Genomic DNA, 115,343 nt, shown 5'->3' on the forward strand with positions numbered 1-115,343 from the left:
ACCTACGCGGGCACCCTGCTCCTGGTCACCCACGACCGCCGCATGCTGGACGCGGTCCGGGTGACCCGCCGCCTGGAGGTGGCGGACGGGAAACTGACGGAGAGTTAAGCCCAGCGGGCTGCGGCCTCCTTGGCCGCTCGCTCGACCCGGCCGAGGTGCTCCGGGTCGTGCGGTGCGACGTTCGGGCCGTCCGGGCGCTGACCCACCGCCCCGTCGATCAGCTCGCGCACGATGTCGGCGTGGCCCGCGTGCCGCTGGGTCTCGGCGATCATGTGGGTCAGGATCCGGTGCAGCGTCGTCTCCTTCGGCGCGCCCGGCACCCGGTCGAGCGCGTCCAGGGGCAGCGCCGCGATCGTCTCGTCGGAGTGGGCGCAGGCCCGCCGGTACCGGCCGACGATGTCCTCACGGGACTCGTCGGGCCGCGCCCACAGGTCCGCGTCCGGCTCGGCGTCGCCGGTGAACCACAACGGCGTTCCCGCGAAGGGCCGGCCGAAGGCCGCGCCGAAGTACAGGGCCTCGGCGCCGGCCAGGTGCTTGACCAGGCCGAGCAGGTTCGTGCCGGTGGGCGTCAGGGGACGCCGGATGTCGTACTCGAGCAGGCCGTCGAGTTTCCACAGCAGTACGTCGCGGGCGTCCTGGAGGTACACCAGGAGGTCGTCCTTGGGATCGGTCATGTAGGGAGTCTGCCGACCGGATGATCTCCGTCCACCGGTTTCCCGCCGATGGACGGCACGGGGCCGGAGCCGAGTGGCCCCGGCCCCGGCCGGTCAGCGCTTCTTGGGGTCCAGCAGCCCGGCCCGGCGCAGCGCGTCGGCCATCGCGCTGTTGGCCGGTGCCGGCGCCTGCCGGCCGCCCCGGTCACCGCCCCGGCTCTGCCGCTGGCCCTGTCCGGCGCCCTGCCGCTGGCCCTGTCCGCCGCTCTGCCGCTGGCCCTGTCCGCCGCCCTGCCGCTGCTGCGGCGGACGGTCACCGCCACCGCGCTGCTGGCGGCCGCCGCCCTGCCCCTGCGGCGCGGCCTCGTCGTCCAGGCGCAGGGACAGCGCGATCCGCTTGCGCGGGATGTCCACGTCGAGGACCTTCACCTTGACGATGTCACCGGGCTTGACGACATCGCGCGGGTCCTTGACGAACGTCTTCGACATCGCCGAGACGTGCACCAGGCCGTCCTGGTGGACGCCGACGTCCACGAAGGCGCCGAAGGCCGCCACGTTCGTCACCACGCCCTCCAGGACCATCCCGGCGGACAGGTCGGAGATCTTCTCCACGCCCTCCTTGAAGGTGGCCGTCTTGAACGCGGGTCGCGGGTCGCGCCCCGGCTTCTCCAGCTCCTTCAGGATGTCCGTCACCGTCGGCAGACCGAAGGTGTCGTCCACGAAGTCGGCGGGCTTGAGCGAGCGCAGCACGCCCGTGTTGCCGATGAGGGAGGCCACCTCCCGGCCCGTGGTCTTCACCATGCGGCGGACCACCGGGTACGCCTCCGGGTGCACGCTGGAGGCGTCCAGCGGGTCGGCGCCGCGGATGCGCAGGAAGCCCGCGCACTGCTCGTACGCCTTCGGGCCGAGCCGCGCCACCTTCTTCAGCTCGGAGCGGGACGTGAACGGGCCGTTCGCGTCCCGGTGCGCCACGATGTTCTCGGCGAGACCGGACGAGATGCCGGACACGCGCGAAAGCAGCGGCACGGACGCCGTGTTGACGTCCACGCCGACGCCGTTCACACAGTCCTCGACGACCGCGTCCAGCGAGCGGGACAGCTTCACCTCGGACAGGTCGTGCTGGTACTGGCCGACGCCGATGGACTTCGGGTCGATCTTCACCAGCTCGGCCAGCGGGTCCTGCAGGCGCCGGGCGATGGAGACCGCGCCGCGCAGCGACACGTCCATGTCCGGCAGCTCCCGCGAGGCGTACTGGGACGCCGAGTACACCGACGCGCCCGCCTCGGACACCATCACCTTGGTGAGCTTCAACTCAGGGTTCCTGACGATCAGTTCACCGGCGAGCTTGTCGGTCTCGCGGGACGCGGTGCCGTTGCCGATCGCGACCAGCTCGACCGCGTGCTCCTCGGCGAGCCGGGCCAGCTTGGCGAGGGCCTCGTCCCACTTGTTGGCCGGGACGTGCGGATAGATCACGTCCGTGGCGACGACCTTGCCGGTCGCGTCGACCACGGCGACCTTCACGCCCGTACGGAAACCGGGGTCCAGGCCCAGCGTCGCGCGCGTGCCGGCCGGGGCGGCCAGCAGCAGGTCGCGCAGGTTCGCGGCGAAGACGTTCACCGCCTCGTCCTCGGCGGCCGTCCGCAGCCTGAGGCGCAGGTCGATGCCGAGGTGGACGAGGAGGCGGGTGCGCCAGGCCCAGCGGACCGTGTCCGTCAGCCACTTGTCGGCGGCCCGGCCCCGGTCGGCGATGCCGAACCGGTGCGCGACGATGCCCTCGTACGACGAAGGCCCGTCCGTGGGCTCCTCCGGCTCCAGGACGAGGTCGAGGACCTCCTCCTTCTCGCCGCGCAGCATCGCCAGGATCCGGTGCGAGGGCAGCTCGGTGAACGGCTCGGCGAAGTCGAAGTAGTCGGCGAACTTGGCGCCCGCCTCCTCCTTGCCCTCGCGCACCTTCGCGGCCAGCCGCCCGCGCACCCACATGCGCTCGCGCAGCTCGCCGATCAGGTCGGCGTCCTCCGAGAACCGCTCCGTGAGGATCGCCCGCGCGCCCTCCAGGGCGGCCTGCGGGTCGGCGACGCCCTTGTCGGCGTCCACGAACGCGGCGGCGGCCGCCAGCGGCTCCACCGCCGGATCGCCCAGCAGACCCTCCGCCAGCGGCTCCAGGCCCGCCTCGCGCGCGATCTGCGCCTTGGTGCGCCGCTTGGGCTTGTACGGCAGGTAGACGTCCTCCAGCCGCGCCTTGGTCTCGGCGCCGCGGATGCGGGCCTCCAGCTCGTCGGTGAGCTTGCCCTGCTCGCGCACCGACTCCAGGATCGCGGTCCGCCGCTCCTCCAGCTCCCGCAGGTAGCGCAGCCGCTCCTCGATCGTGCGCAGCTGCGCGTCGTCGAGCATCTCGGTCGCTTCCTTGCGGTAGCGGGCGATGAAGGGCACGGTCGAACCGCCGTCGAGCAGTTCCACCGCGGCCCTCACCTGCCGCTCCCGTACGCCGAGCTCCTCGGCGATCCTGCCTTCGATGGATCCTGCTCCGATGGATCCGGGTGTCGTCACGATCCCGTACCGCCTTCTCCACTGAGGTTGCGCGGCAATTGTGGCAGGTGACACCGACAACCGGGGATCAGGGCGGTGCGTGGCGGGCCGCCGGGGCCCGGCTCAGGCCCGGCCCCCGTGCGCGGACGACGAGGCTCCGCCGAACAGCCGGGCCACGGCCCGGAACGGCAGCGTGACCACCGTGGCGACGGCGCCGCCGATCTGCCGCAGTACGTCTGCGATGGCTCCCAGCACGGAAATCTCCTTCCTTCGGGCGAGTGGCGTCCGGGTACCTCACCGACCCGCCCGCATGCCCGGCCATGGCAGAAAAGGTGGGAAACACGTCATTGCGGCCGTACTCCCGGCGGCGAAGAATCGAGGGCATGGCGCAGCGAACCCTCCTCTTCGTCCTCTTCGACGGTGTGCAGAGCCTCGACGTCACCGGTCCGCTCGAGGTGTTCGCCGGCGCCGAGAAGCACACGCCGGGCACCTACCGGATCCGTACGGCCTCCCTGGACGGCGGCCCGGTGCGCACCTCCAGTGGCCTGACCCTCGTACCGGACGAGGCGTTGACCACCGCCTGCGACCCGCACACCCTGCTGGTCCCCGGCGGCCAGGGCACCCGCGCCCCCGACCCCCGGCTGATCGAGTGGCTGCGCGCCCACGGTCCGCGCGCCCCGCGTCTGGTCTCGGTGTGCACGGGCGCCGTCCTGCTCGCCGCCGCCGGGCTCCTCGACGGCCGCCGGGCGACGACCCACTGGGCGTACTGCGACAAGCTCGCCCGCGACCACCCCGCCGTCACCGTGGACCCGGAGCCCATCTACGTCCGGGACGGGGACGTCGCCACCTCGGCCGGCGTGACCTCCGGCATCGACCTGGCCCTCGCCCTGGTCGAGGAGGACCTGGACCGGGACGTCGCGCTGGCCGTCGCCCGCCACCTGGTGGTCTTTCTGCGCCGGCCCGGCAACCAGGCGCAGTTCAGCGCCCAGCTCGCCGCCCAGACCGCCCAGCGGGCACCGCTGCGCGAGGTCCAGCGGTGGATCACCGAGCACCCGGCCGGCGACCTCACGGTCGAGTCGCTCGCCGCCCGGGCCCGGCTGTCACCGCGCCACTTCGCGCGCGCCTTCCGCGAGGAGACCGGCGCGACTCCCGGCCGTTACGTCGACCGGGTCCGCCTGGAGCACGCCCGCCGCCTGCTGGAGGACACCGCCGACGGCATCGAGGTGGTCGCCCGCGCAAGCGGCTACGGCACACCCGAGGCCATGCGCCGCGCCTTCGTCAAGGCCCTCGGGACGGCCCCGGCCGAGTACCGCCGCCGGTTCCGGCCCGCCACCACCCACTGAAGGGACACCCCATGCAGATCGCCGTGGTCGTCTACGACCGCTTCACCGCGCTGGACGTCGTCGGGCCCTACGAGATCCTCAGCCGGCTCCCGGACGCGGACCTCACCTTCGTCGCCGAGCGGCCCGGCCCCGTCCGCACCGATACGGGCTTTCTCGCCGTCACCGCCGACAAGGCCCTCGACGAGGTGCCCCGTCCCGACCTCCTGGTGGTCTCGGGCGGGCCCGGCACCATGACCCAGCTGGAGAACCCGGCCCTGCTGGGCTGGCTGCGCGCGGCGGACGCGACGAGTACGTGGACGACCTCGGTCTGCTCGGGCTCGCTGCTGCTCGCCGCCGCGGGGCTGCTGCGCGACCGCCGGGCGACCAGCCACTGGACCGCACTGGACCTGCTGAAGGAGTTCGGCGCGGAACCGACGAGCGAACGGGTCGTGACCGACGGCAAGTACGTCACCGCCGCCGGGGTCTCCTCCGGCATCGACATGGCGCTCACCCTGACCGGACGGATCGCGGGAGACGAACACGCCCAGGCCGTCCAGCTGCTGACGGAGTACGACCCCCAGCCGCCCTACGACGCCGGTTCCCCGCGGAAGGCGCCCGCGCACCTGGTCGAGGAACTGCGCGCGGGCAGCCGGTTCAGCCTGACGCAGACACCCTCCACGTGAAGCGCGGGTGCCGGCGCTCCAGGAACGCGGTGACCCCCTCCGCGGTGTCGCCGCTGCCGCGTGCCTGCTCCGCCCAGTGGGCGTCCCGGTCCGTCCTGCCGTTCGCGAACTCCTTCGCGGCGGCCTGGGTGAGCTGCGAGCGGGAGACCAGGATCCCGGTCAACTCGGCGACGCGCTTGCCCAGTTCGCCCTCCGGCAGCACCTCGTCCACCAGCCCGGTGGCCAGTGCCCGCCCGGAGTCGATCAACTCGGCCGTGAACAAGAGGTACTTGGCCGTGGCGGGACCCACCAGCGACACCAGCCGGCGGGTCGAGGAGGCCGGATAGACGATGCCGAGCCGCGCCGGTGTCACCCCGAACAGGGCGCCCTCCTCGGCCAGCCGCAGATCGCAGGCCGCCGCCAGCTGGGCCCCGCCGCCCACGCAGTGCCCGCGCACGGCGGCCAGAGTCGGTTTGGGGAACGCGGCGAGCGCCTCCTCGGCCGCCACGGCGAGTCCCGGGGCCTCGTCCGGTGACCCCTGGAGCGTGGAGATGTCCGCCCCCGCACAGAAGGTCCCGCCTTCCCCGGTGAGCACCAGCGCCCGGACACCGGGGTCGTGCGCCAGGCCGTCCAGCAGCGGTGGCAGCGCCCGCCACATCGCGGCGGTCATGGCGTTGCGCTTGGCCGGGTTGCGGATGACGACGGTGGCGACAGCGCCTTCGACACGGTGCGACAGCTGGGGCTCCATGGGCCGGATGGTATCGGGGGCCGGCTTCCCGCAGGGTGCCTCACCCCGGCGTTACCGAATCCCTCCAGCGGGGATCCATAAGGGAGGGAGGGGCAGACGGAGGTGACCGAGGAGGCGGCGATGGCCAAGTTCGGCACACGCAAGCCCAAGGACAGGGTGGCGAAGCTGCGCCACGGCTTCGGCTGGCTCGCCGTGCTCGGCGTGATCCTGGTCCTCGCCGGGCTCGTGGGACTCGTCTACACCAGTGTCGCCACGCTCACCTCGATGCTGCTGTTCGGCTGGCTGCTGCTGATCGGCGGGATCGTCGGCCTGCTGCACGCGATCCAGGCCCGCGGCACGAACTTCTTCTGGCTCGGCGTCATCGTCGCCGCCCTGAACATCGCGGCCGGTGTCGTCGTCATCCGCCTGCCGCACGCGGCCGCCGCCGCCCTCACCATGTTCGCCGCGCTGCTGTTCCTCGCCGCGGGCCTCTTCCGGCTGGTCGGCAGCCTGATCGTGCGCGGTCCGCAGTTCGGCTGGACGCTGCTACTCGGCGTTTTCGACCTGCTGCTCGGGATCCTGGTCCTCGCCTCCTGGCCGAGCAGCAGCCAGTACGTCATCGGCGCCTTCTTCTCGCTCGCCCTGCTCTTCGACGGCCTCGGCCTCCTGGCCACCGGCTACGGCGGGCGCCGGGTCGTCGGGCTCGTCTCCGAGCACCGGTAGCCCCGACCCGACGACCCGATTAGTTCGGGAACCGGCGCCGGTGCGACAGGAACAGTCCCCACACGTGACCGTGTCATACGCACTCGGTCATGAACCGCTCGATACCCGGTGACTTGCGTTCAGGTGCAAAGGCCGCAGCCGGTCGTTACCAACACTCGACGTGTGGTGACAATCGAGCGCGAGGGTGGCGACCGGACGATGGACAACCACGGGCGCGGGGACGGCCCGCGCCCAGCGCGGGAGGCCGAGCGGCCGCCCGATCCACTGCCGTACGAGGGCGTCTGGCGGTTCACCGCCGCCGCGGTGGACGCCTCGGTCCCGCAGGCCCGGCACGCCGTCCGGGACCTGCTGCTGCGCCAGGGTGTGCCGGTCTCCGACGAGCTGGTGTACGGCCTGCTGCTGATCGTCTCCGAGCTGGTCACCAACGCGGTGCGGCACGCGGCGCTGCTGTCGCCGATGCTGGCCGTGGAGGTCGCCGTCGGAGCCGAGTGGGTGCGGGTGTCCGTGGAGGACAACCACCCCTACCGCCCGACGGCGCTGGAGGCCGACCACGGCCAGACCGGCGGCCGGGGCCTGCTGCTGGTCCGCGAGGTGGCACGGGAGGCGGGCGGCATGGTCGACGTGGAGCACACCGCGAGCGGCGGCAAGGTGATCTGGGCCGCCCTGCCACTCAAGCCGGCGGCGTTTCCGTAGGGCCGCCCACGCCTGCGGCGCTCCCCCAGAGCCGCTCACGTCTGGGAACGGTCGGGCGGTGCGGCTCATGTCCGGGGACGGTCGCGTAGGGCCGCTCATGTCCGGGGACGGCTCAGGGTCCTGGCGTGACCGTCGGCCCCGTCCTTTCAGCGCCGTCTCGCGCAGAGGCCGCCCACGCCTGCGGCGCTCCCGCAGAGCCGCTCATGTCCGGGGACGCTCCCGTAATGCCTCTCACATCCGGCGGCGGTCACGCGGTGCCGCTCATGTCCGGCGGCGGTCCCGGGAGTCGCTCACGTCCGGGGACGGTGCAGGGTCCCGGCGTGGCCGTCGGCCCCGTCCTTTCAGCGCCGTCTCGCGCAGAGGCCGCCCACGCCTGCGGCGCTCCCGCAGAGCCGCTCACGTCTGGGAACGGTCGGGCGGTGCGGCTCATGTCCGGGGACGGTCGCGCAGTCCCGCTCATGTCCGGCGGCGGTCCCGCGGGCCGCTCATGTCCGGGGCGGTTCCGTAACCGTCCCGGCGGGCGGCTGCGCCGGGGAACGCTCACCAGCCCGCGGACGGGCCCGTCAGCTCCCTGATCGCCGGACGGGCCGCGTCCAGGACGGTCATGAACCAGGCCGAGAAGGGGTCGCGGGCGTGCCGCTCCGCCAGCTCGGCCGCCGTCACGAAGGCCGTGCCCCCGACCTCCTCCGGATCCGCCGCGAGCGGCGCCTGCACCAGGCCGACGAACAGGTGGTTGTACTCCTGCTCGACCAGCCCCGAGGCCGGGTCCGGGTGGTTGTAGCGGACCGTGCCCGCCTCCGCCAGCAGCGACGGGGACACCCCCAGCTCCTCGAACGTGCGCCGGGCCGCGGCGGCGAACGGCGCCTCGCCCGGGTACGGGTGGCCGCAGCAGGTGTTGGACCACACACCGGGGGAGTGGTACTTGCCGAGCGCCCGCTGCTGGAGCAGCAGCCGGCCCTGCTCGTCGAAGAGGAACACCGAGAACGCGCGGTGCAGCTGTCCGGGCGGCTGGTGGGCGGCGAGCTTCTCCGCCGTACCGGTCGTCACACCCTTCTCGTCGACCAGTTCCAGCAAAATCGCCTCTGCGGTGCCGTTCGACGAGCTGTGCGTCGCGGTGGCAGGTGTGATCGGCATACCCATCCTTCGCCTCGGTCTTCGCACCCCAAGTCTGCCGTACGAATCCGGCACTCCCGGCGCTTCCCGGCACGTCCGCACGCGTGGCGGCGCCGGGAGTGGGGCCCGGTAGATCATCGTGCCCGGTCAGGGGATCACGGAACCGTCCGGGGCGGGTGTCGAACACCTGTGCGTGCCGTCAGTGGCACAGCCGTGCCTCGTGCTCCGCGTGCCCGCCCGGCTCCAGCTGGAAGGTGCAGTGCTCGACGTCGAAGTGGTCGCCGAGGCAGCCCTGCAGCTCGTGCAGCAGCTTCTCGTGGCCGATGGCGCTGAGCACCTCCGAGCTGACCACCACGTGGGCCGACAGCACCGGCATGCCGGAGGTGATCGTCCAGGCGTGCAGGTCGTGCACGTCCTCCACACCGTCCAGGGCCAGGATGTGCGCCCGTACCTCGGCCATGTCGACGTTCTTCGGGGCCGCCTCCAGCAGCACGTCCAGTGTCTCGCGCAGCAGCTTCACCGTCCGCGGCACGATCATGACGCCGATGACCAGCGAGGCGACCGGGTCGGCGGCCTGCCAGCCGGTGGTCAGGATCACCGCGGCCGAGATCAGCACCGCGACCGAGCCCAGTGCGTCCGCGGCGACCTCCAGGAAGGCGCCGCGCACGTTCAGGCTCTCCTTCTGCCCGCGCATCAGCAGGGTCAGCGAGATGCCGTTCCCGACCAGGCCGATCAGACCGAAGACGACCATCAGGCCGCCGCGGGTCTCCGCAGGCGTGACGAACCGCTGGACCGCCTCGTACAGGACGTATCCGCCGACGCCGAGCAGCAGCAGGCAGTTGGCCAGGGCGGCCAGGATCTCGGCGCGGGCGTAGCCGAAGGTGCGGTTGGTGCTCGGCGGACGGTTGGCGAAGTGGATTGCGAGCAGGGCCATGCCGAGCCCCACCGCGTCGGTCGCCATGTGGGCCGCGTCCGCGATCAGCGCGAGCGAGTCCGCGACCAGGCCGCCGACGATCTCGACGACCATGATCGTGAGCGTGATGCCCAGCGCGATCCGCAGCCGGCCCCGGTACGCGGCCGCGGCCGTACCCGTGGCCGGCGCATGCGTGTGCGCGTGCCCGTGGTCGTGCCCTGCCCCCATGAAGACCGCCCTTTCGTCTGCGTCCGGCAGGCCCCAGTGAACTACGGGTGGGGGGTATGGGGCAACGCGGCACTGAACACCGTTGTCATGTGGCCTGACCTGCGGAAACGTTCCGCAGGTCAGGACGGGTGCGGCTCTCGGCCCCGATCACCTGCCGGACTCGGCCCGCCCGGCTCACCCGCCCCGGTGCAGCTGCCAGCCCCGCCAGGCGGACTCCACCATCTCGCGCACCCCCCGCCCGGCCCGCCAGCCGAGGGTCTCGGCGGCCCGCTCCGCCGAGGCCACCGCACGCGGCGCGTCCCCCGCCCGGCGCCCCTCCACCACCGGCTCCCGGCGGTTCCCGGTGACCTCACCGACGACCGTGATCAGCTCGCGCACCGAGACACCCTCGCCCCGCCCGATGTTCAGCGTCAGATCGCCGGACAGGCCGCCGTCGGCGAGCCGCCGCGCCGCCGCGAGATGGGCCTCGGCGAGGTCGGCGACATGGATGTAGTCCCGGATGCAGGTGCCGTCCGGTGTCGGGTAGTCGGCACCGAAGATCCGCGGGGCCTCGTCGCGGGTGAGCCGGTCGAAGACCATCGGCACGATGTTGAACACGCCCGTGTCCGCCAGCTCCGGCGCCGCGGCGCCCGCCACGTTGAAATAGCGCAGGCACACCGTGGAGATTCCGTGTGCCTTCCCGGCGGCCCGTACCAGCCACTCCCCGGCCAGCTTGGTCTCGCCGTACGGGTTCACCGGCGCGCACGGGGTGTCCTCGGTGATCAGGTCCACGTCCGGGTTGCCGTACACCGCCGCCGACGAGGAGAACAGCAGGCGGTCGATCCCCGCCTCGGCGACCGCGTCCAGCAGCGTGGCGAGACCGCCCACGTTCTCCCGGTAGTAGCGGGTGGGCTGGGCCACCGACTCGGCGACCTGCTTGCGCGCCGCGAGGTGGACGACACCCGTGACGCCGTACTCCGCGAAGACCCGCTTGAGGCACGCCCCGTCCAGCGTGGACCCCTCCACCAGGGGGACGTCCGCCGGGAGCCGGCCGGGGACGGCGGCCGACAGGTCGTCCAGGGCCACGACGCGTTCCCCGGCCCCGGTCATGGCCCGCGCCACATGCGCCCCGATGTATCCGGCTCCGCCGGTGATCAGCCAAGTCATGGTCGTCCACCCTATGCCGAGCCGCCGCCGTGTCGCCGATGCCCGCAGATGCCCGGTTCTGCGCCCACGGGTTTGTGGGGCGGGCCCCGGATCACCGATGATGATCGCGGCAAAGGCCGGGGCAGCCTCCGTGGGCCGGGCCGTGAACGGCCGGTGAACAAGGCTTCCGCCCATCCGATACCCTCTGCCGACATGCCGCCCGGGTGCCGCAGGCAGGGCGCCCCACCACGTGAGAGACCGGCGCCCCCGCCGGCACCCAGGGAGTGAGTTCGGTTGCCGACCGCCATTGTCACCGGTCAGCCGGTCCCCGGATCGTCTCTCGAGAACGATCTGCGGTCGCTCGGCTTCGACGTCCGGGTGGCAGCGGACGCCGCCGAGGCCGAGACCCTGCTCGCCGCCGCTCCGGCCGGCGACCGTGTGGCCGTCCTCGACGCCCGCTTCGTCGGCCATGTGCACGCGCTGCGCCTCGGCCTGACCGACCCGCGCTTCCCGCTCTCCGCCGTCCCCGGCGCCGTCACCGCCCAGCCGGCCGCCCGGCAGGCGCTGACCCGGGCCGTGGCCCGCGAGACCTCGGCCGGCGGCGGTACCGCACTGGCCGTGGACAGCCTCGCCGACCGGATCGTCACCGCCCTCGACACCGACGGCTGCGAGGTGCACCGGCCCGAGCTGGGCAGCCTGGTCGCCGCCGTCCCCGCCGACCCGCAGGCCCGCAACGAGGCACGTCAGGCCGTCGCCGCCGTGGACGACGAGGCCGTACGCCTGAAGTCCGCCGTGAAGTCCCGCGACGGCTTCTTCACCACGTTCTTCATCAGCCCGTACTCGCGCCACATCGCCCGCTGGTGCGCCCGCCGCGGCCTGACCCCGAACCAGGTCACCACCGCCTCGCTGCTCACCGCCCTGATCGCGGCGGGGTGCGCGGCGACCGGCACCCGGAGCGGCTTCGTCGCGGCCGGTGTGCTGCTGATCGCGTCCTTCGTCCTGGACTGCACCGACGGCCAGCTCGCCCGTTACGCCCTGAAGTACTCCACGCTCGGCGCCTGGCTCGACGCCACGTTCGACCGGGCCAAGGAGTACGCCTACTACGCCGGCCTCGCCCTCGGAGCGGCCCGGGGCGGCGACGACGTGTGGGCCCTCGCCCTGGGCGCGATGATCCTGCAGACCTGCCGGCACGTGGTCGACTTCTCCTTCAACGAGGCCAACCACGACGCCACCGCCAACACCAGCCCCACCGCCGCCCTGTCCGACAAGCTGGACAGCGTCGGCTGGACGGTGTGGGTGCGCCGGATGATCGTCCTGCCCATCGGCGAGCGCTGGGCGCTGATCGCGATCCTCACCGCGGCCACCACCCCGCGGATCACCTTCTACGTCCTGCTCGTCGGCTGCGCCTTCGCGGCGACGTACACCACGGCCGGCCGGGTGCTGCGGTCCCTGACCCGCAAGGCCCGGCGCACGGACCGGGCCGCCCGGGCGCTGGCGGACCTCGCCGACTGCGGACCGCTGACGGAGGCACTCCATCGGGTCGCCCCGCGCGGCCTGCCGGGCCTCGCCGTCCCGGTCGTCGCCCTGCTCGGCGGCGCCGCGGTCGTCGCCTGCTCCGCCCTCACCGGCTACGGCTCGGTGCTGCCGGTGGTCGGAGCCCTGGTCTACGTCCTCACCTCGGCCCTGGCCGTCGCCCGCCCCCTCAAGGGCGCCCTCGACTGGCTGGTTCCGCCCTTCTTCCGGGCCGCCGAGTACGGCACCGTCCTCGCCCTCGCGGGCAAGGCGGGGGTGAACGGAGCGCTGCCGGCGGCTTTCGGGCTGGTGGCCGCCGTCGCCTACCATCACTACGACACGGTGTACCGCATCCGCGGCAACGCCGGAGCGCCCCCGGCCTGGCTGGTGCGCGTCATCGGGGGGCACGAGGGGCGGACGCTGCTCGTCACCGTTGTGGCGGTGGTGCTCACCGCCTCGCAGTTCACCGTCGCGCTCACGGTCCTCGCCGTGGCCGCCGCCCTCGTGGTGCTCGCCGAGAGCATCCGCTTCTGGGTCTCCGCCGGGGCCCCAGCCGTACACGACGAAGGAGAACCCGCATGATCGGCCTTGTGCTGGCGGCCGGCGCCGGACGGCGTCTGCGCCCCTACACCGACACCCTGCCCAAGGCGTTGGTGCCGGTGGGGCCTGCGGGCATAGAGGGCGAACCGACCGTGCTGGACCTCACCCTCGCCAACTTCGCCGAGGTCGGGCTGACCGAGGTCGCGATCATCGTCGGCTACCGCAAGGAGGCCGTCTACGAGCGCAAGGCGGCCCTGGAGCAGAAGTACGGCCTCAAGCTCACCCTCATCGACAACGACAAGGCCGAGGAGTGGAACAACGCCTACTCCCTGTGGTGCGGCCGTGACGCCCTCAAGGACGGCGTGATCCTCGCCAACGGCGACACCGTGCACCCGGTCTCCGTCGAGAAGACCCTGCTCGCCGCCCGCGGCGACGGCAAGAGGATCATCCTCGCCCTGGACACGGTGAAGAACCTCGCCGACGAGGAGATGAAGGTCGTCGTCGACCCCGAGAAGGGCATGACGAAGATCACCAAGCTGATGGACCCGGCCGAGGCGACGGGCGAGTACATCGGCGTCACCCTGATCGAGGGCGACGCCGCCGCCGAGCTGGCCGACGCGCTGCAGACGGTCTGGGAGACCGACCCGCAGCAGTTCTACGAGCACGGGTACCAGGAGCTGGTCAACCGCGGCTTCAAGATCGACGTGGCGCCGATCGGCGACGTCCAGTGGGTCGAGATCGACAACCACGACGACCTCGCCAAGGGACGGGAGATCGCGTGCCGCTACTGACCCGGCTGATCCCCTCGCCGGTCGTCGTGGACATCCGCCCCGGTGCCCTGGACGACCTGGCCTCGGTCCTCGCCGACGAGCGCATCGCGCAGTCCGGCCGGCTCGCCGTCGCCGTCAGCGGCGGCTCCGGCGCGAAGCTGCGCGAGCGCATCGCCCCCTCGCTGCCCGGCGCCAGCTGGTACGAGGTCGGCGGCGGCACCCTCGACGACGCGATCCGGCTGGCCGGCGAGATGAAGTCCGGCCACTACGACGCCGTCGTCGGGCTCGGCGGCGGCAAGATCATCGACTGTGCCAAGTTCGCCGCGGCCCGGGTCGGCCTGCCCCTGGTCGCCGTGCCGACGAACCTCGCGCACGACGGCCTGTGCTCGCCGGTCGCGACCCTCGACAACGACGCGGGACGCGGTTCCTACGGTGTGCCGAACCCGATCGCGGTCGTCATCGATCTGGACGTCATCCGCGAGGCACCGGCCCGTTTCGTCCGGGCCGGCATCGGCGACGCGATCTCCAACATCAACGCGGTCGCCGACTGGGAGCTGTCCAACCGGGTCAACGGCGAGAAGATCGACGGTCTCGCCGCCGCCATGGCCCGCCAGGCCGGCGAGGCGGTCCTGCGCCACCCCGGCGGCATCGGCGACAACGGCTTCCTCCAGGTGCTCGCCGAGGCGCTGGTCCTCACCGGTATCTCGATGTCGATCTCCGGAGACTCCCGGCCCGCCTCCGGCTCCTGCCACGAGATCAACCACGCCTTCGACCTGCTGTTCCCCCAGCGGGCTGCCGCCCACGGCGAGCAGTGCGGACTGGGCGCGGCCTTCGCGATGTACCTGCGCGGGGCCCACGAGGAGGCGGCCCGCACCGCCGAGGTGCTGCGCCGGCACGGGCTCCCGGTCCTGCCGGAGGAGATCGGCTTCACGGTGGACGAGTTCGTGCGCGCCGTGGAGTTCGCCCCGGAGACCCGCCCCGGCCGCTACACGATCCTCGAACACCTCGACCTCAAGACGAACCAGATCAAGGACACCTACGCCGACTATGTCAAGGCCATCGGTAGCTGAACTCCGTCCGGTCGTCCACCCCGCGGGGGTGAAGGACCGGCGCAGCGGTGAGCACTGGATGGGACGCCTCTACATGCGCGAGGTGTCCCTGCGGGTCGACCGCTACCTGGTGGGCACCGGGGTCACGCCCAACCAGCTCACGTACCTGATGACCGTCTTCGGCGTGCTCGCGGCCCCGGCACTCCTGGTGCCGGGGATCTGGGGCGCCGTGCTCGGCGTGGTGTGCGTCCAGATGTACCTGCTGCTGGACTGCGTCGACGGTGAGATCGCGCGCTGGAAGAAGCAGTACTCGCTGAACGGCGTCTACCTGGACCGGGTCGGCGCCTACCTGACCGACGCCGCGGTGCTCACCGGCTTCGGCCTGCGCGCCGCCGACCTGTGGGGCGGCGGCCGTATCGACTGGCTGTGGGCCTTCCTCGGCACCCTGGCCGCACTCGGCGCCATCCTCATCAAGGCCGAGACCGACCTCGTCGGAGTCGCCCGCCACCAGGCCGGCAAGCCGCCGGTGCAGGAGGCCGCCGCCGAGATGCGCTCCTCCGGGATGGCGCTGGCCCGCCGGGCCGCCGCCGCCCTGAAGTTCCACCGGCTGATCCTCGGCATCGAGGCATCCCTGCTGATCCTGGCCCTGGCCGTCGTCGACCAGGTGCGCGGCGACCTGTTCTTCTCCCGGCTCGGTGTCGCGGTGCTGGCCGGCGTCGCCCTGCTGCAGACCCTGCTGCACCTGGTGTCCATCCTCGCCTCCAGCAGGCTGAAGTGAGTACCGCCATGCGCGTCGGCGCCGTCATCATCACCATGGGCAACCGGCCCGAGGAGCTGCGGGCCCTGCTCGACTCGGTCGCCAAACAGGACGGCGACACCGTCGAGGTGGTCGTCGTCGGCAACGGCTCACCCGTCCCGGACGTCCCCGAGGGCGTACGCACGATAGAGCTGCCCGAGAACCTGGGCATCCCAGGCGGCCGCAACGTCGGCATAGAGGCTTTCGGGCCGAGCGGCCGCGATGTCGACATAGTGCTCTTCCTCGACGACGACGGCCTGCTCGCCCGCCATGACACCGCCGAGCTGTGCCGCGAGGCCTTCGAGGCCGACCCGAAGCTCGGCATCATCAGCTTCCGCATCGCCGACCCCGAGACCGGCCGGACCCAGCGCCGGCACGTGCCCCGGCTGCGCGCCTCCGATCCGATGCGCTCCTCCCGGGTCACCACGTTCCTCGGTGGTGCCAACGCCGTCCGCACCCGGGTCTTCGCCGAGGTCGGCGGCCTGCCGGACGAGTTCTTCTACGCCCACGAGGAGACCGACCTGGCCTGGCGGGCGCTCGACGCCGGCTGGATGATCGACTACCGGTCCGACATGGTGCTGTACCACCCGACGACCGCGCCGTCGCGGCACGCGGTCTACCACCGCATGGTCGCCCGCAACCGCGTGTGGCTGGCCCGCCGCAATCTCCCCGCGCTCCTGGTCCCGGTCTACCTCGGTGTCTGGCTGCTGCTCACGCTGCTGCGCCGCCCCTCTGGGCCGGCCCTGAAGGCGTGGTTCGGCGGATTCCGGGAAGGCTGGACCACGCCGTGCGGCCCCCGCCGCCCGATGCGCTGGCGCACGGTGTGGCGGCTGACCCGACTGGGCCGGCCCCCGGTGATCTGAGAAGCTTCTCTTACCTGAAGAGAGCAAGCTTCTTACCGAGAGAGTTCCGGATTTCCACTCGTGAGTCACACAACGCATGACGGCGGTGTCGCGGTGAGCGCGATACCGTCGCCCGACGAGGGGCTGGCGGCGGCGCAGCTCGCCGCCAGGTACGGGCTCGCCGTGAGCGGCGCCCGGCCCTCGCTGGCCGAGTACGTCCGCCAGCTGTGGGGGCGGCGCCACTTCATCCTCGCCTTCTCCCAGGCGAAGCTGACGGCCCAGTACAGCCAGGCCAAGCTCGGCCAGCTGTGGCAGGTGGCGACACCGCTGCTCAACGCGGGCGTGTACTACTTCATCTTCGGCGTGATCCTGCACGCGAGCCGCGGTCTGTCCCAGGACGTGTACATCCCGTTCCTGGTCACGGGTGTGTTCGTCTTCACCTTCACGCAGAGCTCGGTCATGTCGGGCGTCCGGGCGATCTCCGGCAATCTCGGCCTGGTGCGCGCCCTGCACTTCCCGCGCGCCTCGCTGCCCGTCTCCTTCTCGCTGCAGCAGCTCCAGCAGCTGCTGTTCTCGATGATCGTGATGTTCGTCGTGGCGATCGGTTTCGGCAGCTACCCGAGCCCCGCCTGGCTGCTGATCGTGCCGGTCCTGCTGCTGCAGTTCCTGTTCAACACCGGGCTCGCGCTGATCGTGGCCCGCATGGGTGCCAAGACGCCGGACCTCGCCCAGCTGATGCCGTTCGTCCTGCGCACCTGGATGTACACCTCGGGCGTCATGTTCTCCATCAACAAAATGATGGAAGGCCGCCCCGAGATCGCGGTCCGGCTGCTGCAGGTCAACCCGGCCGCGGTGTACATGGACCTGATGCGCTACGCGCTGATCGACGGCTACGGCGCCTCGAACCTGCCGCCGCACGTCTGGGCCATCGCACTGTTCTGGGCCGTGGTCGTCTTCGCCGGCGGCTTCGTGTACTTCTGGAAGGCGGAGGAGAGGTACGGCCGTGGCTGAGCAGAACGCCGGGCGGAACGACGGGCAGCCCACTGGGGAGCGCCGCCCCACCGTCATCGCGGACGACCTGCACATCGTCTACCGCGTCAACGGCGCCAAGACCGGCAAGGGCAGCGCGACGGCCGCCCTCAGCCGGATCCTGAAGCGAGGCTCCGACGACGCGGCACGGGGCGTGCGCAGGGTGCACGCCGTGCGCGGCGTGTCCTTCGTCGCCTACCGGGGCGAGGCCATCGGCCTGATCGGCTCCAACGGCTCCGGCAAGTCCACGCTGCTGCGCGCCATCGCCGGCCTGCTGCCCGCCGAGAAGGGGGAGGTCTACACCGACGGCCAGCCCTCCCTGCTCGGTGTCAACGCAGCCCTGATGAACGACCTGACCGGCGAGCGGAACGTCATCCTGGGCGGTCTCGCCATGGGCATGCCCCGGGAGCAGATCAAGGAGCGTTACCAGGACATCGTCGACTTCTCCGGGATCAACGAGAAGGGCGACTTCATCACCCTGCCGATGCGCACGTACTCCTCCGGCATGGCCGCCCGGCTGCGGTTCTCCATCGCCGCCGCCAAGGACCACGACGTCCTCATGATCGACGAGGCGCTCGCCACCGGTGACCGCAAGTTCCAGAAGCGCTCCGAGGAACGCATCCGGGAACTGCGCAAGGAGGCCGGAACGGTGTTTCTGGTCAGTCACAACAACAAGTCCATCCGGGACACCTGCAACCGCGTCCTGTGGCTGGAGCGCGGTGAGCTGCGTATGGACGGACCGACCGAAGAGGTATTGAGGGAGTACGAGAAGTTCACGGGCAAGTAGCCTGTTTCGGCCAGGGCCCCGCCGGATACCGTCCGGCGGGGCCCTGCGTCCGTAAAGGAACCGTCAACTCCGGCTGGCGTCAGGAATCTTGGAACCAATCGGTGTGTTGTTGTGATGCGCAGGACACCCCGGCGAACCCCGCTGCGTTGTACAACGTAAGCTGTACCGGTGCCGGAAAGCGGCAAGTGGGGCGATAATGCGCGACACCCCGCGCCAGGGAGACCCGGCGAATTGCCGGGCGGCGTGTCCGAAATAGTGTGTATTGGGTCGGCAGTGTAGAACGGGAGATGTGACGGCAATGGCTACGGAAACTCCCCAGCTCAACGCAGCATGTGCCGTCCCCGCCGCGGGCAGCGCCCGATGACGGCCACCGAGACGGCGCCGGACCTGGAACGCGCCACCCTGGACAAGGCCGCGCGCGAGAACTTTCCGGTGGCCCCCTTCTTCCTGCCCCGGGCGTGGCGCGACGACCTCATGGCCGTCTACGGCTTCGCCCGTCTGGTCGACGACATCGGCGACGGCGACCTCGCCCCGGGCGGAGCCGACGCCCGCACGCTCGGCGTGCCGCCCGCCGGGGCCGAGGACCGCCTGGTCCTCCTCGACGCGTTCGAGGCCGACCTGCGCCGCGTCTTCGACGGCACCCCGCGCCATCCGCTGCTGCGCCGGCTGCAGCCCACCGTCCGCCGCCGCTCCCTCACCCCCGAGCCCTTCCTCGCACTGATCGCCGCCAACCGCCAGGACCAGCTCGTCACCCGGTACGAGACCTACGACGACCTCCTCGCCTACTGCGAACTGTCCGCCAATCCCGTCGGCCGTCTCGTCCTCGCCGTCACCGGCACCGCCACCCCCGAGCGGATCCGGCTGTCCGACGCGATCTGTACCGCGCTGCAGATCGTGGAACACCTCCAGGACGTCGCCGAGGACCTCGGCCGCGACCGGATCTATCTCCCGGCCGCGGACATGAAGCGCTTTCACGTCCTGGAAACGGATCTTGGCGCAAAAACCGCGGGCGCATCGGTGCGCGCCCTGGTTGCATACGAAGCACAACGCGCCCGCGGTCTGCTGAATGAAGGCGCCCCCCTGGTGGGTAGCGTCCACGGCAGGCTGAAGCTGCTGCTCGCAGGGTTCGTGGCGGGGGGAAGGGCGGCGATCCGCGCGATCGCCGCCGCCGAATACGACGTACTTCCCGGCCCGCCCCGACCCGGCAAGGTCCAGTTGCTGCGTGAGGCGGGCGTGATCCTGCGAGGAGAGGGGTGATCCGGACCGTGGATTCTCCGTCGCACGTGTCCGCACCGGTACTCGCCGCCTACAGCTACTGCGAGACCGTCACCGGGCAGCAGGCCCGCAACTTCGCCTACGGCATCCGGTTGCTGCCCACGCCCAAGCGCCGCGCCATGTCGGCGCTGTACGCGTTTTCCCGGCGCGTGGACGACATCGGCGACGGCGACCTGGCCGGTGAGGTGAAGCTGAAGCGGCTGGAGGACACCAGGGCGCTGCTCGCCCGGGTCCGGGACGGCGAGGTGCACGAGGACGACACCGATCCAGTCGCCGTCGCCCTCGCCCATGCGGCACGCGCTTTCCCGGTCCCGCTCGGCGGGCTCGACGAACTGATCGACGGCGTCCAGATGGACGTGCGCGGCGAGACCTACGAGACCTGGGACGACCTGAAGGTCTACTGCCGGTGTGTCGCCGGTGCCATCGGCCGCCTCTCGCTCGGCGTGTTCGGCACCGAACCGGGAGCGCGCGGCGCCGAGCGCGCATCCGAGTACGCCGACACCCTCGGCCTCGCCCTGCAGCTCACCAACATCCTCAGAGACGTCCGCGAGGACGCGGCCGGCGGCCGGACCTATCTGCCCGCCGACGACCTCGCCAAGTTCGGCTGCTCGGCCGGGTTCGACGCGCCGACGCCACCGGAGGGCTCCGACTTCGCGGGCCTCGTGCACTTCGAGGTGCGGCGGGCCCGCGCCCTCTTCGCCGAGGGCTACCGGTTGCTGCCCATGCTCGACCGGCGCAGCGGCGCGTGCGTGGCCGCCATGGCCGGCATCTACCGCCGGCTGCTGGACCGTATCGAGCGCGACCCCGAGGCCGTGCTGCGCGGCCGGGTCTCGCTGCCCGGACGCGAGAAGGCCTACGTCGCCGTACGCGGCCTGTCCGGTCTGGACACCCGGCATGTGACGCGCCATGTCTCCCCGCGGTCCGCCAGGAGGCGCGCCTGATGGGCCCTCACCGAACCGGGAGACATGTGTCAGGCAACCCGCAGCAGCGGCGTGGCGTCCCTGACTGCGACGACCGGGCGTGCACCGTTCAACCAGCATGCTCAGCAGGACGGCGCCCCGAGGGGGCGCGGGGAACTGCGCGACCAGCCACGACGGGCCCGCAGGCGATTGACGGCCTGTCGCGGCACTCCTCGCGGAGCGCTCGCGCATGGAAGGACGCACGATGAGCGAAGGCCCACGCCCCGCACGGGCGCACGGCACCGCGGAACCGGAAGGCGCCGCAGGCCGCCGCGCCGTCGTGGTCGGCGGCGGGCTCGCCGGGATCACCGCGGCGCTCGCGCTCGCCGACGCGGGCGTCCGCGTCACCCTGCTCGAAGGCAGGCCCAGGCTGGGCGGCCTCGCCTTCTCCTTCCAGCGCGGCGAACTGACCGTCGACAACGGCCAGCACGTCTACCTGCGCTGCTGTACCGCCTACCGCTGGTTCCTCGACCGGATCCAGGGCGCGGCGCTGGCACCGCTGCAGGACCGCCTGAACGTGCCCGTCGTCGACGTCACCAAGCCCGAGGGCAGACGCCTCGGCCGGCTGCGGCGCGACCCGCTGCCCGTCCCCCTCCATCTGGGGCGCAGCCTGGCCGCCTATCCGCACCTCTCGCTCGCCGAGCGCGCCGCGGTCGGGCGGGCCGCGCTCGCGCTGAAGGGACTCGACCTCGCCGACCCGGCCCTGGACACCCAGGACTTCGGCAGCTGGCTGACCGCGCACGGCCAGTCGGCGCGTGCCGTCGAGGCCCTGTGGGACCTGGTCGGGGTCGCCACCCTCAACGCGGTAGCGGGCGACGCCTCGCTGGGGCTCGCCGCGATGGTGTTCAAGACCGGCCTGCTGTCCGACCCGGGCGCGGCCGACATCGGCTGGGCCCGCGTCCCGCTGGGCGAACTGCACGACCGGCTGGCCCGCAGGGCGCTCGACTCCGCGGGCGTGCGTACCGAGGTCCGTACACGCGTCACCTCCGTCTCTGTCAACGAAAACGGCGGCTGGAGCGTTCAAGTTCCCGGCGAGCGCCTCGAAACCGACGCCGTCGTCCTCGCCGTACCCCAGCGCGAGGCCCACGACCTGCTGCCGCCCGGCGCCCTCGACGCCCCCGGGCAGCTGCTGCGGATCGGCACCGCGCCGATCCTCAACGTCCATGTCGTCTACGACCGCAAGGTGCTCGCGCGCCCCTTCTTCGCCGCCCTCGGCACCCCCGTGCAGTGGGTCTTCGACCGCACCGACGCCTCCGGCCTGGACCGGGGCCAGTACCTGGCGCTGTCTCAGTCGGCCGCGCACACGGACATCGACCTGCCGGCCGCCGAACTCCGCGAGCGCTACCTGCCCGAGCTGGAGCGGCTGATCCCGGGTACCCGCGGCGCCGTGGTGAAGGATTTCTTCGTGACCCGGGAGCGCACAGCCACGTTCGCGCCCGCCCCCGGTGTCGGGCGCCTCAGGCCCGGCGCCCGTACCAAGGCCCCCGGCCTGTACCTGGCCGGAGCGTGGACCGCCACCGGGTGGCCCGCGACCATGGAGAGTGCGGTCCGCAGTGGCGTGAGCGCGGCCGACGCCGCGCTCAGTGCCCTGGGCCGGCCCCGCCCCCGCCATCTCTTCGAGTTCGAGGAGGCGGCCTGATGCCCGACCGGCACGCGGCAGGCCCCCGCACCCCCGGTACCGCAACAAGAGGAGAGACTGTGCCCACTGTGCCCCCGGCCTCGACGCCCGTCCCACGGGCCGCGGTGGACGTGACCGCGCTGCTGGAGCGCGGCCGGACCCTGGCCACTCCGGTCCTGCGTGCGGCCGTCGACCGGCTGGCGTCTCCCATGGACACCGTCGCCGCCTACCACTTCGGCTGGATCGACGCCGCCGGCAACCCGGCCGACGGCGACGGCGGCAAGGCCGTGCGGCCCGCTCTCGCGGTGCTCTCCGCCGAGGTCACAGGAGCCGCGCCCGAGGTGGGCATCCCGGGTGCCGTGGCCGTCGAACTCGTCCACAACTTCTCGTTGCTGCACGACGACCTGATGGACGGCGACGAGCAGCGCCGGCACCGCGACACGGTCTGGAAGGTGCACGGCCCCGCCCAGGCCATCCTGGTCGGCGACGCCCTGTTCGCCCTCGCCAACGAGGTGCTGCTGGAGCTCGGCACGGTCGAGGCCGGCCGGGCCACCCGCCGGCTGACCACCGCCACCCGCGCCCTGATCGACGGCCAGGCGCAGGACATCTCCTACGAGCACCGCGACCGGGTCAGCGTCGAGGAGTGCCTGGAGATGGAGGGCAACAAGACCGGCGCGCTGCTCGCCGCCTCCAGCTCCATCGGCGCGGTCCTCGGCGGCGCGGACGACGCCACCGCCGACGCGCTGGAGAAGTACGGCTACCACCTCGGCCTCGCCTTCCAGGCGATCGACGACCTGCTCGGCATCTGGGGCGACCCGGAGGCCACCGGCAAGCAGACCTGGAGCGACCTGCGCCAGCGCAAGAAGTCCCTGCCGGTCGTCGCCGCGCTCGCGGCCGGCGGATCCGCCTCCGAGCGGCTCGGCGAGATCCTCGCCGCGGACGCCAAGAGCAGCGACTTCGAGAACTTCTCCGAGGAGGAGTTCGCGGCCCGCGCGGCCCTCATCGAGGAGGCCGGCGGCCGCGCCTGGACGGCCGAGGAAGCGCGCCGTCAGCACACCGTCGCCATCGAAGCCCTCGACGCCGTCGACATGCCCGCCCGGGTGCGTGACTCCTTCACGGCGCTCGCCGACTTCGTCGTCGTACGAAAGAGATGATCCCTATCGGCCGAACACGCCTCGCGTAGTCGCCGGCCGGTGCCGCAGGATGGTGCGGACACCGGCCGACGGCGGACCCACAGCAGCACGACTCGCACGACTGCACGAAGGGGAAGCCATGACAGCGACGACCGACGGGAGCACCGGGGCGACTGTGCCGTCCCGTGCTGCCGCGGCCAGCGATACCACCCTCACCACCCCCGAGACGGCCGGGGTACACGAAGCCGCCGTACGCGCCGCCCGGCGCGCCACCGACTTCCTGCTCGCGCGGCAGGACGCCCAGGGCTGGTGGAAGGGCGACCTGGAGACCAACGTCACCATGGACGCCGAGGACCTGCTGCTCCGTCAGTTCCTGGGGATCCGCGACGAGCAGACCACGCAGGCCGCCGCGAAGTTCATCCGCGGCGAGCAGCGCGAGGACGGCACCTGGGCCACCTTCTACGGCGGGCCCGGCGAGCTGTCCACCACCATCGAGGCGTACGTCGCCCTGCGCCTGGCCGGCGACGCGCCCGGCGAGGCGCACATGGCGAAGGCCTCCGCCTGGATCCGTGAGCGCGGCGGTATCGCCGCCTCCCGTGTGTTCACCCGGATCTGGCTCGCCCTGTTCGGCTGGTGGAAGTGGGAGGACCTGCCCGAACTCCCGCCGGAGCTCATCTGGTTCCCCACCTGGATGCCGCTCAACATCTACGACTTCGGATGCTGGGCCCGGCAGACCATCGTGCCGCTGACCGTCGTCTCGGCCAAGCGCCCGGTGCGCCCCGCACCCTTCCCGCTGGACGAGCTGCACACCGACCCGGCGCACCCGAACCCGCCGAAGCCGCTTGCTCCGGTGGCCAGTTGGGACGGCGCCTTCCAGCGCCTGGACAAGGCGCTGCACCAGCTCCGCAAGGTCGCCCCGAAGAGACTCCGCAAGGCCGCGATGAACTCCGCCGCCCGCTGGATCATCGAGCGGCAGGAGAACGACGGCTGCTGGGGCGGCATCCAGCCCCCGGCCGTGTACTCGGTCATCGCCCTGCACCTGCTCGGCTACGACCTTCAGCACCCCGTGATGCGCGAGGGCCTCGCCTCGCTGGACCGTTTCGCCGTGTGGCGCGAGGACGGCGCCCGGATGATCGAGGCCTGCCAGTCCCCGGTGTGGGACACCTGCCTCGCCACCATCGCGCTCATCGACGCGGGCCTTCCGGTCGACCACCCGCAGCTGGTCAAGGCGGCCGACTGGATGCTCGGCGAGGAGATCGTCCGGCCCGGCGACTGGGCCGTGCGGCGGCCGGGGCTCCCGCCGGGCGGCTGGGCGTTCGAGTTCCACAACGACAACTACCCGGACATCGACGACACCGCCGAGGTCGCCCTCGCGCTGCGCCGGGTCCGGCACCACGACCCCGAGCGCGTGGACAACGCCATCGGACGCGCGGTGCGCTGGAACCTCGGGATGCAGTCGAAGAACGGCGCCTGGGGCGCCTTCGACGCCGACAACACCAGCCCGTTCCCCAACCGGCTGCCGTTCTGCGACTTCGGCGAGGTCATCGACCCGCCGTCCGCGGACGTCACCGCGCACGTCGTGGAGATGCTCGCCGCCGAGGGACTCGCGCACGACCCGCGGACCCGCCGGGGCATCGACTGGCTGCTCGCCGAACAGGAGCCGGACGGCTCGTGGTTCGGCCGCTGGGGCGTCAACTACGTCTACGGCACCGGTTCGGTGGTCCCCGCGCTGACCGCGGCCGGGCTGCCCGGCTCGCACCCGGCGATCCGGCGGGCCGTGGCCTGGCTGGAGAGCGTGCAGAACGACGACGGCGGCTGGGGCGAGGACCTGCGCTCCTACAAGTACGTCAAGGAGTGGAGCGGCCGGGGCGCCTCCACCGCCTCGCAGACCGCGTGGGCGCTGATGGCGCTGCTCGCGGCGGGGGAGAGGGACTCCAAGGCCGTCGAGCGGGGCGTCCAGTGGCTGGCCGGCACCCAGCGGTCGGACGGCACCTGGGACGAGCCGTACTTCACCGGCACCGGCTTCCCCTGGGACTTCTCCATCAACTACCACCTGTACCGGCAGGTCTTCCCGCTCACCGCGCTCGGCCGGTACCTGCACGGCGACCCCTTCGAGCGGGGCCTTCTCGCCGGGAAACCGCTGTCCGAGGCCAAGGTGAGCTTGAGTTGAGCCCCCAGCCCGCCCCGGTCCCGCTGCTGATCGCCTGCGCCCTCGGCATCGAGCACCTCGCCCTGCGCACCGGCGACCACGGCGGGGCCGGCGGGCCGGTCACCTTCGTCCGTACGGGCATGGGTCCTCGGGCGGCGGAACGGTCCGTCACCGGGTACCTGTCCGAGCCGCACCTCGCCGACGCCGCCGTGCTGGCCACCGGCTTCTGTGCCGGGCTCGCCCCCGGCATGCACCCCGGCGATCTGGTGGTCGCCGAGGAGACCCGGGACCCGCGCGGCACCGTCGCCTGCGTGGGCACCGAACTGCTGGTCAAGGAACTCGTGCGGGTGCTGCCCGGGCGCACGGTCCACACCGGCCCGCTGACCGGCTCCGACCGCGTCGTGCGCGGCCCCGAGCGGTCCCGGCTGCTCGCGACCGGTGCGATCGCGGTCGACATGGAGTCGGCGGCCACCCTGCTGAGCGCCGTCCGCATCGGTGAGCGCCCGGTTGCGGCCGTACGGGTGGTCGTGGACGCTCCCGAACATGAACTCGTCCGGATCGGCACGGTGCGCGGTGGAATATCGGCCTTCCGTGTTCTTCGATCCGTTCTTCCCGCATTTTTCGAATGGCACCGTTCTTTGCTGCTCCCCCGGAGGTGAGCCAGATGGCCATGCCGCTGCGTCAGTCCATCAAGGTCGCTACTTACCTGGCTGAACAGAAACTGCGCAGGCGGGACAAGTTTCCGCTCATCGTCGAGCTGGAACCGCTCTTCGCCTGCAACCTCAAGTGCGAGGGCTGCGGCAAGATCCAGCACCCGGCGGGTGTGCTCAAGCAGCGCATGCCGGTCGCCCAGGCCGTGGGCGCGGTGCTGGAGTCCGGTGCGCCGATGGTCTCCATCGCCGGCGGCGAGCCCTTGATGCACCCTCAGATCGACGAGATCGTGCGCCAGCTCGTGGCCAAGCGGAAGTACGTCTTCCTGTGCACCAACGCGATGCTGTTGCGCAAGAAGATCGACCAGTTCAAGCCCTCCCCCTATTTCGCCTTCGCCGTGCACATCGACGGCCTGCGTGAGCGGCACGACGAGTCCGTGGCGAAGGAGGGCGTGTTCGACGAGGCGGTGGAGGCCATCAAGGAGGCCAAGCGGCGCGGCTTCCGGGTCACCACCAACTCGACCTTCTTCAACACCGACACCCCGCAGACCATCATCGAGGTGCTCAACTTCCTCAACGACGACCTGAAGGTCGACGAGATGATGATCTCGCCCGCCTACGCCTACGAGAAGGCCCCCGACCAGGAGCACTTCCTCGGCGTGGAGCAGACCCGCGAACTGTTCAGGAAGGCGTTCGCGGGCGGCAACCGCAGGAAGTGGCGGCTCAACCACTCCCCGCTCTTCCTGGACTTCCTGGAGGGCAAGGTCGACTTCCCGTGCACCGCGTGGGCGATCCCGAACTACTCGCTCTTCGGCTGGCAGCGCCCCTGCTACCTGATGAGCGACGGGTACGTGCCCACCTACCGCGAACTCATCGAGAAGACCGACTGGGAGAAGTACGGCCGCGGCAAGGACCCGCGCTGCGCCAACTGCATGGCGCACTGCGGCTACGAGCCCACCGCCGTTCTCGCCACCATGGGCTCCCTGAAGGAGTCGCTGCGGGCCATGCGCGAGACCGTCTCCGGAAACCGGGAGTGACGCGATGACCGCCGTCCCCTTGGGTGTTCCCGGGGTACCGGCCCGGCCGGTCGCACCGCGGCGGCAGTCGCGGCAGATCCACGTCGGGCCGGTGGCGGTCGGGGGCGGAGCCCCGGTGTCGGTGCAGTCGATGACGACGACCCGTACGTCGGACATCGGCACCACCCTGCAGCAGATCGCGGAACTCACCGCGTCCGGCTGCCAGATCGTCCGCGTCGCCTGCCCCACGCAGGACGACGCGGACGCCCTCGCCACCATCGCCCGCAAGTCGCAGATCCCGGTGATCGCGGACATCCACTTCCAGCCGAAGTACGTCTTCGCGGCCATCGAGGCCGGGTGCGCGGCGGTCCGGGTGAATCCGGGCAACATCAAGAAGTTCGACGACCAGGTGAAGGAGATCGCGCGCGCCGCCAAGGACCACGGCACTGCGGTCCGCATCGGTGTCAACGCAGGCTCCCTGGACCGGCGGCTGCTGCAGAAGTACGGCAGGGCGACGCCGGAGGCGCTGGTCGAGAGCGCGCTGTGGGAGGCGTCGCTCTTCGAGGAGCACGGCTTCCGGGACATCAAGATCTCCGTCAAGCACAACGACCCGGTCGTGATGATCGAGGCGTACCGGCAGCTCGCCGAGCGGTGCGATTACCCGCTGCACCTGGGGGTGACCGAGGCGGGTCCCGCGTTCCAGGGGACGATCAAGTCGGCCGTGGCCTTCGGGGCGTTGCTGTCCCGGGGCATCGGCGACACGATCCGCGTCTCCCTGAGCGCGCCGCCGGCCGAGGAGGTCAAGGTCGGCATCCAGATCCTCGAGTCCCTGGGCCTCAGGCAGCGGCGTCTGGAGATCGTCTCCTGCCCGTCCTGCGGCCGGGCCCAGGTCGACGTCTACAAGCTCGCCGAGGAGGTCACGGCGGGCCTCGACGGCATGGAAGTGCCGCTCAGGGTCGCGGTGATGGGGTGTGTGGTCAACGGTCCCGGAGAGGCCCGTGAGGCCGACCTCGGAGTTGCCTCGGGCAACGGCAAGGGGCAGATCTTCGTCAAGGGAGAGGTCGTCAGGACCGTACCCGAGTCGAAGATCGTGCCGACCCTGATCGAGGAGGCCCTGAAGCTCGCCGAGCGGACGAGCCCAGCAGACGAAGTGAGTTGAGTACAGCACGGTACGGACCGAGAGGGGGCCCTGCGTGACCATTCTGGAGAGCATCCGGGGACCACGCGACCTGAAGGCGCTGTCCGAGGCGGAACTCGGTGAACTGTCCGAGGAGATACGTGAGTTCCTGGTGCACGCGGTGTCGAGAACCGGTGGCCACCTCGGGCCCAACCTGGGCGTGGTGGAACTGTCCGTCGCGCTCCACCGGGTCTTCGAGTCACCGGTCGACCGCATCCTGTGGGACACCGGCCACCAGTCCTACGTCCACAAGCTCCTGACGGGACGTCAGGACTTCTCCAAGTTGCGCGGCAAGGGCGGACTGTCCGGCTACCCCTCGCGCGAGGAGTCCGAGCACGACGTCATCGAGAACAGCCACGCCTCCACCGCACTGGGCTGGGCCGACGGCCTGGCCAAGGCCAACCAGGTGCAGGGGGCGAAGGGCCATGTGGTCGCGGTCATCGGCGACGGCGCGCTGACCGGCGGCATGGCCTGGGAGGCGCTGAACAACATCGCGGCCGCCAAGGACCGCCCGCTGATCATCGTCGTCAACGACAACGAACGCTCCTACGCCCCGACCATCGGCGGCCTCGCCAACCACCTGGCCACCCTGCGCACCACCGACGGCTACGAGAAGGTCCTCGCCTGGGGCAAGGACGTCCTGCTGAGGACACCCGTCGTCGGCACCACGCTCTACGAGTCCCTGCACGGCGCGAAGAAGGGCTTCAAGGACGCCTTCGCCCCGCAGGGCATGTTCGAGGACCTGGGCCTGAAGTACGTCGGCCCGATCGACGGCCACGACATCGGCGCCGTCGAGTCGGCGCTGCGCCGCGCCAAACGCTTCCACGGCCCCGTGCTGGTCCACTGCCTCACGGAGAAGGGCCGCGGCTACGAGCCCGCCCTCAACCACGAGGAGGACCACTTCCACACCGTCGGCGTGATGGACCCGCTGACCTGCGCGCCGCTCGCACCGTCCAACGGCCCCTCCTGGACCTCGGTGTTCGGTGACGAGATCGTGCGGATCGGCGAGGAACGGGACGACGTCGTCGCCATCACGGCGGCCATGCTGCACCCGGTCGGCCTCGGCGGGTTCGCCGAGCGGTTCCCGGACCGCGTGTGGGACGTGGGCATCGCCGAACAGCACGCGACCGTCTCCGCGGCCGGCCTCGCGACCGGCGGGCTGCACCCGGTCGTCGCGGTCTACGCCACCTTCCTCAACCGCGCCTTCGACCAGCTGCTGATGGACGTCGCCCTGCACCGCTGCGGGGTCACCTTCGTGCTGGACCGGGCCGGTGTCACCGGCGTCGACGGGGCCTCGCACAACGGCATGTGGGACATGTCCGTCCTGCAGGTCGTGCCCGGCCTCAGGATCGCCGCCCCGCGCGACGCCGGCCAGCTGCGCGCCCAGCTGCGCGAGGCCGTCGCCGTGGACGACGCGCCGACCCTGGTCCGTTTCCCGAAGGAGTCGGTCGGCCCGGACATCCCGGCACTCGACCGGGTCGGCGGCATGGACGTGCTGCACCGCTCCGAACACCCCGACGTGCTGCTGGTGGCCGTCGGCGTGATGGCGCCGGTGTGCCTGAAGGCCGCCGACCTGCTGGCCGCGCGCGGCATCCGCTGCACGGTGGTGGACCCGCGCTGGGCCAAGCCCGTCGACCCTGCGCTTCCGGGCCTCGCCGCCGGACACCGCCTGGTGGCCGTGGTGGAGGACAACAGCCGTTCCGCGGGTGTCGGTTCGGCGGTGGCGCTGGCACTCGGCGACGCCGATGTGGACGTGCCGGTACGGCGGTTCGGCATCCCGGAGCAGTTCCTCGCGCACGCCAAGCGCGGCGAGGTGCTGGCCGACATCGGTCTCACGCCCGTCGAGATCGCCGGGCGGATCAGCGCGAGCCTGGCCGTCAGGAACGCGGACGGCACAGCCAAGGAGAGTGAATGAGCACGGAGTTCGACCTCGGCGCCCTGCTCGCCGAGCGCGGAGCCGAACGCTACGAGCTGCACACCAGGTACCTCAACCCGCAGCTCCCGCGCATGCTGCACACCATCGGCTTCGACAAGGTCTACGAGCGGGCCGAGGGGGCCCACTTCTTCGACGCGGACGGCAACGACCACCTGGACATGCTCGCCGGGTTCGGGGTGATGGGCCTCGGCCGTCACCACCCGGTCGTCCGCAAGGCGCTGCACGACGTGCTCGACCTGGACCTCGCGGACCTCACCCGCTTCGACTGCCAGCCGCTGCCCGGCCTGCTCGCCGAACGGCTCCTCGCCCACAGCCCGCACCTGGACCGGGTGTTCTTCGGCAACAGTGGAACGGAAGCCGTCGAGACGGCCCTGAAGTTCGCCCGGTACGCCACCGGCAAGCCCCGTGTCCTCTACTGCGACCACGCCTTCCACGGCCTGACCACCGGCTCCCTGTCGGTCAACGGCGAGAGCGGGTTCCGCGACGGCTTCGCCCCGCTGCTGCCCGACACCGCCGTACCACTCGGTGATCTCGACGCCCTGGCGAGGGAGTTGAAGAAGGGCGACGTGGCCGCCCTGATCGTCGAGCCGATCCAGGGCAAGGGCGTGTACGAGGCACCGCCCGGCTATCTGCGCGCCGCCCAGGACCTGCTGCACAGGCACAAGGCGCTGCTCATCGCCGACGAGGTGCAGACCGGCCTCGGCCGCACCGGCGACTTCTACGCCTACCAGCACGAGGACGGCGTCGAACCCGACCTGGTGTGCGTGGCCAAGGCCCTGTCCGGTGGATACGTCCCGGTCGGCGCCACCCTCGGCAAGGACTGGATCTTCAGGAAGGTCTACTCGTCCATGGACCGCGTGCTGGTGCACTCGGCGAGCTTCGGGTCCAACGCCCAGGCGATGGCCTGCGGCCTGGCCGTGCTGGCGGTCATGGAGAACGAGCAGATCGTCGCCGGTGTGCGCAGGACCGGCGAGCTGCTGAGGTCCCGGCTGACCGCGCTGATCGACAGGTACGAGCTGCTGGCCGACGTGCGTGGCCGGGGCCTGATGATCGGCATCGAGTTCGGCAGGCCGTCCTCGCTGAAACTGCGCAGCCGCTGGACCATGCTGCAGGCGGCCCGCAAGGGACTGTTCGCGCAGATGGTCGTCGTACCGCTGCTGCAGCGGCACCGGATCCTCACCCAGGTCTCCGGCGACCACCTGGAGGTGATCAAGCTGATCCCGCCGCTGATCATCGACGAGGCGGACGTCGACCGGTTCGTGGAGGCCTTCACCGCCGTGATGGACGACGCCCACAGCGGCGGCGGCCTGATGTGGGACTTCGGCAAGACCCTGATCAAGCAGGCGGTGGCGGGCCGCTGAGCGCCGGCGGAGGAGCCGGCTCTCACCAGAAGAGCGGCAGGAAGAGCACGAAGGGACAGGCGAATCCGATGGCGCCCAGGACGGCTCCCGTGGCGGACGTCCACAGCCGGCCGATGCCGCGCAGCGCGTAGTGGATCCCCGTGAGGCCGAAGGTGACGGCGAGTGCGCCGCATATGAGCATCACGGGGACCAGGGCGAACGTGAGCCAGGGGCACAGGCCCGCCGCCGCAGCGCCGCCCAGCCCGAGTGCGGTGGGGCCGAGCAGGGTGGCGGGCGAATCGGTCCCTGCGGATGCGGTGCTCCCCGGCATGACGTCCCCCGTCTTTTGAACGTGTTCAAATCCTGGGGTTGATCGTAGCAGGGCGGTAGTCGACCCTTGGCCCTCAGGGTTCTTTGCCTCACAGGCAAGAAAATTGCCGCACAGGCAAAATGGGGGCTGAATGGAGGCATGAACGCCTCAGACGCCGGCCCGCCGGCGACCCCGGGCGACGAGCTGCCCGCCGTCGCACCGCAGTTGCGCGGACTGCGCCGGCGCGCCGGCCTCACCCTGGAGGCCGCGGCCCGCGCCGCCGGGCTCTCGCCGGCCCACCTGTCCCGGCTGGAGACCGGACGGCGGCAGCCGTCGCTGCCGATGCTGCTGGCTCTCGCCCGCATCTACGGTACGACCGTCTCCGAACTGCTGGGCGAGACGGTCGCCGACCGGAACGCGATCGTGCGGGCCGGCGACATGGAGCCGACCCGCGCCGGCGGCTGGACGTACTTCCAGGCCGGGGCGCCGGGCCGCGGCATGCAGGCCCTGCGTGTGCGCGTGCCGTACGGCTCGCAGGGCGACATCGTGCGCGTCCACCCCGGCGAGGAGTGGCTCTACGTCCTCAGCGGCCGGCTCCGGCTGCGCCTCGGTGACACCGCGGACCTGCTCGCGCCCGGCGACAGCGCGCACTTCGACTCGCTCACCCCGCACCGCCTCGCCGCCGAGGACCACGACGGCGTCGAGCTGCTGTTCGTCCACACCCTGCTGCAGAGTCCCACGGCCACGCTGTGCCTGGGGCCGCTGACCGGAGAGCTGCCATGAGCAACCTCGAGACGAAGTTCCCCCGTTCCCTGTGGATCCGCCTGATCATCTACATCGCCCTCGGCCACGTCCTGGCCGCGTTCCTGTTCCTGCTGTTCGCACTGGGCGCGAGGAACTGACGCGGCGGCCGGTCACCGCTGCCGGGAGGTTCTCCCCGACGAGCCGCTCCAGCGCCCGGACGGCGCCCGCACCCGAGTGCCCCACGATGCCGTCCGTCTCGCCGAGCAGGCCCACCGGCTCGGCCGGCAGCGGCAGTCCGAGCCGCCGTTCGGCGCCGGTCGGCCGCGCTGCGGCGGCGGGTTCGGTGAACCCCGCCCTCAGTCCAGCAGGCGTTCGCGCAGCCGGTCGCGAGCCGCCGGGGTGAGCGCGAGGCCCTGTTCCAGGTAGGTGTCCACGCCGCCCCACGTCTGCTCGATGGTCTCGAACGCCGCCTGGAGGTACTCGGCGCGGGCGTCGAAGAGGGGGCTCAGCAGCTCCATGACCTCGGGGGTGTACGCGCTCTCCGCGCTGCCGCTGCGGCGGACCTTGTAGCGCCGGTGCTTGGCGTTGGACTCCAGGTAGTCGGCCATGATCGCCTCGCGCTCCACGCCCAGCGCGAGGAGGGTCACGGCTATGGAGATGCCCGCGCGGTCCTTGCCCGCCGCGCAGTGCATCAGCGCGGGCACGCTGTCCTCGGTGAGCGCGCGCAGCACCTGGGAGTGCTCGGCGGTGCGCTTCTTGACGATCATCCGGTACGAGGCGACCATCCGGGCCGCCGCCTTGCCGTCGGCGAGGATGTCGCGCAGCTGGTCGAGGTCGCCGTCGCGGACCATCTTCCAGAACTCGGCACCGTCCGCCGGGTCGCTCAGCGGCAGGTTCACGTTCCGCACGCCGGGCAGGTCGACGTCCGGGCCCTCCAGCTGCTGGTCGGCCGCGTTGCGGAAGTCGAAGACCGTGTGCAGGCCCAGCGAGGCGAGGAAGGCGGCGTCGTCCTCCGTCGCGTGCGCCAGGTGGCCGCTGCGGAACAGCACCCCGTGCCGCACCCGCCGTCCGTCCACGGTCGGCAGTCCGCCCACGTCACGGAAATTGCGTACTCCGGCCAGCTCCGGCTCGGTCGACGGGACCTGCTGCGTCACGGGGGCTCCTCACGGTCGGACCCCGCCGTCGCGGCTCGTCGGCGGGCGCTCCGTCGACGATACGACATCGGTTTCCTCGGGCAAGGAGTTGTCCACAGGCATTGTCACCGCGCCCCCACGACCCGATGATGTTGGCACGTGAGCGGATCTGTTGGCACCTGTGAGGTCTTACGTGGTGGACATCGCCGAAGACGGTCGTACCTGGCTCCTCTCGGGGCTCACCAGCAGCTACGCCCTCCATCTCACCGGCGCGGACGAGCTGCTCCACCTGCACTGGGGGCCCCGCATCGCCCTCGCGGACGCGCAGGCCCTGGCCGAGGACCCGCTGCCCGGCTACCGGCCCTTCGAGTCCCCGCTCGACGGCCGCGAGGAGTACCCCGTCGAGGGCGGCCCCCGCTTCGTCCGCCCCGCCCTGTCGGTGCGCACCGCCGAGCGCCGCGGCACGCAGTGGACCTTCCAGGCGTACGAGGTGGACGGGGCGGAGGGCGACGAGCTGCGGCTGCGCTTCGACGACGACGGCCTCGCCGTCACCCTCCACTACCGGATGCGCGGCGATGTCGTGGAACGCCGGGTGACCGTGGAGAACGGCGGACACGCGCGCGTGGAGCTGCTGCGGGCCGACGCCGCCACCTGGACCCTGCCCGACCGCGAGGGCTGGCGGCTGTCCCAGCTGCACGGCCGCTGGGCCGCCGAGTCCCGCCTCGCCACCGCCGCGCTCACCTACGGCGAGAAGGTCATCGGCAGCCGCCGCGGCCACACCGGCCACCAGCACCTGCCCTGGGTGGCGCTGGACACCGACGCCACCGAGGAGCACGGCGAGGTCTACGGCTGCGCGCTCGGCTGGTCCGGCTCCTGGCGCATCGCGGTCGCCCAGCTCCCGGACGCGCGCGTGCAGATCACCGGCGGCGCCGGCTACGACGACTCGGGCCTGCTGCTCCTTGAGCCGGGGGAGTCGTACACCACCCCGGTCTTCGCGGGCCTGTGGAGCGACGGCGGCTTCGGCGGCGCCAGCCGCGCCTGGCACGCCTACCAGCGCGCGTACGTCATCCCGGACGCCGAGCGGGACCGGCCGGTGCTCTTCAACTCCTGGGAGGCGACGAACTTCGACATCTCCGAGGAGCAGCAGCTCGCGCTGGCCCGCCGGGCCGCCGGGATCGGCGTGGAGCTCTTCGTCGTGGACGACGGCTGGTTCGGCGCCCGCACCGGCGACCGCGCGGGCCTCGGTGACTGGACACCCAACCCCGACCGCTTCCCGCACGGCCTGAAGCCCCTCGCCGACCAGGTGCACGGCCTCGGCATGCAGTTCGGCGTCTGGGTCGAGCCCGAGATGGTCAACCCGGACAGCGACCTGTACCGCGCACACCCCGACTGGGTGCAGTACCAACCGGGGCGGAAGCGGACGGAACTGCGCAACCAGCTCGTCCTCAACCTCGCCCGCGAGGACGTCCGGGAACACCTCTGGGAGCAGCTGGACACCCTCCTCTCCAGCGCGCCGATCGACTATGTGAAGTGGGACTTCAACCGCTGCTTCACCGACGCCGGCTGGCCCGGTGAGCCGTACCCGCAGCGCCTGTGGGTGGACCACGTCCGCGCCCTGTACGCCCTGCTGGACCGGCTGCGCGCGGCCCATCCCTCCGTCGCCTTCGAGTCCTGCTCGGGCGGTGGCGGCCGGATCGACCTCGGCGTCATGAGCCGCACCGACCAGGTGTGGACCTCCGACAACACCGACCCGCTGGACCGGCTCGCCATCCAGCACGGCTTCAGCCAGATCCACCCCGCCCGGATCATGGCCGCATGGGTGACCGACAGCCCGAACACCCAGCTCAATGGCCGGGTCAGCTCCCTGCGCTTCCGCTTCGTCAGCGCCATGGCGGGCGTCCTCGGGGTCGGCGGCGACCTCACGGAATGGACCGATCAGGAGCTGGCCGAGGCCCGGCAGTGGGTCGATCTCTACAAGGAGATCCGCCCGGTCGTCCAGCAGGGCGACCTGTACCGGCTGCGACCGCCGGCCGGTGGCCTGAGCGCCGTCCAGTACGTTCTGGGCGAGGAGACGGTGGTCCTCGCCTGGCTCCAGGCGCAGAGCCACGGAGAGCCCGTGCCGGCGCTGCGCCTGCGCGGACTCGACCCGGCGGCATCGTACGAATGCCGCGAAACGGGTGATGTCCACCGGGGCGCCGTGCTGCTGCACCACGGGCTGCGCAGCGGACTCAAGGGTGACCTGGATGCAACGGTTCTCCGGCTGCGCCGCATCTAGGCCTTCTGTCCGAATTGACGCCTTAATTCCAACTCGCTGGGGAATGAGGGTTCGTGGCCGGGTGTGCGTGAGGAGCGTCATATACGTGACCGTGCGTCGCGCGTCATGTTCACGTAATTTCCACGGTGAAAAGGGAAATTAAGAGGGCGGAGCGGACGGAATTCACGGAGTGTGACCGTGTTGTCCCGTGACCGATCTTCGTGACGGCGAACAGCGGGAACCGGCTGCTTGTCTCCCTGCGTCCTACTCGCTTACGTTCGCCAGCGATCCGGACGGAACGCCGAATCCTGCCGCCGCCCGGACTCCCACACACTTGACCCGTGTTCGGCAGGAGCGGGGGACCCACCAGGTATGACGGCCTGTCCGGTCTCCGCGACAGGCTCGGGGTGAAGCCGTGCGCGCACGGCCGGGCAGCTCCAGCCCGAACCCGACAGCTCACCTCGCAGGCGCCGGAGAGGAATGCGCCATGCCCGGTAAGGGCAAGCACCGACGCCCCAAGCCCCCGCGTTTTTCCCGCTCGATCGCCGTTGCCGGCACCGGTGGCGCCGCCCTGGCCCTCCCGCTCGTCGGCACCACCGGGGCGCATGCCGCCACCACGCAGTCCGTTTCCGCACAGTCCGTGCAGTCCCTTCAGGCCCCGGTGAAGAAGGCCGCCGCGCAGCCGAACCCCGGATTGCGCACCTACAGGGTGAAGTCCGGCGACTGCCTCTCGACGATCGCCGAGGAGCAGCACGTCGCGGGCGGCTGGCACCGCCTCTACGCCGACAACCGGCAGGGGGTCGGCGACGACCCGTCGCTGATCCACCCCGGGCTGAGGCTCGCGCTCGGCCGGCCGGCGGCGCCGACCCGCACCGAGTCCGCGGCACCGAGCCGGCCGTCCGCCCACTCACACCCCTCCACGTCCCACGCGGCCCCGGCGCCCCGGACCTCCGGCGCCGCCACCACGGCGACCACCTCCACCGGCTTCACCCTCCCGGTCACCGGCGCCACCATCGGCACCGGCTACCACGTGGCCGGCAGCATGTGGTCCAGCGGCTACCACACGGGCGTCGACTTCGTCGTACCGACCGGCACCCCGGTCAAGGCCGTCGCCGCGGGCACGGTCGTCTCCGCCGGCTGGGGCGGAGCGTACGGCAACCAGGTCGTCCTCAGGCTGAAGGACGGACACTACGCGCAGTACGGCCACCTCTCCCAGCTCTCCGTCTCGGCCGGGCAGACCGTGACCGAGGGCCAGCAGGTCGGCCTGTCGGGCGCCACCGGCAACGTCACCGGCCCGCACCTGCACTTCGAGATCCGTACGACCCCCGACTACGGCTCCGACATCGACCCGGTCGGCTACCTCCGCGAGCACGGCGTCGCCGTCGTCTGACGCCCCATCAGAACCACCTGCCTGACACGCGGCCGAAGGCCGGACCCACGATCCCCGGGTCCGGCCTTCGGTGTTCTCGCCTTATTCCGGGTTGGCAAACGATTTAAGGGTGTCTTTTCTCACCGCTCGTCAACCCCTGCCTACGGTCGCGTAGGCCACATCCGAAGGTGAATCATGGTCCGACGTGGCAGACGATTCGAAGAATGACAACAGATCAGTGATCGGGTCGTACGTGGCGGTGGGGGACAGCTTCACCGAGGGCGTCGGCGACCCCGGGCCCGACGGGGCGTTCGTGGGCTGGGCCGACCGGTTCGCGGTACTGCTCGCCGACCGGCAGCCCGAGGGCGACTTCGAGTACACCAATCTCGCGGTGCGCGGGAAGCTGCTCGACCAGATCGTGCAGGACCAGCTCCCGCAGGCCGTCGAACTCGCCCCGGACCTGGTCTCCTTCTGCGCGGGCGGCAACGACATCATCCGCCCCGGCACCGACCCGGACGAGGTGGCCGAGCGCTTCGAGCGGGCCGTGGCCCGGCTGACCGAGGCGGCCGGCACGGTGCTGGTGACGACCGGCTTCGACACCCGTGGTGTCCCCCTGCTCAAGCATCTGCGCGGCAAGATCGCCACGTACAACGGGCACGTCCGCGCCATCGCCGACCGGTACGGCTGCCCGGTGCTCGACCTGTGGTCCCTCAAGTCCGTGCAGGACCGCAGGGCCTGGGACAGCGACCGGCTCCACCTCTCGCCCGAGGGGCACACGCGCGTGGCGCTGCGCGCCGGCCAGGCCCTCGGCCTCGACATCCCGGCCGACCCGGAGCAGCCGTGGCCGCCGCAGCCGCCCCGGGGCACGCTGGACATCCGCCGCGACGACGTCCACTGGGCCCGCGAGTACCTGGTCCCGTGGATCGGCCGCCGCCTGCGCGGTGAGTCCTCCGGCGACCACGTCACCGCGAAGGGCACCCTGTCCCCCGACGACATCAAGCTGCGCATCACCTCGGTGGCCTGACCGACACCCGCGTGCCCCGCACCGCGCATCCCCGCGGGTGCGGGGCGCGGTCGCGTCCGGCCGTGCGCAGCGGCGCCGGGCCCTGCGGGTGGGGCGTTCCCTGTCGGAAACCCGCGGTGCGGGGGCGGGGCCTGACTCTGCCGGGAGGGGGCGTGCCGGAAGTGGTGGCCCGTGTCCGGTAGGCAGGGGGTGCCCGGCGCGGAGGCTAGCGTTCGATCAGGGCTTCCCGGTCCAGGCCCAGTTCACGGGCCAGCGCGTCGTCGGCCCACTCCTGCGCGCGGGTCCGCGGCACCGACCCCGGGTACGAGGTCAGCTGCACGGCCAGCCCGTCCAGCAGCGCGGTCAGCCGCAGCGCGGCACCGGCGGGGTCGGCGCAGGCGAACTCGCCCGCCGCCACCCCCTCGGCGATGACACCGGCGATCGCCGCCTTCCACTGCCTGTCGAGGTCCCGGGTGACCTCCCGCAGGGCCGGCTCGCGCAGAGCCACCGCCCAGCCCTCGATCCACAGCCGCCAGCCCTTGGCCTGCCCGGTCGGCGCGTACCAGCGCACCGCGGCCCGCAACCGGCGCAGCGCGGACGTCCGCCGCCCCAGCAGCTTGCGCAGATGCACGAGATCGTCCTCGGCCGCGTACGCGAACGCGGCCGCGACCAGCCTCTCCTTCGTCGAGAAGTGGTACAGCACCAGCGCGTTGCTCACCCCGAGCGTCGCGGCCACGTCGGCGATCCTGACCGCCGCCACGCCCCGCGCCTCGATCTGCCCGATGGCGGCCCGCAGCAGTTCCTCCCGCCGCTCGGCCACGCTCAACCGCACTCTCGCCACCCGGTCACCCTAATCCGTTGGCAGGGGTGCCGCGGAAGGACCCGGTTCCTTCCGGCTGTTCGAGTGCGGGACTGTGACCTGCCCACGGGGTGGCGGGGGCTCGCCGGGGTCCGTCACCGGTACCACCCGAAGCGGTCCGCGATCACCGGCAGCCGGTCGGTCACCAGGGCGTGGGCGGCCGCGCGCGGGGTCGTACCGTCCGCGTCCGCACGGTCGAGCATCAGCTCGACCAGGGCGCGCATGGAGCGCCGGATGTGCGCGAAGGCCTCGTCGGCGTCGGGGCCGATGTCGCCGAACAGGGTCCACCACCACCAGGCGTTGGTGGCGGAGTTGACCACGACGTCCGGCAGCACGGCCACCCCGCGCGCCGCCAGCGGCTCCTCCGCCTCGGGCAGCACGGGCATGTTGGCGGCCTCCACGATCCAGCGGGCGCGGATCCGCTGCTGGTTCCCGGTGTCGATCGCGTACGACACGGCGGCCGGTACCAGCACCTCGGCGTCAGCGGACAGCCAGGCGTCCCCGGGCAGTTCGCGGTCGCCGGGGCGCAGCGCACGGCGGTCGACGGTGCCGTTACCGTCCCGGGCGGTCAGCAACGCCTCGACGTCGAGCCCCGCCGGATTGGCGATCGTGCCCTTGAGGTCGGCGACCGCCACCACCGTCAGCCCCGCGCGCGCCAGGAACCTCGCGGTGGCCCCGCCCATCGTGCCGAGCCCCTGCACGGCCACCCGGGTGCCCGCGTACGGCACCACCGCCCGGTCCAGCGCCGCGAGCACCGACTCGGCGACCCCGCAGCCGCCGGCCAGCTCGTCCAGGCCGATGCCGTCCACCTCGACCGCGAAGGCGTCCGCGAGTCGTCTGCGGGCCGTCGCCTCGTCGTCCAGCAGCGGGTACACCGCCTGGACGGAGGAGACCAGGCCCGCCTCGGCAGCCGCCCGGTCGACGAGGTCCTGGGTGAGACCGAGGTCCTCGCCGGTGGTCCAGAAACACTCGATGTACGGCCGCATGGCGCGCAGATAGCGGACGAGGAGCCCGTACGCCTGTGGATCCTGCGGATCGCAGTCGATGCCGCCCTTGGCGCCGCCGAGGGGGACGTAGCGCGCCTCGGGGTCGTAGTGCAGCGCCTCCTTCATCGTCATGCCGCGGGCGAGCCCCGCCACCTCCTCCAGGGTGCAGCCGGGGCGCATCCGCAGCCCGCCGCTGGCCACACCGCGCACCAGCCGGTCCACGACCAGGAAGCCCCGGCGGCCGGTGACGTGGTCCGTCCAGACGAGCGACATCAGCGGGGCGGGGACGGTCATGGGGTCTCCTCGGGGGCGGTGCTCAGGGGTGGGGCCGGGCCGCGCTCGAGGCCTCGGCGCGGGCGCGCGCCAGGGTGGCGGGTGGCACGCGCGCGTGTGTGTGCCGTGTCCGTCGTAGGCGCGGACCGGGGCGGACAGGCCGCCCGGCGGCGGGCCCACCGAGGCCGGTACGCTCCCGCGCGCCGCATCCCGTCGCGCGAAGGCGCAGGACAGAGCTTCCGGCGCGTCGCTTCCAACGCCCTCCCTCTACTGAATAACGAGTCAGTATCCGGAGGTCGTAGCACCCTGTCAACGCGCTGAACGAAGGGTCAATGGCGCGTGCCGGGGGCGTGCGGGCACCCCGGCCGTCCCGGGCTGTCGGAGGGGCCGACCATAATGGGGAGCCTCACCCACTCCACCGGGAGGTACCGTGACCGGATTGCGTTCCTGGAGCTCCGGGCTCCGCGCGCTGCGGCCGGCGGCCTTCGGCGCGGACCCGGGCGGTGAGCGCCTGGCACGCATCCGCCGCTCTCCCCACTTCAGGGACGGCGTCTTCCAGAACCCGGGCGGCACGGCACGCACCCGGCCCTCCGGTTCCGCGCTGGACCTCGCCAAGGTGTTCCTCGACAAGGACACCCGTCCCCTGCGCGCCCCGAAGGGCACCGTCCCGGTGCATCCCACGACCTTCGCCGACCTGGCCGAGCCGCCCGCCACAGGACTGCGGCTGACCTGGATGGGCCACTCCAGCGTCCTCGCGGAGATCGACGGCCACCGCGTGCTGTTCGACCCCGTCTGGGGCGAGCGCTGCTCCCCGTTCCCGTTCGCCGGACCCAAGCGGCTGCACCCCGTGCCGCTGCCGCTGGCCGCGCTCGGCGAGGTCGACGTGGTCGTCATCTCGCACGACCACTACGACCACCTGGACCTGCCCACCATCAAGGCGCTGGCCGGCACGGACACCCTGTTCGCCGTGCCGCTCGGCGTCGGCGCCCACCTCGAACACTGGGGCGTCTCCCCGGACCGGCTGCGCGAACTGGACTGGCACGAGTCGACCAGGGTCGGCGGGCTCACCCTCACCGCCACCCCGGCCCGCCACTTCTGCGGCCGCGGCCTGCGCAACACCCAGCACACCCTCTGGGCGTCCTGGGCCGTCGCAGGCGAGGAGCACCGCGTCTTCCACAGCGGTGACACGGGCTACTTCGACGGCTTCGAGGCCATCGGCGCGGCCCACGGCCCGTTCGACGCCACGATGATCCAGATCGGCGCGTACAGCGAGTTCTGGCGCGACATCCACATGACGCCCGAGGAAGGCCTGCGCGCCCACCTCGATCTGCAGGGCGGAGCGCCGCACGGCGCGCTGCTGCCGATCCACTGGGGCACCTTCAACCTCGCCCCGCACCCCTGGGCCGAGCCGGGGGAGTGGACGCTTGCAGCAGCCGACGCGGTCGGACAGCCGGTCGCCCTCCCTGTTCCGGGCCGGCCCTTCGAGCCTGCTGGAATCCTCCCCACGCATGCCTGGTGGCGGGATGTGTCCCTGCCACTGGACCGCAAGTGGCCTGTTCCGGAGATCACCGCGGTGACGTCTCGTGACGACCTCGACCTTGTGGGCGAAGACTGACCACGGAGGACGACACCCGAGCGCCTGACGGAAGCCCTGCCGTACGGGCGCGAGCGTGCGGGTGACCGTCACCGCCGAACAGGCGGCTGGCGGGCGGGCCAGCCGCTCGGGCGGTCCATGACGCGGACGCCTAAGTGCCCAGGGCCGGCCCCATCCCGCTACGTCTGGCCGCCCAGCACGGTCAACTGGTACACGCCGGGCCCGGCTTCAGGGACGAGGGTGTGACGGCCCGGCACTCCCGTGCGCTGTAGGAGTGGGCCCAGGGGACCCAGGGGCTTCGTGGCACCTGCTCGCCCCCTGTTCCGAGCGGGTGGTCGCGCAACGAGGGGCAGGCAGGTGAATCCCCGGCCCGGGCAACCGGGACCCGAACGCCCGCAAACCGAACCACCGGGCCTGGGGGAAGTACGAGCAACGCGATGATCGGGGTGGGTGTGCAGAGTCTGCTGGCGGACCGCTACGAGCTGCAGGAGCTGCTGGGACGCGGCGCGATGGGGGAGGTGTGGCGAGCCTGCGACCAACTCCTCGGGTGGCCCGTGGCGGTCAAACTGCTGCATACCGAGGAGGCGGAGGACGCCGAGCGATTCCGCCTGGAGGCGCGGATCGTGGCCCGGGTCAGCCACCCCAACGTCGTGGGCATGTACGACTTCGACGCGCACCATGACCAGCCTCACCTGGTCATGGAACTCGTCGACGGCTGGAACCTGGCCCAGGAACGCTCCCTGCGAAGTGTCCTGCCCCCGGCCGAGGCGGCGGCCATCACGGCACAGGCGGCCGCCGGCCTCTCTGCGGCACACCAGGAGGGAGTGGTCCACCGGGACGTCAAACCCGCCAACGTGATGCTGACCACCGACCGTACGGTGAAGATCACCGACTTCGGCATCGCGCGCTTCGCCGAGGAGGCCGCCAGCGGCCTGACCGCCACGGGCAAGATCATCGGCACTGCCGACTACCTGGCTCCGGAACGCGCGTTGGGCCGTCCCGCGCAGCCCGCGTCCGACGTGTACTCCCTCGGTTGTGTCCTGTACGAACTGCTCACCGGACGGCCTCCGTTCAGCGGAGCCACGTCACTCGCCGTGGTCCAGCAGCACGTCAGTGCCACACCGGTACCGCCCGGCCACCTGCGCCCCGGCATACCGCAGCCGCTCTCCGACTACGTGCTGCACATGCTGGCGAAGGACCCGGCCCACCGGCCCACCGCCGAGCAGGCAGCCGCCTGGCTCGCCGCGCAGAACGGGGCACCGCGCCCGGCCGAGCACGACGGCACCACCCTCATGCCCGCCCCGGCAATTCCATCGTCTTCGGCCCCGCACGCCGGTGAATTGCGCGCCGGCACGCACTCGCGCCCCAGCGGTCGCCGCAAACCGGCCTCCAAAGCCGTTCTCGCCGGCGCCGGCCTCGCCCTGTTCGCCGGGGCCACGGCCCTCGGAGCCGCGCTGGATTCCGGCGCCACGGCGCCTACGTCTCCGTCCTCTCCCTCACCCGCTCGCATCGCGTCGACACCCGCCGGCCGGACCCCGGCCACGACGCCATCGCCTGCCCCTCCGGCCGCCAGGACGCCACCCGAACGGGAGCGCGGTGGCGACAAGGGCGGCGAGTGGTCAGGCAAGCACGCGGACGGGAAAGGGGCAAAAGGACGGCAACGGCACTCCGGCGACTGAGCCGCATCGAGGGCTGCGTGGAGGCCGCAGTCGGGACGGTGAGCCGCGCCTGATCGAAGGGAGTCCATCCACGTGGACACGGCAGCGCCCTGCTCGTACGGGCTTCCGCTGACCGCACTCACCACATCGCGCAGCATGTCCGTCGTGGCCCGGGGCTACGGATACCCGCAACTCCGGTGGCCGGTAACGATCCGGGCGAACAGGTGACCGACCGCGCTCCCGTTCCCTGGCACCGTGACCGACACACTGCCGGTCGGCCGCCCAATCCGCGAGGAAAGGACGGTACGCCATGACCCGGGCAACCATTGGCGCCGCTCCCGTACGCGCCAGCGGTATCGAGTCCCGTGCGGCCATTGCGCCAACCGTGAGCGCACCCTCGCTCCCTACACCCACGTCTGCCGTTTCGACTGTTCCGGCAGTGTCGAGAACTTCACCGTCCCCCTGGCGTCACCACGATCAACGCTCGTTGCTGGGGTGGCGGGGGCTGTGGTGTCACCGTTGGCGGCGGGGGCGGGTTCGTTACGGGGGACATCGCCGTCGTGCCGGGGGAGGGCTGACGCGAGGCGGACCGGTCGGGTACCCGGTGACCGCGGAACGCGGCGGATCGCCCAGGTACCCGCCCACCCCACCCCTGGGCTGGCCGAGTCCCTGGGCGACGCCGGCATCTTCGCCCACCGCGCCGGCGTGCCAGTCGGCCCGGCCGTGGCCGGGAGGCCGGCTTCCCGGAACGCAGAAGTGCAGGGGTGGGAATCGCCCGGGTGGCGGGCGAGGGGGTGGGCGGCCGCCACCGGTGCTCCTCGCGCGGAACGGAACAGTCCCCGGACAACGGGCCTCCGGGACGGACGGGCCAGCGGGCGGACCGGCGCGGACCGTCGCCGTCAGCTGCCGGCTTCGCTCAGCTCCCGTCTCCCTCCGGTGTCGTCGGCGGCTCGGTGGGCGTCGGCGCGGGCGGGCGCAGGAGGACGGCCCGGACCACGGGCGGGGCGAACAGGGCGGTGACGGGTGCGCAGAGGGTCAGTACGGAGCGGAAGGCGGGCCCCACCACGGGGTCGCCGGGGTAGCGCTCCATGACACGCTGCAGGTACCAGTCGGCGACTCGGTCCGCCGGCCCGGTGGCTACGGCAGTGCCCACCGCGCCCGGCATCTTGCGGTCCGCCCCGGCGGAGATGTCCCACGCCTGCCGGGACGCCGCGAGGAGTGCCCGCTGCACGCGCCGCGTCGTGGCGATCCGGCGCGGTTCGGCCAGTGCGTCGCGCAGGGCGACCGCGGTCATCGCGGCGACGGCCATGCCCTGCCCGTAGATCGGGTTGAAGGTGCACAGTGCGTCGCCGGTGGCGATGAATCCGGCGGGGCGGCGGCCGGGCAGGTCGTAGCGGCGGCGGATGTTCGCGGTCCGCCGGTAGCCGAACGCCGACGACAGCGGTTCGGCCTCGTCCAGCCACTGGTGCAGGAGCGGATGCGGCAGCCTCTTCTTGGTGTACGTCACGAACTCGTCGTCGCCCGTGGGCGGTTCGTCACCGCGCAGTCCCGAGACGATGACCAGATGGGTACCGTCCTCCAGCGGTAGCGCACCACCGCCGTGGACCTGGGCGCGGCTGGGGTAGACGTAGTAGGCGCTGGTGTCGCCGTCGAGGACACCGCTCCTGCCGCGGTAGAGGCGGGAGGCGTACGCGAGACCCGTGTCGATGGTCTCCTCGTGCGGGGCCTCCGCCCCGATCGCCGTGAGCCACTGCGGGGCCTTCGTGCCGGCGCCGGAGGCGTCGACGACCAGGTCGGCCTCAAGGGCACGCTGCTCCCCTCGGGCGTCGCCGGAGCGGTCCCGCAGCAGCACGCCCCGCACGCGCGAGGCGTCACCGAGGAGCCCGACGGCATCGGTCGCCTCCACCGCGCTGACCACCGGGTTGGCGAGAACGCGCCGCCGCACCAGCTCCTCGAGTCGGGCGCGTGAGCCGGTGTAGATGTGCGTCGTCGCGGGCAGCCGCCGGAACCAGCGCCCGTTCTGAATCTGCACCATGTCCGACGGCAGGCCCACGCGCGGTGCCCCCGCCGCCCGCAGCTCCGCCAGGAAGCCCGGCAGCAGCGACTCCAGAGCCACCTGCCCGCCCTCCAGCAGGACATGCGGATGCCGGCCCTGCGACACGCCGGAGCGCGGCCCTGCACCGTCCGGGAACCGGTCGCGCTCGACGACGGTCACCCGGTCGGCATACCCGGCGAGGACGTGCGCCGCGAGCAGCCCCGCGAGGCTCCCGCCCACGACGACCGCATGCCGCGTGCCCCGCCTGCCGTCCGCACCCCAACCATCCCTCTTCCCCGCAGAATTCACCGATGCGCTCCCCTGGTCGCCTCGTCGTCACAAAGACACCAGTATCCCGCTCGGCAGGGCGGGTTGAGGGCGTTCCCAGCCCTTCCGCGCGTCCCGGACGCGCTCGCTTCGATCACTGCCCCGGCCCTGCCGTCTCCACGGAGGTCATGGGGCGACAGCCGGAGCCTTGCCGTCCACGTGCGTGGGCCTGCCGGGCAGTTCGCGCATGGTGCGCAGCGGCGAGACCAACACCGGGACCACGGCGAGAAGTTCGCCCAGAACACCGACCCACATGGCCTGCCGCACCCCGATGCTCTGCCCCAGCGCACTGCCCAGGAGTGCACCCACCGGCATGGCTCCCCAGACCACGAAACGCACCGACGCCGTCATCCGGCCCAGCAGCGGCCTGGGGCACAACTGCTGCCGGAACACGACCGAGTTGATCTTGAACGTCATGAACACCACCCAGCCGAGGCCCTGGAGCACGACCCCGACCGCGAACCGCCAGTCCGACTGGAACATCGGCAGCGCCAGCATCCACAGCAGGCCGCTCACGGTCACCGACAGGCACATCGCGGGACCCTGCCCGAGCCGGGCGGTGATCCTCGTGGTGAGCAGGCTGCCGAGCAGCCCGCCCACCGCCTCCGCGGTGAAGACCAGACCGCACAGGAACGGCGACAGCCCCAACTCGCCGTTGAGCAGCACCAGCAGCATCGACGCGCCGATCATCGCGGCCAGGTTGGTGATGGCGGCGGTCAGGGTGATCGCCCGTAGCAGCGGGTTGCCGAAGAGGAACCGCAGCCCCTCGGCGATCTCGGACCGCAGGCTCGCCCCGGGGCGGACCCCGGGTTCGGCCTCGCTGCCGCGGATCCGCGCCAGGAAGAGCGCCGAGGTCACGAAGCCGACCGCGTCGACGAGGATCGCGACCGGCGCCGTCAGCGCCCCGACCAGCACACCGCCCAGGCCCGGCCCGCCGACCTGGGCGATGTTGCGGGTGGCCTCCAGCTTGACGTTGGCCTCCAGCAGCTGGCCGTCCTCGACGAGATGCGGCAGATAGCTCTGGTAGGCCACGTCGAAGAAGACCGTGCACACGGAGACGCCGAACGCGGCGACGTACAGCTGGCCCATCGTCAGGACGTCCAGCCGGTACGCGACCGGGATCGAGCCGAGCAGGACGGCCCGGGCCAGAACGCAGGCGAGCATCACCGGACGGCGGCGGACGCGGTCCACCCAGGCACCGGCGGGCAGGCCGATGAACAGGAAGGCCAGGTACTCGAAGACGACCAGCAGCCCCGTCTCGAACGGCGTGGCGTCCAGCGGGCCGATGGCCACCAGCGGAAGGGCGACGAGCGTCACGGCGGCACCGGCCTGGCTGACCGAGTCCGCGGTCCAGAACCTGCGGAAGTCGGGGTGGAAGAAGAGGCTGGAGCGGGACGGCTCGAGGCCGGGCAACCGGGAAGGCGTCATGACCGGAAGGATCACCGGCGTGGTGCCGCGCCCGCCATTGTTTTAGTCTGGGCGAAAACATCGGTGACCGGCGGGGGAGACGCGGCATGGGCGCGGTGCGGTTCGGCGTGGACGACATCGCCGGCGTCAGGTTCGCGATGTCACCGCTGTGGGAGACGGTCGCCAGTTACCAGGCGGCCCTGGACCCGGGCCGGCACGCGGTCCATCTGCCGTGGATCCGCTCGGCGTTGACCTTGCTGCGAGACCAGGACCTGGCCGAGCGGACCGCGCCCCTGAAGTCGCCGGTCCGCACGCCACCGCCGCGCTGCCCGCTCGCCGAGATCGAGGAGGAACTGGCCTTCCTGCCTCCGGCTCCCGGGCTCGCGGACGCGGTACGGGCCTGGTGGGGGGCCGCGGTCCAGCCGTACTGGCCGAGGATCCGTGCCGTGCTGGAGGCGGACATCACCCACCGGACCCGGCAGTTGGCGGAGGACGGCATCCGGCAGGTCTTCGCCGGTCTGAACCCGGCGCTGACCTGGTCCGGGGACACCCTGCTCGCGCCGGACCTGCCCGAGTCCGCCCCCGGTCTGGGCGGCGCCGGGATCACCCTGGCACCCACGGCGTTCGCGGTCCGCTGCCACTTCCTCACCGAGGACGGCCCGGCCCAGCCCGCCCTGGTCTACCCCACCCGTGCCGTCGGCACCCTGTGGGAGTGCCGGGGCACGACCGGCGACAGCCTGGCCCGCCTCCTGGGCCGCAGCCGGGCCCAGCTGCTGACCTGCACCAGCTCGCCCGCCACCACGACCCAGCTGGCCGCCCGCACCGGCCTGAGCCTGGGCGCGGTCTCCCAGCACCTCACGGTCCTGCGGGAGGCCGGCCTGGTGATCAGCCACCGCTACCGGCGCGAGGTCAACTACGTGGCCAGCGACCTCGGGACCGCCCTTCTCGAACGCGGCTGAGGCAACCCGCCGGAACGTGGAGCAGCCCGAGGACGGGGTGGTCCTCCGGGTCGGATCACCCTCCTGGCGAGGACCGGCACCCCCCGCGTGGGCCGGGCGGACGGCCCCCGTGCCCCAGACGGATGGGCCTGGGGCACGGGAGGCGCGGGGCCGGGGAGGCGGCTCAGCCGACGCGGTGCGAGCGCCGCAGGCGGCGGACGCCGAACCAGGCGCCGAGCAAGGCGGTGGCGGCCGTGGCGGCGGCGCCCGCGGTGAGGGCTGCCCCGGCGGACGCGGACGCGGGCGGGGGCGGGGGCGCGGCCGTGCCGCCGTAACCGCCGCCCTCGCCCGCCCGGTCGTAGGCGGACCCCGGGAGCTTGTCGCCGTATTTCGCGTGGACGAGGCGCTGGTAGGCGGCCAGGGACACGCCGCTGTTCCCCACGGCGCGCCGCGCGTCGGGGTCGAGCGGCAGCACACGGCCGTCGCGCACCACGTACCACGCGTCGATCTGCGGTTCCCGGAAGACGGTTCCCAGGCCGTGTGCCTCGTTGACGTAGTCGGTCTCGTCACCGCCGGTCGCGATGTTGACGACCTTCCACCCCTGTGGCGTCCGTACGGTCCACACCGAGGCGACCTGGCCGTCCGCGGAGACCGCCTTGCTCGCGACGAACTGCGGGTCGGCGACAGGGGCGCCCGGGCGTCCGGCGACGAACCCCGGGGCGAGGTAGCGGACGGTTACCGACGGGCCGACCAGGTGCGGCCGGGCCGCGCTCTGCGCGATCGCCCCGTCGCGGGCGAAGAAGCGCGAAAGGGTGAGGAGGGTCGCCGGTGTTGACGCCGCCTCGCGTGCCTGAGCGGTGTCGGCGGCGGTGAAGGGCGCGGCAGGCTCGCCGGCGGCGGCCGCGTGGGCGACGCCGAGGATCGCGGTGGCGGCGAGCGCCGCGACCGCCACGCTCCTGCGGAGGGGTTTGCGCCGGGCGGGCGCCTGCCGGTTCGGTGTGCGGTGCTTCGGCGACGCCGGGCTCGGTGCCGTGCCGCTCGATGACGTCTGGATCTGGATCGGTGACGTGCGGATCGGGCTCATGGGGGTCACGCTCCGATCCCGTAGAGCGAGTGGGTCCACGTGAACGAGTCGTTGCTCACGTAGTAGTCGTAATCCCCCCAGTTGTAACGGTAGTTGGAGGGCCACGGGTCGCCCCAGTAGACGCGTGTCCCCGAGGTGTCGTAGCCGTACAGCACATGCATGTGCCCGCCCCCGGAGCTCCACTCGATGCGCGTCTCGATGGGACGGTCGGCGCTGATCTCGTTCTGCACGGTGCTGTAGCGCAGATAACCCCTGACGTACGTACCGGGGTTGATGCCCATCCAGTCGAGGGCGTTCTGCACGTCGCCCAATGCCGCCTGCCAGTTGCCGCAGGTGCTGCCCTGGGGCCGGTTGAAAGCGGCGTCGCAGAACTGGTTCTGGGTGTACGCGCGCCCGAACCACGACGCGATGGTGTTGCCGCTCGCCGCCCAGCACCAGTTGCTGTTCTGCTGCGCCTGCATGGTGATGTCGAGGCGCTTGGCGGCGGGAACGGCCAGGGGAGCGGCGGTGTGCGGGGCGGCGGGGTGCGGGGCGGCGTGAGCGGTGGCCGTCGGTACGAGGACGGCGACGGTCGCGAGGACCGCTGTCGCCAGCCGTCTACGGCCCGGGGTGGTGGGGGACATGGCGTTCCTCCCAGTCGGGGTGGGGGTGGAGGAGCGCGTCCGGACGCTGCGACAGCAGCATCGATCTCATGTCGGGTCCCGGTCAATGACGTTATCCACAGGGCTGGCGGCGAAGTGAATTCCACTCGTACGGTTGTGAACGCCCCGGCACGTGCCAGCTGCTGGCAGCACAGGTAACGCCCCGTTCCAGGACGGGGAAGTGAACGTTCACGGGTAAGCGAGCAGAGGGGTGAGGAGGGGCCCGATGGCAGCACACAGTACCGACCGCCGAGCCGCCCCGCGCCCCGGTGACCCGGCCCTCGGCCCCTCCCGCCGCCCCAACCCCGAGGCCGAACTCGCCGAAGCCCTGCGCACCGGCCCGTTCTCCGCCGCGCTCCGGGCCGCGCTTGCCGCACGCGGGCTGGCGCTGCACCGCGTGCAGCACCGGCTCGCCCAGCGCGGCATACGCGTCGGTGTCACCAGCCTCAGCTACTGGCAGCGCGGTGTGCGGCGGCCCGAGCGGCCCGAGTCGCTGCGTGCCGTCACCGCACTCGAGGAGGTCCTGGAGCTCCCCCCGCACGCCCTCACCCGCCTGATAGGTCCACGTGCCACCGGCGACCGTCCCCCGGCCCGCCCGTATCGCACCCTCCTCGAACCCGCCGCAGCGCTCGAATCACTGCTGGCGAGTCTGGCGGCACCGGCGGACGGCGGGCTGCACACCGTGATCCACTACGAGCACGTTCACATCGGTGCCCACCGGGAGCTCGCCGCCCGCGACTCGCAGCACGTCGTACGGGCCCACCGCGATGGCGTCGACCGCTATCTCGCCATCCATCACGGCGACCCGGGCTGCGACACGGACCGGGTACGGGTACGCGGTCTCGGCAACTGCCGGGTCGGGCGGATCCGGCGGCACGGCGCTTCGGGAGTGGTCGTCGTCGAGCTGCTCTTCGACGGGCGGTTAGGAGTCGGGGAGACCGCCGTCCTGGGGTACCGATTCGAGGACGGAACCGGCGCGCCCAGCCATGAGTACGTTCGCGGCTTCACCTACGGCGGCGGCCAGTATGTTCTCCAGGTCGGCTTCGACCGCGCCGCCCTGCCCGTCCACTGCCGCCGCTTCTCCCGTCCCTCGGCGACCGCCCCTCGCGAGGCGGTCGCCGATCTGACACTGAACGCCTCCGGCTCGGTCCACCTCCTGGAGCAGCAGATACGGCCGGGCGTCCTCGGCATCACCTGGGAGTGGGACTGAAGGCGCGGTCAACCGGCTCAAGAGCCCGGCTGCCGCGCCAGAGCATGTCGGCTGACGTCTCCGGCGGTGTGGCAGCGCCCCCTCGAACGCACCGTGGGGTGCGGCGCCGTCGCCGGTTCGGCTGGTCAGCGTTGCCAGCTGGTGGCTCCTCGGAAGCCGGTCTGGCGCTCCAGGCGGCGCCAGCGGGCGGCGGTGGGGCGCGGGCCGGGGACGGCCGAGGGGCGGTGGGCGGCGCGGGCCAGGAGGACGGCGGCGAGGGCGGCGAGCTCCTCCTCGCTGGCCTGGCCTCTTTCCACGCGGATGGGGTGGTTGCGGTGGGCGGGGTTCACGGTGTCTTCTCCCTCGTCGCGGTGGCGTGGGTCACTGGGGCGGGTTGCCGTGCTTGCGGGCCGGGAGATCGGCGTGCTTGGTGCGCAGCATCTCCAGGGCGCGGATGAGGGTGTGGCGGGTGTCGGCGGGGTCGATGACGTCGTCGACCAGGCCGCGCTCGGCCGCGTAGTAGGGGTGCATCAGCTCGGACCTGTATTCCTTGACCATGCGGGCGCGCATGGCCTCGGGGTCGTCGGCCTCGGTGATCTGCTTGCGGAAGATGACGTTGCTCGTCGACCAGCCCCCGGACCGAGGCGGTCGCCGTCGTTGCACGTGCCATGCGGGTGGCCTTCCCGTTGTCCAACCCCGGTGGGGAAGCGGCCCCGCCCGGTGAGGGAGTGCGAGCGGGGCCGCAGCGGTGCGCCGCATCGCCTCGTCGGCGGCGGCCGTCCGAGGTCAGGAGTTGCGGCTGATCTTGCCGGTGTGCATCTCTCCCCGGCGCTCGCCGCCCTCCAGCGGCGGCTTGCTGAGGAAGTTGCTCATGGTTCCTGCCACCAGGTCCTGCACATTGCAGATCACCACGCCGTTCGGCTCCACCCAGCCGACCTGGTACGTGCCAGGGGAAAGGCGGCGGATGAAGACGTCCACCGTGCCGCAGGGGCCCGCCGGGACACCGCTGTTCCCCGGCTCCAGGACGGTGAGCGTGACGCTCCTGCCGTCGGCGGAGTACTCCTGACGGGCCACCAGCCCGGTGTCGACGCGGACGGTGAAGGAATGGCCGACCAGTACCGGCTCATCAGTGGTCGAGGGGTTCACGGCGGCGGGCGCGCTGTCAAGGCTCATGCGGACTCCTTCATTTCTGTCCAGGGATGTTCGGGTGATCGACGCGGAGGTCGGGGCGGTCCGGGGCCGTTCAACCGGCGGACGGGCTCGCCCCGGCCGCATGGCGTTCGATGGCTGAGTGAATGGCGGCGTTCGAGGCGCCGAGGAACTGCGGGCGGTTCTCCGCCACCCAGTCCCGGCTGGCGTGCAGGCTGTCCAGGGAACCCTGGAAGTGCGGGGCCACATAGCGGGCGAACAGGTCGTAAGAGCGCCGGGTGCGCTCTCGGTCGGCCCAGTTGTGCCCCATCATCAGGTAGGTACCGAACCCGCCGGACTGCTTGGCGAGGCGTTCGATCTGAGCGATCGCGTCGTCGGGGGTTCCGATGACCGCGAAGCCGGACGCGTTGACCGCGTCGACCAGATCTGCGTGGTTGTCCGATTCCGGAGCCAGCGGCAGCGTCGCGACCTGTGTGAAGTACTCGACCCAGTCGCTCAGGCCGTGCGTCACATCGGCGATGGCCTGTTCCCGGGTCTCGGCGATGTGCATCGGCCCCGAGATGCGCCAGGCGTTCCGGTCGACCGAGCTGCCGTACTGGTCGGCCTGCTGCTCCATGAGGTCCCAGTGCTGCCCCAGAACATTGAATCCCGCAGAGGCGGTTGCGGCGATCGACATCAGCGCACAGCCGAACCGGCCCGCGGACAGCGGGCCCGACGGCGAGATCGTCCCGGCCACCGCGATCTCGAAGTGAGGTGCGGTGTAGGGGCGCACCTGCAGGCGCGCCTCGCGCAGTTCGAACCAGTCGGTCTTGCGGGTGACCGGCTGGTCCCCGCGGAGCAGCGCGACGACCGCCTCCAGGCCCTCCGCCATCATGTCCCGCTGCCGGGCCACCTCGATGCCCATCATGTACGCGTCCGAGGCCAGTGCACCGGGACCGACACCGAGCATCGCACGGCCTCGGGTGAGATGGTCGAGCAGCACCATGCGGTCGGCGAGCATCAACGGGTGGTGGTACGGCAGGGAGGTGACTCCCGTGCCGAACCTCAGGTGCCTGGTGCGCTCGGCCGCCGTGGCGATGAACAACTCGGGTGCGGGGACCAGTTCCCAGCCACCTGAGTGATGCTCACCGATCCACGCCTCGTCGAAGCCCGACCGGTCCAGATGCACCATCAGATCGAGGTCGTCCGCAAGGGCCAGCGTCGGGTTCTGCCCGCTCTTGTGGAACGGCGCAAGGAAGACACCGAACCGCCTGGGTCCGGGCACGGTCACATCACTCATCAGTACCTCAATCAGCTCATTACCGGTATTCGGGTCGGTGGACAGACGTCGCGGGCGGGTTCTGCCGCCCGCTCATGGATGTGCTCGGGACGCGGCGCGGGGGGTGCCCGCCGGGACCGCTTCCGCGGCGAAGGGCCGGACGCGGTGGAAGGCCCGCTGGTAATACAGCAGGGGTTCGCCCTCCCGCACGCGGGCGCGGCGCACCTCCCCGAGCAGGATCACGTGGTCGCCTGCCGCGATACGCTCCGCCGTCCGGCATTCCAGCCGGGTGAGGGCCCCGTCCAGCAGTGGTGCGCCACCCAGTCCGGACCGTGGCTCGGACCCGGCGAACTTGTCCGCGTCCTTGCGGGCGAACCGCATCGCCAGCCCCTCCTGGTCGTCACGCAGCACATGGACGGCGAACCAGTCGGACTCGCGAAAGGTCTCCAGGCAGTTGGCGTTCTGGTCCAGGCAGACCAGAACCAGCGGAGGTGTCATCGATACGGCGGTGAAGGAGCTGGCCGTGAACCCGTGGGGCCGGCCGGCCGCGTCAGCGGCGGTGACGACCGTGATGCCGGTCGCCCACTGCCGCATGGAGTCGCGGAACAGCTCCGGTGCCACCGACGGTGAGGAGGCGATCACGTCGCCCCCTCCCGCACGGGCGCGGGTGCCGGCAGCGCCCTCGTCCAGTCGACGGGGTGGTTGAGCCCGCCGGAGGCCGGGATGGACACTCCGTTGACCCAGCCGGAGGCGGGCTGCACGATCAGCGACACGATCCCCGCGATGTCCTCGGCGCCGGCGAGGCGTCCCGCCGGAATCGTGCGCCGCATCGCCGCCCGTACCGCCTCGGGTACGTCCCGGCTGGTGTCGGTCTGGACGAATCCGGGCCGTACCGCGTTCACGGTGACTCCGCTGTGTCCTTCTTCGGCAGCGGTGTAGCGCACCAGTGCCTCCAGGGCCGCCTTGCCGACCCCGTAGGCGGCCATGCCCGGCGCGGTGGGCCCGATGGCGTGACCGCTGCTGATCACCACGAACCGGCCGAACCCGCGCCGCTGCATGCCGGGGACCAGCCCCCGGACCAGCCGGTGGAGCACCGCCAGGTCGGCAGTGACCTTGTGCAGCAGCTGATCCGTGCCGAGTTGCACGACTCCCGCTCTGCTGTGGGGGGTTGTCGCGTTGCTCACCACGATGTCGACTGCGCCGACGGCATCGCGCAGGCCGTCCAGCAACCCGTCCGCGGCCTCGGTCCCGTCGAGATCGGCACGCAGCACGTGCGCCGTGCCGGCCAGCGCGCGGCACTCGGCGGCGACGCCTTCGGCCGCGTCCCGGTCGCTGCGGTAAGTGAGTACCACCTGGGCGCCGAGGCGGGCCAGCGCTCTTGCGGTCGCGGCGCCGATCCCCCGGCTGCCGCCGGTGACCAGTGCCGTCCGTTGGGTCAGTGGGTCTGCCACGGTCTCTCCATGCGGCGGCTAGGGGGCGTTCCGGTCAGGCTCCGGTCACCGCTGACCGGGCCCGAAGCGGAGCGGGGTGAGCTGGGTGACGTCGTAGCGGTCGCGCAGCCGCTGCACCTTGTCCGAGTCGACCGTCCTGCCGGAGGAGAAGATGTCGCACAGCTCCTCGAAGTAGCGCTCGTGGTCCGGCGGCGGAGCGCACTGGAAGATCATCCGGGTCGGCTGGTCGGTCGGATTACGGAACGCGTGGGGGGTGTGCTCGGGGACGAACATGCTGCTGCCCACGCCCGCCCGCACGACCCGCCGGCCGTCCGGTGCCTCCCAGTCGTGCCAGCTGTCCTCCGTGCGTTCCTTCGGTTCGAAGGCCAACAGATCGAGCTGCCCTTCGAGGATGTAGAAGAACTCCTTCGAATGCGTGTGAAAGTGCGCGCCGGTGTCGAAGCCCGGAGGGACGACGACCTCGAATATCGACGCGAACCCGGCGTCGGCACCAGTGACCTTGAAGGTCACCTCCTGTGCCTTGGTGACGAGCTTCCTGCCCTGCCCGGGAGGGACGATCACTCCGTCCACAGCTGGCTTCCTCTCGTGAACCGCGTGGTGTGCACCGTGTGGTGTGGGGGTGTTGCCGGCGAGCCGCGGGCCACCGGCCTCAGGACATCGCGGGCACTGCCTCCCGGACCGCGGGCCGGACGCCGTCCTGTTCGCTGCCGACCCAGGTGCCCAGAGCCATCTCCGCCGTGATGCCGGGGCCGAATCCGGCGATCACGCCCTGGGCGCCGAGCGGGGCCCCGCCCTCGTCGAAGAGCCGGGCCAGGGCGTCCAGGACGACGGCGCTGGCGATGTTGCCGTATTCGGTCAGCGTCGCCCGGCTGTAGCGGAAGCTCTCGGGCGGGACACCGAGGAACTTCGACAGGTCGTCGAGGATGCGGGGGCCGCCCGCATGGATGATGTAGAAGCCGAGACCCTCGATGTCCCACCGGTGCTCGGTGGCCAGCTCGCGCATGACGGGAGCGAGGGGCTCCATGGTGCCGGGCACCCTGCGGTCCAGCTGGAAGTGGAACCCGGTGGAGCGGACCGCGTAGGAGATCCAGTCCTCGGTGTGCGGAATGAGGTAGGAGCCGTTGCGTTCCAGGGAGACTCCGCGGCCGCCGGTGCCGCGGACGACGGCGGCGGCGACCGCGTCACCGAACAGGCCGTCGGAGAGCAGGGATCCGACACCGATGTCCGTGGGCTGGTAGCACAGCGAGCACAGCTCGCAGGAGACGATGAGGACGTTCTTGTCCGGGTAGGCGGTGCAGAAGTCGTGCGCCCGGTTGATCGCCGCTCCGCCGGCGGCGCAGCCCAGTTGGGCGATGGGGATCTGCCGGGTGTCGGACCTGAAGCCCAGCTCGTTGATCAGCCACGCGGTCAGCGAGGGCATCAGGAAGCCGGTGCAGGAGACATAGATAATGGCGTCGATGTCCTGTGCGGTCACATCGGCGTGGGCCAGTGCCTCCATGACCACGGCGGGTACGCGCTTCTTGGACTCGGCTTCGTAGATGCGGTTGCGTGTTTCGAAGCCAGGGTGCGCAAGTGTCTTCTCGATGGGCTGGACGATATGCCGTTTCTGCACGCCGGTATTGCGTATCAGTCGCAGCGCCAGCGGGAGTTGAGGATCGTCCGCGTGGACTTTCCTGGCGAATTCCAGCGTCTCGTCCATGGTGATGACATGTTCCGGGACGGCAACGGCGGGCTTGCACAGCGTGGACACGGTTTCGCTCCTGATGAGGGGGGTTGTCAGAACAGGCAGCTGTCCACCGGCAGGGTGCGCCCGGTGATGTACCCGGCGTCGGGGCCCGCCAGGAAGGCATAGGCTCCGGCTACCTCGGCCGGCTGCGCGACAGTGCCGAGCGCGTGGCTGACTGCCAGCCACCGCTCAGTGGGCAGGTCGAGCCCGGGGGGCTGGTAACGGGCGCCGTTCGCTGCGGCCATGTCGGTGGCGGTTGCTCCGGGCGCCACCGCGTTGACGGTGATGCCGCGGCGGCCGAGCTCGGCGGACAGGCTGCGCACCATCGCCTCTACCGCCGCTTTGCTGGCGGAGTACAGGGTGTGCTCGAAGACGGTGCGACGGGCGGCGACGGAGGAGGTGAGAATGATCCGGCCGCCTTCCGTCAGATGGCGGGCGGCGTGCTGAGCGGCGAACAGCTGGCCGTGGGTGTTGACCGCGAAGACCTCGTGGACGGTTTCGGGCGTCAGGTCGGCCAGCGGTCCGAAGTGCTCGATGCCCGCGCAGGACGCCATGACGTCCAGTCGTCCGAACGTGGCGACGGCGCGGTCGACGAGAGTCCCCGTCTCCTGCGGGTCGGCGACATCGGCCCGTACCGCCAGCGCCTGGATTCCGTCCGCCTTGAGTTCCGACTCCAACTGCCGGGCCGCTTCGACGGCATTGCGGTATCCGAAGACGATGGACGCCCCCTCTGCCCCCAGACGCCTGACCACGGCAGCGCCGATTCCCCGGCTGCCGCCGGTTATCACGGCAACCTTTCCGGCCAGCGGTTTACCTGCCATCTGAGACTCGCTTTCTCTGCGGGGTTCCAGATACAGGTTGGCGGAGCGTGCTAGCAGTTGACTCAAAGAATGCATGCACGACAACCGGCCGTGGTACGGGCCGGAATGCACAGCGCAGTGGCAGCCACAGGACCGGATGCACATGGCAAAGAGCCGGCCGCGCAACGGGATTGCGCGACCGGCTCGCACCGGAACTCAGCAGCTTTTTGCACACAGGAGGACGACGGGTGTTCTACGGCCCTTCGGGAGGCTGTACGAGCAGGACCGAGGGCACGCTTTCCGGGACGGCGATGCGCAGGAGGTTGTAGCCGATTCCGGCGATTCCGGTGAAGAGCCCCGGGACCTCTTCCCCGTCGGGTGTACCGCAGCGCCATCCGGTCTTGCGCGCCGCCTCCAGCGCCGCGTCCAGCGCTCCGGCCGACTGCCCTTCGCCGCACAGGTCCGCGCGCTCGGCCAGCAGCAGCAGTTCGAGGTTGCCCAGGTCCCCGTGGCACAGGCTGTGGTTCGCCCGGCTCATGAGCGTGGCGGGCAGGGCGTCCACGACCTCCGCACGCAGATCGCGGGCGGCGTTGGCCAGGTACGGCGCGGCGATGAGCTCCGTGCGGACCATGGCCATCCCCGCGGCGCCGTGGCACCAGGACGACCGGAACCGCTCCGGCACACCGTCGCGCAGATCGGGCCAGTTCCGTTCGTGCCGGCTGTAGGTGCTCGCTTCGTAGGCGAGAGCCTGGGTGATGGCCTCGATGTGCCGTCGGTCGGGTGCGACCTCTTCGAGGCGGCTCAGCGCCAGGGCGATGCCGGAGGTGCCGTGGGCCAGTCCGGTGAGGGGGCGGGTGCTGCCGACGGCCGTGTTGTGCCAGGCGGCGCCCTGCTCCATGACGGTGCGGCCGATGAGCAGGTGCTCACCGGCGAGCCGGGCCAGGGCCAGCAGCTCCGGATCGGGGTGGACGGAGTGCGCGGCGAGGAGCGCCAGGAGCCAGCCCGCGCTGCCGTCGAGGATGTCGTACCTGCGGTCCTGGGCGATGGCCCCGGCCAGGCAGGGCACCACGGCGTCGCGCACCGCGGTGAACCGTTCCCCGTGTCCGCCCAGCCGCCGGTCGTGGCTCAGGAAGTACAGGGCCCCGAGACCCCGGCCGGTGTCCTGCGGGCCCGCGGGCCGCCCGTCCCGGCGGCGTTGGTCCTGCTCGTCGGTCAGACGTCGTACGACCTCGTCAGCGATGCGTTCCGCGTATGCGTGAAAGCGTCGCTTCCCGGTGATCCGGCTCAGGCGGAGGAAGAACAGCCCGATTCCGGAGAGACCGGAGTACAGGTCGACACCGACCGGTGCGATCTCACTCGCGCCCTGCGCGATCACGCGGGTGCCGAGCCAGCCCACCCGGTCTCCCGAGGTCGCGGAGAGCTGGATGAGCCGGTCGCCGACGGCCCCGGCGGCATCGATCAGCGCACCGGTGCCCGGTCCGCCGGCCGAGCCGCCGCGTCCGGTCCGGCGGTGGGGGAGGACCCGTGGCATGCGGGGCCGGCCGGACGCGGACTGGCCGGCGAAGGAGGTGGTGATGATCCATTCCTGCCGCGCCATGTCGTCCGGGCCCATCGCCCGGAGCTTCGCGCGTACCTGGGAGAGCGGGCTGGAGGCGAGGAAGTCCGGGACGGTCCGTCCGTTGTCCAGGTGCAGGTCTCGCGTACCGGGCATGAGGCGGAACGCAGGGATGTCGCCGGCCAGCAGCGCATCCATCTCGCTGCGTACGATCTGCTCCCTGCCCGGTGCGCCCCGCCAGCCCGAACACAGCCGCGCCACGCTGCGTTCCCGGTCGAGGGCATCGGACACGAAGTCCGGGTGGAAGCTCTCCCTGAGGACTTTCTCGTACACGGCGGTGGCCCGGTGCAGATAGCGCACGGGTGTGGTGGCGAACCGCTCCAACAGGCCCCCGGGGGGAAGGAGTTGGGCACGACGGCGGCACAGCCACCGGTAGCCGGTCCGGAATCCGGCGAGCAGGTCGGCGACGAACGCGGCGGGATCGGCGGGCGAGCCGTCGGCCAGCCGTGGCCGGTTGTCCGTCCCCGGAACCTCGACCTCCCGACTGACCAGGCGCATCCGATCGGTTCCGGCGTTCTCGGGTACGAGCAGCGGCACCACCCAGGGCTGCCCCGCGGCCCCGCTGATGCCGCTCAGATCCGTCACCCGCGGAGCCTGTCCCTCCTCGTTCACCAAGGTCTTTCCCGGCAGCAGACCGGTCGCCAGCACCGAGTCGTGGAACAGCAGGTCGGCCGGGCCGGGGCGGGGGTCCGCGGCCCATACCGACGCGCCGTGGTCCGCGGGGTGGAACAGGGCTTCCAGGTCGACCAGCACCGGCTGATCGGCGACGGCGATGACGTTCTCGTGGTGCAGGTCGGTGCCGCGGAAGGCGTGAACCATCGCGAGCGCCGCCCCCATGCGGTGGTAGAACACGGCAAGCTGCTGCGCGGAGCGGCAGGGGGCCGGGCTCAGGTACTCCACCCAGCCGTGGTCGGACCGGTCGAGCAGGCGCGGGACGCGGACGGATATCGCGCACTCCTGGTGGAAACGGGCCAGGACTTCGGCGAAGGCCGCCTCCACACCGAGGGGTCTGGGCTTGTACATCACGACGCTGTCATCGGTGAACTCCACCTTGCAGACGCTCTGTCCGCCTCTGTGCGGGTCCCCGAGGCCGAACGAGAGCGCACGAACCCCGGTGGGAAGGTCCCCGGCCAGGAGCGTCCGGCTGATCTCCGGCAGGTCCGCCCGAAGGCGCCGGGCGAAGCGCAGACCGTTGTGCACCCAGGTCTCCAGGGCCTCGGTCGCCTGCCGCGCCAGTACCGGGTACCGCGACCAGAAAGCGGACCGGAAGCCGGGATCGGCCAGCTGCTCGGTGAACGACGCGAAACGCTCCTGCGGGGTCCGCCCGCTCAGTCGGCCCGCCACCCGCGCCAGGTTGATCTCGAGGATCATGGCCGGTGCGAGCATCGCGTCGAGCCGGGCCAGGGGCACCGTCGCGCACAGTGCGTCGGCCACACCGGCCGGCCCGCCGGGGCCGTCATCGCTCAGCGCGGTGCGCAACCGGGCCGTGGCACGGCAGATCAGGGGCTCGGCGATGCGGGGGAACGCCGGTCCGAAGTACGCGTACGTTCCCGGTGCCGCCCGGTGCGCGGAGGTGAACGCCCTGAGCCACGCCGGCTGCCCGGCGCCGTCCGCGGCCAGCCGGTCGGCCAGTTCCGCGGGGTCCTCCCCGAGCACCCGCCGCAGTGTCGCGGCGTCGGTGCCCAGTGCCCGCAGGTTCGCTTCGACGGAGCCGGGAGTGCCGCGGAACGCGGCGAGTTGATTCCAGGCGTCCATGCGGGCGCGGGCCCGGTCCGGGTGCGAGGCCGCCGGCGGACCGGAGGCGGTGCGCTCGGCGAGGGACTGCGCCGCTGCCCAGGCGGCGGTCTCGGACAGTTGCCGGTACGCCGCGTCGGGGGGCGCGCCCATGATGTTCCTCCCAGGTCCGGTCGTGTCCGGCGGCCACCGGCCGGACGGTGGCCTGGTGGGAGCGGAGTCCCACCAGGCCGGTGCCGTTCGTCAGCAGCACACCCAGTAGATCGCCGAGAGGGTGGTCACCGAGCCCGAGCGGGCCTGCATGCCGACCCGCTCACCGGGCAGCTCGGCGGTCAGGTCGACGGAACCCGCCGGGTGCACCGGGAACATCTCGGTGATCTCCGGGCCGGTGGGGTTCTTGTCCGCCGTGGTGGTGTTCATCTCGTCTCCTTCGTCGGTGAGGTGTCCGGGCTTTCGGATCCGGGGGGCCGTACACGGTCTTTCCTCTGCAGCCGCGCCACGGAGGGGCGCGCCCCCTCCGGCTACGCATTCCTGCCGGCCGGGCTCAGGCGATCGGCCTGGAGCCGGTGCTCCAGGGCGGGATCGGACTCCAGGACACCGCGGTGCAACCGCTGCAGCGTGGGGGAGGGGTCAAGGCCCAGTTCGCGGATCATCGCCGTACGCAGTCGCTCGTAGGCCTCGAGCGCGCGGCTGCGGTGACCGCTGCGGTACAGCGCGAGAATGAACTTCGCGTTCAGGTCCTCGTCGACATGGTGCTCCGCGACCAGTCCGGCGAGCTCGCTGAGCACCGCCCTGTGATGCCCCAGACGCAGCTCCGCGTCGATCCGGTGCCCGATCATCGTCATCCTGGACTGCTCCAGCCGCGCCACCTCGGCCTCCAGCAGCCGCCCGTGCTCGACGTCGGCCAACGCGGGGCCGTGCCACAGGGATTCGGCCCGGCGGAACAGTTCGACGGCCTGCTGATGGCGGCCTTCCGCCAAGGCCGCGTTGCCGTCCTGCTCCAACGACCGGTACTCCTGAAGGTCCGACCAGCCCTCGCCCAGACAGAAGGCGTACGCCGCCCCGCGGGTCTGCAGCACTTCCCGGGCCACCGTCTGGCTGGGCACCCCCATGGCCTGCGCCAACAGCTTGCGCAGCAGCACCACGTAGGTCTGCAACGTCGTACGGGCCGTGGCCGGCAGCTGCTCTCCCCAGATCTCGGAGAAGAACGAGGAGACAGGGACAACTGTCGGAGAATTAAGCAGGAGCAGAGCGATCACCTTGCGCTGCTTCTTGGCGGTGGGAAGAACCGTACGCGAATCGATCCACAGGTTCATCGGACCCAGCACTTCAACCTTCATAAAAATCCGATCAGGTCAGTACGGCGCCGTCGACAGTCGCTTCACCATCACAACTGCTATCACGTTTCACCGTCCGGGGGTATCCCTGCCCGATGGCGCATCAATTCCCGTTGCGCACCGCCGTGATGAGCAGAAAGGTGCCCGGCGTGGTTTCGTCCCGGATTTCCAGCCCCGCCGAGGCGAGTGCTTCGCGCATTTCGAGGATGTCGAACGACCGCACGCCCAGGCACTCTTCGTGGCGCCGCTGGAAATGCCGGTAGACGGGGTCGGCGGCCGTGCGGTACGTCAGCAGGGTGAACGTGCCGCCCGGCCGGAGGCACCGGCCCACCTCCTGGATCACACCGTACGGCTCGTCCATGGACTGCAGGGCGTTCCAGCAGTTGACCGCGCCGAGCGAGGCGTCGGCGAAGGGAAGCCGGCCGGCGGAGCCGCGCACCGACAGCACCCCGGGCAAGGCCGTACGCAGCTTCCGCACCATGTCCGCCGCGAGGTCCACGGCGATCACCCGGTCGCCGCCGACCCGGTCCGCCAGTGTCCTCGTCCACCGGCCGGCACCTGCCGCGAGATCGACTACGGGGCCTGCCGCAGGCCGTACCTGTTCGTGCAGATAGCGGTCCTCGTCACGCGGCGTGACCGGTCCGTTCCAGTTGGCGCCGTGTACGCGCAGAAACGCGGGGCGCAGCAGGGTTTCGTAACGGTGCAGGTACATCGGCGAGTTGCCGGCTATCTGATCCGCCGCGTCCGGGTCCTCACCCGAAAGGTCCAGGTAGCCGCGATCACCGGAGTAGCGCGCGCCGCACACCGCGCAGGAGGCGCCGGTGGCCTCCTCGGCCAGCCGGCCCCGGCAGTGCGGGCAGCGGAACGCCCCGGCGTGCGGGCCGCGCAGGGCGTCGGGGGCGGGCCGCGCGGCGGACTCCGTCGCCCCGTGGGCCTCCGCGTCCACGGGCAGACCCCTGCCGCCCAGGCCGAAGGTCACCGCACCGACGGCTCGCGCTCCCAGGTAGGCGAGGAGGGTGCGGGTGTCCTTGTCCCACATCGCGGCGATGCGGGCCGGGGTCAGCGTGCGCGTCCAACGGCGCTCCCGGTCCAGCTCCGCCGCGTCCAGCGTCCACCTGGCCGGAGACGGCCAGGCCCGTCCGATCGCCGGTGTGCCGGGGTCCAGCGGCGCCAGGCACCGCTGCAGCCGGGAGAGGTCGTCCGGGCTCAGCGCGGCCGTTGCCGGGTGCTGAAGGATGAGGGCACGGTCCTCGGGGAACTGGGCGAGCAGGTACACCACCACAGCCTGCAGGGCGGCGTCGCCGTCGGTGCGGCTCAGCAGGTCGAGGTAGCCGCGCAGGCCGGTCCGGACGCGGGCGCGGACGGCGGGGTCGCCTCCGTGTCCCCGGACATCGGCCAGGAGTCCGAGAGTCAGGGCGAGATGCGCGCGCCGCCGGCCGGGCGCCGTGGCCAGGACCGCCAGGATCTCGGCGACCGCGTCTTCGGCCTGTGCACGGGGACCGGACTCGGACCACAAGGAGAGCACCAGGCGCTGGAATTCGTTGTGCAGTGCGCCGTCGGGAGCCTGCATGAACGAATCCACAAGCGATTCGGCGGCGATTTGATGTATGGGCACGCGAGTCTCCTTCGCTGGCACCTAGGGATCGCCGACGATTCTCCCGGCGCTCACTAGAAAGCCAATCAAAGAAGGGTCACAAAAAAGCGGCAAGCCGCATCGAGGGGAGTCAACCCGCCTCGTTGGCCCGCCCCTGCACCATGTCGGCGAAAGCGCGCCATTCCTCGGCACGCTGCAGGGCGATGGTGCGCACCAAGGGAACACAGTACGGAGGAATCACTGCCGACATCCTCTGCCATTTCCCGTCCTCGGTCTCGGTCGCGTGCAGCATGCGCAGCAGTGCGCGACCGGCCTCGGAGAAGCGCAGGGAGGGATCTTGGGCGAGCTTGCGCACGGCCGACCGGACCGCGTTCGCGCTCTCACCGGACGCACGGCTGGCCGGCGTTCCGGACGGCAGGGCGGCAGGCTTCGTGCTGTGCGTCGTTCCCGTCCGCTGGCGGACGGGAACGGGGGCCTGCCCGCTCTGCATCCGCTTGCGCACGTCACGGACGGTACCCACGGATATACCTGACTTCGCGGCGATTTCCCGTAACGAGGCACAAGGGTTGGCGGTGATCTCCGCCGCGGCGCTGAGGCGGCCGTCGGCGGTGTTCAGCGGCCGGGTTCGCCCGTCCCTGCCGATCCGGGCGTGCAACTGACCGCTTTCCTCACTTGCACGCCTGCGGATGACGGCGACCGTCTTCGCGTTCAGACCGGTGCGCTCCGCGATGGCCCGGTCCGACCAGTGCGGGTGGCTGTCGATGATGCGTCCGGCAGCGGCCTTGCGCTCCGTCAGTGAGAGTACGAGGCCCTGCCGGATGTTCAGCTCCACGGCCAGTACGAACGCGTCCGCCTCGTCACCGGAGAAGAACCGCACGGGGATCCGGGTCTCCTTGCGCAGTACGGCGGCACGTAAGCGGTGCATGCCGTCGATCACCCGCATCGTGGCCCGGTGGACGACGATGGGCTCCACCGGCGCCGTAGATTCCGCGAGTTCGCGGATGCGGGCGGCGCTCTCGGGCTGCCTGCGCGGGGAGTCGGACGGCGACAACGCGCTGATCGGCACCGCCTCCGGTGCCGAAAGGGAATGCCGTGACGGACGTGCGACGGCGGCGACCTCGGACGGTCGCTGCGCAGCGGACTCGGGTGCAGATGCCACGGTCTCTCCTCTGGTCCGGTGACGGGGGGCGCGGTGGATGTTCTCCAGCGAGAGTGGGGGCGTTCGGCGCTGGGGCCCCGGCCTTCAGGGTCCCTTGACGCAACCGCCTTCCCGGTACGCTTCAGCCTTGATGCCGGTCAGCAGGAGTTTGAGGACTTCCTGCAGCTCGTCCTGAAGAGAAGGTGTTCCGGAGTGCCGGGCCCAGCGGTAGAGGGTGCCCAGGTACGTGTCACGCAGGGCGTTGCCCACGCGGACCGCGTCGATCTCGGCGGCGAACTCGCCGCTCAGCCGCCCGGATTCCACCACGTCGGCGAAGATCTTGGCCGCGTAGGGCTCCTCCATCAGCGGCTGGCCCGCCTGCACCCATGCCCGGAGCATCGCGGGAGTGACGTCGCGTTCCTCTTCCTCGTTCAGCCGGCCCAGCACGCCCATGCAGCATTCCAGACGGTGCTGGTACTGGCCTTCCCCGGCGGTCACGGTCTCCTCCAGATACGTCTTCAGCCGCGCACGTCGCTGTTCGCCCCACTCGGCGATCAGGTCTTCCTTGCGGTGGAAATGGTTGAAGAACGTTCCCCTCGCGACATCGGCGCGATCAGCGATCTCGTCGATGGTGGTGGCGTCATAGCCCTGCTCGGCGAAGAGCGACAGCGCTGCGTCATAGAGCCGCTTGCGAATGCGCTGCTTGTTGCGCTCTCTCCGTCCCGCAGGTGCTGTGCCGACAACCGTCGTTTCCAAGATGGTTCCCTCTCCCCTGAGGCGTCCCGGCCCCCGTCCAACAACAGCAAGCTATACCAGGATGCAAGATTGAACTCCAGTATCCTTCGGGGAGGCGTCCGCCTCTTCCGGGGTCAAGGGGTCGCTCGCGGTCAGTTCGTGCGTGAACCCCGCGAGGCCTTCCTCTCCGAGCAGCCGGTCCATCGGCACGTCCACGCCGTACCGGTCGATGAGCAGCCTCCTGAGCCGTACGGCCAGGATCGAGTCGAGCCCGAGGTCACGCAGCGGCCGGCGGCGGTCCACACGGTCGGCAGGCACGCCGAGCACCGCGGCCACATGGCGGAAGAGGCTGTCCGCGTCCAACGCCCCGCCCGGCGAGGCCGGTTGGTGCCGCCGTGCGTCCAACCGGTCCGCCCGCGCGGAGGGCGGTCGCCCCTGACGGCCCGATCCGTGGGCCGCCGGGCGCAGAGTGATACCGCGGAACTCGGCGATGACCCGGCTGTCGGGGTGACACACCAGCACGTCGGCCTCGCGCTGCCCCTCGTCCAGCGGCCGGCAGCGGGTCAGGCACCAGAACTCCTCGGGCAGTTCCGTGTCCATGCGCGCCTCGGCCAGCGCCGTGGGTATGTAGGGGACGTCCGAAGACCGCGCCGTCGCGTCGTCCGTGGCAGAGATCAGCAGCGGCTGGAGCGCGGCTTCCCAGACCACCGGGGCCGGCGCGTCCGGGCGGGACATCCGCGCGACCGATTCACCGTCGCCGCACCACATTCCCCGCACCGCCAGCCGGTGATCCGGAACGCGGTATCCCCGGACGGCCGCGAGATGCAGGAAGGCCGACGGTGAGACGTACCGGCCACAGCGTGCGAGGGCGGCGTCCAGCCGGTCACACACCGCTCCGGCGTCGGGCAGCGAGCGGGTGCGCAGCCTCGCCCGCATCACCGGTACCCGTCTGCTCCGCCCCCCGCGCAGCGAGGACGCCTCGACCGTGGTGGCGCGGGAGCCGTCCCCCGCCGGAGGACTCCAGGACGTCCGCAGATACGTGGTGTCGGCGGCCTCGACGAGCTCGCCGCCGAAGCGGACGTCTTCCAGGATCCGCGACCGGCCTGCCGGGGCCGGCGTACCGAGGCCGGCGAGAAGGAAGGCGGCGGCGGGCAGCGGGGTGACGTCCCCCACCGTGACGCCTCCCCAGTCTCCCACCTCCATGGTCCGCGTCTCGGGCTCCGCGCCCGAGTGCGTCACCGCGGCGATGTCCTCACGGTGGTGTTCGGCATCCCACTGGTAGGACGGCAGCGGCACTCGGGCCGCGGCGCCCCTGAACCATCGGTGCCAGTCGATCCGGGCTCCCTCGACGAAGAGGCGACCGGCGGCACAGGCCATCGTCAGGGGCTCGGAGCGGTCGCGGTACATCGAGGCGACCACCTTGACCGGAGCGCCGACGGAGGCCAGTGTTTCCTCGATGGCCGGGGTCAGCACCGGATGCGGGCTGATCTCCACGAAGGCGTGTTCGCCCGTCCCGGCCAGCGCCGCGAGGGTGCCGGCGAACCTCACCGGACGGCGCAGGTTGGCCATCCAGTACGCGGCATCCAGCTCGGGCCCCGCCACCTGCCGGCAGGTGACGGTGGAGACCATGTCGACCGCGCACGGCCTCGGCGCCAGGTCCGCGAGGGCGGCCATCAGGTCCCCGGCCAACGACTCCATCTCCGGCGAGTGCGAGGCGACGTCGACCTTCACCGGCCGGCAGAACACCTGGCGCGAGCGGAGCTGGTCGGCAACGGCCCGCAGGACCTGCGCGTCGCCCGCCAGGACGGTGGAGGACGGCGCGTTCTCCACCGCCACGCCGATACGGTCACCGTGGCGTTCGGCGACGGCCCGTGCCTCGTCGGCGGGGAGGTCGACGGCGAGCATCCCCCCACGGCCGGACCGGCTCATCATCAGACGGCTCCGGCGGCAGATGACCGCGGCCGCGTCCCGCAGGGACAGAGCTCCTGCCACGTGCGCCGCGGCCGACTCGCCCATGCTGTGCCCTACGCACACGTCGGGCTCGATGCCCCGGCTCCTCCAGGCCTCGGCGAGAGCCACCTCCATGGCCCACAGGACCGGCTGAACGGTCTCGACCGACCGGGGAAAGCCGGCGGCCTCCCCGGTCAGTATCTCCAGTGGGGAAAGACCCGCCTCGGCACGTACCGCGGCGTCACACCTCTCCATCGCCGTCCTGAACTCCGGCCAGCCGGCGAGCAGTCCACGCCCCATGCCCAGCCACTGCGATCCCTGTCCGGGGAAGACGAACGCGGTTCTGACCCCGTCCCGGACCGGCTCCTGGCCGCGTCCGCCCTGCGGGGTCTCCTCACCGGCCGCCAGCGCCCTCAGCGCGCCGGCCAATTCGTCATGGGTCCGGCCGACCGCCCACAACCGGTACGGGTGGCTGTCCCGCCGGCAGGCCGCAGTCGAACAGATCGCGTCGAGGGGGTGTTCCCGCCCGGCCCCGCCCGGCTCCAGATGGGCCGCATGGGCACGCGCGATGCGGCTCAGGGCACGAGGGGAGCGGGCCGACAGGACCAGCAGGTGCGGTGTGTCCGGCGCGGTGGCATCCTCGCCGTACGCGACGGGGCCGGGTTCCCGGGCGGAGGGGACGTACTCCCCTACGACGACATGCGCGTTGGTGCCGGACAGGCCGAAGGAGCTGACACCCAGCAGCGCGGCATCCCCGGCCCTGGGCAACGGCTGGTTGCGTGCGGCGACTTCGATGGGAAGGTCGCCGGCGGCGAGCAGCCGGTGCGGTTCGTTGTAGTGGAGTGATGCGGGGACGAGGCGGTGCCGGGCGATGAGTACCGTCTTGATGAGGGCCGCGATGCCGGCCGCGGCCTCGGTGTGGCCGATATTCGTCTTCACCGCCCCGGTGAGCAGGGGCGCCTTGGAGCCGCGTCCGCCCATCTCCTCGGCGAGGGCACGTAACTCGACCTCGTCCCCGACCACGGTCCCGGTGCCGTGGGCCTCCACGTAGTCCAGGTCGGAGGGGGTGATGCCGGCGCTGCGACACGCCTCGCGCAGCATCGCGCGCTGGCCGTCGACCGCGGGACGCAGCAGCAGGCCGCTGGCGCGTCCGTCGTTGCTGACGGCGCTGCCGAGCAGCAGGGCCTGCACGATGTCGCCGTCGCGCTGGGCGTCCCGCAGTCGTTTCAGGACGACGACGCCGATTCCCTCACTGCGGACGAATCCGTCACCGGACGCGTCGGCGAACTTGCAGCGTCCGTCGGCGGCGAGCATGTCGGCCTGTGCGTAGGCCACGGCGTCGTCCGGCGACAGGATGATGTTCGTCCCCGCCGCGATGGCCAGATCGCTCTCCCCGGTGAGCAGGCTCTGCCGGGCCGCGTGCACGGCCACCAGGGACGAGGAGCACGCGGTGTCCAGGACGACGCTCGGGCCTCGCAGGTCCAGGGCATAGGACAGCCGGCCGGCGGTGACGGCTCTGATGCGGTGCCCCGCGGCTCCGTGGATCGAGCGTCGGGTCAGCGGTCGCGGCAGGTCGCCGTACTCCGAGGTGGCCTGCCCGACGAAGACCCCGGACCGGCTGCCGGCGAGACTCGACGGGGGCAGGTGGGCGTCCTCCAGGGCTTCCCAGGCGGTCTGGAGCAGCAGCCGTTGCTGGGGGTCCATGGTCTGCGCCTCGGTCGGCGCTATGCCGAAGAAGCCGGCGTCGAAGGCGAACGCGTCGTCCAGGAATCCGCCGTGACGGGAGACGGTCTTTCCGGGGGTGCCGCCCACCGGGTCGTAGTGCTCTTCGACGTCGAACCGGTCCCGGGGGACCGGGGTGATGGCGTCACCGTTGTTCACCAGGAAGGACCAGAAACTGTCGATGCCAGGCGCTTGAGGAAACCGGCATCCCATACCGATGACCGCGATCGGGTCCGCAACCGGCACGTCTCGTCCGGCGGACCGTACTTCCCCCGTGAAGCCCATCCATCCCCCTGAATGACATCAGGCCAGCTCGCCGACCGGTCGATGGACCGACGTAACGCTCATGACCTTGAATACAAACTTAGACTCGCACACATGGCTGATCCCTGTCACATGAATTTTCCGACATTCGCCTTCGCCTTGGCACATGCAACGGCGACAGGTGCGGGATCGGCCTGCGGTGCGGCGGGGGAACACACAGCTCCGCCCGGAACTCGGGGAGTTCCGGGCGGAGCGGGGGCCGTACCCGTGCCGATGCGGGGGTAGCGCGGGTACGGAGTCGAGGGGCGTCACTCGGGACGCCGGCTGTGCACAGCGGTTCGTGTGGCCACGAGGCCGGCACTCCTCAGGTCCGTCCCGGACCGCCCGTCGCGACGGCCGGCTTGTCGTCCGGCTTCCCGGCGTCTGGGGCGAAGGAGGCGGCGGTCTCCTCGGCGGTGCGGCGGGCCCACTGTCCGGTCGTGAGCAGACCCAGGGCGAACACCGCGACGCCGCAGCCGGTGATGATCCACCATCCCGGATGGCTCGCCTCGGCGAGCCCGGTGCGCAGGGAGCCGTGCAGATTCGACGTCACCACCGAACCGACCACGGCCACGCCGAGCGCCTGACCCACCTGCCGGCTGGTGGAGATGATGCCTGCCGCCACCCCGGCCTGCTCCGTGGGCATGCCGGACATCGCGGTGTTGGTGATCGGGGGGTTCTGCATGCCGAAGCCGAGACCGAAGACCGCGTAGACCACGAGCAGCCACACCAGAGCGGTCCCGTTGTCCAGGCTCGTCTGCACGACGGCGGCCAGGGCGATCGCGACACCCGCGATCACCAGCGGAAGCCGTGGCCCACGCTGCGCCACCATCCGGCCCGAGCGGGGCGAGACCAGCAGCGACATCACCGCGATCGGCAGTGTGCACAGCCCCGCTTCGAGCGCGGACATACCGCGCACATTCTGCAGGTACAGCGGGTTGATGAACAGGAAGCCGCTCATCGCGCCCATCCCGCACACCGCGACCACACTCGCTCCGCTGAACGGCACGCTCCTGAAGAACCGCAGCTCGACCAACGGCTCGTGGCGGCGCCGCTCGTATGCGATCAGGACGCCCAGCGCCACCGCGAACACCGCGAACAGGGCGACGATCCTCGGCGATGTCCAGCCCGCCTCCCGGCCCTCGATCGTCGCGTAGATCAGCGAGGCCAGGAGGACGATGACGAGCAGTTGCCCGACCGGATCGAAGCGACGTGCCCTGGCTGCCCTGGACTCCGGAACGAAGATCTGGCACAGCACGATGGCCAGCACCCCGATCGGGACGTTGAGCCAGAAGATCGCCCGCCAGCCCAGCGAATCCACCAGCGCTCCGCCGACGACCGGTCCGAGAGCCGTGCTGACGCCCATGACGCCCGCCCACATACCGATGGCGCGGGCCCGCTCGGCCCGGTCCGTGAAGGTGTTCGTGATGATGGCCATCGCGACCGGGTTCAGCATCGACCCGCCGACCGCCTGCACCATGCGAAAGACGATCAGCCAGCCGAGGCCGGGGGCGATGCTGCACAGGAGGGAGCCGACGGTGAACACCGCGAGGCCGACCTGGAAGGTGCGCCGACGGCCTATCCGGTCGGCGGTCGATCCCGACAGCATGAGCAGGCTCGCCAGAACGAGCAGATACGCGTCGACCGTCCATTGCAGCCCGGCCATCGACGCGTGCAGGTCGGTGGAGATCTGCGGTAGCGCGATGTTGACGATCGAGCTGTCCAGGCTGACGATCAGCAGGCTCATGCAGCAGATCGTCAGAACGAGTACGCGGCGCCGGCGGCTGAGCTCCGTCATTTCTCTCCTCCCGTTTCCGCCAGGGGCCCTCAGCGGGCCAGCTTGTCGGCCAGGGCGGCGGCGTCGTCGCCCGGCAGGCGGATTCCGAAGACCTCGTCCAGCACCTTGGGAACCTCGGCCGGCTCCAGCTGACGGGTCTCGTGGGCACCGTCGGGCCGGGTCACGGTCAGCGTGGTTCCGGTGAGGTCGTAGCGGGCGTCCGGCTGCGGCTGCTGGACCAGCAGATGGCGGACGAACCGCGAGGCCGGGTGCGTCGAGCGGTGGTAGTTCACCATGTCGTAGTCCACGGCGTACCGGGGGTCGAGGGTGAAGCTGAACAGGTCCCACCAGCCGTCCTCGCGGAGCGTGTACAGCACCCACTCCTCGTTGCCCGTCACGCCGGTCTGGCGCGCGAGCCTGTAGTGCCAGGCTCCCTGGAGGACTTCGTTGCCGTCCGTGATCTCGATCGGTTCCAGCGGGCCCATGTCCCCGAACCCGATGTCACACAGGTACGACTGACCGGTGCGCGGCGCGTCCGGCAGTTCCACCTTCAGCAGGGCGTGCGTGGCCGGGCGCAGGCCGGCTCCCATACGGGCACGGCCCGAGAGCCCGGTCACCTTGAACCCCAGCCTCTCCAGGACCGCGGCGAACAGGACGGTCTGCTCCAGGCAGTAGCCGCCGCGCGAGCGGGTGACCAGCTTGTCGTGCACCGAGTCGAGATCCAGCTGGACGGTCCGGCCCAGTTGGATGTCGACGTTCTCGAACGGAATCGTCGCCACGTGCGCCCACTGCAGGGCCCGCAGGGTCTCCAAGGTCGGGGTCCGCGGGCCCTCGAAACCGATTCGCGCGAAGTAGGAGTCGAGATCCGCCAGTTCGCCGTTCCAGCCGTACGCGCTGTCTGTGTTCACGCTTCCTCCCAGTGCCTGTGCGCAGCGAGAACAAGACTCCAGGAGGCGGGTACATAACCACAAATGCAATATCGGAACTTATAAAATGCACGCCATGCATGCGAAACTCGACCTGAACCTCCTGGTGGCCCTCGACGCCCTGCTGGAGGAGTGCTCGGTCACCAGGGCGGCGGCCCGACTGCGTATCACCGAGCCCGCGATGAGCCGCACCCTGGGACGTATCCGCCGGGTGCTCGGCGACCCGGTTCTGGTCCGCGCCGGCCACACCATGCAGCCGACGCCGCACGCCGTGGCCATCGCGGCGGAGGTCCATGCGCTGGTCCAGCGGGCATACACGGTGCTCGCGCCGACGGCGGAACTCGATCTGGGCAGCCTGGAACGCACCTTCACGATCGTCGCGAACGATGCGGTGGTGACCTCTGTGGGAGATCACCTCGTCTCCCGGGTGGGCTCGCAGGCGCCCGGCGTGACCCTGCGCTTCCTGGCGGAACTGGCGGGCGACAGTTCACGGTTGCGCGAGGGCAGCACGGATCTGGAGATCGGGGTGATACGCGCCGCCGCCCCCGAGATACGCACCGAGCAACTCGCCGAGGACCACCACGTCTTGCTCATGCGCGACGACAACCCCCTGGCCGAGGGCGAACTCACGGCGGAACGGCTGGCCGGCGCCCGGCACATCGTCACCTCCCGGCGCGGCCGTATGCACGGGCCCATCGACAAGGCGCTCTCCGACCTGGGGCTGAGCCGACGAGTCGTCGCCACCGCCCCCACCTTCGCCGCGACGGCGCTGCTTCTCACGGGATCGGACAGCTTCGTCTCCCTCGTGCCCCGGCTTCATCACCGCCGCACGGCCCGGGCACTCGGACTGACCCTGCGTGACCTTCCCCTGGCCCTGCCGCCCGTGCACGTCATGCAGGCATGGCACCCGCGCGACGACGCCGACGCCGCCCATGTCTGGCTCCGCCGCCAGGTGCGCGAATCGGTCCAGGCGATGCTGAGGTGAAACCCCGAACCGGGCCGGCGCGGGCTCGGGAGCCGGGGATTTATTCCCGCGGCGGCCCGTTGAGCGAAATTCAGCCATGGAATGGCCGAAAGGCCGTGATGCAAAAGCCAGTTGAGGTGATCGGTGATGCGCGAGTACGATCCCGTCGGACATGTGCCGTTGGCAGTTATCGACGGACCGGGCCAGCCTGTTTCCTTTCCGTACAAGGAATTCGAGGTTCCGGTGCGGCGCGCGAAAGAGCGCACCCGCCGGTCTCGTGGACACAAAATCAGGGGAGAATTCGTGTCTCACAAGCGCAAGATCGTCGTCGCTGCGGCCGCCGCGGCCGCTTCTCTGACCCTCGTCACCGTCGGGGCGAACGCCTTCGCCGACACGGGCGCCGCCAAGAAGACGACCGTGAAGTCCGCCGCCGCGGCCGGTATCACCGGCACCTGGTACAACGAGCTCGGCTCGACCTTCACGGTGACCGCGAACGCGGACGGCAGCCTCACCGGCACCTACGAGTCCACCGTCGGCAACGCCGAGAACCGCTACGTGGTGACCGGCCGCTACGACAGCGCCCCGACGGACGGCAGCGGCACGTCCCTCGGCTGGACCGTCTCCTGGCGCAACGACTACCGCAACGCCCACTCCGCCACGACCTGGAGCGGCCAGTACTTCGGCGGCTCCGCCGCACGGATCAACACCCAGTGGCTGCTCACCTCCGGCACCACCCCCGCCAACCAGTGGCAGTCGACGCTGGTCGGTCATGACGAGTTCACCAAGACCAAGCCGTCCGCCGCCGCCGTCGCCGCGGCCCGCAAGGCCGGCGTGAACGCCGGGGTTCCCACCCTGAAGAAGTGACGCGCCCGCCGGAGAAGTGACGCGCCGCTGAACACGTGACGCGCCGGCCCTCTCAGGGCGACGCGCGGACGGGGCGCCCGGAGGATCTCCCTCCGGGCGCCCCGTCCTTGTGCGCAACCCCGCTACAGCGGGGGATGCATCGCCACATAGGCGTCGATCGTCTCCCGCGGCGGGCCGTCGGCGACGACACGGCCCCGGTCGAGCACGATGACGCGGTCGAACTCGGCGAGAAGCTCCAGGTCGTGGGAGACGACCACCACCTTCTGCTCGAGCTCCCTGATGAGTGCGGCGACCCGGCGCCGGTTGCGCAGGTCGAGCAGGGTGGTCGGCTCGTCGAAGACCACGTACCGCGGCTCGACGGCCAGGACCGCGGCGATGGCCAGCATCTGCTTCTGGCCCCCGCTCAGCAGATGGGCGGGATGGTCCCGGAAATCCGTCAGCCCGAACTCCTCCAGCACCGTGTCCACCCGCCGGCCGGTCTCGGCGCGGCCGAAGCCGTGGTGCTTCAGCCCGAACGCGAGGTCCTCGGCGACCGTCGGCATCACGATCTGCACGTCCGGGTCCTGGAAGACGAAACCGACCCGGCGGCGCACTTCACGGCCCTTGGCCGCGGTGTCCAGGCCGTCCACCCGCACCCGGCCCCGCTCCGGCACCAACAGGCCGTTCAGCAGCCGGGCGAAGGTGCTCTTGCCCGAGCCGTTCGACCCGACGACGCCGATGCGGTCCGCGTCCAGCGTGAGGTCGATCCCGTCCAACACCCGCCGGTCACCGAACCGGTGACCCACTCCGTCGATCTCGATCATGCGCGCGAGTCCACGGAACGACGGGGATCGATCAGCGGGTACGCCCGGCGTACCGCGACGGCCGCCAGCGAGGCGAGCACCACCTTGAGCAGGTCACCCGGCAGGAAGACCGCGGAGACCTCGAAGGCCCTGCCCAGCGGCATGCCCGAGACGACCGCCATCCAGGGGATGCCGATGACGTACAACACCAGTGCGGCGCCGGTGAAGTTGGCGACGACCGCCCGCCACAGCGTGTAGTCCCGCCACATCCGCTCGGTCAGCAGGCCCGCGACCCAGGCGCCGATCGGGTACGCCAGGATGAATCCGCCGGTCGGCCCGAGGATCACCCCGAGACCACCGCGCCCGCCGGGCAGCACCGGCAGGCCGACCGCGACCAGCACCACGAACAGCAGAATCGCCAGCCCGCCTCTGCGCGCCCCGATCACGGAGCCCGCCAGGGCCACGCCCAGCGTCTGGGACGTGATCGGCGCCGGCACGAACGGCAGCTCGATCAGCGGGAACAGGCCGAGGACCACCATGATCGCCGCGAACAGCGCGATCTGGGCGATGTCCTTCGTACGCACGTCACAACCCCCCGAGAATAATGTGGAATGACCGCCACCGCCTCATCCTAGTGGCGCCCGCACAAACGCTGAACACGCCCACGAGACACGGCTCACACATATCCGGACCCTGTGGGTATTCATCGTGATCGGGAACCATTGATACGGTCACGGGGGAGGTGGGTTTCCGTCATGGTGGCAATGCCCGTGGATCGTGTCGACCTGTTCGGCCAGGAGTATGCGCTCGACCCATTTCCGGTGATGGCGGCGCTCCGGGAACACGAACCCGTGAAGTACGACGAGAACACGGGGCTGTGGCTGGTGAGCCGTTACGAGGACGTCCGGGCCATTCTCCTCGACCCGGAGAATTTCCACCCGGACAACGCGATCGACGCGGTCGGCCGTTTCTCCGTCCGGACCCTGCGGACCCTCGCCAGGGTCAGGTTCGAGCTGCCGAAGACCCTTGCCAACAACGGCGGTGACAGCCACGCCGGCTACCGCCGCATCATGACCCGGCTGCTCAACGCCCACGCCGTGGCCCGCGCCGTGCCGATGGTCGAAGACGTGGTGTCCGCCGGCCTCGACGAGGTGGCGGACCGGCTCGCCGGCGACGGAGTGTGCGACCTCGCCACCACCCTCGCGCGGGACGTGCCGTTCCACGTGATGCTGCGGATCCTCGGCCTCGATGAGGCCGTGGACGTGGACATCGACACCCTGGCCCGGTGGAGCGAGGCTTCCCTCGAACTGTTCTGGGGGCGCCCGCGTGGCGACCGGGAGCTCGAACTCGCCCAGGAGGCCGCCGACTTCTACGCCTGGCTGACCGAACTGGTGCAGCGTCCGGCCGCGGACCCCGCCACCCTGCTGGGCGCGCTCGGCGACCACCGCCTCCCGGACGGTGAGCCGCTGAGCCTGCCCCAGAAGGCCGCCGTGCTCTACTTCATGATCATCGCGGGTCAGATGACCACGACCCAGATGCTCGCCACCATGTTCCGCCGCGCCCTGGAAGTGGACGGCCTGTGGCGGCGGTTCGCCGGCAATCCGGCGGAAGTCGAGCCGTGGACCGAGGAGATGCTGCGGCGCGAGCCGCCCATCACCACCTGGCGGCGGATCACCGCCCGGCCCGTCACGATCGCAGGGGTGCAACTGCCCGCGGGAGCACCGCTGCTGCTGATGCTGGCAGCCACCGGCTCCGACCCCGGGGTCTTCGACGAGCCCGAGCGCATCTGCCCGCACCGGGGCAACGTACGCCAACACCTCTCCTTCGGCGTGGGCGTGCACCGCTGCTCCGGCGCCGAACTGGCCCGGATGGAGGCCGACGTGGTGATGCGCATGACCACCGCCCGCTTTCCCGACCTCACGCTCGCCGACACCTCCACGCCCGAGATGCTGGCGCTGCTGTCGTTCCGCGCCCCGCTCCGGGTCCCGGTGCGGCGCGGCTGACCCGGTCCCGTGCGGGCCGTACGACCCGGTGCGCACGGGACGTTGCTCTCAGCCCTTGCGCTGCGCACCGGGCTGTTGGGCCCGGTCCCCGCGGTCACCGGAGCGCGAGTCCAGACCGCGCGCCTCCAGTGCCTCACCGAGCCCGTCGGCCAGGCGCAGCGTCCGCACCAGCAGCGGGGTCAGAAACGCCGTGCTGCGCTCCACACCCCGCGCCTTCTGGGCGGCCCGCACCAGGTCCGCCTGCTCCTTGATGACCGGGACGAACCGGATCGTCATGGCCACCATCAGCCCCACCCGCTCCGGCCGCACCCCCAGCCGTTCGAAGGGCCTGAGGACGTGTTCCACCGCCGTGACCATCTCGGACGTTCGGGTCGTCAGGGTGACCAGGCTCGCCAGCGTCACCAGCCCCGTGATCCGCTCCGCGATCAGCAGTGCGCTCGTCCAGTCCGCCAGCAGTCCCTGGGCGAGGACCAGCACGGCGGCGAACGGCAGGACCGTCAGCAACTGCCGCCAGGCCAGCCGCAGGGGGATGCGGGCGAGTCCGTAGCAGGCCGCCACCGCGGCCACCGCCTCGCCGAGCACCAGCGGCGACCGGACGAAGAACGCGCCCGTGCCCGCGGCGAACAGCACCAGCAGTTTGCAGCCCGCCGGCACCGCGTGCACCGGCGTCCGTGCGGAGTGGTACAGGCCGATCACGGAGGCTCACCCGCCGGTGTGACGCTCGAACAGCGTCGCGATGCCGAGGCCACCGGCCGCGCCCAGTGTGGCCAGACCGTACCGCGCCCCGGTGGCGACCGGATCGCACGCGCCGAACATGTCCGCGAACAGCCGGGTCACCAGGACCGCCCCGGACGCGCCCCAGGGATGGCCGAGGGCGATGGCACCGCCGCCCCGGTTCACCCGCTCCTCCGGAATGCCCAACTCGTCCAGGCACGCGAGGACCTGCCCGGCGAACGCCTCCGTGAACTCCACCAGCGGGATGTCGTCCAGACGCAGCCCGGGATTGCGCTTCAGCAGGCGCCGTACCGCGGGCACCGGGCCCCAGCCCAGGATCTCCGGGTCCACCCCCGTCGTCGTCGCGTCGAGGACCCGCAGCCCCTTCGACAGCCCCAGCTCGCGGAACTTGCGCTCCGAGACGACCGCGACCATGGCGGCACCGTCGTTCACCGGGCAGGCGTTGCCCGCGGTGACCGTGCCGTCCTGCGCGAACACCGGCCTGAGCCGGGCGAGTTTCTCCGCCGTGGTGTCCGGGCGCGGACACTCGTCGGACGTCACCGTCACCGCGCCCGCTCTGCCGACCCGCACCTCGACCGGCACCAGTTCCGCGTCGTACCGGCCGGACTCCGCCGCGGCGACCGCCTTGCGATGGCTGGCCAGCGCGTACCGGTCCTGCCGCGCACGGCTGATGCCGCCCAGCCGGGCCACGTTCTCCCCGGCCACGCCCATGTCCGGGTCCCCGAACTCGGCCGGCACGAAAGGCGGTCGGGCGTAGAAGCGGGGGGTGCCATGGGGCACCGGCGGGCGTTCCACCCGCCACGGGGCCGTACTCGCGCTCTCCGCCCCGCCCGCCAGCACCACGTCCGCCGCGCCGGCCGTCACCAGCCGCGCCGCCAGGTTGACCGCCTCCAGGCCGCTCCCGCACTGCCGGTCGACGGTCATCCCGGGCACCTCGATGCCGAGGCCCGCGGACAGCAGCGCGTACCGGGCCGGATTGCCGCCGGAGCAGCCCGCGGTCCCCACGATCACCTCGTCCACGTCGGCACCGGACAGGCCCAGGTCGTCCAGTACCGCCGCGAGGACGGGACGCAGCAGCTCGTGCATCGGCGTCGTGGCGAAGGCACCGCCGATCCGGCCGATCGGCGTACGCCGCGCCGCGACCACGAGGGCCCGCTGCCCGTTCCCGTTCACAGAACCTCCCGTATGCTCTGCCGACCGTCCAGGAGCATGGCACGCACGCTGCGACGGTCGATCTTTCCACTCGATGTGTAGGGCAGCGCGTCCGTCTCGAACAGCCGGCGGGGGCACTTCTGCCGCGACACATGGCGCGACGCCCGGTCCCGCAGCTCCGCGAGGCTCAGCCGGCCCCCGTCACGCCAGCGCACCACCGCGCACACCAGATCGCCCCAGCGCTCGTCGGGCAGGCCCACGACCGCGACCTCCGCGATCTCCTCCAGCCGCAGCAGCGCCGCCGCCACCTCCTGCGGGTGCACGTTGAGGCCGCCGCTGATGAGCATGCCCTTGTCCCGCCCGACGAGGTGCAGATGTCCCCGCTCGTCCAGCCGGCCGATGTCGCCGACCGTGAACCAGCCGTCCTCGTCCGGGCCGCCGGTGTGCTCCGCGGACAGATAGCCCGTGAACAGCATCTCGCTGCGTACGTACAGCTGCCCGACCTCGTTCACGCCCAGCTCGTCCCCCGACGGGGAGCGCACCGACAGCTCGACCCCGGGCACGGGCCGGCCCACCGACTCCCACGGGCCGTCGTCCCGGCTGTGCAGCACGGAGACCAGACTCAGTTCCGTCGCCCCGTAGAACTCCACCGCGTCCGCGTCCGGGAACAGGGAACCGGCCAGTGCCCGGCGCGACGGCGACCATTTGTCGCCCACCGACAGCAGCGAGCGCACCTGGGGGAACGTCCGCCCCGGATGCCGGCGGGCCTCCTCCAGCATCGCCTCGAACATCGTCGGCACCAGGTACAGGTGCCGCACCCCGTACCGCTCGACGTGGTCGAACACGGCCGCCGCGTCGAACGACGGCATCAGGCACACCGTCGCGCCCACGTGCAGCGCGTGCACCGCCCCGAACAGGAAGTGCGAGTGCGCCAGCGATCCCGGCAGCAGGACCGTGTCGCCCTCGCCGATGCCGAACCCGGACGTGTAGTGCTCGAACGTCCGCAGCCAGGACCGGTGCGAGCGTACGGCGCCCTTGGGGCGACCGGTGCTCCCCGAGGTGAACCCGACGTAGAACGGCGCGGAGTCCGGCACCGAGGCCCCTTCTCCGCCTTCCTCCGTGCCGTACCGCTCCAGCCACTCGGGGAAACCGGAGCCGGCGACGTCCGTCAGCGCGCCGTCGGGCAGCTGCTGCCCGGCCGCCGGGGCGGGCTGGTCGTGGAAGAGCCGCGCCGGGGGAGTGTCCCCCAGCACGGAGGCCAGTTCCGCGCCGCTCCAGGCCGGGTCGAGCACCATCACCGGGATTCCGGCGAGGGCCGCGCCGAGGAAGATCTCCAGGAACTCCCGGCGGTTGCCGAGCAGTACGGCGACGCGGACATCCGGTTCCGGCTGCGGCCCGAACTCCGTGCGCAGCGCCCGGGCGACGGCGAGCACACCGCGCCGCAGCGCGCCGTAGCCGCACCGCCCGCCCGGACCGTCGCCGTCGCCCAGGGCGAGCGCGACACGGTCCGGTGACCTGGTCGTGTGCGAGAGGAACCCGCTGGCGATCGTCATGTGAGTGCTGCCCTTTCGGCCGTCGTCGGATCGTCGGTTCTGCGGACGGGTGGCGTCCCGGCGGAACGGTCGTACGGGCCCCTCACCAGGGACTGTTCTTCACCAGCACCTCCACCGCGCGGTCGATCTCGGCCTCCGTCAGGTCGGCGCGCGCGGTGAGCCGGACGCGGGAGAACCGGTCGGGCACCGACGGCGGCCGGAAGCACGCCACCCGGACGCCGTCCGCGAGGCAGCTCGCCGCCCACTGCACCGTCAGCGCCGCCGACGGGCCGCGCACGGACACCACGGCGGCCTCCGCCCGGGTCACCGGCAGCCCGGCGGCCGCGAGCCGCTCCGCGATGGACTTCGCCACCGCGCGCGTCCGCGCCGGCCGGTCCGGCTCGGCGCGCAGCACCCGCAGGGCCGCCAGCGCCCCGGCCGCCGACGCCGGGGCGAGCCCGGTGTCGAAGAGGAAGCTGCGGGCGGTGTTCATCACATGGCCGATCACCCGGCGGGAGCCGACCACCGCGCCGCCCTGCGCGCCCAGTGACTTGGAGAGCGTGAGGGTGGTGACGACGTCCGGGCTGCCGTCGAGACCTGCGGCGGCCACGGCGCCCCGGCCCCGCTCGCCGACGACCCCGAACCCGTGGGCGTCGTCGATGAGCAGACCCGCCCCGTGCGCACGGCAGACGGCCGCGACCGCGTCCAGGTCCACCAGGTCGCCGTCGACCGAGAACACGGATTCGGTGACCGCGAGCGCCCGCTGCTGCTCCCGGCCGCCGAGGACGCGCGCCAGGCCCTGGATGTCGGCATGGCCGGTGGTGACCACGTCGGCGCCCGACAGCCGGTACGCGTCGATCAGTGAGGCGTGGTTGAACTCGTCCGAGGCGACCAGTGTGCCCGCCCGGGCCAGCGCGGTGACCGCGCCGAGGTTGGCCAGGTATCCGGAGGAGAAGACCAGCGCGGCCTCCGCCCCGCAGAACTCGGCCAGTTCCCGTTCGAGTTCGCCGTGCACCTCGGTCGTGCCGGTGGCCAGTCTGGAGCCGGTCGAGCCGGCGCCCCAGAGGAGGGCCGCGTCGGCGGTCGCCCGGACCACCTGGGGGTGGCGGGTCAGCCCGAGGTAGTCGTTGCCGCCGAAGTCGATCACGTCCGGCCTGGGGCCGCGCACATGGACCCGGCGGGTCAGCCCGGCCCGCTCCATGCGGCGGGCGCTGTCGTCGATCCAGGCGAACACGTCCTGTGGTCCGCCGTCGCCTCGCGCCGATGGCTCCAACGTTGCCCCCTCACTCATGATGGCCCAGGACCAGGACGCCGTTGTGGCCGCCGAAGCCGAACGACGACGTGATCGCCGGGCCGGGTTCCCAGGGGCGGCCTTCGCCCGTCACCACGTCGACGTCGAGGTCCGGGTCGCGTTCGGTCAGGCCGAGGGTCGGCGGTATCACGCCGTGCCGCATGGACAGCAGCACCGCCACCGCCTCCAGAGCGCCTCCCGCGCCGAAGGCGTGCCCGGTGGCGCCCTTGGTCGAGGTCATCGGAGGGCAGTCGTCGAACACCGCCCGGACGGCCGTGCTCTCCGCCCTGTCGTTGAGGACCGTGCCGGTGCCGTGCGCGTTGATCTGGCGTACGTCCTCCGGGCGCAGCCCCGCGTCGGCGAGGGCCAGCCGGATGCACCGGGCGGCGTGGACGCCGTCCTGCGACGGCACGGTGATGTCGTGGGCGTCGGCCGTGCTTCCCGCGCCCAGCACCTCGCCGTGGATGAACGCGCCGCGCGCCACCGCGGTGTCCCAGTCCTCCAGCGTCAGCACCGCGGCGCCCTCGGCGATGACGAAGCCGTCACGTGCGACGTCGAACGGCCGGGTGCGGCCCGACGGCGACAGGGCCCGCATGGTGGTGAAGCCGGCGACGATCGTGGGCGTGATCGCGGCCTCCGTGCCGCCGGCCAGGACCACGTCGCAGGTGCCGTCGGCGATCATCCGGGCGGCATGGGCGATGGCGTGCGTACCCGCCGCGCACGCGGTCTCGATGCTCTCGCACGGTCCGCGCAGCCCCGCGTGGATCGCCACGGTCGCCGCCGCCGCGTTCGCCATGATCATCGGTACCAGGAACGGGGAGACCCGCCGGGCCCCGCGCTCGTGGTGCGTCACCGCCTGCCGCTCGAAGGTGCCGACCCCGGCGAGGGCGGTGGCGACGACGACGCCGCACCGGTCCCGGTCCACCTCCGCCTCCTTCAGTCCGGCGTCGGTCCAGGCCATCTCGGCGGCGGCGACGGCGAACTGCGTGAAGCGGTCGGTGTGCCGGATGTCGCGGGGCTCCATCCAGGGCGACGGGTCCCAGTCCGCCAGCTCGCGGTGGCCCGCAGCGGGTTCACGGAACAGCCCTTCCCAGAAGGCGTCCGCCCCTGTGCCGCAGGCGCTGACGACCCCGAGACCGGTGACGGCGACCCGGCGCCGCCCGTGTGCGTGCCGGTCGGTCATGACGTCAGCGACAGTACGAGTCGGTACAGGTCGTCGACGGTGCGGATGCGCTCGACGTCGTCGTCCGGCACCGATATGCCGAACTCCTCCTCCACCGCCATGACCAGCTCGACCTGTATGAGGCTGGTGGCCCCCAGATCGTCGGTGAAACTCGCCTCCAAGGTCACCTCGTCGCGCTTCACCTGAAGGACGTCCGAGGTCAAAGTCGTCAGCCGAGCCAGAACATCGTCAGCCACGGTGGGCCAACCTCCCCGTGTTTCCATGATCTTGTCCATTGTCACTGTTTTCCTCTCCGGCCGGGAGGCGTCACCGCGGACCCGGCCGGACGTCGTCAAGGCCCCGTACGGGCGGCGCTTTCGGCAGCGGGGCCGCCGGCCGGGCCGGGTACCGAAGGCGCCGCGTCCGGCCGGCCCGCGCTCAGGCGCGGCACGACGACGCAGGCCAGCGCGGCCAGTTCCAGGCACACACCGCACCACGCCAGCGCGGCGGGCGAGAACCGGTCCAGCACCGCCCCGCCGACCGCCCCGCCCAGGGCCACGCCCACATAGGACGCGAAGCTGTTCACCGAGATGGCGACGCTCGGCGCGGTCGGTGCGAGGTCCAGCACCCGGTGGATGGCCGTGGGCGGTTCGGCCCAGTAGAACACCCCCCACAGGACGGTGACGGTGAGGAAGACCGCCACCACCCAGGCCGCCCCGGGGGTGACGAAGCTCGCGACGACGGCCAGCAGCGTCATCGTCACCACGACGCCCGACACCGAGGTGACGAAGGTCCGTTCGGCTCCGACGCGGTCGCTGAGCCGGCCGCCGATGGCGTTGCCCACCGCGCCCGCCAGGCCCCACACGAGCAGAACCAGGCTGACCCGGGCGTCGTCCAGCCGCGTGGCGGCCCGCGTGAACGCCGCCAGGTAGGTGAAGACGGTGAAGCAGCCCGCCACGGCGAACAGGTTGCCGAGGACCGCGAGCAGCACCGGCCGCTGCGATCCGATTCGCACCCGGTCCCGGATGCCGACGGCCGGCGGCTGCGGCACCGGCGGCAGGACCAGGCACAGGCCGATCAGCACCGGCAGTGCCAGGGCGGCGACGAGGACGAGGGTCCACCGCCAGCTGCCGAGCTGCCCGATCAGCGTGCCGCCCGGCACACCGAGCGCCGTGGCCACCGTGAGACCGCCGATGATCAGCGACACGGCACGGCCCCGGTGGGCCTCGCCCGCGAGCGCGGTGGCCGTCGCCGCGGCGGTGTTCATGTACAGCGCGGCGCCGACCCCCGCCAGGATCCGCGCGGCCATCAGCACCCCGTACGCGGGCGCGAGTGCCCCCAGCACGTTGGCGAGGACGAACACCAGCAGTGCGCCGCGCAGCATCACCCGGCGGGACAGCCCGGCGGTGAGGGTCATCAGGACCGGCGCACTGATCGCGTAACTGAGCGCGAACGCCGTGACGAGCTGTCCGGCGACGGGCTCGGACACGCCCGTGTCGCCCGCGATACGGGAGAGGATGCCGCTGATGACGAAACCGTCGGTGCCGACGGCGAAGGAACCGATCGACAGAAGCGCCAGGATCACCTTGTGCGGCACGGCACCCCCTGTGGATCCGGCCCCTGACCGCGTAGGGCGGGACAACCGCGTAAGACGGGACAACGGATGGTTCCCGCCCCCCTTTCCAGTCGTGCCGCAAGGGTGGAGCGGCTTCACGAGCGGGGTCGTGCCGTCAACGTATCAGCAGCCGGGGCGCCGTCACCCCGGTCCCGAAGTGATCACCGTCACCGTGACCCGACGGGAAAGCCCCGCCAATTCCTCCGGGTTGGCGAACATGAAGCTGAGATTCCGCCATTTTCCGCGCCCGGCCCGTGCATTCGGTGCCCTGCATGGGCCCCATCGGTTATGTTCGGGCCGTTTACCAGTCACTTCACTTCGACTTACCAGTGAATTCGAGGCGTAGTGCCGAGAAGGAAGCGGATCCCGTGCCTGCACCCGTGCCTCCCCTGAACCCCCAGCAACTGATCGCGCTCGACCGGGCCCATGTGTGGCACCCCTACGCACCCATGCCGGGACGGACCGACCCGGTCGTCGTCGAGTCGGCCGAGGGCGTGCGGCTGCGGCTCGGCCTGCCCGTGGAGGGGGTCGGTGAACTCGTCGACGGCATGTCCTCCTGGTGGGCGGCCATCCACGGCTACCGGCACCCGGTGCTGGACGCGGCCGTGCGCGACCAGCTGGACCGGATGAGTCATGTGATGTTCGGCGGCCTCACCCACGAGCCCGCCGTGCGGCTGGCCGCCACCCTCGTCGAGATCACCCCCGAGCCGCTGCGCCATGTCTTCCTCTCCGACTCCGGATCGGTGTCCGTCGAGGTCGCGGTCAAGATGTGCCTGCAGTACTGGCGTTCGCTCGGCCGCCCCGAAAAGCGCCGCCTGCTCACCTGGCGCGGCGGCTACCACGGCGACACCTTCCAGGCCATGGCCGTGTGCGACCCGGACGGCGGGATGCACAGCGCCTGGACCGGCCTGCTGCCCGCCCAGGTCTTCGCGGACCGGCCCCCGGCCGGCTTCGACGCCGGGGTCGACGAGGACTACGCCGGCCACCTCGCCGGACTCGTCGAACGGCACGCCCATGAGCTGGCCGCCGTCATCGTCGAGCCCGTCGTCCAGGGGACCGGCGGGATGCGCTTCCACGACCCGGGCTACCTCCGGGTGCTGCGCGAGGCCGCCGACGCCCATGACGTGCTGCTGATCTTCGACGAGGTGGCGACGGGTTTCGGACGGACCGGGCAGTTGTTCGCGGCCGGGCACGCCGGTGTCAGCCCGGACGTGATGTGCCTGGGCAAGTCCCTGACCGGCGGCTATCTGTCCCTGGCCGCGACGCTGTGCACCTCCCGGATCGCCGAGGGCATCTCCCGGGGTGACCTGCCGGTGCTGGCCCACGGCCCCACCTTCATGGGCAACCCGCTGGCCTGCGCGGTGGCCAACGCCTCGACGGGCCTGCTGCTGAGCGACGACTGGAGCTGCCGGGTCCGGCGGATCGAGGCGGCACTGCGCACCGGCCTCGCACCGGCCGCGGACCTCCCCGGCGTGGTCGACGTCCGGGTGCTCGGGGCGATCGGCGTGGTCCAGCTCGACCGGGACGTGGACGTGACCAGGGCCTCCCGCGCCGCGATGCGGCAGGGGGTGTGGCTGCGGCCGTACCGCGACATGATCTACACCATGCCGCCCTTCGTCGCGGACGACGCGGATGTGAAGACCATCGCGGACGGTGTCCTCGCCGCGGTGGAGGCGGCCTGACGGGCTGTCGGAGCCGTGCCCGGGCCGACGCCGACCACCGGTGCTGACAGGACGTCAAACGCCACCTGGGCAACAGGATTTCCGCAGGGTAGAGGAGTCGCCGGACAGGTGGCCGACTTCCAGTGTCCTGAGTCACACAAGCGTGCGTTTTCGTCCCCGGCTGACTAGCATCGGCGGCAACGGGGGGAAGAGTCCTGGGCCTGCGATCCATACCGAGACCAGTGGTATTCGCGGCAGCCGGGAAAATTCCAGCAGTAGCAGACTGCCGCGACAGGAACAGGTCGCTTCTCTCTCGTGCCCATCGGCCGGCGCATGTGCATCACGCTCCTCAACAGAGCGGTTCATCCGCGCATGTCTGCCGTCCGATGAGAAATTGTCGGTCAGCCGGACAGTCGCGCCACGAGGCCGGTTCCGGTTTTCGGGGAGCTGCACGACATGGTGAAAGATCTGCGCGTCCTTCTTGTCGACAACTACGACTCTTATACCTGGAATCTCTTCCAGTTGATCTGGAAGGTCGCCGGAGTGCCACCGGTCGTCGTCCGCAACGACGAGGCGATGGCGGACGACCTCCTGGCGCGGGACTTCACCCACGTGGTGATCTCCCCGGGCCCGGGAACACCGGCCCGGGAAGCCGACTTCGGCCTGTGCCGCGATCTGCTGCGCCGGGCCACCGTGCCCGTCCTCGGTGTCTGCCTCGGCCACCAGGGACTCGCCGTCGCCTTCGGCGGCGAGGTCCGGCACGCGCCCGAGGTCGTCCACGGCCGCGCCGACGCGATCACCCACACCGGCACCGGGCTCTTCACCGGCATACCGCAGGGCTTCAAGGCCGTGCGCTACCACTCCCTCGCCGTCACCGAGCCGCTGCCCGACACCCTCATGGTCACCGCGCGCTCCGCGGACGGTGTGGTGATGGGTCTGCAACACCGCGAACGGCCGCTGCACGGCGTGCAGTTCCACCCCGAGTCCGTGGAGAGCGAGTACGGCGAGGAGCTGATCGCCAACTTCCTCGGGGTCACCCCCAGCCTCCGCTGGAGCGACTTCGACACCGACCTCGACGCCGAAAGCCTCTTCCTGCGCGCCTTCGCCGGCGACCCCTACAGCTTCTGGCTCGACAGCTCCCGCTCCGCCTACGGCATGGGCCGCTACAGCTATCTCGGCTCCTGCTCCGGCCCCGACCTGGAGGTGATCCGCGCCTACGCGGCGGCCGGCGTCGTCGAGCGCGAGACCGGCGAGGCCGTGCACTCCGTCTCCGGCACCGTCTTCGACCAGCTGCGGACCGCTCTGGCGGCCACACCGGTGCCGCCCGGCGCCTCCCCCGTGCCGTTCGCCGGCGGATACATCGGCTACCTGGGCTACGGCATCAAGGGCAGCACCGGCATCGGCCGCCCCGGCAGCGGGGACCGGCCCGACGCCGAACTGCTCCGCGTCGACCGCTTCGTCGCCTACGACCACGAGACCGGCCGGCGCCTCCTGGTCACCGTGGGCCTCACCGCCGAGCAGCACTCCGCCTGGTGCGAAGAGGTCCGGGCCCGCGCCCGGCGCGCGCCCCTGCCGCGACCCCGCCGGGAGACCGCCCCGGCCGTGCTGGAACCCGGTGTCGACCACGCCACCTATCTGCGGCACTTCGAGACCGTGCAGAGCTGGCTGCGCGACGGCGACTCCTACGAGGCGTGCTACACGTACCAGATCAGCGGCACCAGCGAGGCCGACCCGCTGCAGACGTATCTGCGCCTGCGGGCCGCCAACCCGGCCCCGTACGCCGCGTACCTGCGCCTGGGGGAGCGGACGCTGCTCAGCTCCTCACCCGAACGGTTCGTCACCGTCGACGGCGACGGCGGGGTGGAGACCAAGCCGATCAAGGGCACCGCGCCCCGGTACGACGACCCCGCCGACGACGAGCGGGCCCGGCGGGCCCTGGAGCGGGACCCGAAGATCCGCAGCGAGAACCTGATGATCGCGGACCTGCTCCGCAACGACCTCGGGCAGGTCTGCGAGCCCGGCACCGTCCACGTGCCGAAGCTGATGGCCGTCGAGTCCTACGCCACCGTCCACCAGCTCGTCACGACCGTGCGCGGCCGGCTCCGCCCGGACCGGACGGCCGTCGACTGCGTGCAGGCGCTGTTCCCCGGCGGCTCCATGACCGGTGCCCCGAAGAAGCGCACCGTCGAACTCCTCGACGAGCTGGAGCCCGAGGAGCGCGGCGTGTACTCCGGCAGCCTGGGCTTCTTCGGCTTCGACGGCCGCGCCGACCAGAGCATCGTCATCCGCACCATCGTCTGGGAGGGCGACCGGGTGCGCATCGGCGTCGGAGGCGCGCTCATCGTGCTCTCGGACGCCGAGGAGGAGTTCCAGGAGACCCGGCTCAAGGCACGGGCGCTGCTGCGCTCCCTCGGCGTCGGCGAACTCGACGACGCCATGACCGAGATGGGTGCGAGGTGACAGGCATGAGCGCCGACGTCTTCGACGTGGGCCCCGCCGGACCGGACGACACGGACGCCGTGGCCGGGGCGGTCACCGCGCTCCTGCGCGAACTCCGCGGCGACCCCGCCCACATCGTGCCCGGGCTCCGGGCCGCCGTGACCGAAGCGATCGCCGGCCGCGACGGTGCGGGTGTCCTGGTGGCCCGCGACAGCGGCCGGCGGGTCGTCGGAGTCCTCGCCTACACGACCCAGACCCCGCTCCGCCTCGCCGCGCCCTACCGCCAGGTGCAGGAACTGTGGGTGACCCCCGAGCTGCGCTCGCGCGGCGTGGCCGCCCTCCTGCTGGACGCCCTCGACAAGGCGTGCACCGCAGACGGCGTCCGGCGCGTCGAAGTGTGCCTGCCCGCACCGCACTTCACGGGCTACGACCGCACCCTGGCCTTCTACGAACGGTCCGGCTTCCGGGCCATCGGCCCCCGTGTCATCAAGGACCTGTCATGACGCTGCACGTGGTGGTGCCCCAGGAATCCGAAGCGCTGCCGTTCACGGTCGAACCCTCCGGGGCGCGGGCCGCGAGCAAGGAGGTGCCCGAGCGCATCCACCGGATCCTGGAGGGACTGCGCGACGGCGGGGCGCGGCTCGCCGCCGCGGCCCCCGACACCCTCGCCCGGGCGGAGCGGCTCGTCGCCGCGACCCATGACCCCGCCCTGCTGGCGCATCTGCGCGACGCAGCCGCGGACGCCGAGGACTGCGTCCTCGACGACGCGTTCGCCGCGCCCGGACTGGAGCAGGAGACCCCGGTCACCCGCGCCGTGTGGCCCGCGGCCCTCGCCGCGGCAGGCGCGGCCGTCGCCGCCGCCGAGCTCACCGGCCGCCGGCAGCAGACCTCGTACGCCCTCGTACGGCCACCCGGCCACCACGCCGGGCCGGGCTGGTACGGCGGCTACTGCTTCCTCAACAACGCCGTGGTCGCCGCCCGCACCCTGCGGGAGGAGGGCGCGGCCCGGGTCGGCATCCTCGACATCGACTACCACCTGGGCAACGGCACACTCGCCTGCGTCCGCGACGACCCCGCGCTGCCCTTCGCATCCGTCCACTCCAGCGCGGCCCGGGACTTCCCCTACCGGTTCCCGGCCGGCCCCGGCCTGTTCGGCGCTCCGGCCGACCCGGGCCCCGAGGGGTTCCTCGCCCTGGTGAAGGACGCCCTGGAGGGGCTGCGCCGGCCGGACGTCGACGCCCTGGTGGTCTCCGTCGGCTACGACGTGCTCCGCGACGACCCGCACGGCTCCTGGAGCCTGCCGCCCGAGGTGTTCGGCCCCGTCGGCGCGCTCCTCGCGGCCCAGCAACTGCCCACCGTCCTCGTCCAGGAGGGCGGGTACGGACTCCCGAACCTGCGCGGCGCGGCCCGCGCCCTTGCCCAGGCCCTGGAGGCGGCATGACCGACCCGACCCACGACAGCGTGCTGCGGCCCTACCGCGAGCGGCTGGAGGAACTGGACGAGCGCATCGCGGAACTCGTCGCGGCGCGCCTGGCCGTCTGCTGCGAGGTGGCCGACGTCAAGCGCGCCCACGACATCCCGATGATGCAGCCCCGGCGGGTGCACACGGTACGCGAGGCATACGCGGCCCGTGGCGAACGCCTGGGACTCGCACCGGACTTCATGCGCTCCCTGGCCGGCCTGCTGATCGACGAGGCATGCCGCCTGGAGGACGAGATCATCGACGGCGCCGCCGCACCGGCGCCCATGGAGGCACGGCCATGAGCCTGACGTTCACCACCCTCGGCCCCGAGGGCAGCTGCCACGAGAACGCGGTGGCGCACTACCTCGCGTTCCAGGGGATCGAAAAGGACGCGAAGACCGACCTCACCCTGGACCTGCACGACGGTCTGGAGCGCGTCCGCCGCGGCGACTCCGACTACCTGGTCCAGTGCAGCGCGCACCCCGAGGTGCACCTCATCACCGAGCGGTACTTCGGGGAGGTCCACGTCGTGGACACCTTCGTCTACCCGACGAAGGAACTCGTGCTGCTCAGCCGCGCCGACGTGGCGCGCCCCCGCACCCTCGGCCTGGTGCCCGCGACCGCCGGATACGTGGACACGTCCCAGTGGGAGGAGGTCGTCCGCGAACCCTCGAAGCCCGTCGTCGGCCGGCACCTCCTCGAAGGCCGGTACGACTCCGGGCTCACCCACCTCGAATACCTGGAGCAGTCGGACGGCGCGCTCCGCCTCGACCGCTACATCGGAGCCGTCACCACGACCTGGGTCGTCTACGGCCGCCGCCCCCGGTTCACCGGGGACGTGATCGGCACCCGTTGCCGCGACTACCTGCTGGGAGAGGCCAAGTGACCGCGTCGGAGACCGTGACCATGACCGAACAGCAGCCCCGGAAGATCCTCGTCTGCGACACCACGCTCCGCGACGGCGAGCAGACCTGCGGCGTCGCCTTCAACGTCGAGGAGAAGGCGCGGATCGCCCAGCTCCTCGACGAGATGGGCGTCGACTGCATCGACGCCGGATTCCCCGCCTCCTCGCAGGCCGACCAGGACGCCGTGCGCGCCATCGCCGCGCTCGGCCTGCGCGCCCGCGTCGTGGCGTTCTGCCGCCCGAACCGCACCGAGATCGACCTCGCCAAGGCCTGCGGCGCGAACGCCATCTACACCTTCCTGCCGACCTCGGACGTGCACATGCGCGTCAAGTTCGGTGGCACCGACAGCTCCGTCCGCGACCGCCTCAAGCGCGAGATGGCCGACGGCATCGCCTACGCCAAGAGCCTCGGCATGTTCGTCGGCTGCGGCTCCGAGGACGCCACCCGCACCCCCTACGACTACCTCGAAGAGGTCCTCGTCCTCGCCCAGGACAGCGGCGCCGACCTGGTCGGAGTCGCCGACACCGTCGGCTCCACCACCCCGGACGCCTTCCGCACCCTCATCTCGCGCCTGCGTGAGCGGATCAGCGTGCTGCTGTCCCTGCACTGCCACAACGACTTCGGCCTGGCCACCGCCAACACCGTCGCCGGCATCCTCGGCGGCGCCGACGAGGTCCAGTGCACGATCAACGGCATCGGCGAACGGGCCGGCAACGCCTCCCTCGAGGAGGTCACCGTGGCCCTCACCCAGCTCTACGGCTTCCGCACCGGCGTCGACCTGTCCCGGCTCAAGCCGATGTCCGAGCTGATCGCCGGCCTGTCCGGCATCGAGGTCAGCCCCATGAAGCCGATCGTCGGCGGCAACGCCTTCTCCCACGAGTCCGGTCTGCACGTCTCCTCCGTGATGAAGGACTCCACCGCCTACGAGCCGCTGCGGCCCGAGCTCGTCGGGCACACCCGCCGCATCGTCATCGGCAAGCACTCCGGCAAGTCCATCGTCGCCCACGTCCTGGACGCCCATGGACTCGCCTACGACGACACCGTCCTCGGCGACGTCCTGCGCGACGTCAAGGAGGCCTCCGTGCGCACCAAGTCCAGCGTCACCGAGAAGCAGATGATCGAGATCTACCACGAGCGGACGGCACCGACGGCATGACGGCAGAGCACGACCACCTCTGGTTCGAGGACGAGGGGTTCTGGCACGACTTCTACCCGCACCTGTTCTCCGAGGCACGCGTCGCCGAGGCCGCCCGTATCGTGGCCGGGTCGCCGCTGCTCCGCTTCCCGCCCGGGGCCCGGGTCCTCGACCTGTGCTGCGGCCCCGGCCTGTTCACGGTGCCGCTGGCCCGGGCCGGGCACACCGTCACGGGAGTGGACCGCAGCGCGCCCCTGCTGAAGGCCGCCGACGCGGCCCTGCGCGACGCCGGTGCCGAGGCGCGGCTCGTCGAGGCCGACATGCTCGACTTCGCCGAGCCGGAGGCCTTCGACGCCGTGATCAACATGTACACGTCCTTCGGTTACTTCGACCGGCCCGAGGACAACCTCCAGGTGCTGCGCAACGCGCACACCAGCCTGGCGCCCGGCGGCACGCTCCTCGTCGACGTCGTCGGCAAGGAGATCCTGGCCCGGCTCGACGAGCGCGTCTCGCTCACCGAGGTCGACGACCGGATCCTGATCCAGCGCGACACCGTCCTGGACGACTGGTCGCGGCTGCGCAGCGACTGGTTCTCGCTCGTCGGCGACCGGGTCGCCCGCGCCTCCATGACCCTGTACGTCTACAGCGCCGCCGAACTCCGGCACCTGCTGGAGACGGCCGGCTTCGACCGCGTCGACGTCTTCGGCGGCTACGACGGCGAGCCCTACGACCACCGGGCGGACCGCCTGGTCGTGGTCGCCCGGAAGGGCGTGACCGCGCGTGCCGACTGAGGTCACCGTCGTCACGTCCGTGTCCGCCCTGGACCGGGCGGAGTGGGACGCGCTGGTCCCCGAGGGACAGGTCTACCTCACCCATGACTGGCTGCGCGCCGTCGAGGAGAGCTTCGGCTTCGAGCTGGTCCTCTTCCAGCTGCGGCAGGACGGCCGTACCGTCGCCGGGCTCCAGGGCCTGCTGCTGCGCGATCCCGACGCCTTCCCCTACCACGACCCGGTCGGCGCGCTCTTCGGCGACTACGAGCGGGACCACCTGCGCCAGGCCCTCGCCCGCGACCGGGCCCCGGCCGAGATGGCGCAGGCCGCCGCGCTGCTCGACGCCGTGGTGCACGCCGAAGCCGCCCACGCGCGCACCGCCGCCTACCCGGCACTGGTCATGACCAGCCCCTACGGCTACGCGTGCGAGGTTCTCACGCTGCCGGGCCGCGACCGCCCCGCGGCCGTCACCCGGCTGCTCGACGCGGTGGAGGAGTACTGCGCCGCCGAGGGGATCCCCGCGCGCTGCTTCCTGTGGCACGCGGGCCCCGGCGACGCCCTGCGCGATCCCCTCGCCGCCCACGGCTACCTGGAGTTCCTCTCCGATCTGGAGTACGGCCTCGACGTCGCCCCCCACACCTCCTTCGACGACTACGTCCTCGGCCTGGACCGCAAACGGCGTACCGTCGTCCGGGCCGAGATCCGCCGGTTCGCCGAGAGCGGGCTGTGCATCGAGCGGGTGAAGGACCCGGCGCCCGAGACCGTCGCCCGGTGCGCGGAACTGTCCGAGGGACAGCACGACAAGTACGGCCTGCCCGTCGAACGCGAGGCGATGGAGCGGCTCTTCACCATGCTCCTCGAGGCGGAGGCCCTCGGTACCACCCTGCACGTGGTGCGGCGCGACGGCGCCGAGGGACCCGGCGGCATCGTGGGCTTCCTGCTGTGCCTGGAGAGCGGCGGTGTCCTGCACCCCAAGTTCCTCGGGTTCGACGCCGAGGCCGTCGGTGCCGCCCGCGCCTACTTCAACCTCACCTTCTACCACCTGGTCGAGCACGCCCTGGCGGGCGGCGCCCGGCGCATCGCCTACGGCATGGGCTCGCCCGACGCCAAGCGGCTGCGGGGCTGCCGTCCCGGACCGGTCCGGGGCTGGATCCGGTTCTCGTCCCCCGCCGCGCACCGGCGGATCGAGCCGTACATCACCGTCTTCGACTGCCTGAAGAGGCAGCTCCTCGGATCCCCGGAGGGAAGCACCGCGTCATGACTCTCGTGCGACAGCTCTTCCAGCACGCGCTCGGCCGCCCCGTACGCACCGGCGAGGTCGTCGACCTCCCCTTCGACCTGTGCTGGGGCAGCGAGATGACCGTCAAATGGGCCCTCGACATCCTCCGCGACAGCGGGTTCGACGACACCTCGATCGCCGAGGGCATCGCCCGGCAGCGGGAGAAGACGGCGTTCGTCTTCGACCACGTCGTACCCACCCACACCGCGTCGATGGCGTCGATCCTGGTCGAGCTGAGGCGGTTCGCCAAGGAGCACGGCATCCGGGTCTTCGACGTCGGCTACGACGGCGGCATCCAGCACAAGATCCTCATCGAGCAGGGCCTGATCCGGCCCGGCGATGTCGCCGTGGGCGCCGACTCGCACAGCTGCACCGCCGGGGCCGTCGCCTCCCTCGCCACCGGCATCGGCTCCACCGACCTCGCCATGGCCCTGGTCCGCGGCACCTGCTGGATGCGGGTGCCCGAGGCCACCCTGGTCCGCTTCCGCGGCTCGCTGCGCCCGAACGTCCAGGGCAAGGACGTCGCCCTGCACCTGTGCGGGCTGCTCGGTGTGCACGGCGCCGTCTACCGCAGCCTGGAGTTCGGCGGCCCCGGGCTGGCCTCGCTGGCGGTCAACGACCGGCTGTCGCTCAGCAACATGGCCGTCGAGATGGGCGCCAAGTACGGCCTGTTCCCCACCGACGGGATCCTCGCCGCCTACCTGGCCGACACCCTGGGCGACACCGAGTACCCGGCCTTCACCGTGGACGACGACGACCCCGACTACGTGGAGGTCATCGACGTCGACCTGAGCCGGATCGAGCCGACCGTCGCCCTGCCCTTCTCGCCCGACAACGCCATCGGCACCCACCAGCTCCAGCACGTCCTGCGCCACTGGGGCGAGTACGCCGGCCGCGAGGACCTGATGACGGGTGTCGCCCCGCTCGCCGCGCGCGCCGACGACCAGGGCCGGATCCCCGTCGACCAGGTCTTCATCGGCTCCTGCACCAACGGCCACCTGGAGGACCTGCGCGTCGTCGCCGACACCCTGCGCGGCAAGCGGGTCCAGGACGGTGTGCGCACCATCGTCATCCCCGCCTCCCAGAAGGCCTACCGCGCCGCGATGAAGGAAGGCCTGATCGACGTCCTGCTGGAGGCCGGCTGCTACGTCGAGTCCTCCAGCTGCGGACCCTGCATCGGCATCAAGTCCGGTGTCCTCGGCACCGGTGAGGTCGCCGTGTTCACCTCCAACCGCAACTTCCGCGGCCGCTGCGGCGACGTGGACGCCGCCGTCGTCCTGGCCAGCCCCGCCGTCGCCGCCCAGGCCGCCCTCACCGGTTTCCTGGCACCCGTGGGCGACCGTGCCTCGTACTACGCGGACGAGGCGGGACTGCGCCAGAGCGTCGAGGAACTCTTCGCCGTGCACGCCGTCCGCGAAGGCCGCGCCCCGGGCGCCGACGCCCCGGAGGCCGACGCCCCGGAGGCGGCCGGCACCGCCGCCCGGGACGACGCCGGCGGCAGCCTGGCCTGGGTCTTCGGCGACCACGTCAACACCGACGTCATCCTGCCCAGCGTGTACTGCCAGATCCCCGACCCCGCCGAGTACCGCAAGCACATCATGGCCCACGCGGGCAACGAGGCCTTCCTCGACCACTACCGGGCCACCGGATACGACCTCGGCGGTTCGGCCATCGTCGGCGGCGTGAACTTCGGGTGCGGCTCCTCCCGGGAGAACGCCCCCATGGGTATCAAGGCGGCCGGCACCCCGTTCGTCGTCGCCCACAGCTTCGCCCGGATCTTCGCCCGCAACGCCCTCAACATCGGCCTGCGGCTGATCGAGGTCGGCGACTTCGCCCACAGCATCCGCGAGGGAGACCGGCTCGTCGTCGACGACGAGCGCGGCGAACTGCTCAACCTCACGCGGGGCACCTCCGCGCCCGTGCAGCCGCCCTCCGCGTTCGAGCGGCAACTGCTCACCGCGGGCGGCCTCGTCGCCTTCGCCCTCGCCCAGCGGGCCGCGGGAGCGTCCGTATGACCGCAACCCTCGCCGTCATACCCGGCGACGGCATCGGCCCCGAGGTCATGGCCGAGGTGCTGAAGGTGCACGCCGTCGTCGACGACGTCTTCGCCACCGGCCTCACCACCGAGATCCTGCCGTACGACGCCGACCACCATCTGGCCCACGGCGGCACCGACATCGACATCCCGGGCATCAGGGAGCGCTACCGGGCCGTCCTCCTCGGTGCCCTCGGCGATCCCCGCGTCCCGGACAACGCACACGCCCGGCAGATCATCGGCGGTCTGCGCCAGCAGCTCGAACTCGGTGTCAACCTCCGCCCCGTACGGCTGCGCTCGCTGGACCACTGCCCGCTGAAGCACGTGACGTCCACCGACTCCGTCGACCTCCTCATCGTCCGGGAGAACACGGAGGACACGTATGTCGGGGTCGGCGGCACCGTGCGCGGCGGCCGGCCCGGGCACGTCGCCATGGAGGTCGCCGTGCACACCCGCGGGGCCGTCGACCGGGCGGTGCGCGCGGCCTTCGACCTGGCCCGCGCCCGCCGCCGCAAGGTCACCCTCGTCGACAAGAGCAACGCGATGCCCAGCGCGGGCCCGCTCTGGCAGGAGCGGTTCCGGGCCGTCGCCGCCGCCTACCCCGACGTCGTACACGACCACCTCTACGTCGACGCCGCCGCCATGGAACTGATCCGGGACCCGTCCCGCTTCGACGTGATCGTCGCCGCCAACCTCTTCGGTGACATCCTCAGCGACGAGGCGGCCCAGCTCGCCGGCGGCCTCGGCATCGCCCCGTCGGCCAGCTACGACCCCGGGGACGACGCCTTCCTCGGCGTCTTCGAGTCGGTGCACGGCAGTGCCCCCGACATCGCCGGCACCGGGCGGGCCAACCCCGTGGCCTGCGTTCTCAGCTATTCCCTCCTGCTGGAGCGGATGGGGCTGCGCGAGGCCCACACCGCCGTGGAGCACGCCGTCGACCAGGTGCTGGCCTCCGGCACGGTCACCCCCGACCTGGGCGGCACCGCCCGCACCCACGAGGTCGGGGACGCCCTGTGCCGCATCCTCACCCGCCGCGACAAGGACTGACCTCATGAACGAACCCGCGAAGCTGATGTGGTGGCGGGGCGGACTCGTCCCCGCCGCCGACGCGGCGCTGACCCTCGCCAACCACAGCCTCCACTACGGCCTGACCGTCTTCGAGGGGATCTCCGCCTTTCCCGACGGGGACTCGGGCCACCACATCTTCCGGCTCGACGAACACCTCGCCCGGTTCGCCGAGTCCTGCCGGCTGGTGGGCACGAGCCTGGACCTGACCGCCGGGCAACTCGCCGCCGCCTGCCACGACACGCTCCGCGCCAACGGTCTGCGCCGCGCCTACCTGCGGCCCCTCGCCCTCCTGGGCGACGGCGTGCTCGGCCTCGCCGAGCCCGGCGCCGTCGCCGACGTGGCCGTCCTCGCCTTCGACGTCGCCCACTTCGACGAGCAGGTCCGCGCCCAGCGGCCCCGGCTGACCCTGTCCACCGTCACCCGGATCAGCCCCCGGTCCCTGCCCACCAAGGCCAAGGTCTCCGCCGCCTACCTCAACTCCCGGATCGCCTGGGCCGACGCCAGGCGGCGCGGTTACGACGACGCCCTGCTGCTCGACGACACCGGCGCCGTCGCCGAATGCTCCGTGCAGAACGTCTTCGGCGTCCGTGCGGGCACCGTCCTCGTACCCGACTCCGAGGCGGCACTCGACGGCATCACCGTGGCGTCCGTCGTCGACATCGCCCGCGACCTCGGCCATGAGGTGGTGCGCACCCGCCTGGAGCCGCGCGAACTGCTGGCCTGCGACGCCGTCTGCGTGGCCAGTACGGCGGGCGGCGTGCGCCCCGTCCGCTGCGTGGACGACACCGAGTTCGACCCGGACAACCCGGTGGTCGGGGAACTCGTCCGCACCTACCGCCAGGCCGAGCTGGGCCTCCTGCCCGCCTACCGGGCATGGAGGTCCACACCATGACCGGCACCCCCGTCGTCGACCTGTACGACACCCTGCCCGAGGACGTCCGCCGCGCCCTCGACACCCACGGCAGGGATCACTGGCGGCACGCCCACGCCGGCGTCCCGCGCGGCGCCGACACCTGGAACCCCCTCCGCCCGCTGATGTTCGGACCGGACGCCTACGCGCAGGTCGGCGCCGTCGCGGACCGGGCGGCGGGGCTCGTCCTCGACGCCTGCCGGCGGCGGGCGGCGAGCGCGGGCGCCCTCCTCGACGCGCTCGGCATGCCCCGCGACCAGTTCCCCCTGCTCGACCCCGCCGCACCGCTCGGCGAGGAACTGCTGACCTCGGTACGCGCCGACGTGATGGTCGAACGCGGAGTGCCCCGGGTCCTCGAACTCAACATCGACGGCGCGGTGGGCGGCGCCATCGAGGGCGACCTCATCGCGGCACAGTTCCAGGAGCTCTACGCCGCCGGGCTGCCCGCCGCGACCGGCACCGTCGCGCTGCGCACCCCGCCGTCGTCCCTGGACGCGTTCTGCACCGAACTGACCTCCTTCCTGGGTCTCGCGGAGGGCTCCTGCCTCGTCGTCCCCGTCTTCCGGGAGGACGGAATGGACGCCATCGCGGACCCGGACGCCTTCATCTCGTTCCTTGCCCCGCTCGCCGAGCGGGGCAAGGAACACGGCATCGCCGTCGTCGGCCACCCCCTGGAGCTGCTCACCCTGGACGAGGAGCGGCGGCTGCGGGCGGGGGACCAGATCGCCCACGGCGTCTTCCGCCTCTTCCTGCCCGCGGAGCAGCAGGGCCCCGGCCTCGACGCCCTGGCCGGCGCGCTGCGCGCCGGCACGGCCCGGATGTACACGCCGGAGGCGACCAGCCCGGTCAGCGACAAGCGCGTCCTCGCCTGGATCTGGGAGGACCTTCCCGAACTTTCCCCGCAGGACCGGGACTTCGTGCTCCGCCACATCCCGCGCACCACGTTCGCCCGCGCCGACCGCCTCGGCGAGGACCGGACCCGCCTGGTCCTCAAGCCCGGCGACGGCTACGGCGGCACGGGCGTCGTCCCGGGCGGTTCCGTCACCGGGGCGCGCTGGCGCCAACTCGTCCTGGACGCCGCCCCGCACGACACCCATGTTCTCCAGGAGGTGGTGGTCGGCGACCTCGTCACCCTGGAATTCGTGCACGAGACCACCGGCGAAGCCCGCACCGAGGCGGTGCCGTTCGTGCTCGGCCCCATGATGTACGGCCGCCGGCTGTCCGGCACGTACGTACGCCACGGCACCCCCCGGCAGGGCCCCATCATCAACACGCACCAGGGCGCCGCGTCCAACGGCGTGCTGATCGTGGACCGCCCCCCACACCGGGTGGCCGCACGATGAGCGACGCCGGCCGCGCACCGACGCTGCTGGACCCGCTGCGGCAGCGCAGCTTCCGTGCGCTGGCGGGCGGGCGCATGGCGACGTACGTCGCGAACGCCATGGCGCCGATCGTGCTGTCCTTCGCCGTGCTCGACCTCACCGGTTCGGTGGTGGACCTCGGGATCGTGGTGGGTGCCCGGTCGGTGGCCAACGTCGTGCTCCTGCTGTTCGGCGGGGTGATCGCCGACCGGCTGCCGCGGCGGCTGGTGCTGTACGGCGCGAGCACGGCTGCGGCAGGGGTCCAGGCACTCATCGCGGTGAGCGTGCTGCTCGGCTTCGCCTCCGTACCGGTCCTGGTCGTGCTCAGCGTCATCAACGGCGCGGTCGCGGCGCTGTCCCTGCCGGCCGCCGCCGCGCTGGTGCCGCAGACCGTGCCGCCGGCCATGATCCGGCAGGCCAACGCGCTGGCGCGGATGGCCGTCAACGCGGGCATGGTCGTCGGCGCGTCCTGCGGCGGCATCGTCGTCGGCGTGGCCGGCTCCGGCTGGGGCATCGCCGTCAACGCCGCCGTCTTCCTGGTCGCGGGGCTCTGCTTCACCGGCATCCAAGTCACCGGCACGGCCGCCCCGGCGGCCGGCGGCCCGGTCCGCCCGCTCGCCGAACTCCGCGAGGGCTGGGCCGAGTTCGTCTCCCGCACCTGGGTGTGGGTCGTCGTGCTGCAGTTCCTCGTCATCAACGCGGTCGTGGCGGGCGGCCTGCAGGTCCTCGGCCCCACCATCGCCGACGCCTCCTTCGGCCGTACCACCTGGGGGCTGCTCCTCGCCGCCCAGACGGCCGGAGCCTTCGCGGGCGGTGTCCTCGCCGCCCGTGTCCAGCCGCGGCACGCCCTGCGACTCGGCGCCGCGGTGGGTGTGTTCGAGGCGCTGCCACTGCTCGCCCTCGCCGCCACCGCGCACCCGGTCCTGCTGGCCGCCACGATGTTCGTCAACGGCCTCGCCCTGGAACAGCTGGCGGTGGCCTGGGACGTGTCCCTCCAGGAGAACATCCCGTCCGAACGACTCGCCCGCGTCTACGCCTACGACGCCCTGGGATCGTTCGTGGCCATCCCCCTCGGGGAGATGACGGCCGGGCCGCTCGCCCTCCACACCTCCGTCCGTACCACCCTGCTCTGCGGCGCGCTCCTGATCGGCACGGCGACCGCGCTGGCCCTGTGCAGCTCCAGCGTGCGCCGCCTCACCGTCCGGACACCACCGGCACCACAGCTGTCGCAAGAGGCCGCGACAGGCTGACCCGGCACCACACCCGGCCGCACCTGGGCCACCCGACCACATACGCAGCAACACCGCAGGATTACGGGGACTTCCGCCATGCACCCTCACGACGACCACCCGGGCCACGCCCTGCGTGGACCATCCGTCGACCACTCGGCCCCCTACGGCATTCCCGGACTGATCCGGGCGGTCAGCGACCGCACCCCCGACGCCGTCGCCTGCGTCGGCGCCGAGGCGACCTGGACGTACCGCGAACTGGAGCGGGTCTCCGACCGGCTCGCCGCCGAACTGCTGAGCCGCCGCCTGCCCGAGGACCGGCCGGTCGCCGTCCTCGCCCACCGCAGCCCGTACCTGGTCGCCGCGCTCCTCGGCGTCCTCAAGGCCGGTTACGCCTATCTGCCGCTCGCCACCGACGAGTCCGCCGAACGGCTCGCCCTCATCCTCGACACGGCCCGGCCCGCACTCGTGGTCGGCACCACCGGCCCGCTGAGCACCTGGCAGGGCCCGGACGGCGTCGACCTGCTGGACATCGTCCCCCTCGCGGCCGGCACCGACGACAGCCACGTCCCGGCGCCACTGCGGCCCGTGGCCCCGGACCAGCCCGTCAACGTGTTCTTCACCTCCGGCTCCACCGGCACCCCCAAGGGCGTCCTGGTGCCCAGCGGCGGTGTCACCAACCGGCTGCTGTGGGGACAGCGCCACTACGGGCTCACCGCCGCCGACCGCGTCCTGCAGAAGACCCCCTACACCTTCGACGTCTCCGGCTGGGAGATCTACTGGCCGCTGATCGTGGGGGCCCGGCTGGTCCTCCTCGGACCGGGCGAGCACGCCGACCCCGCCGCGATCATCAAGACGGTCGTCGAACACCAGGTCACCGTCTGCCACTTCGTGCCCTCGATGCTGGACGAGTTCCTGCGCTGGCCCGGGTCCGGCGACTGCACCAGCCTCCGCCACGTCTTCTGCAGCGGCGAGGCCCTCCCGCCCGCCCTGGCCCGAACCTGCCTGGAGACCCTGCCCGTCCGGCTGCACAACCTCTACGGCCCCACCGAGGCCTCCATCGAGGTCACCTACTGGGACGCCCCCGCCGACCCGGCCGGCCTGGACGAGGTCCCCATCGGCCGGGCCGTCGACAACTGCGTGCTCCTCGTCCTCGACGAGCAGGGCCGGCCGGTCGCCGACGGCGCCACCGGCGAACTGTGCATCGGCGGCGCACCGCTGGCCCTGGGCTACGTCAGCCGCCCGGACCTCACCCGGAAGGCCTTCGTCCGCGCGCCCGCCGGCAGCGGGGTGGACCACGTCTACCGCACCGGCGACCTGGTGAGCGTCACGGACGGACAGATCCGCTACCACGGCCGCATCGACGAGCAGGTCAAGATCCGGGGCGTGCGGGTGGAGCCGGGCGAGGTCGAGACGGTCCTGCGTGACCATCCCGGCGTCACCGAGTGCGCGGTCGTCGCCGGCGGTGACCGCGCGCCCCGCCTGGTGGCGTTCGTGCGCCCCGTCGGGCCCGGCACCGGGCCGGCCTGGCAGGAGGAACTGCGCGCCCATGTGGCCGCCCGGCTGCCCTCGGCGTACGTGCCCAGCCACTTCGTCACCCTCGAGACCATGCCGCTCACCGGCAGCGGCAAACAGGACCGGGTGGCGCTGCGGCGGCGCGCCACGGAACTCCTCGCCCCGCGCGACGCCGACACCGGCCCGAGCGGCAGCGACCCGCTGACCCGGCTGTGGGCCGACGCGCTCGGCCTCGACACCGTCGAGGAGGACCTCGACTTCCTGGCGCTCGGCGGGCACAGCCTCGCCGCCGTCCGGCTGCGCGGTGAACTCCTGCGCACCTACGGCGTGCGCGTCACCCTCGCCGAACTGCTGCGCGACCGCATGACCCTCGCCGCCCTGCGCGCCCGCATACCGGACCCGGCCGGGCCCGGCGACGGGCCCGGCGCCGAGCCGGCCGCCGACGGCGCGGCCCTGGCGCGGCGGCCCGACCCCGCCCGCGCCCCGGTCTCCGGGGGCCAGCGCAGGCTGTGGCTGATGGAGCAGCTCTACCAGCAGCTCAGCGCCTACAACGTGGTCGCCGCGCTGCGCGTTGCGGGCGGCCTCGACACCGGCCGGCTCCGTGCCGCCCTCGCGGTCGTCGTCGCGCGGCACGAGTCGCTGCGCACCCGCATCGCGGTCGACGAGTCCGGGCCGTACCAGGAGGTCGCCGCGCACCTCGAACCGCCGCTCGAGGTCAGCGCGGTGGACGAGCCGCTCACCGAGGAGCGCTGCCGCGCGCTCGCGGCCGAGGCGGCGGCCGAACCGCTGCGCGTGGACACCGCGCCGCTGCTGCGCGTCCACTGCGTCAGCGGCACCGACGGCGACGCCCTGCTGGTCGCCGTGCTGCACCACGCCATCGCCGACCAGCGGTCCGTGGACCTGTTCCTCGCGGACCTCGCCGCCGCCTACGACGGCCGCGCCGCGGACACCGCACCGCCGCAGTTCGGTGACCTGCTCACGGAGCGGGCCGCGCGCGCCGACGCAGCCGCCGAGGAGGCGGACCTCGCCTACTGGACGGAACGGCTGCGCGACGCCCCGCGCGCGCACGGCCTGCCCTTCCAGGCGCGCCGTCCGGCCGTCACCACCTTCGAGGGCGGCGCCGTCGACGCCACCGTGCCCGGCACCGCCGCGCGCCGCCTCGACGAGGTGGCGCGCGACCTCGGGGTCACGCCCGTCGCCGTCGTCCTCGCCGCATTCGCCACCGTGCTCACCTCGTGGAGCGGCCAGGACGAGGTCGTCGTCGGCGTGCCGTGGTCCTCCCGGGACGGCGGACCCGGCGACGATGTCATCGGCTTCCTCATCGACACCCTGCCCGTACGGATCGACGTCGCCGGTGAGGGCCGCTTCGGCGGGCTCGTACGCCAGGTGTCCGACGCGATGCTCGACGCCCACGCGCACGCCGGGGCCGACTTCGAACGCATCGTGCAGGCCCTCGGCCTGCCCCGCAACCTGAGCCGCAACCCGCTGTACCAGGTGTGGTTCAACGACCTCACCCACGCCGCCCCGGCACCTGCCTTCGACGGAGCGGCGGCCACCGAGGTCGAGCCCGACACCACCGGCTCCCTGTTCGACCTCGGCCTCTACCTGCGCCGCACCGACTCCGCCGGCTACCGGCTGCGTCTGGTGCACGCCCGCGACGTCTTCGACCGGGAGACGGCCGCACACCTGCTGGATCAGGTGGTCCGGCTTCTCCACGCGATCCCGGACGCCCTCGACCGGGCACCGGCCCGCTGGCCGCTCGGCGGCGACCGGCCCCACGCGACCTTCGCCCCGGTACCCGAACTCCCCGGCGTGGCCGAGGCGTTCACCCGGGCAGCCGCACAGCACCCGGACCGCACGGCGCTGAGCGGGCCCGGTGGTCAGCTGACGTACCGTCAGCTCCACCGGGCCGTCACGGACCGCGCCGACGCGCTGCGCGCCGCCGGCTGGTCGGGCCGTATGGTGCTGCTCCCGGGCGACCGCACCGAAGCCACCGTCCAAGAACTCCTCGCCGCCTGGCACGCCGGGTGCGCCGTCACCCTGGTGGACGCCACGCTGCCCGACCGCCGGCTGCTGGCCGCCCTGACCGGCTCCGGGGCCGAGGCCGTGCTGGCCCCCGGCGGCCCCGACTGGCCCGTGCCCGTCCTCACCGGCCCCGACCTGCCCCGCCCCACCACCGAGCCGCGGCCCCTCGACTGCGGACACGCCCTGTGCACCTCGGGCACCACGGGTGAGCCCAGCGTGGTCTTCGCCCCGCGCGACGCCCTCCCGCAGGCGCTGCACCACTACCGTGAGGCGTTCGGCCATGGACCGGACGACCGCTTCCTGATGCTGTCCGCCCCCGGGCACGACCCCGTCCTGCGCGACATCCTCGTCCCGCTCACCAGCGGTGGCAGCCTCCAGCTGCCCGCCGCCACCGATCCCGACGCCGTCGTCGACCAGATCGCCGAACAGCGGATCACCCACCTGCACGCCACACCGGGGCTCGCCCGGCTCCTCGCCTCCGCCGCCCGTGCCGCAGGCCGGCGCCTGGAGCACGTGCGGCAGATCGTGCTGTCCGGCGCACTCCTGACCGACGCGGTCGCCCGTGAACTGCGCCGCGTCGCCCCCCGCGCCGAGATCCACCACGGCTACGGCACCACCGAGACCCCGCAGCTGAGCTCCTGGCTGCGCTGGCACGACCCGGCCGGCGACCCGGTGCGGCGCAGGCGCGACCGGGCCGGGGTGCCGGTGGCCGCCACCAGCCCCTGGCGGGAACTGGTCGTCGAGGGCGCCGGGGTGGGCCAGCTGGGCGAGATCGTCGTGCGCGGTCGCGGCCTCGCGCTGCGCACCCACCCGGCGAAGGACCCCTCGCCGTTCGGCCCCGACCCGTACGGCGAGCCCGGCGTCACCTCGTACCGCACCGGTGACCTCGGCCGCTACACGCCCGACGGGCACATCGAGTTCGTCGGGCGCCGCGACCGGCAGCTGTCCGTCGGCGGGCACCGGCTGGAACCGGCCGAGATCGAGACCGTGCTCCTCGCCCACGAGTCCGTCGTGAGCTGCGTCGCCGTACCCACCGGCACCGGCATCACCGCCCTCGTCGCCGCGCCCGGCGCGAGCCCCGCCCTCGCCGAGGAACTGCGCCACGAGCTCGGCGCGGTCCTGCCGGCGTGGGCCGTACCCGGCCGGATCGTCGTCCTCGGCGAACTGCCCCTCGACCACAACGGGAAGGTCGACGTCCGCGCCGCCACCGCCACCGCCACCGCCACCGCCACCGCCGACGCGGTCGCCGGGACCGGCGATGCGCGCGCCGAGCGGTCGCCGTCGGCCGTAGAGGAACGCGTCCTCGCCGCCCTGCGCGAACAGCTCCTCGCGTCCGGCGGTGCCGCGGACGGTGGCTTCGGCGACCGGCCCGGCCCGCCCGCGCAGCCCGAAGCGACCACCAACTTCTTCGACGCCGGCCTCACGTCCCTGTCCCTGCTGCGCATGCACGAGCGGCTGCGGGCGGACGGTCTCAGCGTCGAGATCGTCGACCTGTTCCGCTTCCCCAACGCCCGGCTCCTCGCCCGGCACCTGCGCGGCGACACCGCCCCCGTCGCCGGCGGCCCCACCCCGACCGCATCCGTACGCCCCGCCTCGCTCACCGGAGTCGCCGCCGTGCGGCGCGCCGTCCGACGACGCCTGAACGACCAGAAGAGGACCACCCAGCGATGAACCCGTCGCAGCACCCCGAGCCCGGACGCACCGCCGAACCCGTCGCCGTCATCGGCATGGCCGGCCGGTTCCCCGGCGCGGAGAACGTGGAACGGTTCTGGCACGCCCTGTCCGAGGGCGCCGACTGCTTCAGCACGCTCAGCGACGACGAACTGCGCGCCGCGGGCGTCAGCGAAGGCCTGCTGACGGACCCGCACTACGTCCGCCGGGTCCCGCTCCTCGCCGACGCCGACCGCTTCGACGCCGAGTTCTTCGGGATGACCCCGCGCGAGGCCGCCATGCGCGACCCGCAGCAGCGTCTCTTCCTCGAACTGGCCCACTCCGCCCTGGAGGACGCCGGCTACGACCCCTTCGCCGTGCCCGGCACCGTCGGCGTGTACGGCGGCGCCGCCTCCAACCGGTACGCCGAGTTCAACATCCGCGCCAACAAGGAACTCGCCGCCCGGGCCGGCGCGCTGTCCCTGGACATCTACAACAACAACGACTACGTCGCCAGCACCGTCTCCTACCGCCTCGGCCTCACCGGACCCGCCCTCTCCGTCGCCACCGCCTGCTCCACCTCCCTCGTCGCCGTCCACCTGGCGTGCGAGGCGCTGCGCGCCGGCGAGTGCGAGACGGCGCTGGCGGGCGGCGCGGAGATCGAGCTGCCCTACGGTCACGGCTACCGCTGGGCACCCGGCAGCATCTTCTCGCAGGACGGCTTCTGCTGCCCCTTCGACGCCAGGGCCAACGGCACGGTGTTCGGCAACGGCGGCGGTGTGGTCGTGCTGAAGCTGCTGTCCGACGCGCTGGCCGACGGCGACCCCGTCCGCGCGGTCATCCGGGGCTCGGCCGTCACCAACGACGGCTCCGACCGGGTCAGTTTCAGCGCGCCCGGCGTCGACGGCCAGATGCGGGCCGTCGTCGAGGCGATGACCGTCGCCGGCCTCACGCCCGCCGACATCGACTACGTCGAGGCCCACGGCACCGGCACCGACATCGGCGACTCCATCGAGATCGAGGCCCTGACCTCCGCCTACCGCTTCCTGGCGGGCGACGGCCCCACCCCGTCCGCCGTCGCCCTCGGTTCCGTCAAGTCCAACATCGGCCACCTCGGACCGGCCGCCGGAGTCGCCGGACTCGTCAAGACCGTGCTGTGCATGGAGCACGGCGAGTTCGTGCCCACCGCCCACTTCACCGAGCCCAATGCCAAGCTGAACCTCGATGCCACACCGTTCCGCGTCGTCGCCCGGCGCGACGTGTGGCCCGTCACCGGCGAGCGGGGCAGGACCGCCGCCGTCAGCTCCTTCGGCGTGGGCGGCACCAACGCCCACGTCATCCTGGAACAGGCGCCCCCGGCCCGGCCGCGCACGCCCGCCGACGGCCCCGAACTGCTCGTCTGGTCCGCGCGCACCGACACCGCCGAACCCGAGGTACGCGCCCGGCTCGCCCGGCACCTCACCTGGCACGGCGAGGACGGCTTCGCGGACACCGCGGCCACCCTGCGGCTCGGCCGGACCGTCCATCCGCTGCGCCGGGCCGCAGTCGCCGGCACCGCCCGTGAGGCCGTGGACCTGCTCGCCGACCCCGAGGGCCGGGGCGTGATCCGCGCCGCCGAGGGCGCCGCCGCCCGGCCGGTCGCCCTGCTCTTCCCCGGCCAGGGCTCCCAGCGCCCCGGCATGGCCGCCGGACTCCTGGGCCATGACGCCGCGTTCACCGAGACGATGCACCAGTGCCTGGACATCGTGGCCGCCCTCGGCGTGGACCTGGAACCGGCCTGGCGCGGACCGCACGCCGCCGAACTGCTCACCCGCACCGAGTACGTCCAGCCGCTGCTGGCCGCCGTCGGCTGCTCCCTGGCCGCCATGTGGCGGGCCCGGGGCGTCACCCCCACCGCCCTCCTCGGTCACAGCGTCGGCGAACTCGTCGCCGCCATGGTCGCCGGCGTCACCGGCCTGGAGGACGGCCTGCGCCTGGTCACCGCCCGCGGCCAGGCCATGCAGGCCATGCCGCCCGGGGCCATGCTCGCCGTCTCCCTCCCCGAGGAGGAGATCCGGGACCTGCTTGGTGACGAAGTCGCCCTCGCCGCCGTCAACGGCCCCCGGCAGACCGTCCTCGCGGGCGCCCTGGACGCGATCGAGGCCCTCGCCGAACGGGTCCGCGCCGCCGGCGTCCGGGCCAAGCGGCTCGACACGTCGCACGCCTTCCACTCGCCGTCCATGACACTCGCCGCCGAGCGGTTCCTGGAGGCGTTCGACCAAGTGACGCTGTCCCCGCCCACGATTCCCGTCGTCTCGGCCGCCACCGGCGAGCCCCTCACCGACGAACAGGCGGTCGATCCCGCCTTCTGGGCCGGTCAGCTCACCACACCGGTGTTCTTCGGGCCCGCCCTCACCCGGCTCCTCGGCGGACGGCGGCTCACCACACTGGAGGCCGGCCCCGGCCGCGCCCTCACCGCACTGGTCCGCGGCCACGGCAACGGCAGCCTCGCCGTCCCCACCCTCGGCCCCGGCGACGACCGCACCGCCGTCCTCGCCGCCACGGGCGCCCTGTGGACCGAGGGCCACGACCTGCGCTGGGAGGCCGTCGGGCCGTCCCGCCCGCTGCACCGGATCGCCCTGCCCGCCTACCCGTACCAGCGTGAGCGGCACTGGATCAGCCCGCCCCCGCCCGAGCCGGAAGCCACCGCGGCGCACCCGGCCGCGGCCGAGCCGGCGCAGGAGCGGACCCCCGGCCGGGACGCGGAACGCACCGGGGCCGCCGCCGAAGCGGGGCCCCAGGCACCGGCCCCGCACACCACGCCGGCCACGCCCTCCCCGCTGTCACTGATCCGCTGGCGCGAAATCCCCCTCGGCCCCCGCCCGCCACGGCACCGCGGCACCGTCGCGCTCACCCTGCTCCCGGACGACCCCGACGCCGCCCGCCACGTCACCGGCATCCTCGGCCGGGCCGGTCACCGGGTGGTGCCCGCCCGCCCCCGCACCCTGAGCGCCGTCCTGGACGACCTGCTCGCCCGCGGCGACGAACCCGCCCTGTACGTCCACGCCCTCGCCGCCGGGCCGTGGCCCGAGGCCACCGTGGACACCGCGGAGCAGCAGCTCGCCGACGGCGTGGAGAGCGCCTACGACGTCGTCCGGACCGTCGCCCGCAGCTCCCGGCTGCGCCGCGCGCCCCGCTTCCTGATGCTCACCGCGCGGGGCGCGGACGTCTCCGGCGGTGAACCCCTGCACCCCGCCAAGGCGGCCCTGGCCGGGCTGGCCCGGACCGTTCCGCTCGAACTGCCCAACGCCGCCTGCCTCTTCCTCGACGTGTCACCGGGCACCGACGACGACCTGGTCACCCATCAGATCCAGGAGGGGGACTGGCCCCCGGTCGTCGCCCTGCGCGGCGACCGCCGCTGGATACCGGCGGAGGTGCCGCTCGCGCACCGGCCCGCCACCGAGCCCCCCGTCCGCCCGGGCGGCACCTATCTCGTCACCGGAGGATTCGGCGGCCTCGGTCTGGCCGTCGCCCGCGGTCTCGCCGAGACCGGCCTCGCCCCCACGCTCGTCCTGACCGGCCGCTCCGGACTCACCGACGCGGCGGCACCCGTGGTCGGGGAACTGGAGCGGCTCGGCGCGCGCGTGCTCGCCGAGCGCGCCGACGTCACCGACGAGGCGTCGCTGCGCGATCTGGTCGACCGTGTGGAGCGCACCGCCGGCCGTGTCCACGGCGTCCTGCACGCCGCCGGACTGCCCGGCGAAGGCATGATCGCCTTCCGTACCCCCGAGGATGTACGGGCGGTGCTGCGGCCCAAGGTGCTCGGCACCCTCGTCCTCGAACGGGTCTTCGCCGACCGGCCCCCGCTCGACTTCCTGGCCTCCTTCTCCAGCCGCGCCTCCATCGGCGGCCTGGTCGGCAGCGCCGACTACGCCGCGGCGAACGCCTTCCTCGACGCACACGCGGCCGTGTCCCGGCAGCGCGTCGTCAGCGTCAACTGGCCGAGCTGGGCCTCGGTCGGCATGGCCGCCCGCTCCGCCGTCGACCCGGGCAGCGGCGAACCCCTGTCCTCCTGGACCACCGGCCGCCGCCCGGAGGCCCTGGTGTACGAGCGGGAACTCTCCGAGGAGCACTGGCTGCTCGACGAGCACCGCTTCGGCGGACGGGCCGTCCTGCCGGGCACGGGCCACCTCGACCTCGTCGTCCGCGCCGCCCGCGACCTGCTGCCCGAACTCACCGGGGCGCCGGTGCGGCTGCGCGAGGTGGTGTTCCGCCGGCCGCTGTACGTCGACGGAACCCGCCGCGCCCTTGTCACCCTCGAACCCCGCGACGGCCACTGGGACTTCACGGTGCGGACGGGGTCCACGGTGCACTCCTCCGGCCGGGTGGAGACGGCCCGCGACGAGGTCCCGCCCCGGGTGGACCTGGCGGCCGTGTCCACACGCATGACCGAGACGGTCGAGGCCACCGGCGCAGGCGACCTCGCCGAACTGGGCCCGCACTGGCTGAACGTGGCGGAGCTGCGCCGCTCGGCCGACGAACAGCTCGCCACCCTCTGCCTCGACCCGCGGTTCCACACCGAGCTCGACGACCACGCGCTGCACCCGGCGCTGCTGGACAGCGCGACGGCGCTCACCCGCCGCCGCGAGCACGACCACCACCTGCCGCTGCTGTACGGCGAGATCACGGTGTACGGCGACCTTCCCGGCGCGTTCGCCGCGCACGTCCGGCAGGTCCGCGGCGGCAGCGGCGTCCTCGTCGCCGACATCGACCTCGTGCGCACCGACGGGGTGGCGGCCGTCACCGTCCGGGGTTTCACCATGCGGAAGGTGGAGGGCAACCCGTTCGAGGCACCCGACGGCGCCGGGGCGAGCACGGGGGACCAGGAAGGCGCCGACGACTCCGCGGCCTTCGGCGACCCCGGGGCCGCCGGCGCCCCGGTCTCCGGGCTGCCGTCCTCGGACGGCATTCCGCCCGGCGAGGGAGTGGCGCTGCTCTTCGACATCCTGGCGGAGCGCCCCGCCCGGCAGGTCGCGGTACGCCCGTTCCGGGACGGTGGGCCGGTGCCGCTGGAGCCCGTCACCCCGGCCGTCACGCCCGCCCCCGCCGCGACCGCGCCGCCGGACGCGCCCGTCGCGCCCGCGGCCGCCGGCCGGCCCGCCGAGCCCACCGGCCCCGCCGAGCCGGCTTCGCAGGAGCGGACCGCACCGCCCGCGGGCCGGACCGCGGGGCAGGACGTCACGGCGGTCCTGGAAGAGGTCTGGCAGGCCGCGCTCGGCATGCACGCCGTCGGGCACGACGAAGACTTCTTCGCCCTGGGCGGTGACTCCCTCAGCGCCGTCGGTCTGATCTCCGAGGTCAGGGACCGGCTCGGCGTAGAGCTGAGCATCGGCGTGCTGTTCGAGTTCCCGACGATCGAGGCACTCGCGGGTGAGCTGCGCCGCCAGGCGGGGGAGGGCCGGTGACCGCGACGCCACCGGGGACACCGACCCCGGCACCGACTCCGGCGCCCTCCGGCGACGAGCACTGGGTGGTGCGCGGTGAACGGCGTGCTGCCGCCCGGGTCCGGCTGTACTGCTTCCACCACGCGGGAGGCACCGCCGCCGAGTTCAGCCGCTGGCACCGCTACCTGCCCGAGGACGTCGACGTCTGCGCCGTGCAGCTCCCCGGCCGCGGCGCCCGGGCCAGGCAGGCACCGCACACCCGGATGGGACCCCTGGTGGAGGAACTGACCGGACAGGTCCGCACCGACCTGCCGGCCGTCTACTTCGGCCACAGCTTCGGCGCCCTGGTCGGCTTCGAGGTGGCCCGCGCCCTGGCTGCGGCCGGGCGTCCGGTACCCCGCCACCTGTTCCTCTCCGCGCGTCCCGCGCCCGGGCTGGTGGCGTACGAGGGAAGCATCCACGACCTGCCCGAGGAGGAGTTCCTGAGGGTCGTGGACCGCCGGCACGGCGGGGTGCCGGCGGAACTGCGCGACCACCCCGAGCTGCGCGGTCTCGTGCTGCCGTACTTCCGGGCCGACTACGAGGTCCTGGAGACGTACCGGGAGACGTACCGGGCTCCCGGTGCCGGGCCGCTCGCGGTGCCGGCGACCGTGCTGGGCGGCACGGACGACCCGATCCCCCTCACCCAGCTGGAGGCCTGGCGGGAGGAGCTGTCCGGCCCGGTCTCGGTGCGCATGTTCCCCGGCGACCACTTCTACCTCCGCCCCTGGCGTACGGCCGTGACCGGCCTGATCCGCGAGGTGACGGGGTGAGCACGGACGGCGAGGTGGCCTCCGGCCGGCGGCTGGGGGCCCCGTACGAACTCCTGCTGTTCGCGTTCGTCGTGTCGGGGCTGGGCAACTGGATCTACCGGCTGGCGCTGCCGCTGATGGTGTTCGAGCTGACCGGCTCGGCGCTGAACACGGCCGTGGTGTACGCGCTGGAGTACGCGCCGCTGCTGGTGCTCTCCCTGCCCGGCGGGGTGTTCGCCGACCGGTTCGACCGCCGGCGGATCCTGGTCATCGGGGACCTGACGGCGACGGCGCTGGCCGGGCTGCTCGCGCTCGCGGTGACATCGGGCGCCTCCTCCGTCCTGCTGGTGTACGCACTCGCGTTCCTGCTGGCGTGCGTGGAGCCGCTGTACTACCCGGCCTTCCAGGGGCTGGTGCCGCGCCTGGTGCGGGACCGGGACCTGGAACGCGCCAACTCCTGGATGCAGATGGGCGACAACCTGATGAGCCTCGCCGGCCCGGCCGTGGCCGGTGTGCTCATCGCCGCTCTCGGCTACCAGGGGGCGGTCTGGGCGGACGCGGCCACGTTCGCCGTGTCCGGTCTGGCCATCCTCACCATCAGACAGGGCACGACCGGGCCCGCGGGCCCCGGCCCGTGTCCGTCCCCGGACGAGGGCGCGCCGGAGCGCCGCGAGCTGCTGGGCGAGATCAGGGACGCGCTGGTCCACATCGGCCGCGACAACCGGGTCCTGCTGAGCGGCGCCACCCTGTTCGCCCTCGCCAACCTGGGCACCTGGATGGTGCAGGCGAACCTCGTCTACTACCTCAGTGACTACCACGGGATGTCGTCGACCCTCATCGGAGTGGTCCTGGCGGCCCAGGGAGCGGGGGCGGTGCTGGGCGCGGCGGTCTGTCCCTGGCTGGGCCGGCGCTTCGCACCGGGCCGGGTCGTCATCGCGGGAACGGTGCTCGCGGGCGCCGGGATCGTGGCGCTGGTCGCGGTGCGGGACGTCGTCGGCATCGCGGTGCTGTGGGCCCTGATCTACGGGATCGGCACGGTCAACATGGTCGCCTGGTTCGTCCTGCGCCAGCGGACCGTGCCGCCGGAACTCCTCGGCCGTGTCGTCGCCACCACCCGGATGCTCGCGTTCATGTCGATCCCGGTCGCCTCGATCCTGGGCGGTGTGCTGGAGCAGCACTGGCACAACATGTACCTGATCATCGCGCTGGCCGGCGGGCTGCGGCTCCTCGTGGGCCTCGGCGCGCTGGCCTCTCCGCTCAACTCGTGGGCCGGATACCGGGATCCGGGTGCCGTGGAACGGCGGGTACGACGACGGCGACGACCAGCAGCTGCGGGGAGGCGGTCCAACGCCCCGTGAACGAGCGGGGGGACAGCGGAGCCCGGCCGCCGTCCCCGTCCGTACGCGTCCGCGCGTGTACCTCGGCGTGGAAGGTCCCGGTCTCCCGGTCGATGTCGACCGACGCGTCGAGGAAGCCGATCCGGTGGCGGGTCATCGGGTACCACGCCTTGTACACGGCCTCCTTGGCGCAGAACAGCAGCCGGTCCCAGCACGTCGCCGGATCGGCCGCGTGCAGCGCGGCCAGCCGCTGCCGTTCCTCGGGCCGGACGACGCCGCGGACCACCCGGAGCGGCAGCGGGGCGTGGGGTTCGGCGTCGATGCCCACCGCCCGCGCCGCGGTGCAGCGAGCCACCGCCGCCGCCCGGTACCCGAGCGTGTGCGTCATGCTGCCGACCACGCCCCGCGGCCAGCACGGCGCCCCCCGCTCGTCCGGCAGCAGCGGCGCGGGCGCAACACCCAGTCCGGCGAGGGCGCGCCGGGCGCAGTGCCGGACCGTGGCGAACTCCCGCCGCCGCTCCTCGTGCCGGATCCGCGCCAGCACCTCCCGCTCCTCGGGCAGCAGCACGGACTCCGGTGCGTCGCGGAACGCCTCGGCACACACGACCGCGGCGGGCAGAATCGGTCCGAGCATGTGAGGACCCTAGCCGCAGGCGGCCGGAAGGATGCGACGGAAAACGCCCGTCATGTCCGTCGGACGCCCCGGCTGCTAGCGTGAACCACACGACCGGCTGTGCGGACCACATGGCCGCGTAGCATTGCTTTTCAAGGGGGAATCAGGCGATGTCGAGCGGTATTGACGGAGTGTCAGCGATATCGGCGGCCACACACCGGCCGGCCCGAGGGCAGCGGCCACCCGGCCTGCGGCTGCCCGCGACCGTGCAGACCCTGCTCTTCGCTCAGTACCGCCACCACCTCTTCCCGCTGCTGCGCCGCCGCTACGGGGACGTGTTCACCCTCAGGCTGACCACGCCCACCCGGCACCTGGTCATCCTCAGCCGCCAGGAGGACATCAAGACGGTCTTCGGCGGCCCGGTGGAGGTCCTGCACGCAGGCGAGGGCAACGCCATCATGGGCCCCGCCCTCGGCGACCACTCGGTGCTCCTCACCGACGAGGGCGAACACCGCCGTTCACGCCGGCTGTTGATGCCCGCCTTCACCGGTGCGGCCCTGGCCGGCTACCGGGAGATGGTGACCGCCCTGACCAAGGCGGAGGTGGAACGCTGGCCGGAGAACCGGGTGATCAGCGTGCACCGAAGGATGCAGGCGCTCACCCTGGAGGTCATCCTCCAGGTCGTGTTCGGCGTGACGGACGAGGCCCGGCTGGCGCAGATGCGTCCGCTGGTACGCGGCATCGCCGACATCGGCCCGGTGACCCTGCTGGGCCTGCCGTACCCGCTGCTCCAGCGCTTCGGTCCGTGGCACCGGCACACCTCCATGCAGCGCCGCCTCGACGCGCTGCTGTACGAGGAGATCGCCGACCGCCGTGGCTCCGCGGATCTGCACAGCCGTACCGACGTCCTGTCGCGCCTGCTGCAGCAGGCGGAGAACGAGGAGGGCGGTGGCTTCACCGACGCCGAGCTGCGCGACCAGCTCATCACCCTGCTCCTGGCCGGACACGAGACGACCGCCACGGGCCTGGCCTGGGCCGTGCACGAACTGATCCGCAACCCCGGGCAGTTGGGCCGGGCCCAGCGCGCCGCCGACGAGGGCGACGAGGCGTACCTGACGGCGGTCGCCAAGGAGGGGCTGCGGCTGAAGCCCGTGGTGTACGAGGTGGCCCGGCAGCTCACCCGCCCGCTGGAGGTCGGCGGATACCGGATCCCGGCGGGTGCCACCGTGATGCCCGCGATCGGGCTGGTCCAGTCCGACCCGGCCTACCACGACCAGCCGGACGCGTTCCGCCCCGAGCGGTTCCTCGACGGGCAGCCGCCCGCCCACACCTGGATCCCGTTCGGCGGCGGTG

95 protein-coding genes, 1 pseudogene and 1 riboswitch (2 of these 97 cut by a window edge) are annotated in these 115,343 nt (G+C 72.2%); of the genes and pseudogenes, 53 read left to right on the forward strand and 43 right to left on the reverse strand.

From position 1 onward, the window contains the following. On the forward strand, positions 1–108 hold the end of the coding sequence (locus tag ACZ7GZ_RS13745) for an ABC-F family ATP-binding cassette domain-containing protein (protein WP_471023874.1). Its footprint begins 1,533 nt before the window's first position; 108 of the gene's 1,641 nt are visible here — the last part of the coding sequence; the start codon falls outside the window, past its left edge; its stop codon occupies positions 106–108. On the opposite strand, the gene ACZ7GZ_RS13750 is transcribed toward ACZ7GZ_RS13745, so the two are convergent. The 3 genes from ACZ7GZ_RS13750 to ACZ7GZ_RS13760 all read right to left on the reverse strand — a co-directional run bounded on the left by ACZ7GZ_RS13750 (position 105) and on the right by ACZ7GZ_RS13760 (position 3,434). Continuing rightward, positions 105–674, reverse strand: coding sequence for a DinB family protein (locus ACZ7GZ_RS13750; RefSeq protein ID WP_471023876.1), 570 nt, complete (start codon positions 672–674; stop codon positions 105–107). The two genes, ACZ7GZ_RS13745 and ACZ7GZ_RS13750, sit on opposite strands and share 4 nt — an antisense overlap. A 93-nt stretch (positions 675–767) precedes the next feature. Beyond that, entirely contained in the window at positions 768–3,200 is a 2,433-nt protein-coding gene (locus ACZ7GZ_RS13755) for a Tex family protein (RefSeq protein WP_471023878.1), read from the reverse strand. A 102-nt stretch (positions 3,201–3,302) separates the two neighbouring features. Continuing rightward, complete coding sequence (locus ACZ7GZ_RS13760; protein WP_360083007.1) at positions 3,303–3,434, reverse strand: LPFR motif small protein; 132 nt, start codon at positions 3,432–3,434, stop codon at positions 3,303–3,305. Between the two features lie 128 nt (positions 3,435–3,562). Between ACZ7GZ_RS13760 and ACZ7GZ_RS13765 the strand changes: the two genes are divergently transcribed. After that, a complete protein-coding gene (locus tag ACZ7GZ_RS13765) occupies positions 3,563–4,522 on the forward strand; it encodes a GlxA family transcriptional regulator (RefSeq protein WP_471023881.1) in 960 nt (319 codons plus the stop codon). 11 nt (positions 4,523–4,533) lie between these two features. Further along, complete coding sequence (locus ACZ7GZ_RS13770; RefSeq protein WP_471023884.1) at positions 4,534–5,184, forward strand: DJ-1/PfpI family protein; 651 nt, start codon at positions 4,534–4,536, stop codon at positions 5,182–5,184. Here ACZ7GZ_RS13770 and ACZ7GZ_RS13775 read toward each other — a convergent pair. Further along, entirely contained in the window at positions 5,156–5,911 is a 756-nt protein-coding gene (locus ACZ7GZ_RS13775) for an enoyl-CoA hydratase/isomerase family protein (RefSeq protein ID WP_471023885.1), read from the reverse strand. The two genes, ACZ7GZ_RS13770 and ACZ7GZ_RS13775, sit on opposite strands and share 29 nt — an antisense overlap. 120 nt (positions 5,912–6,031) lie before the next feature. Between ACZ7GZ_RS13775 and ACZ7GZ_RS13780 the strand changes: the two genes are divergently transcribed. Further along, entirely contained in the window at positions 6,032–6,613 is a 582-nt protein-coding gene (locus tag ACZ7GZ_RS13780; protein ID WP_471024091.1) for an HdeD family acid-resistance protein, read from the forward strand. Between the two features lie 198 nt (positions 6,614–6,811). Beyond that, positions 6,812–7,306, forward strand: coding sequence for an ATP-binding protein (locus ACZ7GZ_RS13785; protein WP_471024092.1), 495 nt, complete (start codon positions 6,812–6,814; stop codon positions 7,304–7,306). Between the two features lie 540 nt (positions 7,307–7,846). Here ACZ7GZ_RS13785 and idi read toward each other — a convergent pair. The 3 genes from idi to galE form a co-directional block, all read right to left on the reverse strand. Then, entirely contained in the window at positions 7,847–8,440 is a 594-nt protein-coding gene (idi, locus tag ACZ7GZ_RS13790; RefSeq protein ID WP_471023886.1) for an isopentenyl-diphosphate Delta-isomerase, read from the reverse strand. A 178-nt stretch (positions 8,441–8,618) separates the two neighbouring features. Beyond that, on the reverse strand, positions 8,619–9,560 hold the full coding sequence (locus ACZ7GZ_RS13795) for a cation diffusion facilitator family transporter (protein ID WP_471023888.1): 942 nt from the start codon (positions 9,558–9,560) through the stop codon (positions 8,619–8,621). Positions 9,561–9,734: 174 nt separating this feature from the next. Continuing rightward, entirely contained in the window at positions 9,735–10,706 is a 972-nt protein-coding gene (gene galE / locus ACZ7GZ_RS13800; RefSeq protein WP_471023890.1) for a UDP-glucose 4-epimerase GalE, read from the reverse strand. A gap of 273 nt (positions 10,707–10,979) precedes the next feature. Between galE and ACZ7GZ_RS13805 the strand changes: the two genes are divergently transcribed. From ACZ7GZ_RS13805 to ACZ7GZ_RS13885, 17 genes are all read left to right on the forward strand, one after another. After that, positions 10,980–12,779, forward strand: a complete 1,800-nt coding sequence (locus ACZ7GZ_RS13805; protein WP_471023892.1) for a DUF5941 domain-containing protein — start codon at positions 10,980–10,982, stop codon at positions 12,777–12,779. After that, complete coding sequence (locus ACZ7GZ_RS13810) at positions 12,776–13,528, forward strand: phosphocholine cytidylyltransferase family protein (protein ID WP_471023894.1); 753 nt, start codon at positions 12,776–12,778, stop codon at positions 13,526–13,528. The genes ACZ7GZ_RS13805 and ACZ7GZ_RS13810 overlap by 4 nt, the downstream gene beginning before the upstream one ends. Then, positions 13,516–14,577, forward strand: a complete 1,062-nt coding sequence (locus ACZ7GZ_RS13815) for an iron-containing alcohol dehydrogenase family protein (protein ID WP_471023897.1) — start codon at positions 13,516–13,518, stop codon at positions 14,575–14,577. The genes ACZ7GZ_RS13810 and ACZ7GZ_RS13815 overlap by 13 nt, the downstream gene beginning before the upstream one ends. Further along, positions 14,555–15,334, forward strand: a complete 780-nt coding sequence (locus ACZ7GZ_RS13820) for a CDP-alcohol phosphatidyltransferase family protein (RefSeq protein ID WP_471023900.1) — start codon at positions 14,555–14,557, stop codon at positions 15,332–15,334. The genes ACZ7GZ_RS13815 and ACZ7GZ_RS13820 overlap by 23 nt, the downstream gene beginning before the upstream one ends. 8 nt (positions 15,335–15,342) lie before the next feature. Continuing rightward, the gene (locus tag ACZ7GZ_RS13825) at positions 15,343–16,215 is read left to right on the forward strand and encodes a glycosyltransferase family 2 protein (RefSeq protein ID WP_471024093.1); all 873 of its coding nucleotides are present in this window, start codon (positions 15,343–15,345) and stop codon (positions 16,213–16,215) included. A 60-nt stretch (positions 16,216–16,275) separates the two neighbouring features. Then, positions 16,276–17,205: an ABC transporter permease gene (locus ACZ7GZ_RS13830; protein WP_471023902.1), complete on the forward strand. Its 930-nt coding sequence runs from the start codon at positions 16,276–16,278 to the stop codon at positions 17,203–17,205. Next, a complete protein-coding gene (locus ACZ7GZ_RS13835; protein ID WP_471023905.1) occupies positions 17,198–18,010 on the forward strand; it encodes an ABC transporter ATP-binding protein in 813 nt (270 codons plus the stop codon). The genes ACZ7GZ_RS13830 and ACZ7GZ_RS13835 overlap by 8 nt, the downstream gene beginning before the upstream one ends. A 360-nt stretch (positions 18,011–18,370) precedes the next feature. Continuing rightward, entirely contained in the window at positions 18,371–19,267 is an 897-nt protein-coding gene (gene hpnC, locus ACZ7GZ_RS13840) for a squalene synthase HpnC (RefSeq protein WP_471023908.1), read from the forward strand. Beyond that, positions 19,264–20,226 (forward strand): presqualene diphosphate synthase HpnD, encoded by a 963-nt coding sequence (gene hpnD / locus ACZ7GZ_RS13845; RefSeq protein WP_471023911.1) that lies wholly within the window; start codon positions 19,264–19,266, stop codon positions 20,224–20,226. Before hpnC ends, hpnD begins: the two co-directional genes overlap by 4 nt. 223 nt (positions 20,227–20,449) lie before the next feature. Continuing rightward, entirely contained in the window at positions 20,450–21,883 is a 1,434-nt protein-coding gene (gene hpnE, locus ACZ7GZ_RS13850; RefSeq protein WP_471023913.1) for a hydroxysqualene dehydroxylase HpnE, read from the forward strand. A gap of 68 nt (positions 21,884–21,951) precedes the next feature. Then, entirely contained in the window at positions 21,952–23,016 is a 1,065-nt protein-coding gene (locus tag ACZ7GZ_RS13855) for a polyprenyl synthetase family protein (protein ID WP_471024094.1), read from the forward strand. Between the two features lie 118 nt (positions 23,017–23,134). Next, a complete protein-coding gene (gene shc, locus ACZ7GZ_RS13860; protein WP_471023916.1) occupies positions 23,135–25,165 on the forward strand; it encodes a squalene--hopene cyclase in 2,031 nt (676 codons plus the stop codon). Continuing rightward, complete coding sequence (locus tag ACZ7GZ_RS13865; protein ID WP_471023917.1) at positions 25,162–25,803, forward strand: phosphorylase family protein; 642 nt, start codon at positions 25,162–25,164, stop codon at positions 25,801–25,803. Before shc ends, ACZ7GZ_RS13865 begins: the two co-directional genes overlap by 4 nt. Before the next feature lie 5 nt (positions 25,804–25,808). Then, positions 25,809–26,831: an adenosyl-hopene transferase HpnH gene (hpnH, locus tag ACZ7GZ_RS13870; RefSeq protein WP_471023920.1), complete on the forward strand. Its 1,023-nt coding sequence runs from the start codon at positions 25,809–25,811 to the stop codon at positions 26,829–26,831. A 4-nt stretch (positions 26,832–26,835) separates the two neighbouring features. Continuing rightward, positions 26,836–27,969 carry a flavodoxin-dependent (E)-4-hydroxy-3-methylbut-2-enyl-diphosphate synthase gene (gene ispG / locus ACZ7GZ_RS13875; protein WP_471023923.1) on the forward strand — a complete coding sequence of 378 codons (1,134 nt, stop codon included), beginning with the start codon at positions 26,836–26,838 and terminating at the stop codon, positions 27,967–27,969. A gap of 34 nt (positions 27,970–28,003) precedes the next feature. Continuing rightward, positions 28,004–29,902 (forward strand): 1-deoxy-D-xylulose-5-phosphate synthase, encoded by a 1,899-nt coding sequence (gene dxs / locus ACZ7GZ_RS13880; RefSeq protein WP_471023925.1) that lies wholly within the window; start codon positions 28,004–28,006, stop codon positions 29,900–29,902. After that, entirely contained in the window at positions 29,899–31,284 is a 1,386-nt protein-coding gene (locus ACZ7GZ_RS13885) for an aspartate aminotransferase family protein (RefSeq protein WP_471023928.1), read from the forward strand. The genes dxs and ACZ7GZ_RS13885 overlap by 4 nt, the downstream gene beginning before the upstream one ends. Positions 31,285–31,306: 22 nt before the next feature. Here the strand turns inward: ACZ7GZ_RS13885 and ACZ7GZ_RS13890 are convergent, their stop codons facing one another. After that, on the reverse strand, positions 31,307–31,594 hold the full coding sequence (locus tag ACZ7GZ_RS13890; RefSeq protein ID WP_471023930.1) for a hypothetical protein: 288 nt from the start codon (positions 31,592–31,594) through the stop codon (positions 31,307–31,309). 138 nt (positions 31,595–31,732) lie between these two features. On the opposite strand from ACZ7GZ_RS13890, the gene ACZ7GZ_RS13895 reads away from it, so the two are divergent. Together ACZ7GZ_RS13895 and ACZ7GZ_RS13900 are read left to right on the forward strand one after the other, a co-directional pair. After that, entirely contained in the window at positions 31,733–32,356 is a 624-nt protein-coding gene (locus ACZ7GZ_RS13895; protein WP_471023933.1) for a helix-turn-helix domain-containing protein, read from the forward strand. Next, positions 32,353–32,475 carry a DUF6126 family protein gene (locus ACZ7GZ_RS13900; protein WP_471023936.1) on the forward strand — a complete coding sequence of 41 codons (123 nt, stop codon included), beginning with the start codon at positions 32,353–32,355 and terminating at the stop codon, positions 32,473–32,475. The genes ACZ7GZ_RS13895 and ACZ7GZ_RS13900 overlap by 4 nt, the downstream gene beginning before the upstream one ends. 198 nt (positions 32,476–32,673) lie before the next feature. On the opposite strand, the gene ACZ7GZ_RS13905 is transcribed toward ACZ7GZ_RS13900, so the two are convergent. Next, positions 32,674–33,471, reverse strand: coding sequence for a tyrosine-protein phosphatase (locus tag ACZ7GZ_RS13905; RefSeq protein WP_471023938.1), 798 nt, complete (start codon positions 33,469–33,471; stop codon positions 32,674–32,676). Positions 33,472–33,643: 172 nt separating this feature from the next. On the opposite strand from ACZ7GZ_RS13905, the gene ACZ7GZ_RS13910 reads away from it, so the two are divergent. The 3 genes from ACZ7GZ_RS13910 (at position 33,644) to ACZ7GZ_RS13920 (ending at position 38,097) form a co-directional block, all read left to right on the forward strand. Then, positions 33,644–35,725: an alpha-galactosidase gene (locus tag ACZ7GZ_RS13910; RefSeq protein ID WP_471024096.1), complete on the forward strand. Its 2,082-nt coding sequence runs from the start codon at positions 33,644–33,646 to the stop codon at positions 35,723–35,725. Between the two features lie 300 nt (positions 35,726–36,025). Then, a riboswitch (cyclic di-AMP (ydaO/yuaA leader) is annotated at positions 36,026–36,187 on the forward strand. A 4-nt stretch (positions 36,188–36,191) separates the two neighbouring features. Then, on the forward strand, positions 36,192–37,094 hold the full coding sequence (locus ACZ7GZ_RS13915) for a M23 family metallopeptidase (RefSeq protein WP_471023939.1): 903 nt from the start codon (positions 36,192–36,194) through the stop codon (positions 37,092–37,094). 217 nt (positions 37,095–37,311) lie between these two features. Next, a complete protein-coding gene (locus tag ACZ7GZ_RS13920) occupies positions 37,312–38,097 on the forward strand; it encodes an SGNH/GDSL hydrolase family protein (protein ID WP_471024097.1) in 786 nt (261 codons plus the stop codon). Between the two features lie 205 nt (positions 38,098–38,302). Here ACZ7GZ_RS13920 and ACZ7GZ_RS13925 read toward each other — a convergent pair whose 3' ends face one another. Both ACZ7GZ_RS13925 and ACZ7GZ_RS13930 read right to left on the reverse strand, forming a co-directional pair. Then, positions 38,303–38,917 (reverse strand): TetR/AcrR family transcriptional regulator, encoded by a 615-nt coding sequence (locus tag ACZ7GZ_RS13925; RefSeq protein ID WP_471023940.1) that lies wholly within the window; start codon positions 38,915–38,917, stop codon positions 38,303–38,305. 113 nt (positions 38,918–39,030) lie between these two features. Next, entirely contained in the window at positions 39,031–40,215 is a 1,185-nt protein-coding gene (locus ACZ7GZ_RS13930; protein ID WP_471023942.1) for a glutamate dehydrogenase, read from the reverse strand. Positions 40,216–40,624: 409 nt separating this feature from the next. Between ACZ7GZ_RS13930 and ACZ7GZ_RS13935 the strand changes: the two genes are divergently transcribed. After that, positions 40,625–41,809, forward strand: coding sequence for an MBL fold metallo-hydrolase (locus tag ACZ7GZ_RS13935; protein WP_471023944.1), 1,185 nt, complete (start codon positions 40,625–40,627; stop codon positions 41,807–41,809). A 416-nt stretch (positions 41,810–42,225) separates the two neighbouring features. Then, positions 42,226–43,467, forward strand: a complete 1,242-nt coding sequence (locus ACZ7GZ_RS13940; RefSeq protein WP_471023945.1) for a serine/threonine-protein kinase — start codon at positions 42,226–42,228, stop codon at positions 43,465–43,467. Between the two features lie 895 nt (positions 43,468–44,362). On the opposite strand, the gene ACZ7GZ_RS13945 is transcribed toward ACZ7GZ_RS13940, so the two are convergent. Both ACZ7GZ_RS13945 and ACZ7GZ_RS13950 read right to left on the reverse strand, forming a co-directional pair. Then, positions 44,363–45,721, reverse strand: a complete 1,359-nt coding sequence (locus ACZ7GZ_RS13945; RefSeq protein WP_471023947.1) for an FAD-dependent oxidoreductase — start codon at positions 45,719–45,721, stop codon at positions 44,363–44,365. A gap of 213 nt (positions 45,722–45,934) precedes the next feature. Then, entirely contained in the window at positions 45,935–47,236 is a 1,302-nt protein-coding gene (locus ACZ7GZ_RS13950) for an MFS transporter (RefSeq protein ID WP_471023948.1), read from the reverse strand. An 86-nt stretch (positions 47,237–47,322) separates the two neighbouring features. On the opposite strand from ACZ7GZ_RS13950, the gene ACZ7GZ_RS13955 reads away from it, so the two are divergent. Next, positions 47,323–48,174, forward strand: coding sequence for an ArsR/SmtB family transcription factor (locus tag ACZ7GZ_RS13955; RefSeq protein ID WP_471023950.1), 852 nt, complete (start codon positions 47,323–47,325; stop codon positions 48,172–48,174). A gap of 163 nt (positions 48,175–48,337) precedes the next feature. On the opposite strand, the gene ACZ7GZ_RS13960 is transcribed toward ACZ7GZ_RS13955, so the two are convergent. Both ACZ7GZ_RS13960 and ACZ7GZ_RS13965 read right to left on the reverse strand, forming a co-directional pair. Next, positions 48,338–49,237, reverse strand: a complete 900-nt coding sequence (locus tag ACZ7GZ_RS13960; protein ID WP_471023951.1) for a hypothetical protein — start codon at positions 49,235–49,237, stop codon at positions 48,338–48,340. 5 nt (positions 49,238–49,242) lie between these two features. Beyond that, positions 49,243–49,860 carry a papain-like cysteine protease family protein gene (locus ACZ7GZ_RS13965; RefSeq protein ID WP_471023954.1) on the reverse strand — a complete coding sequence of 206 codons (618 nt, stop codon included), beginning with the start codon at positions 49,858–49,860 and terminating at the stop codon, positions 49,243–49,245. Positions 49,861–50,104: 244 nt separating this feature from the next. Here ACZ7GZ_RS13965 and ACZ7GZ_RS13970 point away from each other — a divergent pair, with 244 nt between their 5' ends. Next, positions 50,105–51,088, forward strand: a complete 984-nt coding sequence (locus ACZ7GZ_RS13970; protein WP_471023956.1) for a hypothetical protein — start codon at positions 50,105–50,107, stop codon at positions 51,086–51,088. 125 nt (positions 51,089–51,213) lie between these two features. On the opposite strand, the gene ACZ7GZ_RS13975 is transcribed toward ACZ7GZ_RS13970, so the two are convergent. The 18 genes and pseudogenes from ACZ7GZ_RS13975 to ACZ7GZ_RS14060 form a co-directional block, all read right to left on the reverse strand. Then, complete coding sequence (locus tag ACZ7GZ_RS13975; RefSeq protein WP_471023957.1) at positions 51,214–51,417, reverse strand: acyl-CoA carboxylase epsilon subunit; 204 nt, start codon at positions 51,415–51,417, stop codon at positions 51,214–51,216. 31 nt (positions 51,418–51,448) lie between these two features. Further along, positions 51,449–51,688, reverse strand: a pseudogene (locus ACZ7GZ_RS13980) (carboxyl transferase domain-containing protein); the annotation flags it as partial. 165 nt (positions 51,689–51,853) lie between these two features. Then, positions 51,854–52,240, reverse strand: a complete 387-nt coding sequence (locus tag ACZ7GZ_RS13985) for a MoaF-related domain-containing protein (RefSeq protein ID WP_471023960.1) — start codon at positions 52,238–52,240, stop codon at positions 51,854–51,856. 70 nt (positions 52,241–52,310) lie between these two features. Then, positions 52,311–53,495 carry an LLM class flavin-dependent oxidoreductase gene (locus ACZ7GZ_RS13990; RefSeq protein WP_471023963.1) on the reverse strand — a complete coding sequence of 395 codons (1,185 nt, stop codon included), beginning with the start codon at positions 53,493–53,495 and terminating at the stop codon, positions 52,311–52,313. 72 nt (positions 53,496–53,567) lie between these two features. After that, a complete protein-coding gene (locus ACZ7GZ_RS13995) occupies positions 53,568–54,116 on the reverse strand; it encodes a flavin reductase family protein (protein ID WP_471023965.1) in 549 nt (182 codons plus the stop codon). Beyond that, positions 54,113–54,925 carry an SDR family oxidoreductase gene (locus tag ACZ7GZ_RS14000; protein WP_471023967.1) on the reverse strand — a complete coding sequence of 271 codons (813 nt, stop codon included), beginning with the start codon at positions 54,923–54,925 and terminating at the stop codon, positions 54,113–54,115. Before ACZ7GZ_RS14000 ends, ACZ7GZ_RS13995 begins: the two co-directional genes overlap by 4 nt. A gap of 45 nt (positions 54,926–54,970) precedes the next feature. Further along, positions 54,971–55,495 carry a cupin domain-containing protein gene (locus ACZ7GZ_RS14005; RefSeq protein ID WP_471023969.1) on the reverse strand — a complete coding sequence of 175 codons (525 nt, stop codon included), beginning with the start codon at positions 55,493–55,495 and terminating at the stop codon, positions 54,971–54,973. A gap of 79 nt (positions 55,496–55,574) precedes the next feature. Continuing rightward, the gene (locus ACZ7GZ_RS14010; protein WP_471023971.1) at positions 55,575–56,675 is read right to left on the reverse strand and encodes a type III polyketide synthase; all 1,101 of its coding nucleotides are present in this window, start codon (positions 56,673–56,675) and stop codon (positions 55,575–55,577) included. A 26-nt stretch (positions 56,676–56,701) separates the two neighbouring features. Continuing rightward, positions 56,702–57,472, reverse strand: a complete 771-nt coding sequence (locus ACZ7GZ_RS14015; protein WP_471023974.1) for an SDR family NAD(P)-dependent oxidoreductase — start codon at positions 57,470–57,472, stop codon at positions 56,702–56,704. Between the two features lie 232 nt (positions 57,473–57,704). Further along, a complete protein-coding gene (locus ACZ7GZ_RS14020) occupies positions 57,705–60,953 on the reverse strand; it encodes a type 2 lanthipeptide synthetase LanM family protein (RefSeq protein WP_471023976.1) in 3,249 nt (1,082 codons plus the stop codon). Positions 60,954–61,043: 90 nt separating this feature from the next. Further along, the gene (locus ACZ7GZ_RS14025) at positions 61,044–61,220 is read right to left on the reverse strand and encodes a hypothetical protein (protein WP_471023977.1); all 177 of its coding nucleotides are present in this window, start codon (positions 61,218–61,220) and stop codon (positions 61,044–61,046) included. 101 nt (positions 61,221–61,321) lie between these two features. Further along, positions 61,322–62,128: an AfsR/SARP family transcriptional regulator gene (locus ACZ7GZ_RS14030; RefSeq protein WP_471023979.1), complete on the reverse strand. Its 807-nt coding sequence runs from the start codon at positions 62,126–62,128 to the stop codon at positions 61,322–61,324. 112 nt (positions 62,129–62,240) lie between these two features. Further along, positions 62,241–63,752, reverse strand: a complete 1,512-nt coding sequence (locus ACZ7GZ_RS14035) for a class I SAM-dependent methyltransferase (protein ID WP_471023981.1) — start codon at positions 63,750–63,752, stop codon at positions 62,241–62,243. Between the two features lie 109 nt (positions 63,753–63,861). Further along, the gene (locus tag ACZ7GZ_RS14040; RefSeq protein ID WP_471023984.1) at positions 63,862–64,890 is read right to left on the reverse strand and encodes a ParB/RepB/Spo0J family partition protein; all 1,029 of its coding nucleotides are present in this window, start codon (positions 64,888–64,890) and stop codon (positions 63,862–63,864) included. A gap of 84 nt (positions 64,891–64,974) precedes the next feature. After that, positions 64,975–65,625 (reverse strand): TetR/AcrR family transcriptional regulator, encoded by a 651-nt coding sequence (locus tag ACZ7GZ_RS14045; RefSeq protein ID WP_471023987.1) that lies wholly within the window; start codon positions 65,623–65,625, stop codon positions 64,975–64,977. A gap of 51 nt (positions 65,626–65,676) precedes the next feature. After that, a complete protein-coding gene (locus ACZ7GZ_RS14050; RefSeq protein ID WP_471023990.1) occupies positions 65,677–69,561 on the reverse strand; it encodes a type I polyketide synthase in 3,885 nt (1,294 codons plus the stop codon). A gap of 343 nt (positions 69,562–69,904) precedes the next feature. Continuing rightward, the gene (locus ACZ7GZ_RS14055; RefSeq protein ID WP_471023993.1) at positions 69,905–71,377 is read right to left on the reverse strand and encodes an MFS transporter; all 1,473 of its coding nucleotides are present in this window, start codon (positions 71,375–71,377) and stop codon (positions 69,905–69,907) included. A 29-nt stretch (positions 71,378–71,406) separates the two neighbouring features. After that, positions 71,407–72,264 carry an arylamine N-acetyltransferase family protein gene (locus tag ACZ7GZ_RS14060; RefSeq protein WP_471023996.1) on the reverse strand — a complete coding sequence of 286 codons (858 nt, stop codon included), beginning with the start codon at positions 72,262–72,264 and terminating at the stop codon, positions 71,407–71,409. A gap of 94 nt (positions 72,265–72,358) precedes the next feature. Here ACZ7GZ_RS14060 and ACZ7GZ_RS14065 point away from each other — a divergent pair, with 94 nt between their 5' ends. Then, entirely contained in the window at positions 72,359–73,267 is a 909-nt protein-coding gene (locus ACZ7GZ_RS14065) for a LysR family transcriptional regulator (protein WP_471023998.1), read from the forward strand. Positions 73,268–73,549: 282 nt separating this feature from the next. Next, positions 73,550–74,110 carry an avidin/streptavidin family protein gene (locus ACZ7GZ_RS14070; protein ID WP_471024000.1) on the forward strand — a complete coding sequence of 187 codons (561 nt, stop codon included), beginning with the start codon at positions 73,550–73,552 and terminating at the stop codon, positions 74,108–74,110. A gap of 122 nt (positions 74,111–74,232) precedes the next feature. On the opposite strand, the gene ACZ7GZ_RS14075 is transcribed toward ACZ7GZ_RS14070, so the two are convergent. Continuing rightward, the gene (locus tag ACZ7GZ_RS14075) at positions 74,233–74,913 is read right to left on the reverse strand and encodes an energy-coupling factor ABC transporter ATP-binding protein (protein ID WP_471024003.1); all 681 of its coding nucleotides are present in this window, start codon (positions 74,911–74,913) and stop codon (positions 74,233–74,235) included. Continuing rightward, positions 74,910–75,476, reverse strand: a complete 567-nt coding sequence (locus tag ACZ7GZ_RS14080; RefSeq protein WP_471024005.1) for a biotin transporter BioY — start codon at positions 75,474–75,476, stop codon at positions 74,910–74,912. The genes ACZ7GZ_RS14075 and ACZ7GZ_RS14080 overlap by 4 nt, the downstream gene beginning before the upstream one ends. Positions 75,477–75,647: 171 nt before the next feature. Between ACZ7GZ_RS14080 and ACZ7GZ_RS14085 the strand changes: the two genes are divergently transcribed. Further along, positions 75,648–76,895: a cytochrome P450 gene (locus ACZ7GZ_RS14085; protein ID WP_471024006.1), complete on the forward strand. Its 1,248-nt coding sequence runs from the start codon at positions 75,648–75,650 to the stop codon at positions 76,893–76,895. Positions 76,896–76,943: 48 nt separating this feature from the next. Here ACZ7GZ_RS14085 and ACZ7GZ_RS14090 read toward each other — a convergent pair whose 3' ends face one another. The 7 genes from ACZ7GZ_RS14090 to ACZ7GZ_RS14120 all read right to left on the reverse strand — a co-directional run bounded on the left by ACZ7GZ_RS14090 (position 76,944) and on the right by ACZ7GZ_RS14120 (position 84,364). Further along, a complete protein-coding gene (locus ACZ7GZ_RS14090) occupies positions 76,944–77,591 on the reverse strand; it encodes an energy-coupling factor transporter transmembrane component T family protein (protein WP_471024009.1) in 648 nt (215 codons plus the stop codon). Positions 77,592–77,597: 6 nt separating this feature from the next. Then, complete coding sequence (locus tag ACZ7GZ_RS14095) at positions 77,598–78,803, reverse strand: thiolase family protein (RefSeq protein WP_471024012.1); 1,206 nt, start codon at positions 78,801–78,803, stop codon at positions 77,598–77,600. Beyond that, positions 78,800–80,335 carry an AMP-binding protein gene (locus ACZ7GZ_RS14100; protein ID WP_471024015.1) on the reverse strand — a complete coding sequence of 512 codons (1,536 nt, stop codon included), beginning with the start codon at positions 80,333–80,335 and terminating at the stop codon, positions 78,800–78,802. Before ACZ7GZ_RS14100 ends, ACZ7GZ_RS14095 begins: the two co-directional genes overlap by 4 nt. Before the next feature lie 82 nt (positions 80,336–80,417). Beyond that, positions 80,418–81,605 carry an 8-amino-7-oxononanoate synthase gene (locus ACZ7GZ_RS14105; RefSeq protein WP_471024017.1) on the reverse strand — a complete coding sequence of 396 codons (1,188 nt, stop codon included), beginning with the start codon at positions 81,603–81,605 and terminating at the stop codon, positions 80,418–80,420. Beyond that, the gene (locus ACZ7GZ_RS14110; RefSeq protein ID WP_471024020.1) at positions 81,598–82,788 is read right to left on the reverse strand and encodes a beta-ketoacyl-[acyl-carrier-protein] synthase family protein; all 1,191 of its coding nucleotides are present in this window, start codon (positions 82,786–82,788) and stop codon (positions 81,598–81,600) included. The genes ACZ7GZ_RS14105 and ACZ7GZ_RS14110 overlap by 8 nt, the downstream gene beginning before the upstream one ends. Beyond that, positions 82,785–83,063 carry an acyl carrier protein gene (locus ACZ7GZ_RS14115; protein WP_471024023.1) on the reverse strand — a complete coding sequence of 93 codons (279 nt, stop codon included), beginning with the start codon at positions 83,061–83,063 and terminating at the stop codon, positions 82,785–82,787. Before ACZ7GZ_RS14115 ends, ACZ7GZ_RS14110 begins: the two co-directional genes overlap by 4 nt. A gap of 56 nt (positions 83,064–83,119) precedes the next feature. After that, positions 83,120–84,364 carry an MFS transporter gene (locus tag ACZ7GZ_RS14120; RefSeq protein ID WP_471024026.1) on the reverse strand — a complete coding sequence of 415 codons (1,245 nt, stop codon included), beginning with the start codon at positions 84,362–84,364 and terminating at the stop codon, positions 83,120–83,122. Between the two features lie 386 nt (positions 84,365–84,750). Here ACZ7GZ_RS14120 and ACZ7GZ_RS14125 point away from each other — a divergent pair, with 386 nt between their 5' ends. The 18 genes from ACZ7GZ_RS14125 (at position 84,751) to ACZ7GZ_RS14210 (ending at position 113,398) form a co-directional block, all read left to right on the forward strand. Then, complete coding sequence (locus ACZ7GZ_RS14125) at positions 84,751–86,064, forward strand: adenosylmethionine--8-amino-7-oxononanoate transaminase (protein ID WP_471024028.1); 1,314 nt, start codon at positions 84,751–84,753, stop codon at positions 86,062–86,064. A 435-nt stretch (positions 86,065–86,499) separates the two neighbouring features. Continuing rightward, positions 86,500–88,503 (forward strand): aminodeoxychorismate synthase component I, encoded by a 2,004-nt coding sequence (pabB, locus tag ACZ7GZ_RS14130; protein WP_471024029.1) that lies wholly within the window; start codon positions 86,500–86,502, stop codon positions 88,501–88,503. A gap of 5 nt (positions 88,504–88,508) precedes the next feature. Then, the gene (locus tag ACZ7GZ_RS14135; RefSeq protein WP_471024031.1) at positions 88,509–88,985 is read left to right on the forward strand and encodes a GNAT family N-acetyltransferase; all 477 of its coding nucleotides are present in this window, start codon (positions 88,509–88,511) and stop codon (positions 88,983–88,985) included. Continuing rightward, positions 88,982–89,923: an arginase family protein gene (locus ACZ7GZ_RS14140; RefSeq protein ID WP_471024033.1), complete on the forward strand. Its 942-nt coding sequence runs from the start codon at positions 88,982–88,984 to the stop codon at positions 89,921–89,923. The genes ACZ7GZ_RS14135 and ACZ7GZ_RS14140 overlap by 4 nt, the downstream gene beginning before the upstream one ends. Continuing rightward, complete coding sequence (locus ACZ7GZ_RS14145; protein ID WP_471024034.1) at positions 89,920–90,246, forward strand: chorismate mutase; 327 nt, start codon at positions 89,920–89,922, stop codon at positions 90,244–90,246. Before ACZ7GZ_RS14140 ends, ACZ7GZ_RS14145 begins: the two co-directional genes overlap by 4 nt. After that, positions 90,243–90,830, forward strand: a complete 588-nt coding sequence (locus ACZ7GZ_RS14150; protein ID WP_471024036.1) for a hypothetical protein — start codon at positions 90,243–90,245, stop codon at positions 90,828–90,830. The genes ACZ7GZ_RS14145 and ACZ7GZ_RS14150 overlap by 4 nt, the downstream gene beginning before the upstream one ends. After that, positions 90,827–92,005 (forward strand): LeuA family protein, encoded by a 1,179-nt coding sequence (locus ACZ7GZ_RS14155; protein WP_471024038.1) that lies wholly within the window; start codon positions 90,827–90,829, stop codon positions 92,003–92,005. Before ACZ7GZ_RS14150 ends, ACZ7GZ_RS14155 begins: the two co-directional genes overlap by 4 nt. Continuing rightward, positions 92,002–92,775 carry a class I SAM-dependent methyltransferase gene (locus tag ACZ7GZ_RS14160; protein WP_471024040.1) on the forward strand — a complete coding sequence of 258 codons (774 nt, stop codon included), beginning with the start codon at positions 92,002–92,004 and terminating at the stop codon, positions 92,773–92,775. The genes ACZ7GZ_RS14155 and ACZ7GZ_RS14160 overlap by 4 nt, the downstream gene beginning before the upstream one ends. Then, positions 92,765–94,015: a GNAT family N-acetyltransferase gene (locus tag ACZ7GZ_RS14165; protein WP_471024041.1), complete on the forward strand. Its 1,251-nt coding sequence runs from the start codon at positions 92,765–92,767 to the stop codon at positions 94,013–94,015. The genes ACZ7GZ_RS14160 and ACZ7GZ_RS14165 overlap by 11 nt, the downstream gene beginning before the upstream one ends. After that, complete coding sequence (locus ACZ7GZ_RS14170; RefSeq protein WP_471024042.1) at positions 94,012–96,048, forward strand: LeuD/DmdB family oxidoreductase small subunit; 2,037 nt, start codon at positions 94,012–94,014, stop codon at positions 96,046–96,048. Before ACZ7GZ_RS14165 ends, ACZ7GZ_RS14170 begins: the two co-directional genes overlap by 4 nt. Continuing rightward, on the forward strand, positions 96,045–97,115 hold the full coding sequence (locus tag ACZ7GZ_RS14175; RefSeq protein ID WP_471024044.1) for an isocitrate/isopropylmalate dehydrogenase family protein: 1,071 nt from the start codon (positions 96,045–96,047) through the stop codon (positions 97,113–97,115). Before ACZ7GZ_RS14170 ends, ACZ7GZ_RS14175 begins: the two co-directional genes overlap by 4 nt. Positions 97,116–97,119: 4 nt before the next feature. Further along, on the forward strand, positions 97,120–98,028 hold the full coding sequence (locus ACZ7GZ_RS14180) for an aminotransferase class IV (protein WP_471024045.1): 909 nt from the start codon (positions 97,120–97,122) through the stop codon (positions 98,026–98,028). Beyond that, positions 98,025–99,389, forward strand: a complete 1,365-nt coding sequence (locus tag ACZ7GZ_RS14185; RefSeq protein ID WP_471024046.1) for a hypothetical protein — start codon at positions 98,025–98,027, stop codon at positions 99,387–99,389. The genes ACZ7GZ_RS14180 and ACZ7GZ_RS14185 overlap by 4 nt, the downstream gene beginning before the upstream one ends. After that, positions 99,386–100,657, forward strand: a complete 1,272-nt coding sequence (locus tag ACZ7GZ_RS14190; RefSeq protein WP_471024048.1) for an MFS transporter — start codon at positions 99,386–99,388, stop codon at positions 100,655–100,657. Before ACZ7GZ_RS14185 ends, ACZ7GZ_RS14190 begins: the two co-directional genes overlap by 4 nt. A gap of 78 nt (positions 100,658–100,735) precedes the next feature. Next, on the forward strand, positions 100,736–105,847 hold the full coding sequence (locus ACZ7GZ_RS14195; protein ID WP_471024049.1) for an amino acid adenylation domain-containing protein: 5,112 nt from the start codon (positions 100,736–100,738) through the stop codon (positions 105,845–105,847). After that, positions 105,844–111,270 (forward strand): type I polyketide synthase, encoded by a 5,427-nt coding sequence (locus ACZ7GZ_RS14200; RefSeq protein ID WP_471024050.1) that lies wholly within the window; start codon positions 105,844–105,846, stop codon positions 111,268–111,270. Before ACZ7GZ_RS14195 ends, ACZ7GZ_RS14200 begins: the two co-directional genes overlap by 4 nt. After that, on the forward strand, positions 111,267–112,061 hold the full coding sequence (locus ACZ7GZ_RS14205; protein WP_471024052.1) for a thioesterase II family protein: 795 nt from the start codon (positions 111,267–111,269) through the stop codon (positions 112,059–112,061). Before ACZ7GZ_RS14200 ends, ACZ7GZ_RS14205 begins: the two co-directional genes overlap by 4 nt. After that, a complete protein-coding gene (locus ACZ7GZ_RS14210) occupies positions 112,058–113,398 on the forward strand; it encodes an MFS transporter (RefSeq protein ID WP_471024053.1) in 1,341 nt (446 codons plus the stop codon). Before ACZ7GZ_RS14205 ends, ACZ7GZ_RS14210 begins: the two co-directional genes overlap by 4 nt. Here the strand turns inward: ACZ7GZ_RS14210 and ACZ7GZ_RS14215 are convergent. Then, complete coding sequence (locus ACZ7GZ_RS14215) at positions 113,298–114,011, reverse strand: 4'-phosphopantetheinyl transferase family protein (protein ID WP_471024054.1); 714 nt, start codon at positions 114,009–114,011, stop codon at positions 113,298–113,300. The genes ACZ7GZ_RS14210 and ACZ7GZ_RS14215 overlap by 101 nt on opposite strands. Before the next feature lie 149 nt (positions 114,012–114,160). On the opposite strand from ACZ7GZ_RS14215, the gene ACZ7GZ_RS14220 reads away from it, so the two are divergent. Then, a protein-coding gene (locus ACZ7GZ_RS14220; protein WP_471024056.1) for a cytochrome P450 crosses the window boundary here: on the forward strand, positions 114,161–115,343 show its 5' portion. Its footprint extends 176 nt past the window's final position; only the first 1,183 of its 1,359 coding nucleotides appear in the window; its start codon is at positions 114,161–114,163; its stop codon lies beyond the right edge, outside the window.

The organism is Streptomyces sp. NPDC037288 (assembly GCF_055603265.1).

Coding starts and splice junctions, on each gene's coding strand:
- ACZ7GZ_RS13750 (WP_471023876.1), bottom strand. CDS start 674: ATGACCGATCCCAAGGACGACCTCCTGGTGTACCTCCAGGACGCCCGC.
- ACZ7GZ_RS13765 (WP_471023881.1), top strand. CDS start 3,563: ATGGCGCAGCGAACCCTCCTCTTCGTCCTCTTCGACGGTGTGCAGAGC.
- ACZ7GZ_RS13770 (WP_471023884.1), top strand. CDS start 4,534: ATGCAGATCGCCGTGGTCGTCTACGACCGCTTCACCGCGCTGGACGTC.
- ACZ7GZ_RS13775 (WP_471023885.1), bottom strand. CDS start 5,911: ATGGAGCCCCAGCTGTCGCACCGTGTCGAAGGCGCTGTCGCCACCGTC.
- ACZ7GZ_RS13780 (WP_471024091.1), top strand. CDS start 6,032: ATGGCCAAGTTCGGCACACGCAAGCCCAAGGACAGGGTGGCGAAGCTG.
- ACZ7GZ_RS13785 (WP_471024092.1), top strand. CDS start 6,812: ATGGACAACCACGGGCGCGGGGACGGCCCGCGCCCAGCGCGGGAGGCC.
- idi (WP_471023886.1), bottom strand. CDS start 8,440: ATGCCGATCACACCTGCCACCGCGACGCACAGCTCGTCGAACGGCACC.
- ACZ7GZ_RS13795 (WP_471023888.1), bottom strand. CDS start 9,560: ATGGGGGCAGGGCACGACCACGGGCACGCGCACACGCATGCGCCGGCC.
- galE (WP_471023890.1), bottom strand. CDS start 10,706: ATGACTTGGCTGATCACCGGCGGAGCCGGATACATCGGGGCGCATGTG.
- ACZ7GZ_RS13810 (WP_471023894.1), top strand. CDS start 12,776: ATGATCGGCCTTGTGCTGGCGGCCGGCGCCGGACGGCGTCTGCGCCCC.
- ACZ7GZ_RS13820 (WP_471023900.1), top strand. CDS start 14,555: ATGTCAAGGCCATCGGTAGCTGAACTCCGTCCGGTCGTCCACCCCGCG.
- ACZ7GZ_RS13825 (WP_471024093.1), top strand. CDS start 15,343: ATGCGCGTCGGCGCCGTCATCATCACCATGGGCAACCGGCCCGAGGAG.
- hpnC (WP_471023908.1), top strand. CDS start 18,371: ATGACGGCCACCGAGACGGCGCCGGACCTGGAACGCGCCACCCTGGAC.
- hpnE (WP_471023913.1), top strand. CDS start 20,450: ATGAGCGAAGGCCCACGCCCCGCACGGGCGCACGGCACCGCGGAACCG.
- shc (WP_471023916.1), top strand. CDS start 23,135: ATGACAGCGACGACCGACGGGAGCACCGGGGCGACTGTGCCGTCCCGT.
- hpnH (WP_471023920.1), top strand. CDS start 25,809: ATGGCCATGCCGCTGCGTCAGTCCATCAAGGTCGCTACTTACCTGGCT.
- ispG (WP_471023923.1), top strand. CDS start 26,836: ATGACCGCCGTCCCCTTGGGTGTTCCCGGGGTACCGGCCCGGCCGGTC.
- ACZ7GZ_RS13885 (WP_471023928.1), top strand. CDS start 29,899: ATGAGCACGGAGTTCGACCTCGGCGCCCTGCTCGCCGAGCGCGGAGCC.
- ACZ7GZ_RS13890 (WP_471023930.1), bottom strand. CDS start 31,594: ATGCCGGGGAGCACCGCATCCGCAGGGACCGATTCGCCCGCCACCCTG.
- ACZ7GZ_RS13895 (WP_471023933.1), top strand. CDS start 31,733: ATGAACGCCTCAGACGCCGGCCCGCCGGCGACCCCGGGCGACGAGCTG.
- ACZ7GZ_RS13900 (WP_471023936.1), top strand. CDS start 32,353: ATGAGCAACCTCGAGACGAAGTTCCCCCGTTCCCTGTGGATCCGCCTG.
- ACZ7GZ_RS13915 (WP_471023939.1), top strand. CDS start 36,192: ATGCCCGGTAAGGGCAAGCACCGACGCCCCAAGCCCCCGCGTTTTTCC.
- ACZ7GZ_RS13930 (WP_471023942.1), bottom strand. CDS start 40,215: ATGACCGTCCCCGCCCCGCTGATGTCGCTCGTCTGGACGGACCACGTC.
- ACZ7GZ_RS13940 (WP_471023945.1), top strand. CDS start 42,226: ATGATCGGGGTGGGTGTGCAGAGTCTGCTGGCGGACCGCTACGAGCTG.
- ACZ7GZ_RS13950 (WP_471023948.1), bottom strand. CDS start 47,236: ATGACGCCTTCCCGGTTGCCCGGCCTCGAGCCGTCCCGCTCCAGCCTC.
- ACZ7GZ_RS13955 (WP_471023950.1), top strand. CDS start 47,323: ATGGGCGCGGTGCGGTTCGGCGTGGACGACATCGCCGGCGTCAGGTTC.
- ACZ7GZ_RS13960 (WP_471023951.1), bottom strand. CDS start 49,237: ATGAGCCCGATCCGCACGTCACCGATCCAGATCCAGACGTCATCGAGC.
- ACZ7GZ_RS13965 (WP_471023954.1), bottom strand. CDS start 49,860: ATGTCCCCCACCACCCCGGGCCGTAGACGGCTGGCGACAGCGGTCCTC.
- ACZ7GZ_RS13970 (WP_471023956.1), top strand. CDS start 50,105: ATGGCAGCACACAGTACCGACCGCCGAGCCGCCCCGCGCCCCGGTGAC.
- ACZ7GZ_RS13985 (WP_471023960.1), bottom strand. CDS start 52,240: ATGAGCCTTGACAGCGCGCCCGCCGCCGTGAACCCCTCGACCACTGAT.
- ACZ7GZ_RS13990 (WP_471023963.1), bottom strand. CDS start 53,495: ATGAGTGATGTGACCGTGCCCGGACCCAGGCGGTTCGGTGTCTTCCTT.
- ACZ7GZ_RS14015 (WP_471023974.1), bottom strand. CDS start 57,472: ATGGCAGGTAAACCGCTGGCCGGAAAGGTTGCCGTGATAACCGGCGGC.
- ACZ7GZ_RS14020 (WP_471023976.1), bottom strand. CDS start 60,953: ATGGGCGCGCCCCCCGACGCGGCGTACCGGCAACTGTCCGAGACCGCC.
- ACZ7GZ_RS14025 (WP_471023977.1), bottom strand. CDS start 61,220: ATGAACACCACCACGGCGGACAAGAACCCCACCGGCCCGGAGATCACC.
- ACZ7GZ_RS14050 (WP_471023990.1), bottom strand. CDS start 69,561: ATGGGCTTCACGGGGGAAGTACGGTCCGCCGGACGAGACGTGCCGGTT.
- ACZ7GZ_RS14055 (WP_471023993.1), bottom strand. CDS start 71,377: ATGACGGAGCTCAGCCGCCGGCGCCGCGTACTCGTTCTGACGATCTGC.
- ACZ7GZ_RS14065 (WP_471023998.1), top strand. CDS start 72,359: ATGCATGCGAAACTCGACCTGAACCTCCTGGTGGCCCTCGACGCCCTG.
- ACZ7GZ_RS14075 (WP_471024003.1), bottom strand. CDS start 74,913: ATGATCGAGATCGACGGAGTGGGTCACCGGTTCGGTGACCGGCGGGTG.
- ACZ7GZ_RS14085 (WP_471024006.1), top strand. CDS start 75,648: ATGGTGGCAATGCCCGTGGATCGTGTCGACCTGTTCGGCCAGGAGTAT.
- ACZ7GZ_RS14100 (WP_471024015.1), bottom strand. CDS start 80,335: ATGACGATCGCCAGCGGGTTCCTCTCGCACACGACCAGGTCACCGGAC.
- ACZ7GZ_RS14105 (WP_471024017.1), bottom strand. CDS start 81,605: ATGAGTGAGGGGGCAACGTTGGAGCCATCGGCGCGAGGCGACGGCGGA.
- ACZ7GZ_RS14110 (WP_471024020.1), bottom strand. CDS start 82,788: ATGACCGACCGGCACGCACACGGGCGGCGCCGGGTCGCCGTCACCGGT.
- ACZ7GZ_RS14115 (WP_471024023.1), bottom strand. CDS start 83,063: ATGGACAAGATCATGGAAACACGGGGAGGTTGGCCCACCGTGGCTGAC.
- pabB (WP_471024029.1), top strand. CDS start 86,500: ATGGTGAAAGATCTGCGCGTCCTTCTTGTCGACAACTACGACTCTTAT.
- ACZ7GZ_RS14135 (WP_471024031.1), top strand. CDS start 88,509: ATGAGCGCCGACGTCTTCGACGTGGGCCCCGCCGGACCGGACGACACG.
- ACZ7GZ_RS14140 (WP_471024033.1), top strand. CDS start 88,982: ATGACGCTGCACGTGGTGGTGCCCCAGGAATCCGAAGCGCTGCCGTTC.
- ACZ7GZ_RS14145 (WP_471024034.1), top strand. CDS start 89,920: ATGACCGACCCGACCCACGACAGCGTGCTGCGGCCCTACCGCGAGCGG.
- ACZ7GZ_RS14150 (WP_471024036.1), top strand. CDS start 90,243: ATGAGCCTGACGTTCACCACCCTCGGCCCCGAGGGCAGCTGCCACGAG.
- ACZ7GZ_RS14160 (WP_471024040.1), top strand. CDS start 92,002: ATGACGGCAGAGCACGACCACCTCTGGTTCGAGGACGAGGGGTTCTGG.
- ACZ7GZ_RS14170 (WP_471024042.1), top strand. CDS start 94,012: ATGACTCTCGTGCGACAGCTCTTCCAGCACGCGCTCGGCCGCCCCGTA.
- ACZ7GZ_RS14175 (WP_471024044.1), top strand. CDS start 96,045: ATGACCGCAACCCTCGCCGTCATACCCGGCGACGGCATCGGCCCCGAG.
- ACZ7GZ_RS14180 (WP_471024045.1), top strand. CDS start 97,120: ATGAACGAACCCGCGAAGCTGATGTGGTGGCGGGGCGGACTCGTCCCC.
- ACZ7GZ_RS14185 (WP_471024046.1), top strand. CDS start 98,025: ATGACCGGCACCCCCGTCGTCGACCTGTACGACACCCTGCCCGAGGAC.
- ACZ7GZ_RS14190 (WP_471024048.1), top strand. CDS start 99,386: ATGAGCGACGCCGGCCGCGCACCGACGCTGCTGGACCCGCTGCGGCAG.
- ACZ7GZ_RS14195 (WP_471024049.1), top strand. CDS start 100,736: ATGCACCCTCACGACGACCACCCGGGCCACGCCCTGCGTGGACCATCC.
- ACZ7GZ_RS14200 (WP_471024050.1), top strand. CDS start 105,844: ATGAACCCGTCGCAGCACCCCGAGCCCGGACGCACCGCCGAACCCGTC.
- ACZ7GZ_RS14215 (WP_471024054.1), bottom strand. CDS start 114,011: ATGCTCGGACCGATTCTGCCCGCCGCGGTCGTGTGTGCCGAGGCGTTC.